This is a genomic window from Maricaulis sp., assembly GCF_030149235.1.
Classification (GTDB): Bacteria; Pseudomonadota; Alphaproteobacteria; order Caulobacterales; family Maricaulaceae; genus Maricaulis.
In genome coordinates this window covers 1-115,343 of record NZ_JASBRW010000076.1, presented here as the reverse complement: position 1 = coordinate 115,343, position 115,343 = coordinate 1, and the positions used below count along the sequence as shown (strand labels likewise).

Sequence of the window (115,343 nt, the reverse complement as noted above, 5' to 3'; positions counted from 1 at the left end):
TTACCAGCTATGTCGATGTGTCGACATCCGGTACGGGTGCCCACGGTATCTTTGCCCAGTCCCGCGCAGGCCGCGGTGGCAATGGCGGATCCGGCTTTATCTGGTCCGATGGGGGGTCTTCGGGGCCGGCGGCTGAGGGCGGAACGGTCCGCGTCGTCAACCATGGTGCGATTTCGACCACAGGCACGGATTCAAACGGTATTCTGGCCCAGTCCATGGGCGGCAACTCCGGTACCGGTGGCTCGAGCATTGGCATCGTCGGCGATGCCGATAGCGGCTCGACCGGTGGTAATGGTTCGACGGTCACCGTCGACAACTATGGCTCGATCATCACGACCGGTCTGAACGCGGCCGGGATCTTTGCTCAGTCTGTCGGCGGTTCCGGCGGCGATGCGGGTGCGTCCGGTGGTCTGTTTGCCTCTGGTGGTGGCGGTGGCGGCGCCGGTAATGGCGGCAATGTCTTTGTTTACAACCGCGCGAGCGGCAATATTGCCACTCGCAATGACGATGCCCCGGGAATTTTTGCCCAGTCTATCGGTGGTGGCGGCGGTCGCTCCGGTGCTGCAGGCGGTATCGCCGCGATTGGCGGCGGTTCGGGCAGTGGCGGCAATGCCGGCACGGTCTCTGTCTATAACTATGGCTCCATCGACACCGGTATCACCGGCGGAACGGGTGCACGGTCCTACGGCATCATCGCCCAGTCCATCGGTGGCGGCGGCGGTTCCGGCCGCGGCACGGGCGGTCTTGTTGCTGTGGGTGGCTCCGGCGGTAATGGCGGTGTCTCCAGCGCCGTTCTGGCCCATCATGATGGCCTGATCACCACGCGTGGTGAGGGTGCTATTGGTATCATCGTCCAGTCCATTGGTGGCGGCGGCGGTAACGGGTCGTCTTCCGGCGGCCTTGCAGCCATTGGCGGCTCGGGTTCGACTGGTGGCAGCGCCAATACGGTCACCGTGAGCGGCAACGGCACCATTGCGACCTTTGGCGATGATGCGCACGGCATCCTGGCCCAAGCGATCGGCGGCGGCGGTGGTAATGGCGGCACGGGTGCCGGCATTGTCGGTATTGGCGGTTCTGCCGACAGCGGCGGCAATGGCGCAGCCGTCAGTGTGACGACGGGCAGCGTTCTGACCGAGGGTGTGCGCGCATTTGGTGTGCTGGCGCAATCCATCGGCGGCGGTGGCGGTAATGGCGGTGCCGGTGGTGACATCGGCGCGATCGGCGGCACGGGTGGTGCTGGCGGTCTGGGCGGTACGGTCAATGTCACGACCTCCGGCCTGATCCAGACCCAGGGCGTCAATTCAACCGGTATCGTGGCTCAGTCCATCGGTGGCGGTGGTGGTAATGGCGGCGGCGCCGGCGGCATGATCACCGTTGGTGGTTCCGGCGGTAATGGCCAGAACGCCGACAATGTTACCGTCAATGTGAACGGGAATGTCCTGACCACGAATGCAAACTCCGGCGGTTTGATCGCTCAGTCCATCGGTGGCGGCGGCGGTAATGGCGGTAATGCCGTGTCCGATGGCCGGTTTGCCTCAGTGGCAATCGGTGGTGACGCCGGCTCTGGCAGCCAGGGCGGTACGGTCACGGTCAATTCCAGTTCCGATGGTGACATCGAAACCCGCGGTGACAACTCGGCGGGTATTCTGGCCCAGTCCGTTGGCGGCGGCGGTGGTAATGGTGGCTATTCGGTCGCCGGCTCCATTGGCGCCTTCGGCTCTGTCAGCGTCGCGGTCGGCGGTGAGGGCGGTGCCGGTGGTAATGGTGGTATCGTCAATATCACTACCGACGGCTCGGTCACGACGTTTGGTGCCAACTCGCACGGTATTATCGCCCAGGCTGTTGGTGGCGGTGGCGGTAATGGCGGTCAGAGCTTTGCCGGTGCGGTCAGCGCTGGTCTCGGTGCCTCCGCGTCTGTCTCCGTTGCCATTGGTGGCGATGGCGGATCGGGCGGCGATGGCGGGGTGGTCAGTGTCACGACAGATGGTGCGCTGCAGACCCGGGGCGACAACTCCTTTGGTGTCCTGGCGCAATCTGTCGGCGGCGGCGGCGGTAATGGCGGTTGGTCCGGTACGGCAACCCTGGCCATTTCCGATGGTGCGGCGGTCGGTGTGGGCGTTTCGCTGGGCGGTGACGGCGCGACCGGCGGCTTCGGCAGCACGGTTTCGTTGAACTCCACGAGTGACGTCTCGACAACCGGCTCCAATTCCCACGGTCTGGTCGCTCAGTCGATCGGTGGTGCCGGTGGTAATGGCGGCTTCTCCTTCTCTGGCTCGCTGACGGCGGGCGGTGCAGCCGGTATCGGTGTTGATGTCGCGCTCGGCGGTGATGGCGGCGCAGGTTCCTATTCCAGCGCGGTCACGCTCAACAGCGATGGCCAGATCACGACCACGGGCAGCAATTCGCATGGTCTGTTCGCCCAGTCTGTTGGCGGCGGTGGCGGTAATGGCGGCTGGTCCGCGACCGGTTCCATCTCCATCGGTGGCACGGCCGGGGTTGGCGTCGGCGTATCGCTCGGCGGTGACGGTGGCAGCGGCGGTATCGTCAATGGCGATATCCTGGTGACCTCCGACAATGGCATCTTCACCTTCGGCGATATTTCCCACGGTATCCTCGCCCAATCCATCGGCGGCGGCGGCGGTAATGGAGGCTTCGCTGTTTCCGGTACGCTCGGTGTCGGTGGCACGGCGGGGGGTGCGGTCAATGTCGCTCTCGGCGGCGCTGCGGGCGCGGGCTCGAATGCCGACGATGTGACGGTACTGTCCACGGCTGTGGTCGAAACCTCCGGCGACGGGTCTCACGGTATCGCGGCTCAGTCCATCGGTGGCGGTGGTGGTAATGGCGGCTGGTCTGCGACCGGCAACATCACCGCAGGCGGTACCGGCGGTGTCGGTGTCGGCGTTTCCATTGGTGGCGGCGGCGGCGCCGGCTCGTTCGCACGCACGGTTACGGTTTCGCAGACCGAGCACATCATCACCCAGGGCGATGACGCCCACGGTGTCCTGGCCCAGTCCATTGGTGGCGGTGGCGGTAATGGTGGCTTTGCTATCTCCGCTGGGGCCGGCTTCGGTGGAACGGTTGGCGGCTCGGTCAATGTCGCGCTTGGCGGCACGGGTGCTGTTGGCGGCAATGCCAGCAATGTCACGGTTACGGTTGATGACGTCCAGACCATGGGCGAAGGCGCGATCGGCGTCATGGCCCAGTCCATCGGCGGCGGTGGCGGTAATGGCGGCTTCTCGTTGTCAGCCGGTGTCGGCGGCGGCGGCACGGTTGGCGGATCTGTCGGCGTCTCGATCGGCGGCGGTGCCGGTGATGGCGGCGTGGCCGGTGCGGTCTCCGTAACAGCCGACGAAGTCTACACGGTCAGCGATGATGCAATCGGCATCCTGGCCCAGTCCATCGGTGGCGGTGGTGGTAATGGCGGCTTCGCCATCTCTGCCGGCGCAGGCCTGGGCGGTACGGTCGGCGGCGCGCTGAACGTCGCGATTGGCGGTGGCGCCGGCTCAGGCGGCCAGGCGGATAATGTCACGGTCATTGCCGACATCGTCAGCACGCAGGGCGATGGCGCCCACGGTATCTCGGCCCAGTCGCTCGGCGGCGGTGGCGGTAATGGCGGCATGTCCATTGCCGGTGGCCTCAGCTTCGGCCAACAGGCAGTTACGCTCGGCGTTTCCATCGGCGGCGCTGGCGGAACCGGCGATACGCCGGGTGTCGTCTCGGTCACGACGAACGAAACCGTCAGCACGGTCGGCGACGATGCGCACGGCATTCTGGCCCAGTCCATCGGTGGCGGCGGCGGTGATGGCGGTCTTGCCGTTTCCGGCTCGATCACCGCAGGCAGCTCCAACGCTATGGGCATTAATTTCGCCCTGGGCGGTGCTGGCGGTGCCGGTGCCAATGGCAATGACGTCAATGTTACGACCGAGGACCTGGTTTATACCCAGGGCGATCGGTCTCACGGTATCCTCGCCCAGTCCATCGGTGGCGGTGGCGGTAATGGCGGCATGTCCATCACCGGTTCCATCACCCTGGCCGGCTCCAATGGCGGCTCGATTGGCGTGTCGATCGGTGGCGGTGCAGGCGCAGCCAGCGATGCCGGCAATGTGACCACGGTCTCCAATGGCGCTGTTGTGACCCTTGGCGATGAGTCGACCGGTATCTTCGCGCAGTCAATTGGCGGCGGCGGCGGTAATGGCGGCTCCTCGATCTCTGGCTCCATCAACGGCACAGGATCGAACTCTATTGGTCTTGACCTCGCCTTTGGTGCAAGCGGCGCGATTGGCGGCAATGCCGGCACGGTTTCGCTGACCTCGACGGATTGGGTCGCGACCAGCGGCGACCGCTCCCACGGCATGTTCGCGCAGTCTGTCGGCGGCGGTGGCGGCGCCGGTGGCTTTGCTATCTCCGGCAACGTGAATGCGGCCGGTTCCAAAGCCCTTGGCGGTGCCCTGGCGCTCGGTGGTGACGGCGGCAATGGCGGCAATGCCGGGGCCGTAACGCTCAACAATTCTGGTGATTTCGTTACCACGGCAGGCGACGCAGCCCACGCGATCTTCGCCCAGTCTCTCGGTGGCGGTGGCGGTGATGCCGGCTTTGCTGTCTCCGGCTCGGCAACCTTCGCAGGGTCCTCGACCTCCTTCGCAGTGCCCTATTCTATTGGTGGTACCAGCTCCGACGGCGGCGACGGCTCGACCGTCGGCGTCACCAACAGCTCCTACCTGGAGACGTATGGCGACGCGGCCATGGGTATTCTCGCCCAGTCCATCGGCGGCGGTGGCGGTAACGGCGCCTTCTCGGCGACCGGTTCTGTTGGTGTGGGTTCAAAAGGCGTTGCCGGTTCCTTCGGGATCGGTGGCCTGGACGGCGGCTCCGGCGGCGTTGCTGGCGCAGTAACCGTAGATAACTCGGGTGAAATCCTGACCGCGGGTGATTCTGCGATCGCGCTCGCGGCCCAGTCCATTGGCGGCGGTGGTGGTAATGGCCACTTTGGTCTCAAAGTTGGCGTGGGAGCTGGCAGCTCGTCTTTCCCGACCATCGGCTTTGCGATGGGCGGCGATGGTGGCACGGGTGGTGCGGCCTCGACGGTAAATGTCACCAACTCTGCGATCATCAATACCGGCGGCAATAGCGCTCACGGTATCTTCGCCCAGTCGGTCGGCGGTGGCGGCGGTAATGGCGGCTGGGCTGGCGCGGTGGCGCTGTCCGGTGGCTCCAATTCCTATGCCGCATCGGTTGCCATGGGCGGCGATGGGGGCAGCGGCGGCACGTCTGCAGCTGTGACGGTCGGCAATACCGCGGGCGTTGCCACGCTTGGCGACAATGCGCACGGCATCCTGGCCCAGTCGGTCGGTGGCGGTGGCGGCAATGGCGGCTTCTCCTTTGCCGCATCCGGTTCTGCCGGTTCGTCCTCCGGCTCTCTCGCGCTCAGCATGGGTGGCGATGCGGGCAGCGGTAACAATGCCGGTACAGTTGATGTGACCAACACCGCGACCATCACCACGACGGGCGTCAATGCGTCGGGTATCGTGGCCCAGTCTGTTGGTGGCGGCGGCGGTAATGGCGGCTTCTCCGTCTCCGGTGCAATCGCTGTCGGCTCGACCGCGAATGCGGCCTCGGTCTCGCTTGGCGGTGACGGCGGCACGGGCGGTCTCGGTAACAACGTCTCCGTGACCAATTCCGGCGCCATCGGCACTTCGGCAAATGGCGGTGTCGGTATTCTGGCCCAGTCGGTTGGCGGTGGCGGCGGTGCCGGTGGCTTCTCGCTTTCCGGTTCCGCGGCAGTGGCCGGATCGGGCAGCCCGCTCTCAGCTTCTGTGAGCCTTGGCGGCGATGGGGGCGATGGCGCCACCAGCGGGACTGTCACGGTCGACAACTCCAACATCATTGTGACCGAAGGCGACCAGGCTCAGGGCATCCTGGCGCAGTCCATCGCTGGCGGCGGTGGCCGCGGCGGCTGGTCTGGCTCCCTGGCCTTTGCAATCGGCAATTCAACGACGACGGCTTCGGTCAGCCTCGGCGGTGACGGCGGTACCGGCAATGATGCCAGCTCCGTCTCGGTTACCAATTCGGCTCTGATCTCGACGCTCGGAAACGACTCCTCCGGCGTGCAGGCGCAATCGGTCGGCGGCGGTGGCGGTACCGGCGGCTTCTCGCTTTCCGGTTCCGGCGGCGGTGCCAGCCAGTCGGCCAATACGGCCAGTGTCTCCATCGGTGGCACCGGTGGTGGCGCCGGCAATGCCGATGCCGTGACCATCGCCTCTACCGAAGGCGTTCTGACCGAAGGGGATCGCTCGCACGGCCTGTTCGGCCAGTCTGTCGGCGGCGGCGGCGGTAATGGCGGCTGGTCCGGAAATCTGGCAGCGGCTTATTCCGGCTCGACCAATCGCTCGATTGGCGTTTCGCTCGGCGGATCCGGTGGCGGCGGCGGCGATGCCGGCGACGTCTCGATTTCGCAGCAGGTTGGCGTCTCTACGCTCGGCGATGCGGCACATGGTATCTTCGCCCAGTCGCTTGGCGGCGGCGGCGGTAATGGCGGCTTCTCGGTCGCCGGTTCGCTCACCGGCGGTTCGGCGGGCACTTCGCTCAACGTCTCGCTTGGCGGCTCCGGCGGGACCGCTGGTCAGGCGGGTGCAGCGAGCATTGCGTCTGATGGCGTTGTGACCACGGCAGGTTCCGGTTCGCATGGCTTGTTTGCCCAGTCGATCGGCGGCGGCGGCGGTAATGGCGGCTTCTCCGGAACCTTCTCCGGTGCGCTGACCTCTTCCAACACGACCTCGCTGGGTGTCGCCATTGGCGGCAGCGGCGCGGGTGGCGGTGACGGCAACACGGTTTCCATCACCTCGACGACGGATATTGGAACCCTTGGCGATGCCTCTCACGGTATTTTCGCCCAGTCGATCGGCGGCGGCGGCGGTAATGGCGGCTCGACCTTCTCGGGTTCCTTCTCGCTGTCCAATTCCAATTCGCTCAACGTCTCCATCGGGGGTAGCGGCGGTATTGGTGGTACGGGTGGATCGGTCTCGGTCAACCAGACCGGTACGATTACGACCTCCGGTGCGTCCTCCTACGGTATCTTCGCAGAATCCGTGGGCGGCGGCGGCGGCCAGGGCGGTTATGCTGGCAATCTGTCGCTGACCGGCTCCAACTCCAACACGATCGACCTGTCGATTGGCGGCGCTGCCGGCGATGGCAGCACCGGTGGTGCGGTCTCGGTGACGGCCGACGGTATTGTCCAGACGACGGGCGAGGCCTCGCACGCGATTTTCGCTCAGTCGATTGGCGGCGGCGGCGGCCAGGGCGGCATGGTCGGTGTTGATGAAGACACGTTCGGCGCCTTCCTGACGGGCTCGACCTCGGGCAGCACGGGCACCAATTCCAACAGCCTCAATGTCTCCATCGGTGGCTCCGGCGGTGCCGGTAACTCCGGTGGTTCGGTGACGGTCGATACCAATGCGGCGATCCTGACCCTCGGTAACCAGGCCGTCGGCGTCTACGCCCAGTCCATCGGCGGCGGCGGCGGTGACGGCGGCGTTGGCTTCGCCACGTCGGGTTCCTTCGGCAAGGGCAATAACGGCAATTACGCCATCGGCATTGGTGGTTCCGGCGGTACGGGCAGCGTTGGCGGTTCGGTCGACGTGACCAATACCGGCGCCATTCTCACGCTCGGCGGCGCGGCGCATGGCGTTTTCGCCCAGTCGGTTGGCGGCGGCGGTGGCCGCGGCGGTGATGCCGGCGGTTTCGTCACCTCCTATAACTCCACGGACCAGGCCGGGACGCGTGACACCCAGGTGTCTGTCTCGATGGGTGGTTCCGGTGGCACCGGCGGTGATGGCGGCGCGGTCAGCGTCGATAACCAGGGCGCGATCGGCGTCAGCGGCGAACAATCCAACGGTATTTTCGCCCAGTCCGTCGGTGGCGGCGGTGGTGAAGGCGGTCTGGTTTCCCAGTCCGGCGAGCTGGTGAAAACCTGGCTCGGCTTCATCTCCAACGATGAAAACCGCGCAGCCTCTATCAATATCGGTGGTTCCGGTGGCGCAGCGGGTGATGGCGGCAGTGTTGTCGTCACCAATAGCGGTGTCATCGTCGCGGATAATGCCCGCAGCGGTTACGGCATCTTCGCCCAATCCATCGGCGGCGGCGGCGGTGTCGGCGGCTCCGGCCTGGCCGGCAATGTCGCGGTCGGCGGTGCAGGCGGTGCAGCTGGTGATGGCGGCAATGTCACGGTCGACAACAGCGGCTCGGTCTCCACGAGCGGCTCCAACGCGCACGGCATCTTCGCCCAGTCGGTTGGTGGCGGTGGCGGTGTCGGCGGCGCTACGGACTATGATGACAGCAATGACAGCCGCACGGCTCTCGGCGCAGCCATCCAGACCGCGGCCGACCTGACCGAGTTCTACCAGCTGCTCGACAGTTTCGAGAATCCGTCCCTGACGCTGAATATCGGCGGTAAGGGCGGAGCGGCCGGTGACGGTGGCGATATCAACATCACCAATTTCGGATCGATCTTCACGTATGGTGATGGTGCCCACGGCATCATGGCCCAGTCGATCGGTGGCGGCGGCGGTGTCGGCGGTGCCGGCTCGGTCGGTGCCTGGGGCGATGTGACGATTTCCGGTATCGGCGGTTCGGCCGGTGATGGCGGTGACATCAACATCACCCATACCGGTGACATCACCACGGAAGGCTTCGGTGCCTACGGCATCTTTGCCCAGTCCATCGGTGGCGGCGGCGGGGCAGCCGGCGACTACTCCTTCGGCTTCGGCACCTACACCACCAATGTCGGCCTCAACCCGTTCTCGGGCGGCGATGGCGATGGCGGTGACATCACCATCCGCACTAATGGTAATATCAATATCCGCGGCTTCGGCGCGACGGGCATCTTCGCCCAGTCGGTCGGCGGCGGTGGTGGTCTGCTCGGGAATTTCGGCTCCTCGCTGGGCTCCCTGGGCAGCTTCCTCGGTGCCGGTGTTGCCGGTGAAGTGAACATCATCCACTCCGGTGATGTGATTGCACCGGACGTCAATGCCGTTGCGGTCCTGTCTCAGTCCGATGCGCGTGACGGCACGGATGACATGATCATCACCCTGGACAGCGATATCCGCGGTGGATCGCTGTTCGGCATGGGCGTGTTCTATGACGGTGGCAGCAACAACATCCTCAACACCTCCGGCACGGTGTCTGCCGTCTCCGGTTGGGCGATGAACATGACCACCGGTAATGACACGGTGAACAATACCGGTCTCGTCGTCGGCAATATCGATCTGGGTTCCGGTATCAACCGGTTCAACAACCAGATCGGTTCGACCTTCATGGCCTTCAACACGATTGATCTGCGTGACCCGTCCGGTGCACCGCAAACGCCTCTGGTAGCGGGTAACCGCGCCGGTAGCCGATCGTTGGCGCAGCGTATGGTGATTGCACCCACGGCGAGCCAGGGTGCTCTGGGTCTGGTGACGACGGTGTCGACGGACCTGAAGGCACCGGTGTCGGATACGGCCCCGGGCTCTGAGGTGACGGTCTCGTCTGAGCCGTCCACGCCGATCAAGCTAGCAACGTCGGATACGGCGCTGAACGCACCGGCTCCGGCTTCGACGCCTGTCACTCTGGACACGTCGGCGTCTGGTCCGGTTGAGACCGATAACTCGGCCTCTGGCCAGTTCGCCTTCTTCCAACCCGGCAGCGGTCAGGGCGAGGCCTTTGGCCCGATGTCCGGCGGCACGGCGACCAATGCGACGGCCAACGGCCTCGTGGGTGTGGCCACGCCGGCAGCTTCGGCTCCGGTACGCGGTCAGTCGGGTCTGATGGGTCCGGTGGAAGCGACCTCGGACGAGACGGCGATCTCCAGCGATGATGCTGCAAGCGAGATCGTTCTGGCCTCCGCTGATCCGGTGGCGGCTCCGGCTCCGAAGCTGGCGGTCCAAAATGATCTGGCCCCGCAAGTCCAGACCTCGATCGCTCCGGTGATCTCGGTCATGGATGCTGCTCCGGTAACGCCGCTGGATGCGGCTCCGGGTGATCCGGCGACCTTCACCAATGAAGGTAATTTCCTGATGGGTCTGGCGGCAACGACGCTGCCGATCGACCTGCAGGATCCGTCGGCGGAGTTCTACAACCTGGATGGTGAAGGCGATCCGCTGTTCAACATCTATTACGGTGCCCGGGTCATCAATGACGTCCAGCTGGACGGTAATTATGTTCAGACTGATACCGGTTATCTCAACTTCGACGTCGCCTTCGGCCCGTATGAGTATGACCTGGTCACGCTGACCGGAGATACCGATGTCGACGGCACCGGTGATGTCACCTTCATCTGGCTGTCCGACGCGGAGGCAACGCCGCTGTTCACGTCTGCAACGGGAACGGCGACAGATAATGGTCTTGAGATCACGGATACGCTGGCGGTGGACTTCTCCATCACCACGCAGGCCGGTGATGTCCTGCTCAATATCGATACCGACTTCGGCGGTGTGAACGGCCTCAACCGCAATGAGCGGGAGATGGGCTATCACATGGACTCCAACCTGCTGGTTGGTGGTGCGGAGGGGACCGGCCGTCTGCTGGCATGGCTCGGCAATCTTCAGGACGAAGCGCTCTACAACGTCCTCATGACGGAACTGAATCCGGAGCCGCATATCGCTCCGCTTCAGGGCCTGCTCAACACGGCGTCCAGCTTCAGCGATGATCTGCAGGGCTGCGGTACGGATACGATGTTGAGCCTCGATGAGGAATGCAGCTTCTTCCGTCTGGATGCGGGTACGGCCGATCGTGACTCAAGCTTCGAGCGCTTCGGCACGCAGACCCATACGACCTCTCTGCGGGCGGGCTATCAGCGTCCGATCAACGAGGAGTGGCGCGTGGGTATGGCGATCGGTATCGAGTCGATCAACATCCACTCCATCGATGGGGTGCGGGCCAACACCAATGGTGATGGTGTGACCGTGGGTGCGACCCTGCAGCGTCACTGGGCTGACGGCGGAGTAATCAGCGGCTCGCTGACCGGCGGCTGGATGAAGTATGAGACCGTCCGTCTGATGCAGCTGTGGGAGCAGTTCACGATCGAGAGCGAGCCGGAAGCGGGTTATGTCGATCTGCGCTTCGAGGCTGGCCATCGCATCGAGTCCGATGACGGCAATGCCTACATCCTTCCCTCCATCGAGTTCGCGGCGACCTCGCTGATCCATGACGGTCTCTTCGAGATGGGTGCAGACGGCAATGGCGTTCGCTCCGATGGTCACACGCAGTACATCACGTCGGCGGCGCCGAATGTGGAGTTCGGCTATATCCATGACCGTGAGGAAAATGGCTATGCCCGTCTGTCCTTCGGCATTGGTGCGCGGTTCACGGCACAGGATCATGTGGGTCTGCCGATCAGCTTCCGTGATGCTCCGGCGGGTGTTGTTCCGGCCGATATCATCACCGAGATTGATCAGGAGATGATCACCTTCGATGCCGCGGTCGACCTGTCCAATGGCGACAATCTGCGCGTCTCGCTCGGCTATAATGGCGAGTACGGCGAGACGACCGAGAACCACAGCGCCGGCTTCGAGATCGGCTTTAAGTTCTAGGCCCGATCAAACCAATAAACGCAAAACGGGCGCCCCTAGGGGCGCCCGTTCTTGTTTTGGTCGTCGGATAAAAGGGCTAAACAGCGACGCTGTGGCGCTGGGCCCCGGTGACGAAAGCCGGGTCGAGGCGGGCGGCGATATTGCGCACATAGGGGCGTCCGGCCGGGGTCACAGTCAGGCCTTCGCCATTATCCTCGACCAGTCCAAGCGCGTTGAGTTCGTTCAATGCGGCGCGGTCCTGTGCATCGACAACATCGGCAGGCAGGCGAAAGTCGCACAGCAGGCGCTCGATACGCGCACCGGCCTGCCGCTCCTCGTCGTTGCGGGCACGCCCGCGGATCATGGCACTGGCCTTGTTTTCCAATGCCTGTGCATAGAGCGCCGGGTCCGGCTGGTTCTGGATATAGCCGCCGGGCGCTTCACTGATTGCCGAAGCCCCCAGGCCGATGAGGACGTCATAGCGGTCATCGGTATAGCCCTGAAAGTTCCGGTTCAGCGTGCCCTCCCGGGCCGCGATGGCCAGCGGATCATCCGGCTTGGCGAAGTGATCGAAGCCGACCGGTTCATAACCCGCCAGCTCCAGTACGCCAGACGCCGTGAACATCTGGTCGAAGCGTGCCTGGGCACCGGGTAACCGGTCTTCCGGAATGGCGCGTTGATGTTTCTTGAACCAGGGCACATGGGCATAGCCGAACAGGGCAATACGGTCCGGCTTGAGCATGGCGGCGCAGCGTGCCGTTCGCGCCACCCGCTCGCGGGTCTGGGCGGGAAGGCCATACATGATGTCGAGATTGATCGCCGGGATGCCGGCAGAGCGCAGCGTTTCGACCGCCTTCTCGACAGTCGCGAGAGGCTGGATCCGGTGGATCAGGGTCTGAACCTCCTCCGAAAGGTCCTGGACCCCCAAGCTTGCCCGGTTGAACCCGTTCTCGACCAAGCTTGCTGCCAGTTCAGGGGTGACCCCACGCGGGTCGAGTTCTGCAGCGATTTCTGCGTCCGGTGCCAGGGTAAAGCACTCACGGATCCGGCCCAGAATGCGTCCGAATTCGACTGTGTCCAGCATGTCCGGAGAGCCGCCGCCAAAATGCACATGGTGCACGCTGTGGCCGCTCGGCAATTGCGCTGCCCGCTGGTCGAACTCAAGCAGCAGAGCCTCGACATATCGCTCGATCCGATCGCGCCGGTTGGGAATTGTTGTGTGACAGCCACAATACCAGCACATGGATTTGCAGAACGGGATGTGCAGGTAGAGCGAGACGGCCGGGTTGTCCGGCAGGGCGTGCATCCAGCGGCTCCAGCTTTGCGCCCCGGTGTCCGCCTCAAAGCCTGTTGCCGGCGGATAGGAGGTATAGCGGGGTACGGTTTCGCAGGCCAATTGGGGCAGGAAGCGCGGTGCGGGCGGATCGGTGGCGGTCATCGGTATTCCCTGAATTTTTTGGGACTATAGGCAGGCAAGAGGGGGCCCACGATGTGCCCAAATCGCGCAGCAGCAATTTGTCGCGGCTCAAGGTCAGAGCGATGCCAGGGAGGCGGTCTTGATCAAGGCGAGAACCGGGTCACCGGGCTCCAGCGAGAGCTCTTGCACAGCGGCCCGGGTCAAACGGGCGGTGAGGCCGGTCCCGCCGGCAAGCTGCAGCCGGACGAGGCAGAATGCCGGGGCGAGGTCTGCATCGATCGCCGTGATCGTCGCCTTCAGCCGGTTGCGAATGCTCAACCCTTGGGGCTCGTTGCGAGCCAGGATTACATCGCGGGCGGCTATGCGCAGGCGTACCGGGGCGCCGGGCGGCCGGTCGAGCAGATCGGGCAGGTAGATTACCCCGCCTGCAATCGCGACCCGACTCAGAGCCAGGCCGTGATCATGGGCTTCAATCTGCCCGCTGAGCACACCGGCGGCCTGTTCGCCCTGATCGGTCTGCACGAGATAGTTGGAGAGCCCGTCAGAGGTGTCACCTTGGTACCGGATGGATCCATGTTCGAGCAGGAGCACCCGGTCCGTCAGGGCCAGCATCTCGTCCAGGTCATGGCTAACATAAAGCACTGGCCCGGGGAACCCGGCGAGGCTGTTGCGGATATAGGCAATCAATTTCTGGCGCCGTCCCCGGTCGAGGGCCGAAAGAGGTTCGTCCAGCATCAGGAGTTTGGGATCGCTCATCAGTGCCCGCGCCAGGGCGACGCGTTGCTTTTCGCCGCCCGATAGCTGGCCCGTCCGCCGCCCGAGCAGGGTGTCGAGCTCAAGGGCTTCGATAATGCCGTCCTGCCGGTCGACCGGAAGACCAGAGCGCCGGGCAGCAAAGTCGAGATTGCCGCGCACATCGAGATGCTCGAACAGGTCGGCATGCTGGGTCACATAGCCGATCCGCCGTTTGTGGGGGGGCAGACTATTGCCTCCGCCGGTTTTGGACCAATCCGTTCCGCCAAGACGGATAACCCCTGCGCCAGAGGTCTCGAATCCGGCGATCAGGCGGAGCAATGAGGTCTTGCCGCTACCGCTCGCTCCGAACACGCCGGTCACACCCTGAGCCGGGATCACGGTGTCGACCCGCAGGGTGAAACCGGGCCGGCTCCACCGGAGGTCGAGGGTCAGGTCTTCAGCGGACATGGACAGGGAAACGGCGATTGAGAGCGAACACGGCAAGCAAGGTTACAAACGCGAAGAGGATGAGACCGGCGGCGAGCGTATGAGCGGTGTCGTAGTCGAGGGTCTCAACGGCTTCGAAAAGGGCGATGGACACAACGCGTGTCTCGCCCGGAATGGATCCGCCCATCATCAGGACAATGCCGAATTCTCCCAGCGTGTGGGAAAAGCTGAGTACGGCCGCGGTGATATAGCCACGGATCGAGTGCGGGATGACAATGTGCAGGAAACGGTCAAGCGGGCCTGCGCCCAGGCTGGTCGCCGCCTCCAACTGACCACGGCCGACACTGGCGAAAGCCGTTTGCAGTGGCTGTACGGCAAAGGGCAAGGAGTACACGATGGAAGCGACGACCAGACCGGCAAAAGAGAAGGTCAGCGACCCGCCGGTCCATTCGCGCCAGAACGACCCGATCGGTGATTGCGGATTGAGCAGGATAAGCAGGTAGAAGCCGAGTACGGTCGGCGGCAGGACGAGCGGTAACGCCGTCAGGGCCTCGACGACCGGCCGCAGCGGGTCCCGGGACCGGGCCAGCCACCAAGCCAGAGGTGTCGCGATGACCAGAAGCATGACGGTCACCAGTCCTGCCAGCCGCAGGCTGAGAAAAATGCTCTCCCACTCCGCGCTCATGGTGCCACGCTTGAATATCCAGCCGATTCGATGAGGGCGCGCGCGGGGGGTGAACGCAGAAAGTCGAGAAAGCGCCGTGCGGCGATCGGGTCGGAGGCGCCAGACAGGAGGATTGCATCCTGGTGCACGGGCGCATGTAACTCGGTGGGCACGTCAATCACCCGGAAGTCTGCCGGTACAACGTTCTGATGCGTCGCCGCACGGGCGACAAAGCCGGCATCGGCATTACCCGTGATCACAACGGCATAGACCTGCGCCACGTTGAGACCATAGACGCGCCGGTGTGCCGTCTCATCATCCAGTCCGAGTGCTGTGAGGGCCTGTTCCGCAGCCAAGCCATAGGGCGCAAGGGCCGGTTGGGCCATGGCGATGCGGCGGGCCTGTTGCAGCACCTGGCCGAGCTCGTTTGCATCACCCTGTCTGCCCGGCACGAGCAGGCTGAGCTGGCCGGCCGCATAAGTGAAGCGCGAGCCGGCAACACCTAACCCGGCTTCCTCCAGGCTTTCAGGCCGGACCTGGTCGGCGGCCAGAAGAAGATCGAAAGGCGCACCCTGAACGATCTGGGCATAAAGCAGGCCTGTGGAGCCCGCGATCAGGGTGACTTCGTGGTCGTGTTCGGCCTCGAATGCCGTTTCCAGTTGCCGCGCGGTCGCAAGGAAATTTGCCGCTACGGCGACGCGGATCTCATCCGCCCGCGCAGAGGCGCTGGAAACGGCCATTAGACCGAGCAGAAGCAGGAGTTTGAGCCCGTCACGCATGCACGGACTATGGCGCGCGAGCCGCTGGGTCGTCCAGCGGGCTTGGCGGTTAGGTTCCGGTGTGCCGGTAGTCGCGGAGATGCTGGCGCAGCGCCGAGGCGGTCAAAGGTCGGCCGAAATGCCAGCCTTGCAGATAGCGGAAGCCGAGCAGGCGCAGCATGGAGGCCTGCGCTTCGGTTTCCACCCCTTCGGCGACGAGGTCCTTCTGCAGGGCGTCGCCCAGGAGTGACATCGCCTGCAGCATTTTGTTGGAACCATCGCCCTTGCCGATCGAGCGGACAAAGCTCTTGTCGATCTTGATCTTGTTGAAGGGGATCTGGTGCAGATAGCCCATCCCGGCAAAGCCGGTGCCGAAATCATCCAGGTTGAGACGGAAGCCGGCCGCAGCGAATTGCAGCAGGCGCTCCCGCGCGCGCTCGAAATCGTCGACCAGGACCGCTTCGGTCAGCTCGATCTCGATCAGATCGGGTGACAGACCGGCGGCCTCGAGCTTGGCAACATAGCGCTGGCAGACATCGGGACTGTTGAGCTGAGCCGGCGAGAGATTGATCGATACGGTATGTTCGGAGCAGGCGGCGAAGTCCTGGCACACCGTGTCGAGGACGAAATCGCCCAGTTTCTGGATCAGTTTTGAGCGCTCGGCGATCGGGATAAACACGTCCGGCGGCACAGCGCCACGGGTCGGGTGTTCCCAGCGGGCCAGGGCCTCGACAGAGCGGATAGAACCGTCGGCCGCATCGACGATGGGCTGGTAGACGACATAGAATTCGCCACGCTCCAGACCGGCTTCCATGTCCGCCTCGAGATCGCGGCGTCGATTGTGCTCAATGCCGAGCGAGCAATCATAGGTCAGTGGCTGATCGAGCTGTTCTGCCTTGGCCCGGTACATGGCCATATCGGCCTCTTCCACCAGGTCCTTGAAGGCGCGCGGCTGATCATAGGTCGACCAGCTCACACCGATTGCCCCGCCGATATCATAATCGCGGCCGTCGACCTGAACCGGGTCGGCCAGGAAATCTGAGATCGTCCGCGCCAATTCCAGCGCTTGGTGGGACGCATTGGAGCCCAGCACGACACAGGCGAATTCATCGCCGCCGATCCGGGCTGTGTGCACATTCAACGGCATGTTCTTGCGGAACCGTCCAGCAACCGTTTTCAGCACGGTATCGCCGGCCTGGTGCCCGGCCTTGTCATTGACCGCCTTGAAGCCATTGAGGTCGATGTAGATCACCGCGGCTTCTCCATCGCGGGCCGCGCGAAGGGATTCGGGGCGGGCGATGTACTGGTTGAAACCCTGGCGGTTGGACAGGCCTGTCAGGGCATCGCGTGCCGCGGCGCGGCGAGCCCGGCGCTCATTGGCCTCCGAGCGGCGTGCCAGTCGGCGGACACGCCGGCGCATAACGTGGAAGGCGAGCATGAAGACGAGAATATAGCCGACGATCGGCACCATCGCGACGCGCAGGGTATCAATGCCTGGGGTCGACTGGGTCCAGACCAGTTCGCCAATAACCTCCCCTGCCTGGTTGGTAAGCTGTACCGCACCCGGAACAGGCATGCGGTCTTCCTCGACCAGACGTATGTTCTCAATCAGGAAGTTCTGCTCGATCTGGTCGATGAAGGATTTGTCGATCCGCGTACCGATGACAATGATGGGTGCTGACATCTCGTCTATTGATGCCCGGTCGTCACTGTCTCCGAGCGTCGTGACCGAGAGGAGATACAGAATGCCGTCACGGTCCGCGAATTGACTGGTGACAAACCGGCCGTCATCGACACTTTGCTGCAGGCCCCTGCGCAGGCCCGTCAGGATTTCCGGGTCGAGCGGGCGCGGACGGACTTTCAGTCCGGTGTCGCGATGCCAGCCAAAGGAGCGTCCGCCTGCTTCCGACAACACAACGAGATCGAAGCCGTCGTGATCGTCAAACGGGGACGCCATGGCCGAGCTCAGCACGGTAGTACTGCCGGCATCAAAGAGAAACAGGGCTTCTTCCCACCAGCCATAGTCAGCTGCCCAGGCCTCGGTTTGGCGTGCCGCAGACTCAATCCCCGCGGTGATCAGCCGGCGATCGGTGTCCGCCGCGTTCCGGTTCAGTGTCCCGACGAAGAAGTAGATCGTCAGCACCGACGCAATCAGCGAAAGGATCGCCGCGGCGCTGAGATACAAGGCCAGTCTTTTCTCGAGCGGCTTACGCATCACCCATCCCGTTTTTTCTTTGGGAGGGACGCTAGCAAGCAGAAGTAAAAACTCCGCTTCCAGCCACTGCGCTTCTTCACCATGAGCGCAGTAGGACGGTAATTTATTATGAGCCTAGGGTTTGCGGTAGACGAATTGGCCGACATCGATGCGGCCCGTATCGAAACCGGCTTCGCAATAAGCCAGATAATATTTCCAGATCCGGCGGAAGCGCTGATCAAAGCCGAGGGGTTCGATACGGTCCCAGTCGGAATCGAAATCCTCATGCCAGCGCCGCAGCGTCTCTGCATAGCTAGATGCGAACATGGAGACGTTGTCTTCCTCCAGCCCCGCTTCGCCGGCCAGTTCTGTCAGTTTCACTGGCGGTGGCAGCATGCCGCCCGGGAAGATGTATTTCTGGATGAAGTCGACCGCGTGGCGATAACCCTCGAAATCTTGTTCCCGGATGGTGATGATCTGCAGCGCAGCCTTGCCCCCCGGTTTCAGGCAGGACTGAAGCTTCTTGAAATAGATCGGCCAATGTTCTTCGCCGACGGCCTCGAACATTTCGATCGAGGCGATGGCGTCAAAGGTCTCCGGAATATCGCGGTAATCCTGCAGCCGCAGATCAACCTTGTCAGCCAGGCCGAGCCGAAGCATGCGCTGCTGCGCAAAATCGAGCTGTTCCTTGGACAGGGTTACACCGGTGACGCGGGCGCCGTATTCGCCGGCTGCGACTTCAGCAAAACCGCCCCAGCCGCAACCGATCTCAAGCACGGTCTGGTCTTCTTTGAGCTCGAGCTGGTCGCAAATACGGCGATACTTGCGGCGCTGGGCGTCGGCGAGGGGTTCGTCAAGCTGTTCGAATACGGCCGAGGAATAGGTCATCGTTTCGTCCAGCCAATGGCTGTAGAACGTGTTTCCGAGGTCGTAATGGAAAGAGATATTGCGGCGGCTGCCCTTGCGGGTGTTGGCGTTGCGCAGGTGCTTCAGGCGCGCCAGAAGCCGGCTCGGTCCGCTGCGGCGCTGAGCCGTCTGGATCTTGTCGAGTTCTGCAGAAAGGGTGGTCAGCAGAGCCTGCAGGTCCGGCGTATCCCATTCGTCATTGATATAGCCTTCGGCAAAGCCCAGCGCGCCGCTCGACGCGATCCGCATCACCGCATTCCAGCGCTTCAGCGACCATTCAATATCGCGCGTCGCATCCGGGTGTCCGCAGACAAAGCGATAGCCTGACGGCAGCTGTACCATCAGGCGTACATCCTCGACGCGGGCCATGGCCTTGCTGAGCCAGGATTTGACAAGTCGATCGATCGGTCCGGCGGACGGCTGGCGGGGTTCGCCCTGCATGTGTTCTGAAGTCAGGTCCATTACAGGCTCCGGGATTGTGTATCGATTGTTCCGCGCCGGGGGGCGTGGGTGGCAAGTCCTTTCAGGCGCAATTTTAGCGCTTCGATCAGGATTGCACCAACAATCGACAAGGTATTGAAAGGGTGTTGAAATTTTGTGGTCAGAACTGTTCTGGCGTTGAGCGGTTGGCGTTCGGCACAATGCACCGCGCTCATTTCGATCGTCCCATTTCGGACGAGTTGGATGCCAAGCCGGTAGCGGTTTTCATCCCGGTCGAGGCGGAAGCTGTACTCCCCATCCACCGGGTTGAAGGGCGACACGAAGAATTCCTTCGGACAGGAAAAACGCAGGGTGCGTGCTTTCGGGTCATCCACGGCAAAGGCATAGGCGCAGCGTCCGGAATGAAAATTATTGACCTCGAAGATCATGCCGACGAGGTGATCCCGAACGTCATGGCAGAAGTAGACGGACAGCGGATTGAAGTTGAGGCCGAATGTGCGCGGGGCGGTGAGCAGCTGTATGCGCCCGAGGGATTGTTCCACCCCTGCGGCTGCCAGCTTCTCCTCAACCCATACCCGCAAATCCGCGTCACCGCGGCCATGGTCACGGGTGGTAAAGCTGATGGCGTTAAAGGCGCCGATCGAAAAAAGTGGCCCGGCCTTGGGTTGTGCGCTCGGGCCGTCGATATCGACCAGGATTGAGTACATTTTGTAGCGCAAGGCATGATGACGCGGGCGTAGCCGTGTGTGCCCGACTTCGCCGGTATATATGGAAGCCGGAAGCGGCTTCATTGCGCGGCCACACCGAGGGTTTGCGGGCGCTCGAAGACCGGCTTGTTCCCGACATGGTTGGGCCAGGGGATGCGCGAGGTGCTGCCGGCCAGTCCCCACGGGCGGATCGGTGCGCCAAGCGCCTCGGCAACAGCGAGGCCGGCCTGGAGCCCATCTTCATGAAAACCGGAGCCCATCCAGGCGCCGCAATACCAGATACCGCCTCGTCCCTGGATCTCCGGCATACGGTGCTGTGCGACAATCGCGGCTTCATCAAATACCGGGTGGGCGTATGTCTCAGTTTTAAGCACGGTTTCAGGAGCTGGTGCGCGGTCCGGGTTGAGCGTGACCAGGACCGGTTTTTCGGTATTGAGCGGCTGCAGCGCGTTCATCCAATAGGTCAGGCTGATTTCGCTCTGACCGGCGCCGCCGCGCGTCTCGATATAATTCCAGCTGGCCCAGGCACCGCGGCGTTTCGGCATCAGGCGAGTATCGGTGTGCAGCACGGCCGTATTCGGCTTGTAGGCGATGGAGCCGAGGATCTCGCGTTCCTGCCCGTCAGCGTCGGAGAGCAGGGCGAGCGCCTGGTCGCTATGACAAGCGAGAACGACTTCATCGAACCGCATTGGCTCCTCACCGGCCAGGTAGACCAGTACGCCATCGACCGTCCGGTCAATGCGTTGGATATCGGCTTCGCAATGAATTTCGCCCTTGATCGCCTCGCTGAGCGGTTTGACGTAATTCTGGCTACCGCCGCGGACCGTGCGCCACATGGGACGGTCGCGCAGCTGCACCAGCCCATGATTGCGGAAGAATTCAAAAAAGGTCCGCGCCGGGTATTGCTTCATCTGCACGGCGGGCGACGACCAGATCGCGGCGCACATCGGCAGGATGTGATCATTGCGGAAGATGTCGGAATACCCCTCCTCGCGCAGGAACTCGTCCAGCGAGCGCGGATCCTTGGTCAGTGATCCGTCCTGCGCAGCGCGATAGAGGCGTAGCAGGTCCGAGATCATCATCCACATGCGCGGACGCAGCAGGTTTCGTTTCTGCGCGAACAGGCCGTGAGAATTGGACGAGTATTCGAAATCGCCATCATCAATCGATGCCGCAAACGACATGTCGCTCTGCGCGCTCTCGACCCCGAGCTGCTCGAGCATCGGGGTGAAGTTCGGATAATTCTTGGGATTGTAGACGATGAAGCCGGTATCAACCGCGACATCGGCTCCATCGATCTGAACGTGTTGGGTGTTGGCGTGTCCGCCAAGACGCCCATCCTTCTCGAACACGGTCACATCATGCGTTTCGCTGAGCCGCCAAGCGGCGGACAGGCCTGATATGCCCGAGCCGATTACGGCTACGCTTTTCCGTGTCGAATGCGTCATAGAAATCCTCGATGGTTTCCCGAAACCCCGGGAAGTCCTACGGGTTATGACGCAGGGCGGATCACATTAGTTTTTTTGATGATCCAATTCTCTGATGGATTCGTATTTGAAAACATGTACGTTGCCGCTCAATTAGATAGGCGTCGGAAAGACGCTCCGATTGACGACCCCGGAAAGGGCCGGATGGCTTCGACCGTCAATTTTCCAGGCACGGCGTTAAGCGCAGCTGATTTGTCTGACTTGCTGGAGCAAGTTGGCCAAGAGCGTGATCGCGCCGCCTTTCGCCAAATCTTCCAGCATTTCGCCCCCCGGATCCGGACATTTCTGGTCCAGCGGCGATTGTCCGGTGCTCAGGCGGATGACCTGACGCAAGACGTCATGCTGACGATTTGGCGTCGCGCGGAAAGCTATGACCGGTCGAAGGCCTCACCCTCGACCTGGATTTACACGATCGCGCGCAACCAGCACATCGACTATTTCCGGAAAACGGCGCGGGCTCAGCAACTTGACGAGAACGATCCGCATTTCCACCTCAATGATGACCCGGCCCCGGATGCGCTCGTATCGCGGGCCGAGGACGTTTCAACTGTAATTGAAGCCTTGTCTACGCTGCCCGATGATCAACGTCTTGTCGTGGATCTCGCGTTCAAGGAGGGCCGGTCGCACCGAGATATTGCCGATCAGCTCGACTTGCCGCTGGGTACTGTCAAATCCCGGATTCGACTGGCCATGGATAAACTGCGCGTGTGTATTGGAGAACAGGAATGACCGAGCGCGGCCAAATGATGGATGACGCCTGGTATATGGACTATGCCGCCGGATCGCTTGATAGCGTCGGTGAGGAAGTCCTGATTGCGTCGCATCTGGAGCTGTCCGGCACCGCGAGTGAGCGTGTGGCCGAGCTTGAGCGTATCGGCGCGGCCCTCTTGATGGTCGCCGGCGACGAAACCGAATTGAGTTTTTCTGCAGACGATATCTTTGACATGGATGCGCCGGCATCGGCGCCGACTCCGCTTGCGGCCAACGATATCGACAGCGAGATCATCCTGCCGGAAGCGCTCAAGAGCTTCCTGACGGGCATTGAACGGGACGTGAAGTGGGAGTTTCTCGGCCCTGGCTTGCAGAAAGCCATGCTCTGGGATGGGCCCGAGCAGGAGAAGCTTTGGCTGCTGAAGGCCAAGCCGGGCGTTGCCATCCCGCATCATGGGCATAACGGCTCCGAGCTAACTCTGGTTCTCAAGGGCAGTTTCCATGATGGCGAGCAGCAATACTCCCGTGGCGATGTCGAGGAAGCTGGCCCGGATACCGAACATGATATTCGTATCGATGAGGGCGAAGAGTGCATCTGCCTGGCCCTGACGCGCGGCAAGCTGCGCTATGACAGCCCACTGTTGAAGCTGTTCCAGGTCTTCACCGGCCTCTGATTTTTCACGTCCTATGTCCGAGACACATTGACGGCGTGCGATTGGACTGATCCGATCGCCGGCAATGAGAACGCGTGCAAACAAGCAATCTGGAGCGACCATCAAGGATGTCGCGGACCTCGCGGGTGTTTCGGCGATGACCGTGTCGCGTGTGCTCAATTCCGGGCATCGTGTTCGGCCCGCCACCCAGGAGCGGGTTGAGGCGGCGATCCGCGAGCTCAACTACCGGCCCAATCTGTCAGCGCGGAGCCTGGCCAAGGCACGCAGTCTTTTCATCGGCCTGCTCTATAACAACCCGAACCCGGGCTATGTCAGCGAGCTTCTGATTGGCCTGATGAACCGCTGCCGGCAGGTCGGCTATCATCTGGTGATCGAGAATTTCGGCAGTACCGACGAGGAATGGGCCGCCGACATCGATGGCCTGTTGTCCAGCTCAAACTTCGATGGTCTGATCGTGGCGCCGCCGGTTAGTGATTTCGACAGTGTTATCAGCGCGATCGAGCGCGCCGATCTACCGTGTGTGCGGATCGCGCCAGAGCAGGAGCCGGACCTGTTTGCTAGTGTGAGGACTGATGACCGGGACGCCGCCCGGCGCATGACCCGGCACCTGCTTGATCTCGGACACCGGCGCTTGGGCTTCATCGCCGGTGATGCCGGGCATGGCGCCAGCCGTCAGCGAATGAGCGGGTTCTGCGCGGCGCTCGAAGATGCAGGGATCGAGCTTGAAGACGCGCTGATCGTAGAGGGGCGATTTACCTATCGCTCGGGCCTGGCAGCCGCCGAGAAGCTATTATCCATGCCCGAACCGCCGACGGCCATCTTCGCGTCCAATGACGACATGGCGGCAGCCGTGGTCGGCGTGGCGGCTCGCAAGGGGATTGATGTGCCCGGCCAGTTGAGCGTCGCCGGTTTTGACGACACACACACGGCCACGACGCTTTGGCCGCAACTGACCACGGTTCGCCAACCCATCGCCGATATGGCCGGCGCTGCCGTCGATCTGCTTACGGCAGCGATAAACGCTGAACCCGATCAGGATGTCGCCCAGACCCAGCGCTTGCTGCCATGCGAAGTGATCATCCGCGACAGTTCCTGTCCGGTCGCACCGGACCGCGGTTAAGGCGCACACTGCACCGGGCAAGTTACCGGTGTGCATATTTTATGCATCGCTAATGAAGGCGCGCCTGACCGCCTCGACACCGGCGATATGGTAAACAGCCTTATATTTTACAACTACTTATAGCGAGAACTCGGGGCTGGAGCCGATTTGAGTCCGGCTTCCGGAATATGTGCTAAGTATCTGTAATATATTTCTAAAATACAGAATAACTATACCCATAACAAGGCTGGGGCCGTTAGGTTTTGGTTAGAAGAATCATTTAGTTTCAACTCACAATAGGTCCTCTTGTCACCACACGTCTGAGTGGTGCGTTTCAGTATTTGCAGGATAAACACATGTCCGACTGGCGTTCCAAGCCTGACCTCGATGACCAGATCGTCTCCACCCTGATCGCTGCTGTGGGGTCAGATGCGTTCATGGAAATGCGCGGGCAATTCATTGATGACCTGAAAAACCTGCATCAGGCCTACAAGGAAGAAGCCGGTCGTGGTGATGCCGGAGCTGCATCGCAGACCGCACACGCATTGAAGGGCGCTGCAGCCAATATCGGATTGGTACGCCTGTCCGGGCTCGCGGCCATGCTGGAGTCCGGAGATACCAGTGTCGCGGCGGATCTCGATGCGGTGTTTGAAACGGCAGTCGGTTCCCTCGAGGGCGCCAGCTGATGGTCGCCGCGGCTGAATCAGAACCGCTGGAACTGGCAGCCCGGCTCGACCTGATCGCGGCAGAGGCCCTGCGCAGCGACCTGCTCGACCGCCGGGAAGGCGTGGAGGTCCTGACGATTAGCGGTCGCGAGGTCAGCCTGATCGACACGCCTGCGATCCAGGTCCTGCTTTCGGCTGCGAATGACCAAGCCGCGCGAGGCGGCCGTTTTGTTTTACGTGAGCCCAGCCCGGCCATCTCTGAAGCCATGGCCATACTCGGGCTGAAAGACGTTCTGGAGAGTTGGAGAGACAGCGATGGGTAAACGGGTATTGGCCGTGGATGATTCCAAGACCATGCGTGACATGGTCTCCTTCACGCTCAAGCGGGAGGGGTTTGACGTCGTTGAAGCCGAGGACGGCGTCGCGGCGATCGAAAAATCAGCCGATGGCGCTTTTGATCTGGTGATCTCGGACGTCAACATGCCGCGCATGGATGGCATTACCCTGGTCGGAAAGCTGCGCCAGGACCCGAAATTCCGCGCCACGCCAATCCTGATTCTCACCACGGAGGCTGACCAGGCAAAGAAAGCCGCCGGCAAAGCTGCCGGTGCCACAGGATGGATCGTCAAACCCTTTGATCCCGATCAATTGATCGGGGTTGTGAACCGGGTCTGCCGCTAGGCGGTCAGGAGGCCTTTCCCGTGAACGATTTCGAACAGTTTAAGCAGACCTTCTTCGATGAATGCGAAGAATTGCTGCAACAGTTTGAAGATGTCGCCGGGACGCTCAAGGCTGGCAGCAACGATCCGGCCGGGCTGGATGACATGTTCCGCTCGGTCCACTCCATCAAGGCCGGCGCCGGTGCGTTCAAGTTCGACCGCCTGGTCAAGTTCGCCCATGAGCTCGAAAACGTCATGGACCGGGTTCGTTCCGGTCGCATGGAGCTGTCTGAGGGCGATCCGGAATTTATCATTGAAGCCGGCGACGTTCTGCAGGACCTTGTTGCTGCGGCCCGCAGGGGTGTCGAGGCGGCAGCAGGCCTTGAAGACGAGGCCCTTGGGCGTCTCCAAGCCATGCTGGCCGGAGGATCAGTTGACGCCGTTGCGGCCGACGTCGAAAATGTGTGTGACAAGGGCGGAGCGGGCGATTTCCGTATCGACTTCCGTCCTCACCGGGCGATGTATGAGACCGCCAACGAGCCGCAACTCCTGTTTCATGCGCTGGTGGCGCTGGGTGAATTGTCGGTTGTCGCGGATCTCACCAAATTGCCGGATCTGGCCAAGATGCAGCCCGATGAAGGGTATGTCTCCTGGCAGATCGAAGTGCGCGGCGTGCCGGATCGTGCCGCCGTCGAGGAAGTCTTCGAATTTGTCGATGGGGATTGTGATCTGACCATCGAGCCACTGAGCTCGGTCGCAGCCTCACCCGCCGAAGTGGTTGTCGAGCCCGAGGTCGAAGCGCCAGACGCCAAGCCCGTCGCAAAAGCGGAAAACTCCGGCCCGGCCGGAGTCCAGTCGACCTCTATCCGTGTCGAGCTGGAACGCGTTGATCAGCTGGTCGACATGGTCGGTGAGCTGGTGATCGCCCAGGCCATGGCGCTCGATAGCCTGTCCGAGCTGGTGGATATCCGGCACGTCAAACAATTGCAGGCGCTTGAAGACCTGACCATGCGGACGCGGCAGTTGCAGGAAGGTGTAATGGCGGTCCGGATGCAACCGCTCAAAGCGCTGTTTCAGCGCTTCCCGCGCATTGTTCGCGACCTCTCCCGCAAGCTGGGCAAGTCCGTACGTCTTGAGCTCGATGGCGAGGCGACCGAAGTCGACAAGACCATTATCGAAGAGCTCAGCGACCCGCTCACCCATATGATCCGGAACTGTATGGATCATGGGTTGGAAACGCCGGAGGAGCGCCAGGCAGCCGGCAAGCCGGAGCAGGGTGTCGTGCGTCTGTCGGCCGAGCACCGCAATGGTCGCATCCTGATCCGTGTCAGCGATGACGGGCGCGGGCTCAACCCGGAAAAAGTCTTCAACAAGGCGGTCGAAAACGGCCTCGTCGATGCGGATGCGGAGCTCAACAAGGAAGAGATTGAAGCGCTCATCTTCATGCCGGGTTTCTCGACCGCTGCGGAGATCAGCGATGTATCTGGCCGCGGTGTCGGAATGGACGTGGTTCGCCGCAATATCCAGAAACTCGGCGGCCGCGTGACGGTTGAATCAAACGAGGGCGAAGGCTCGACCTTTACTCTGGCCCTGCCCCTGACCTTGGCGGTGCTCGACGGCATGCTCGTATCCGTCGCGGGTGAGCGTTACGTCGTTCCGCTTTCGGCCATTGTGGAAACGGTCTGCCCGGACGCCTCGGTCATCCGAGCCTTGCCCGATGGCGGGACGGTCATGCCCCTACGCGGCGAAGCGATCCGGCTGATCGATTTGTGCCAGTCCATGAACCTGTCCCGGCATGGCCAGGCGGAACCGTTGCGCAAGCTCGCCGTTATCGTCGAAACCGAGTTTGGCCGGCGGGTCGGGCTTGTGGTCGACGAACTCCTTGGCCAGCAGCAAGTCGTGATCAAGAGCCTTGAGGCGAATTATCGGCGGATCGAAGGCGTCGCCGGAACCGCAATTCTGGGCGATGGCCGGGTTCGCCTCATCCTCGATATTGACGGGCTCGCCGCGATGGCCGGCCGCAATCCCGACATCAGCCCCAAGGGCGGCGAAATAGCCAAACCCGAAGAAGCGACCGGAGGCCTGAGCGCATGAATGCAGAAGAAGCCGTGCTTGCGACCGTGGAGGCCATAGCGGCCGGCCGCGAGACCAGTTCCGACGCGAAGCAATATGTCAGCTTCGCCGCCGGCGACGAGCAATATGCCGTGGACATTATCTCGGTCCGCGAAATCAAGGGCTGGACCGATGTGACCAGCCTGCCCAACCAGCCGGACCATGTCCGCGGCGTGCTCAATCTGCGCGGTGCGGTTCTGCCGATCATTGATCTGCAATGCCGGCTCGGCGGGGGGCTCACCGAGACGAGCCCACGTCATGTCATTGTCATCGTTGCCGTGGATGACCGCCAGGTCGGGCTCCTCGTGGACGCCGTCTCGGACATTCTCAGTACGTCGGATGAGCGCATTCAGCCGGTACCGGAAACCTCCGGCCGCGAGGATGCGCGCGTTTTCTCCGGCTTCCTCACCGAGGAAGACCAGATGGTTGCCATGCTCGACCTGCCTCGCCTGCTCGGCAGCGAGGTGCTCGACAGCGCCCTGCACGAACAAACCGAACTTCAGTGACAACACGACCAAAGGACTCACTGCTATGAATTACGCTCAAGCACATACCCAGAACCGGACCGCCGGTGACTTTGGTCGCCGCAAGGACCTTCTCACCACAGCTGCCGTTTTCGCTGGTGGCGCCGTGGCTTTCACTGCTGTCAGTTTCGTCGCGGCCAATGCTGGTGTCGGTCTCGCCTTGGTCGCGGGCTTGCCCGTCGCCGGGCTCTTCGCTGCGTGGCAATTCCTCAAGGGTGGCGGTGCAGGCCAGCCCGAAGATGATCGCATTCGTCAGGCCCTCGACACGTGTCAGCAGAACGTGATGATTGCCGATGCCGACTACAACATCGTCTACATGAATGACACGATGCAGACGATGATGCAGGAGGCGGAAGCCGATATCCGCTCGGATCTTCCGACGTTCAATGCCCGGGGCCTCATTGGCCAGAGCATCGACACCTTCCACAAGAACCCGGTCTATCAGCGCTCAATTCTCGATCGGCTGACCCAGACCCATAAAACCAAGCTGACAATCGGCGAGCGGACGTTCAGCCTCATCGTCAGCCCGGTATTCGACGCGCAACATCAGCGATCCGGCACGGTGGTCGAGTGGGAAGACCGTACAGCGCAGGAAAAGGAACTCGCAGACCAGGCGCGTTCCTTCGCCGAGGGTGAGGCCAAGCTGGAAGCCATCAACCGCTCCCAGGCCATTATCGAGTTCGAACTTGATGGCACGATCATCACCGCCAACGAGAATTTCTGTAATGCAGTGGGCTATACGCTCGAGGAGATCAAAGGCCGCCATCACTCGATCTTTGTCGACCGGGACTACGCAGCCTCGGTTGAATACAAGGCCTTCTGGGAGAAATTCCGCACGGGCGAGTTCTGGTCTGGCGAATACCAGCGCTTTGGTCGAGATGGCCGGGAAATCTGGATCAACGCCAGCTACAATCCGGTTTTCGACCAGCACGGCAAGGTCGTGAAAGTCGTCAAATTCGCCAGTGATATAACCGAAGAGAAGCTCCGCAATGCGGACATGAGCAGCCAGATCGATGCGATTCACAAGTCGCAGGCTGTGATCGAGTTCAAGCTGGATGGCACGATCCTCACCGCCAACGAGAATTTCTGCAAAACGATGGGCTATGCCCTCGAGGAGATCAAAGGCCGTCATCACTCGATGTTCGCCGAGACCGGCTATGCATCGAGCGCTGAGTATCGGGCTTTCTGGGAGGCTCTCGGTCGCGGTGAGTATCAGACCGGTGAATATGAGCGGATTGCCAATGGTGGCCGCAAAGTCGTGCTCCAAGCCTCCTATAATCCGATCTATGACGTCAACGGGAACCCGGTAAAAGTCGTCAAATACGCGACCGACCTCTCGGCAAGTGAGCGGATGAAGGAAAATGCCCGCATCCGCGCGGCCCTCGACAACACCTCGACCAATGTCATGGTCGCCGATGCTGACCTAAACATCGTCTATATGAACGCCTCCCAGGAAAAGATGATGCGCGCCGCGGAATCTGATTTGCGCAAGGATCTCAGCTCCTTTGATGCCAATAATCTGCTCGGTCAGAATATCGACGTCTTCCACAAGAACCCGGCCCACCAGCGCAATATGCTGGCCCATCTGACCGCTGCATTTGAAACCGACATCAGCGTCGGCGGCCGCAGTTTCCATCTCATTGCCAGCCCGGTGTCGGACGATCAGAACCAACGCATTGGTACCGTCGTGGAGTGGAAAGACCAGACTGCCGAAAAAGCCATTGAACGCGAGATCGAAGGCGTGGTTTCGGCCGTATCCCGCGGTGATTTCACCCGCACTCTGTCGCTCGAGGGCAAGGACGGTTTCTTCCTCAACCTCTCCCAGAGCGTCAACAGTCTCGCATCGACGGTCGATGGCGTTCTCGGCTCGCTGGGCGACATGCTCCAGGCCATGGCGCAGGGCGACCTCACCCAACGCATCTCCCAGGACTATGAAGGCGTCTATGACGAGCTGAAGGAAAGCGCCAATTCGATGGCGTCGACCTTGCAGGAGACCGTACGCACGATTTCGCTGGCCTCGGAAGAAGTGGCCTCTGCATCGCAGCAGATCTCCACAGGTGCCTCCGACCTGTCCCAGCGCACCGAGCAGCAGGCGGCCAATCTCGAGGAAACCGCGGCATCGATGGAAGAGATGGCTTCCACCATCAAGCAGAATGCCGATAATTCCCAGCAGGCCAGTCAGTTGGCGGTTACCGCTCGCGACAGCGCCGACAAGGGTGGCGAGGTTGTGTCCAATGCGGTCGAGGCCATGGGCAAGATCGAGGATAGCTCCCGCCGCATCTCCGATATTATCGGCGTAATCGACGAGATTGCCTTCCAGACCAATCTCCTGGCGCTCAATGCTGCTGTCGAGGCAGCCCGGGCGGGCGATGCCGGCCGCGGCTTCGCGGTTGTTGCCTCCGAAGTGCGGTCCCTGGCGCAGCGCTCGGCGCAGGCCGCCAAGGATATCAAGGATCTCATCGTCGACTCCACCGAACAGGTGCAGAGCGGGGTCGATCTGGTCAATGAGACTGGCGAGGCGCTCACCGAGATCGTCGACTCGATCAAGAAGGTCGCCGACATCGTCGCCGAGATCAGTGCTGCGTCCCGTGAACAGGCGACCGGTGCCGATGAAATCAACACGGCCGTAACCCAGATGGATGAGATGACGCAGCAGAACTCGGCTCTGGTCGAGGAGAATGCCGCGGCGGCCAAGACGATGAACGACCAAGCGTTGCGCATGCGTCAGCGCATGAGCTTCTTCAATGCGGGCGCCGATACGAAACAGCACATCCAGCCGGTCACGCAGGCGACCCCGGTGCGGGCGACCGGAACCGGTGGGGCCCGCGGTCTCCAGGTCCAACTCGCCGAGACGGTCGTTGATGATGAGGACGACTGGAGCGAGTTCTAGGAACCAGGCCCCAGGGAGCGGGTTGCATGCGAACGGCGACAGATCTTGACCGCGGAGAGCGTGAGTTCTCAATGCGGGATGCGGACTTCCGCATCATAGCCCAGGCGATCTACGATCACGCCGGGATCGTCATCGGTGATCATAAGCGCGAGCTGGTTTACTCCCGGCTCGCGCGCCGCTTGCGTGAACTGGGTTTGCCCGATTTCAAAGCCTATCTGGATCGTCTGGAAGGCGCTTTCGGGGATGCCGAGCGCAATCACCTGATCAACGCCCTCACGACCAATCACACGAATTTCTTCCGCGAGTCCCACCACTTCGATTATGTGCGCAGTCATCTCGTGCCGCACTGGAAGCGGCGGGCGCAAAGTGACGGCAATCGCAAACTGCGCATCTGGTCTGCCGGATGTTCCACCGGAGAAGAGCCATATACGCTGGCCATGACGATGGCGGAGGCGATGGACGGGCTGGGCGGCTGGGACTGGAAAATTCTGGCGACCGACATTGATACCAATGTGCTCAACCATTGCCGCGAGGGGCGCTATGAACGCGAAGCGGTCAAGGCGATTCCGGCGCAATACCGGACCAAATTCTTCCGCTCTTCCAGCCGGGATGACGGCCATATGTCGGTGTCGGCTTCGTTGAAATCCCACCTGGTATTCAATCGCCTCAACCTTCATGCGGCCTGGCCGATGAAGGTCAAGTTCGACGCTATTTTCTGCCGCAACGTGACCATCTATTTCGATGCAGAGTCGAAGCGAACTTTGATTCAGCGCTTCCGCGGTATGATGAAGGAGGATGCCTGTCTCTTCCTTGGGCATTCAGAGTCATTGCTCGGCGATTCCGGCCATCTGAAGTCGGTGGGGCGCACCATCTATGCCCGTGAAGGCGGTGTGCATGATGGCGCGTAGTTCTGCAGTCCGGCAGGAAAGTCCCGCCAATGGCCGCTATCACGACCGCGCGTCGGACCGGTGGGTGGTCAAGGTCCTGCCCGGGTCACAGCATGTGTCTGCCGACCCCGATGGCCAGGAACTGATTTCCACGGTTCTGGGCTCTTGCGTGGCGGCCTGCGTGCACGACCCGCTATTGGGTGTTGGCGGCATGAACCATTTCATGTTGCCGCATGATGATGAGGGACTTTGGAGTGGGGCCAGTCTCGCGCTGCGCTATGGCAATCACGCCATGGACGCGCTGATCAATGGCCTGCTCGCCGCCGGGGCAGACAAGAGACGCCTGGAATGCAAGATTTTCGGTGGCGGCAATGTCGTCAACGGGATGAGCGGCGTCGGTGACGGTAATGCAGAATTCGCCCGCGAATATGCCCAGGCCGAAGGCTTGAATGTAGTCGCCTTCGATCTGGGTGGTGATCGCGGTCGCCGGATAGTCTTCGACCCCTATACCGGTCAGGCTTGGCGGCGCTTCCTGTCCAGGAAACTCGTTGATGATGTCGCGCGGGCTGAGCGCAAGCTGCGCCAGCCACCGCCACTGCGCGCGCGCGATACATCCATCGAGTTGTTCTAGGGGTAGAGGGCATGGCGCAGAAAATCAGAGCTTTGGTCGTCGATGACAGCGCGCTGATGCGGATGCTGATCCCCAGCATGCTGGAGAGTAGTGGCGAGATCGAAGTCGTCGGTGCGGCCTCCAACCCGCATGCGGCACGCGCCATGATCAAGGAATTGAGCCCGGACGTGATCACCCTCGATGTGGAGATGCCGCGCATGGATGGCATTTCCTTTCTCGAGAAGATCATGACGCTGCGCCCGACCCCAGTCGTGATGGTCTCTTCGCTGACCCAGGAAGGCGCGGATGTCACCCTCCGGGCGCTTGAACTCGGCGCGATAGACTTCATTGGCAAGCCGGTGATGGACCTCGAGCGCAACATGCCGGCCTTGTCCGGTGAGTTGATCGATAAGGTGAAAACCGCTGCAGCTTCGCAAGTGCGTGCCGCTAATCGCCGGGTCGCCGTGCAGAAAGCGGCGCCGGTCAGTTTCGACACGACCGAATGTATCGTGGCGATGGGCGCCTCCACGGGCGGGGTCGAGACGCTCGGCCGGCTGCTTGCGGCTCTGCCTCCGAATGCGCCTGGAACCGTGATCGCGCAACACATGCCGCCGCAGTTCACCAAGCAGTTTGCCGACCGTTTGAACCGGAATTGCGCCATTACCGTCAGCGAGGCGAGTGACGGCCAACGGATCCGGACCGGGCATGTCTTTATTGCTCCGGGTGATCGCCACCTCACGGTCAAGCGATCGGGTGCCGATTATGTCTGCCGCCTGACGGATGACCCGCCGGTATCAGGTCACAGGCCATCGGTTGACGTGCTGTTCGAGTCTGTTGCCAAGGCGTGCCGTGGTGCGGCGATCGGCGTCATTCTGACCGGAATGGGCAAGGATGGCGCCACCGGGCTCAAGGCCATGCGCGACGCCGGTGCCGATACGCTGGGTCAGGACGAGGCCTCAAGCCTTGTCTATGGCATGCCCAAGGCAGCATTCGATATCGGCGGCGTCGAGCGGCAGTTACCGGAAGCTAAGATTCCAGAGGCTATACTCAGAATTGTATCCGAGCGTGGCAATGTGTTGCGTATTTAAACTAGGCGGTTCGGAAGGCCGGACGGGCTGCTGGAGTGGATGATGACAGGAATGGCAATAAATCAATCTGAGGTCGAGATGGCGCCGGTCGCCATGAAATCTCCTTTTGCGAAACTCCTGCTCGCAGCGCTTGGCTCGGCCGAATCCATCCTCGCCGAATCGACGCGGGATGTGGAGGAGCAGACCCAGCGACTGAGCGGACTGTTCACCAGCCTGACGGAGAAATCCTCTGAGCAGACAGAGCGGCTGAGCGAGCTCTTTGCCCAGATTACGACGGTCGATCATGACGGCCAGTCTTTCGACCTCGTGACGCTGCCTCGTATTTTGCAGGAGTCCCTGCAGGAAGTCACCGAACGAATACTCGTCTTGTCCAAGCAGGGCGTCGGGCTGATCTACTCGCTCGACGAAATCCTCGAGGAAATCGAAGAGGTTGCCAGCTGTATCGGCGAGATCGAGGCGATTAACCGGCAGACCCGCCTGTTGTCGCTCAACGCCCAGATCGAAGCCGGCCGCGCGGGTGCCGCGGGTGTCGGCTTCCAGGTCGTGTCAATGGAAATGCAGTCGTTGTCGCGGCGCATTGATGCCCTGTCGGAGAAGATGCGCGGCAGTGTCGGCAAGGTCACCGCCAGTATCCGCGACGTGATCGGCTCCATCCGTAGCGAGTACCAGGAGCTCAGCGAGATCGGCGCCATGGACCTGTCGAGCCAGATTGACGCCAAGGAACAACTCGAAGTCCTGCTGAACGCTTTGGTCGCGCGCAATAGCGAGATCCAGAAGGAACTCGGGAACTCAACCGATGCCAGCCGGATAATGGCCGAGGAGATCCATGATGTGGTCATGGCGATGCAGTTCCAGGACCGCATGAAGCAGCGAACTGAAGCCGTTATCGGTGCTTTTGATCAAATAGTAAGCTTCATGGGCGAACTCGATGATCTCGCCATGGACCAGGACGCGTGTGAAGCTCTGACCACGGCCATTCTGGGTTCGATTACGCTCTCGGACGTCCGGCGCGAGTTTCAGCGTTCTCTTTCCGGTTCGGAGGCTGAGGAATCGGAAGACAGTGACGATATGTCGAATATCGAACTCTTCTAGGGGGACGACCAATGGACTACAAAATTGAACAAGGCGGAGACGCCCTCAAAGTATACATTTCCGGTGTGCTGACCTTTGACGATCATGAGCGCTTCAAGAGTGTGGTCAAAGCGATCAGCGCCAGCGCCAGTGCCACCGCCGAGATCGACCTGACTGAAACCAAGATGATCGACTCTGCTGGCATCGGCATGCTCCTGCTGGCCAATGACCGAGCCAAGAAGGCCGGCAAGGAAGTGCGCCTGACCGGTGCAAGCGGGCATGTTCTCAAGGTTATTCAATTGTCCAAGGTGGACGAGATCATTCCGGTCGCGTCCTGACACCCAACATGGTTGCACAACCTGCCCACACGCCGGCTCCGGCCCCCGTCGACTTCGATAATGCCCGTATTCTGGTGGTCGATGATCTGCGCTCATCGCGCATGCTCATCGGCTCGGTGCTGAAGTCTGCGGGGTTCAGCAATATCGATTATGCCGGCGACGGTATTGAGGCGCTCGAGCGTTTCGAGGCGCACGAGCCCGACATCATCCTGCTGGATATCGTTATGCCGCGCATGGATGGATTCGAGGTCAGCGACGCCATTCGTAACCGCTTCAAGAGCGATGTGCCGATCCTGGTGCAATCCGGCGTTCAGGAAGCGGAGCAGCGTGTCCGCGCTTTTGACATGGGGGCCACGGACCTCGTTTCCAAGCCGATCAATGCGGGCGAGCTGATCTCGCGTCTGCGCCTGCACATTGAACGCCGCCGCCTGATCGCGCGCCTGCAGAGCTATCAAAAGCGGATGGAGGAGGAGCTCCATTCGGCTGAGGGCATGCAGATGTCCTTGATGAAGGAGACCGCTGAGGTCGAGGCCATTACGCTGCCACGCCAGGCGCGTATGGAGACATTCTACCGGCCGTCCTACAAGCTGGGTGGTGATCTCTGGGATGTGTTCGAGATCGATGAGCATCGCTTCGGCGTTCTCATGGTCGACCTGTCCGGTCACGGGGTGTCGGCTGCGATCAATGCCTTCCGCCTGCATATGCTGGCCGAACGCAGTGAGGTCGATACAACTGATCCCGGCCAATGGCTGGCCCGGCTCAGTGACGAATTGTATGAAATCCTCCCCATAGAGCACTTCGCGACGGCCTTCTATGGGGTGTTCGATACCCGCGATCTCAGCCTGACCTTTGCCGGTGCCGGTGCGCCGACGCCCGTGCTGCGCCGCGCCAACGGCAATGTCGAGCATCTCGATGCCAGCGGGTTAATCATGGGTTGCCGGTCAAACGGTCATTATGAGAACCAGCGCTTAATGCTTCAGCCGGGGGACCGTCTGTGCCTCTACAGCGACGCCCTGTACGAGAATTTCGATACCCCGGACGGCGCCCTAAGCGTCGAGGAATTGTCCGCCCTGATCGTCGCCACCATGGAGGCGGATGCCGAGGACGGGTTCACGATCGATCTGATCAAGCGGGTCTTTGGCTCGGTTCCGGAAAGCTTCCCTGACGATCTGACGATCTTGATGCTTGAGGTTCTCCGCTCCTGATGCTCGACTCTGCGAGACATGTTGTTTGCATGCAGCTTGCAGACGCGGGCCTGGCCGAAGTGGTCGGCGAAGCTTTGGCGGGGCGTCTTCTCGGTGTCAGCGACACGTTGCCGCCCGACGGCGAGGCCTTGGCTATCATGGTCGTTGATGCGTCTCATATCGGTCTGCTGGACGGTCTCGCCGAAACGACCCAGACTATTCTGATCGCCGACAATGTGGCCGATGACCGGGCCGATTTCGTTCTGCCGGCAGACGTTGACCACACCATTCTCAAGTCGGTGGTTACAGCTGCCGCGGAGTTCTGCGAACAGGTCCAGACGCTTCGTTCTGACGTCGCGCGCCGGCAGTCCGCAGTGGGCAATATCATCAGCGGTCAGTTCGCCATTCGCACCCTGGACGAAGCCCGCAATCTCGCGACCATGCTCGCCCTGGCATGCCCGAACTCCGACCTGGTCGTGATCGGTTTGCAGGAATTGCTTATCAATGCGGTCGAGCATGGCAATCTGGAAATCACCGGCGAGGAAAAACAGGACCTCATCATGGAGGGTCGCTGGCGCGACGAGGTCGAGCGCCGCCTGGCCTCCGAGGAGTATGCCGACCGGCTGGTGCAGGTCTCCTTCCAGCGCGGCGCCCGCCTGATCGCCATAACCATCCAGGATGATGGAATGGGGTTCGACTACGAGCGCCATGAAAAGGAGAAGGGCCCGGTGGAAGGCTATCGCGGCCGGGGTATCGCGCTGGCCCGGGACATGTCGTTTTCCAGCGTGGCCTATCTCGGGCGCGGCAATCTTGTCGAAGCCACCATTCTGCTCGAGGCCGAATGACAGATTTTGATGGATTGACGCAAACCCGTCACTAGCCAATGCAATGGGACTTGGATATGTCACGCCCACGATTGTGGAGGATAGTCCCGTGCGTGCATCGTTTGCCGTTTCCAGCCTTGTGATTGCCACCGCGCTGAGCGCGTGCCAGCAACGTCCTGAAGCTGTTGAGTCTGAAACCGATCCGGTTACCCAGCCGCAAGTCGAAACCCGTCTCGCCGATGAGACGTGGGACCGCGGTGCCGAAGAGGCGCTCCGGCGTCTGAATTTGCGGGCCCGTGAAGGGCAGGCTCGAAATGTCATTCTCTTCGTGGCTGACGGTATGAGCATTCCGACCATCGCTGCGGCGCGCATTTATGACGGCCAGACCGGTGGCAATACCAATGGTGTCGAGAACCTCCTGACTTTCGAGACCTTCCCGAATACCGCGCTTGTGCGGACCTATTCGACCGACTCCCAGGTGCCCGACAGCGCCAATACCGCAACCGCCCTGATGACCGGTATCAAAACCCGCAATGGCGCGATCAGCATCGGGTCGCAACAAGGTCTGGAAGTGTGCGGGGACGAGAGCATTGCGCCGTCGACCCTGGCCGAGATTGCAGAAGGCCGTGGACTGGCAACCGGTATCGTGACGACGACCCGCATCACTCACGCGACGCCAGCGACGACCTACGCCCACTCGGTCTCACGCCAGTGGGAAGCCGATGGCGATCTGCCGGCGGATGCCGTCGCTGCGGGCTGCGAGGATATTGCCGCGCAACTCCTGTCTTTCGATCATGGCGACGGTATTGACGTGATGATGGGCGGCGGCCGCGCGAATTTCCTGCCCGATGATGACGGTGGACGGCGTCAGGACGGTCGCAATCTCGTTGCCGAATGGGTGGAGCGTGGTGGTGTTTCCGTCATGGATGCGTCGGCATTCCGTGCTCTGGACGCGGGCGCAGAGGCTCCCGTGCTCGGCCTTTTCTCCAACAGCCACCTGGCTTTCTCGGCCGATCGCAATGCCGATGAAGAACCGTCCCTAGCGGAGATGACGGGTTTTGCCATCGACCGTTTGAGCCAGGATGAAGATGGCTATTTCCTGCTGGTTGAGGCCGGTCGCGTCGACCATGCCCACCACGCCACCAACGCCTATCGTGCCCTGACCGATATGCAAGCCTTCGAGGCTGCGATTGAAGCAGCCCTGGCGCGTGTCGATCTGGATGAGACGCTTATTGTCGTCACCGCTGACCATGGTCACACCATGACCTTCTCGGGTTATCCGGCCCGCGGGACCTCCATTCTGGGCCTGGTGCGCCGTGCGGTGGCCGGCAGCATTGATGGCGAGACGGCGCTGACGCTCGACCGGACCGGTCGCCCCTACACGACGCTGAGCTACGCCAATGGCCCGAACCCGCGTGGCCAGGACGATGAGGCGTTGAGCGAAGAAGAAGTCCTCGATCCCAACTATCGCCAGCAGGCGACTGTGGCGCTGCCCAGCCAGACCCACTCCGGTGACGATGTGGCCCTGTTCGCGGCCGGAGCCCGGGCGCATTACTTTGGCGGATCGATGGAACAGAACACCGTCTTCCATCTGGTCACCCACGCCCTGGGCTGGAACGAGCCGGCGCAGGACGACTAGGCCAAGTGCCCGAGCTTGCCCCTTTGTGTCGACCCGGTTCATGATCGGCGCAAAGGGAGGACGGCATGGTCCGCATTATTGTAATTGTTCTGGCGGCTGTCATGGCTGTCGCCGCTGCCGCCTTTTTCTGGGTGGTCCCGGTAAGGGTTGATGCGGCAATGAATGTGGTGCGGCCGCACGACCCCTATGTGATTTCCCCGCAGGCGCGTGACCTGCATGCCAGTCTGCGTGTCGCTGACCTGCATTCCGACATGCTGCTTTGGATGCGCGATCCTGAGAATTGGAATGACCGCGGGCACACCGATTTGCCGCGTCTGCGCGCGGGCGGGGTCGCGTTTCAGGTCTTCTCTGCCGTTACCAAATCGCCGTCCGGCCAGAATTACGACAGCAATAGCGGGGACAGCGACCGCATCACGGCCCTTGCGGTCGCACAAAGATGGCCGGTTGATAGCTGGAGCTCGCTCTATGCCCGGGCCCGCTACCAGGCCCGCCGGCTGACACGGCTGGAGGCACGCTCGGACGGCCGGCTGGTCATCGCCCGAGACCGCGAACAGATGCGGCAGGCTCTCATCGCCCGTGAGCAGGATGCAGAGCTTATGGTGACGGTGCTCGCCACAGAAGGCGCGCATCCGTTGGAAGGCGACCTAGCCAATATCGACGGCCTGTTTGACGAAGGCTATCGCCTAATCGGGCTGCACCACTTCTTTGATAACGCCCTGGGTGGCTCCCTGCATGGCCTGTCCAATGCCGGGCTCACCGAATTTGGCCGCGCTGCTGTGGCACGCATGCTCGAGCGCGGCATGATTATCGATCTCGCCCACTCCTCCTACGCTGTGGTTGAGGATGTGCTGGCAATGACAGACCGGCCGCTCGTTGTCTCGCATACCGGCATTTACAGCCATTGCGAGGTGCGCCGGAACATACCGGATCGCCTGATGCAGGAGATCGCCTCGGAGGGCGGTCTGATCGGTGTCGGGTTCTGGGGGGATGTGACCTGCGACGACACCCCGCGCGGCGTTGCGCAGACCATCGTCGCAGCGGTCGAGCTGGTGGGTGTCGAGCATGTGGCGCTGGGGTCCGATTTTGACGGCACGGTCACGACCACATTCGACGGTTCCCAGTTCGAGGTTCTGACCCAGGAGCTGTTGGTACTGGGCATGAGCGAAGCCGATATTCGCCTGGTGATGGGCGAGAATGCGATCCGCTTCTTCCTGGAAAACCTGCCGGCCGCATCGAGCGGATGATTATTCGATGGCTCTGGCTGGCACTGGGGTGGATCGCTGTCGGCCTTGCCGTCGCCGGTGCGGCCCTGCCCCTATTGCCGACCACGCCCTTCCTGCTGGTCGCGGCCTATGCTTTCGCGCGCAGCTCCAAGCGGTTTCACACCTGGCTGATGGAGCACAAGCATTTCGGTCCCCTGATCCGCAATTGGCGTGAGCATGGCGCAATCGACCCCTGGTCCAAATTCTGGTCCATGGTCGCGATCGGCCTCACTTTTGGCCTGTCCGTGGCGATGCAGCTGCGCCCGTCCATCCTGGTTGTCCAGGCGATCACGTTGAGCGGGGTGACCTATTTCATCCTGACCCGGCCAAACGGGCCCAGGGGCGGGGCCTAGCGCCCCAGCCCCATGAGTTCGGCACTGTCACAATGCCAGCACGTCGCCGCACCGATCGGGCTGCCCGGCGGTACGGTCGTTCCGGTCGCGGCCGGGGCTTCGCCCTCATCGATGCGATCGAGACTGCTTTCGATATGCCGCGCCAGCCAGACCCGGTGGCTGCGCCGCCCGGCACGGCCATAGCGACCCGTCGGCAAGCCACGGGCGAGGCTTTCCAGACGGTCATAGGCCCAGCTTGACGCAACCGGCCGGTCGTCTGCCGCCACGCGTAGCAATTGCGCGGCGTATTCGGTCTGGATGGCCTCGCGAACCGGACCCAGGCGCGCTTCTTCGCCGCGCGGTGCTTCGAACAGGGCGGTCTCGAAGGCGGTGAAGGCGTCCAGCGGAGACAGCTGGGTGGCGTCGCGGGCGGACTGGTCCGTCATCCGGTCGATCCGAGCGGGCGACAGTGCAGCGGCCAGGGTGATGCGGGCGGCTGCGGCCGCTGCATCGCGGCGGCTGAAGGCCGGATACTGACCGCTTTGGAACAATTCGCGGGTGACCGCTTCATCATAGTCAGCAAAGGGCGCCGGAGCGAGCAGGGCAAGCGTGGCGTCAGGGATGTCGAGCCGGGCCGGGTCGAGCGTTGCGACCAGGGCGGCCAGCGCTGCTTGCTGATCGGTGGCGGGTGCCGGGCTCAGGCCCTGTGCGTCCTGGCCGTTCAGCTCATAATCAAAATAGACACCACCCAGCGTCTTGGCCGCGGCCTCGACCTGGTATCGGTGATAGAGATAGATCGGCGCGAAGACCCCGCGCAGACTGCTCAGCGGCTGATCCTCGCGCAGCACATGCGGGCCGAAGCCAGCCAGGGCCGTGTCGCGGACCTGCAGCGTTTCCATTAGCTCGGCCACCGGATCAGGGCCATTATCCCATAGATTGGCCAGCGGATGGGCTGAGCCGGTACCGCGGGCATGGCGGTCTGTGATGTAAAGCAGGCCGTCCTCCCGGGCGTCAGCGAGGACGCCCTCGATCAGCTGGGCTTCTGCTTCGGGCGTTTCCGCCTGACCATAGAGCCAGGAGATAGCGGCCGTATCCCACTCGCCGATACCGGTGTCGTAGGCGTTGGAAATGTCGATCTCACCGGCGGCATCGACCCGGACCCAGGGCGCGGGATAATCCATCACCGAGGCGCGGTCATTGATGCTGGCGGCAAAATTGTGAGCCAGGCCGATCGTATGTCCGATTTCATGGGCGGAGAGCTGACGGATTCGGGCCAGGGCAATTTCGAGCGGATCGTCCGGCGATCCCGTGCCTGTTCCGTCAACGCCAAGCAGGCCTTCAAAGATCATCCGGTCCTGGCGCACGCGCTGGCTGCCCAGCGTGACATGACCTTTCAGGATCTCGCCCGTGCGCGGGTCAATAACCGATGCGCCATAGGACCAGCCGCGGGTCTGGCGGTGCACCCACTGGATAACATTGTAGCGGACATCGAGGGGGTGAACGCCTTCCGGCAGGAGTTCGACGCGATAGGCATCTTCGAACCCAGCCGCCTCAAAACTGTCGGCCCACCACTGGCCCCCCTCGATCAGGGCGTCACGAATAACGTCAGGTGCGCCCCGGTCGACATAATAGATGATAGGCTCTTCCACCGGCCCGCTCTCGGCCGCCGGATCAACCCGGTTGAGCCGGTGGCGCAGGGCGAAGACGCGGCGCAGCGGTTCGTCGAGTGGGGCCGCCATGTCGTAAAAGGCCGAAGTGATCGAACCGGCGCGCTGGTCCGCGTAGCGCGGCGTGTAGCCGGGCTCGGGCAGGGCGACGAAGGAATGGTGGACGGTGAGGGTCACAGCGGTCGGATAGGGCGTCACAGCGCGTACTTCCGATCCCGGCGAGGAGGATTGCAGGGTCAGAAGCGCATCGATCTCGACATTTTCCGGGAAGGCGAGAGCGGTGTCGGTGAGAGGGGCACTGCGGCCGCTATCGATGGAGAAACTGCCCTGGTTGGTACCGGAGAGATAACCGATTGCCCCGACCGGATCGCGCTTGAGGAAGTCCGTCAGGTCGATAACAACGCGGCCATTCGACTGGCCGGCAATTTCCGTCTGCCAGACAATCGAGCGGGCAAAGGATTGCTGCGTCGCGCGCGCCTCGTCCTCGCCGGCGCCCAGCGCGACATAGGTCGTGTTTTCGAACTCCGCGAAAACCTGATTGGCAACGCGGAAAAAGCGCAGGATGTGCGAGCTGGTTCCGCGGCCGCGATCCAGGCCGACCGGGTTGGACCCCAGGCCAGAGGTGAGACGGGCGGTGTAGATCATCCGGCCCAGCGACCCGTCATCCTGCGGGGTGAGCTCAGCCAGGATACGTCCGCTCTCACCATCGACATAGAGCGGCAGGAAGCCCTCGCGTCGCTCCATGCCAGCGACCGTTTCGCTCAGGCTGGCGATGTCGGATTGGGCCAGGGCCGGAGCGGCCATGCCGGCGCCGGCCAGCGTCAGTGCGGCGGCGATTGCGCGTACGAAGCTCATGAATGTCTCCCCATCAATTCGGCGCAACGCTATCCCTGTCCGTTCAACCTGTCACCTTCGCGAGCAGAACGCCGAAGGGAGTTGTTTGTCGAAGCAATTGATGATCGAGTGCCGGCCTCGGACATTCAGGAGGGTGATATGGCCACGGTTAACTGGCGCGGTGTATTTCCGGCCGCGACGACCCAATTCGCAGAAGACTTCAGCATCGATCACGAGGCTACGGCCCGCGTCGTCGATAATCTCGTCACCGATGGCGTGCACGGGATCGTCGCCATGGGAACCGTCGGCGAGAACAATTCGCTGAAGGCGGATGAAAAGCGCGCCACCCTCCGTTCGATTGTTGATGCCGTTGCCGGGCGCGTCCCGGTCATTACCGGCGTGTCCGAACTCAGCACCGAGCTGGCGGCTGACTATGCGCGTGACGCCGCGGAGATCGGGGCGGATGGGCTGATGCTGCTTCCGGCCATGGTCTATGTGCCCCAGGAGCACGAGCTCGAGGCGCATATCCGCACGGTGGCCGCTGCGACCCATCTGCCGATCATGCTCTACAACAACCCGCCCGCCTACCGGGTCTCCATTTCCGTTGATCTGCTGAAAAAGCTGAGCGATGTCGAAACGCTTGTGTCGATCAAGGAAAGCGCGCCGGATCCGCGCCGTATCACCGATATCATCAATGCCTGTGGTGATCGCTATGTCGTGTTCGCGGGTCTCGACGATGTCGCGCTGGAAGAATTGCTGCTTGGGGCCAAGGGCTGGGTTTCCGGCCTGACCAATGCCTTCCCGAAGGAATCCATCGCGCTCTGGGATGCATTCGAAGCCGGCGATCTCGACGCAGCCCGGGTCATCTATCGCTGGTTTATGCCCCTGCTTCATCTCGATGCCGAGCATGACCTGGTCCAGTCCATCAAGCTGGCCGAAGCGGTCATGGAACGCGGTTCCGAGCGCGTGCGCATGCCGCGTATGGCACTGCAGGGCGAGCGCCGGGCCGAAGTGGTGGCCATGGTCGAGCGGGCCCGGGACACCCGTCCGCTCATTCTCAAGGACACGGTTATCGCGCACTAGGTCGAGCTCGATGCGGCACACATTCTCCTGCCTTGACGGGCATACCTGCGGCAATCCGGTGCGCTTGATCATGGGTGGCATGCCGGAGCTGAAGGGCACTGACATGAGCGCCAAGCGGCTCGATTTCATGGCGCGCCATGACTGGATCCGCACCGCGCTCATGTTCGAGCCGCGCGGCCATGACATGATGTCCGGTGCCATATTCTACCCGCCGCATTCGGCTGATGCGGATGCGTCGATCCTGTTTGTCGAGACCACGGGATGTCTGCCCATGTGTGGCCATGGCACGATCGGCGCCATCACCATGGGGCTGGAGAATGGCATCCTCAAACCGCGCTCGCGCGACGAGGTCGTGCTGGATGCGCCCGCGGGCCGGGTTCGGGCCGAGATTGAGTGGGATGGTGAGCGTGTCGCCGGCGTGCGGATTTTCAATGTCGCCAGCTATCTGGCCTGCCGTGATGTCGAACTGCACTGCCCGGAACTGGGCAAGCTGAGCGTCGACATCGCCTATGGCGGCAATTACTACGCGATTGTCGAACCGCAGGGCGGTTATGAGGGAATTGATGCGCTGGGTGTGGACCGCATCATCGCGCTCAGCCCCAAATTGCGCGAACTGGCTGATGCGGCCGTCGATGTCATCCATCCGGAAAATCCGAGTGTGCGCGGGGTCAGTCACGTCATGTGGACCGATGCGCCCAAGTCTGCCGAGGCCGATGCCCGCAATGCCGTCTTCTATGGCAAACGCGCCATCGACCGGTCGCCCTGCGGCACCGGCACCAGTGCCCGCATGGCCCAGCTGGCTGCGCGGGGGCGCTTGCAGCCTGGCGACACATTTGTGCACGAAAGCATTATCGGCAGCCTCTTCCACGGACGTGTGGAAAGCGCGACGCGGCTCGGCGAGTTCGACGCCATCATGCCCAGTATCCGCGGCTGGGCGCTGCAGACCGGGATCAACACGATCTTTGTCGATGAGCGTGACCCGTTCGCGCACGGCTTTTCGGTCACCGGCTAGTCCAGGGCAATAAATTCCACCAGATCGCCGGCTTTGCCCTCTGGCGCGCCGATCTCGCGACGGATCAGCGCATTGGATCGCACCAGCGCTGACAGGGCTGAGGAATCCTGGTTTGCGTCGGGCGCGATCTGATTCCGGGCTGGATCGAAATGGGCGCGGACAAAGGTCTCGCGATCACCGTTTGCGCCCAGGGCTTGCGACAGGCTGGCCGTCCGGAACAGGGTTGTGTGCTCGGTGCCGCCAAGCCGGGCGAGGGCAGGCCTCAAGAGCAGGCGGGCCATCACCAGAGCGGATACCGGATTGCCGGGCAGGCCGAGCACCGGGCCACTCTCCATTTCGCCAAACCAGGTCGGTTTGCCCGGTTTTACCGCAACTTTCTCGAAGACCAGCTGGCCGCCCCGTTCGCCGAACACACGGCGCAAGTGATCATGGTCGCCAACAGAGGCGCCGCCGATCGTGACCAGGAGGTCGCATTCTGCCGCGCTATCCAGTTTCATTGCGACGTCGTTTTCATTGTCTCGTGCGATGCCGAGATAACGGGCCTGACCACCCCAGGTTTCCACCAGACCGCGTAGAGCGTGGGAGACAGAATTATAGATCTGGTCGGCGGCCGGAACCTGACCGGGTTCCACCAGTTCATCGCCGGTCGACAAAATGCCGACGACAGGCTGTTTGAACACCTCGAAGCCGGAGACAGCGGCGCCCACGGCCAGCGCCAGCCGCTCGGCGGTCATCTGGATGCCGGCGTTCAGCAGGGTGTCGCCCGCTTGAAAATCCAGTCCGGCCCGGCGGATATGTCGGCCCGGTGCGGGCGTGTCAGTCAGTGTCACGCGGTCATTTGCGCGGGTCGTATTTTCCTGGATGACGACCTGGTCGGCGCCCGCAGGGATGGCCGCACCGGTCGAGATGCGCAGGCACCGGCCCTCGATGAGCATCTCTGCAAAGGCATGGCCGGCGGCACTTTCACCGGCGAGTGTCAGTTCGGCCGGTTGGGTCGTCAGGTCAGCGGCCCTTACAGCATAGCCATCCATGGCCGAAACATCGACCGGCGGCTGGGTGCGCACGGCGATGACCGGAACGGCAAGCCGGCGGTTCAGCGCCTGCTCATGGCCGATTTGCTCTGCTCCCAGCGGAGATAGGTGGTCCAGCACCCGTCGCTGGGCCTCTGTCAGGCTGATCATGAGCCCGGCCGCTGATAATCGCCGGACTTGCCGCCCGTCTTGCTGACCAGGCGAAGGCCGGAGATCTCCATGGATTTATCCAGCGCCTTGGCCATGTCATAGACCGTCAGGGCTGCGGCAGAGGCGGCGGTCAGCGCCTCCATCTCAACCCCGGTCTTGCCGTCTGTCTGGGCTTCCGCGGTGATGTGGAACCCCGCTCCGGACGGGAGCGCTTCAATGGCGACTTTCAGCTTGGTAAGCGGGAGGGGATGGCAGAGCGGGATCAGGTCGCTGGTTTTCTTGGCGGCCATGATACCGGCAATTTCCGCTGTCTTGAGCACATCGCCTTTCGGGCCCTGCCCGTCGCGCACGGCGGTGAAGGCCTCGGCGTTCATGGTGATCTGCGCCTCGGCCACGGCCCGGCGCCGGGTCACGGCCTTGTCGCCGACATCGACCATGCGAATGCGTCCATCGCTGTCCTGGTGTGTCAGTGCGGACATGTCAGACCTCTTTCAAGCGCGGGATCAACTCGACCAGGTTACAGGGCCGGTGGGACCGATCGAACTCGTCGCGCAGAACATGGTTCCAGGCATCCTTGCAACCGCCCATGGAGCCTGGAATAGCGAAAATATAGGTGCCGTCGGCGATCCCCGCGAGCGCACGGGACTGGATCGTCGAGACGCCGACGGATCGGTAGCTGACCTGATGAAACACCACAGCAAACCCGTCCAGCTCCTTGTCGAACAGCGGGCGCACAGCTTCCGGCGTCACGTCCCGTCCGGTCAGTCCGGTCCCGCCAGTGGTAATGATGGCATGAATTCGCCCATCGCCGAGCCAGGACCGGATCTGGGCACGGATCGCCTCGATATCGTCGGCAATAATCGCGTGGTCGATCACGGCATGGTTCTCGGCCTCGATTTGTTCGCGCAGCCATGGACCGGTCCGGTCGGATGTCTCGTCGCGGGTATCGGAGACGGTCATGACGGCGAAGCCTACGGTTTCGGGAATGTCGCTCATACAGCCTGATCCTGTGTGCTACGCAGCCAGCCCTCGGCTGCCGCGTGATCCTCGTCCCGGGGCTCGATCCAGTGCGAGCCGGTACGGGTATATTCTTTTTTCCAGAACGGGGCCTGGGTCTTGAGGACATCGATCATGAACTCGACCGCTGCGAGGGCGGCGCGGCGGTGCGGCGCAGCCGCGGCGACCAGCACGATGGGCTCGCCGACCTCCATCCGGCCAACGCGGTGGATGATGCGGGCCTCGGTCAGGGACCAGCGTTGCATCGCAGCCTGCGCGATGCCCTCAAGCGCGGCCTCGGTGACGCCGGGATAGTGTTCAAGCTCGAGGGCTATGAGGTCATCGCCGCTCCGGACCTGGCCGATGAAGCTGCTGATCGCGCCGGCCTCACTGTCACGTCCGCACAGCTCGGCCAAGCTGGCGGCGGGGTCCATGGCCTCTGGGAGGATGCGCACTTGAATACTCATCCGACTAACCCCCGGAAAAGGGCGGGCAGAAGGCAATCTCATCACCATCCGCCACCGGTGTCTCGGCATGAGCCACAACACCGTTGACGATGATCCGCACGAAGGGTTCCGCCAGAACCCATCCCTTTTCATCGCGATCCTTGAGATGGGCGATAATGCCGGAGACCTGGTTAGCCACCGCGGCGTCGAGAGCGTCCTGCGAGCGGCCCATTTCATCGCGAAGCGAGGCGAAATAGCGGATATTCAAGGTCATCCTAGCCTCCCGTATGCGCCATGGTGCGCGGGACGGCGGGGGCAGCCCCGGGCGATACGTCAAAATCATGTGCTTCCGGCTTGGCCCGCATGGCTTCATCAAGCGCCTGGTCGAGAGCCTCCGGTCCGCCTTCGCGCAGCGCCGTGCGCAGGTCGACCCGGCCAGACTGACCCAGGCACATGTAAAGCTGGCCTGTGCAGGTCAGGCGGACGCGGTTGCAGCCGGCACAGAAATTTTCCGTCAATGGCGTGATGAAGCCGACCCGGCCGCCGGTCTCCTCAACCCGCACATAGCGCGCCGGGCCTCCGGTGCGGTCCGGCAGGTCGTTGAGCGTCCAGATCTGCTCAAAACGCTCCCTTACGGCTGACAGGGGCAGGAATTGATCAGCCCGGTCGAAGCCGACATCACCGACCGGCATGACTTCGATGAAGGTGATGTCGTGGCCATGCCGGTGTGACCAGCTGACCAAATGATCGAGCTCGTCGGCATTGCCGGACTTCAGGGCGACCGTGTTGATTTTAATCTTCAGGCCAGCGGCAGCGGCCGCTTCGATACCGTCGAGTGTATCCGACAGTCGTCCGCCGCGGGTCAGACGGTCAAAGCGGTCCGGGTCCAGCGTGTCGAGCGAGACATTGATCCGCTTGATGCCGGCGGCAGCGATCTGTTTGGCAAAGCGCGGCAATTGGGTGGCATTCGTGGTCAGGCAGACTTCCTCGAGGCCGGTCGAGCCGATCCGGGCGCCCAGATTTTCGATCAGGGTGAGAATGTCCCGGCGCACCAGGGGCTCGCCACCGGTGATGCGGATCTTGCTGACACCGCGGCGAATGAAGGCATCCGCGACATGCGTGAGTTCTTCCAGGGTCAGCAATTCCGATTTTGGCAGAAATTCCGGCCGGGCCTTCATGCAATACACGCATCGCAGGTCACACCGGTCGGTGACGGACAGGCGCAGATAGGTGATCGATCGCCCGAAAGCATCGATCAGAGGTGTCGCCATGTCGGAAAAGCCTGTCCGGTCCAAATCAACCCCTAGTGTCGCTGGACGCTAATCTAGCGCCTTATCGAGCGCTGCGAAGTCCTCAGGTGTGTTGATATTGGCAAAGTGATCAGCGCGTGATCGCGGAAGCTCGAGCCAGTCGACCTCGTAAGCTTCAAGCAGCATTCGCATCGAGAAGTGCTGCGGCGGCTCGAACTTGGTGTGCAGGCGGGCCGGGAAAAAGGCGGGCAGGGGGTGGTCCCGGTACGCCCGGGCGCGTGCGGCGCCGATCAGCGCCGAGAGGTCGCTGGCGTCGATCAGAGGCATGTCGACGGGCAAGGCGAGGAAGGCCCGCTTGCTGTCGAGCGCGTTCATGACGTCGTAGAGTGCGTGGGCTGGTCCCTTTTGGCCTTGCTTGTCGGGAAAATCACCCTTCGGACCGAGTACATGGACCGCGCTGCAGCCCGCCGCCTGAAGGCAGGATTGTGCCTGTTCGAGAAGGGTCTGGCCGCGCCAGCGCATCCCGGCCTTGTCGCGGCCCATGCGCCGGCTTTGACCACCAGCCAGAACAAGGCCGACCAACTCGGAATTTTCGTGTTCGCTCATGGCGCGACCATGCCCGTTTTCGCCCCTGGCGTGCAAATGCCAGGCGGATTAATTGATTGAGCGCGGATTTTTCATAGTGCAGCGCAGCAAGGCCATTGGCGCAGCCCGGGGAAGCGCGTATGAGGGTCGCCAATTTTCAGTCCTGCAAGGAGCCCGCCCCATGCGCCTTGATAAAATCCCTGCCGGCGTCAATCCGCCGGAAGACATCAATGTCATCATCGAAGTTCCGGTCGGCGGTCAGCCGGTCAAATACGAGATGGACAAGGATGCCGGTACCGTCTTCGTCGATCGCTTCCTGCACACGCCGATGATGTATCCGTGTAATTACGGCTTCACCCCGCACACCCTGTCCGATGATGGTGACCCGATTGACGTCATGGTGCTGGGCCAGACGACGCTCATGCCGGGCTGCGTTGTGCGCGCGCGCCCGGTCGGTGTGCTGCTGATGGAAGACGAGAGCGGCCTGGACGAAAAAATTCTCGCTGCGCCGCATACCAAGCTGACGCCCTTCTACGACGATGTGAAGAATTTCACCGACGTCCAGAAGCCGCTGCTGGCGCGCATCACGCACTTCTTCGAGCACTACAAGGATCTCGAGCCCAATAAATGGGTGAAGGTCCAGGGCTGGGGCGATGCCGACAAGGCTCAGCAGCTCATCCGCGAGGCGATTGAGCGCGCTTGATTGCGAAAGCTGTGCTGCAAAACAAGAGGGGCGAGCGGTCTATGTGACAGCTCGCCCCTTTTCTGTTTGGGATAGGCGCCGCTAGCAGCGACCATATCCTGCGCGGTCCGCATTGCTGCCACCATCGCTGTCGGTACAGCCGGTGCGACGTTGGCGCCCGTACCCGGCGCGGTCGGCGTTGACCCCGCTATCCCGGTCAGTATTGCCGGTACGCGTTTGTCGGCCATAGCCTGCGCGGTCTGCGTAAGAGCCGCTGTCATTATCGGTGTTGCCGGTGCGCGATTGGCGGCCATAACCCGCACGGTCGGCATAGGAGCCGCTGTCATTGTCGGTATTGCCAGTCCGGCTTTGCCGGCCATAACCAGCGCGATCGGCGTTCGAACCGCTATCATTATCGGTGTTACCGGTACGGCTTTGACGGCCATAGCCGGCACGGTCGGCATTCGAGCCACTGTCATTATCCGTATTGCCGGTCCGCCGCTGGGTGCCATAACCCGCACGGTCGGCATAGGTGCCGCTGTCATTGTCGGTATTGCCCGTGCGCGACTGGCGCCCATAGCCGGCCCGGTCTGCACCGCTTCCGCTATCATTATCGGTATTGCCGGTTCGCCGCTGGCGGCCATAGCCTGCGCGATCCGCATAGCTGCCGGAGTCGTTATCCGTCTCGCCGGTATATTGCTGCAAAGCTTCGGCCTGACCCGTCACCGAAGCCATAGCGCCGACGGAAACGATGCCCCCGGACACATTCAACAAGAAAGAGCGGCGGCTCAGCTTGCCCTTCTTCGCCATGCTCCTATCCCCCTTTAAATACTCAGGAATAGTGTTCTAGCTTTGAGCTGGAGCGGGACGCAACCAAAAATCCGATAAGTTATAGCTATATGCGCCGGGCTCTGACGTCCTTGAGAATTTCCCGTGCTGCATTGTGTCCCGGGGCACCGGTGACGCCGCCGCCCGGATGCGTACCGGACCCGCATTGGTAAAGCCGTTTGAGCGGGCTGCGGTGATCGGCATGACCCAGAACCGGGCGGGCCGAGAAGAGCTGGTCCAGGCTCAGCGCACCATGGAAGATATCGCCACCGACGAGGCCGAATGTGCGTTCCAGGTCGAGCGGCGAAAGCACCTCGCGTCCCAGAACCGACGCCTTGAAGCCCGGTGCCCATTTCTCGACGGTGTCGATCATCAGATCGGCGACCGTGTCGCGGTGATCATCCCAGCTGTCGCCATTCGGAAGGACAGGGGCGACGTGCTGGCAGAACAGGCTGGCGACATGCTGGCCCTCGGGCGCGAGCGTGTCATCGAGCGTGGACGGGATCAGCATCTCGATAATGGGTTCGCGCGACCAGCCATGGCGCCGCGCATCGCTATAGGCCTGTTCCATATAGGCAAGGCTGGGAGCGATAATGATGCCAGCTGTCAGGTGATCACCCGGTTCCGGCAGACAGGAAAAGCGCGGCAATTCCGACAGTGCGACATTCATCCGGAATGTGCCTGACCCGCAGCGATAGCGGGCGATCCTGTCGTTGAAGTCGTCCGGCAGGGCGTCATTGTCGACCAGTGAACCGAACAAGAGCTTGGGATTGAGATTGGAGACCACGGCGCGGCCATGCAGGACTTCACCGCTCTCCAGGACAATGCCCGTTGCTGAGCCGTTGTCTGTCAGCACTTCGGCGACGCGGCAGCCGGTACGGATGTCCACGCCGCGGTCCTCGCAGCAGCGGGCCATGGCCTGGGTGATCGCGCCCATGCCGCCAATGGCGTGGCCCCAGCTGCCCTTCTTGCCATTGACCTCACCGAAGACGTGGTGGAGCAGTACATAGGCTGAGCCGGGCGTGTAGGGGCTGGCATAATTACCGACCACGCTGTCAAAGCCGAGCAGGGCCTTTATCGGCTCGCTGTCGAACCACCCATCAAGCCAGTCGCCGGCCGATTTGGAGAACAGGTCCAGCAGGTCGCGCTTGGTCCCCATGGGCATGCCGCTGAGGCGCCCGCCCAGGCCGGCTACCTTGATCAGTTCGGGCAGAGCCGACAGCCAGCCGCCTTCACGCAGATTGGGCGGGGTTTCCAGTACCAGCTGCCGCAGCGTGTCGGCGATGGCGTCGAGCCGGGTGTTGAACGCGTCCAGCTTGGCAGCATCGGCCTTGGAAAACTTGGCGACCTGGTCGTGCGTCAGGCCCTCTCCCGCGAGCAGGTAGCCATCATCCAGGGGCAGGAAATTGCTCACCTTTCGCTCGACGATCTTCAGGCCGTAATGATGCAGATCGAGGTCCGCGATCACTTTCGGATTGAGCAGCGACACCGTGTAGGAGGCCACGGAATTGCGAAATCCCGGGTGAAATTCCTCGGTGACCGCAGCGCCGCCGACGACGTCGCGCTGTTCCAGCACGGTGACCTTGAGGCCGGCTTCAGCGAGGTAGGCGGCGCAGACGAGGCCGTTGTGACCGCCGCCGATGATGATCGCGTCGCGGGTCTCGACGGCGGATTTGGGAGCAAGTGCCAACATGGCGCGGCAGTTTCCATAGCTGGGCCCAATTGGCAATAACCCCTTGGTTGCACTAGCCCCAGGCGCCGTCCACATCCTTGGCCAGAACCAATGCCCGGCCGCTGGCGAGCGGGGTTCCGTTGGCCAGGCGGCAGGTGGTGGACAGGTCGACCAGATGCTTGTCCGGACGCAGGCGGATGATCTCGATCTCGGCGATGATGTCCTGGTCAAGCGGTACTGCGGCGAGGAATTCTGTTTCCTGTTTCAGGTAGTTGGTACCGCGTCCGGGCAAGTCGACGCCAAGCAGGTCGGAAAACAGGGCATTGATCAGAGCCTCGGGCACCGCGCCCGCCGGGGTGGCAGCACCGGTGATTTGGCGCAGGGTTTCGGCGTCCGTGGTGTTGAAACGGCGCCGGCGTTCGGCGCGCTGTCCGAGTTCCAGCTGTGTCATCCGCGCGCGATCTCCGTCTGTCCTGTGCAAGTCGTCTCGCCATCGGCGACGCGCTGGACCAGCAGGTCGATGACGACGCGGTTTTCGTCTTCCGCCGTGATCTCCGCCTGGAAACGCAGGACCTCATCAACCGGGGAGGGGGCCGGGTACATGGTCGACTGGCGAAGCTGCCGGCCACCGGGCACAAGCTGGTCGACGAGGCCGCGCAGGACCGCGCACAGCATGGCGCCATGCGCCACGGTCTTGCCGAACCGGGTGCGGGCGGCGAAGTCCGGATCGGTGTGGATGGCATTGTCGTCGCCGGACAGGGCGGCGAACGCATCAAAGTCGCTTTGCCGGAAAGAGCGGATCAGCGACGCCTGTTTCACTGCGCCGTCTCCGGAACCGGGAGCAGGTGTTTTTGCACCTTGCCGGCGGCTGTGCGCGGGAAATCGGCGGCAAAGTGCACGTATTTCGGGACCTTGTAGGCGGCGAGGCGTTCGCGGCACCAGGCGCGCAGATCGTCTTCCGTCGCCGTCTGGTTCGGGCGGAGCATGATGTGGGCACATCCCACCTCGCCCCACTTCTCGTCGGCGATACCGGTAATGGCGGCTTCGAGCACGGCGGGGTGCTCATGCAGGATATTCTCGACTTCCGCCGGATACACATTCTCACCGCCGGAAATATACATCTCCTTGATCCGGCCGGCGACGAAGCAATAGCCATCGGCGTCGAACCGGCCCAGATCGCCGCTTTTCAGCCAGCCGTCCGGAGTAAAGAGTTTCTCGGTTTCCTCCGGCCGGTTCCAATAGCCCGGCGTCAGGCCCGGTCCGAAGAACTGGATCTCCCCGGTCTCGCCCTGGGGCACGGGTTTGCCGTCATCCGAGGCGATCCGTGCATCGATCATCACCTGGGGTTTGCCGACCGAGCCGATTTTCTCCAGCGCCCGTTCGGGGTCGACGAGGAAGGCGGTCGGGCCGGTTTCGGTCATGCCGAAGCCATTGCAGACCACGGCACCACGCTCGGCGAATTGCTCGACGAGGATATCGGGCAGCGGGGCCCCGCCGCAGGCCCAGTGGCGCAGCCGGGTCAGATCGGTCTTGGCAAAGTCCTCATGCAGGATGAGGCCGCGATAACAGGCGGGCACGCCGATGAAGACGTCCAGCGCGCCCTCATCGATCAGTTTGAGCATCGGGCCCGGCTCGAAGCCGGGCAGGATATGCACCAGCCCGCCGGCGATCAGCACCGGCAGGGTGTGCAGATTGATCCCGGCGGTATGGAAGAGCGGCAGGAAGTTGAGCGTCGCATCCTCACCGCGCAGGCCGATGGCCTGGCCGATATTGATGTAGTTGATCATCGCCATGCCATAGGTCTGGATGACGCCCTTGGGCCGCCCCGTCGTGCCGGAGGTATAGATCAGGTACCAGGTTTCATCCTCGGGCCAGCCGGTGCGGCCCGGATGCGGCGCGGCGCTGTCGCGCTGTTGCGCATAGTCCGCGTCGAGATCAAGGATCGGGGTGGCACGTCCCGCGATGGCGATAGCGGCCGCTTCACGGTCTTCCGCACCGGTCACCATGAGCGCCGGGGTACAATCCTCGATCAGGCCCTTGAGTTCGGCTCCGGGCATGCGCCAGTTCAGCGGCACCAGGATGGCGCCGAGCTTGGCGCAGGCAAACATGAGTTCGAAGAACTCGACCCGGTTGCGGCACAGGATGGAGACCCGGTCGCCATGACGGACGCCGAGGCCGGCGATCAGGCTGGCGGCGCGGGCGCTTCGCTCTTCCAGTTGCGCATAGCTGACCCGCTCACCGGTTTCGACTGTGTGGAAGGCCGTCCGGTCCGGCCCGAGTGCAGCGCGGCGGCGGACAATATCAGTGATCATCGGAATGAACCTCCCGGAGCGTATCGCTGTCGCGGTGTTTGCCGCCGGCAAAGGCGCGCATCCGGCTCAGTGTTGACGGGCGTGCAATGAGATCGAGGAAGGCGCGCTTTTCGCGTTCGAGCTTGTTCTCGAGGGCGTCACGGTCGGCATTGAGCATGCGACGGGACGCCTGGATGACCGCCCGGTCCATGACAGCGAGCCGCTCCATGGCTTCACGGACCGTGGTGCCGAATTCGTCCGCCGCGGCGACCTCGTGTGCCAGACCGATATGCAGCGCGGTGATGGCGTCATAGCGCACATCGGTGGCGATCCAGTTGCGGGTCTGCGCCGCGCCGATGACATCGGGCAGCATGGCAGTCCAGCCGCCATCGGGCGCGAAGCCGATCTGGCCATAATAGGGTTGCACGAAGGCGGTCTCGGCGAACACCGCATGATCGGCGGCGAGGACAAGTCCGAGAGATCCGCCGGTTACGGGACCATTGACTGCCGCCAGCACCAGGCCCTCGCTTTCCACCAGGGCAAGGATAAAGGCGTTGAGCAGCCCCACGAGCCGGTCGGAATAGCCGAGCAGGGCCTCGGTGGTTTCGGCATGTTCGAGGAAGCCGCCGAGATCGCCGCCGGCTGAAAAGGCGCGACCGGCACCGGTCAGGACAATTGTGTGGGCGTCGCTGTGTTCGTGCAGGGCGTTGAGACCCGTTTCGAGAAGCTCGGGGGTCAGGCTGTTGGCACGCCCCGGCCGGTTGAGCTGGAGCGTCAGCACATCATGATCGAAATGCGAGATCAGGGGGGGGTGCTCCAGCGTCTCCGTCATGGCTTCAGGCCTCCGGAGATCATGTCGATTGCATCGCGGGCAATGGCTTCCGGACTGCGCTCGGTATCCCAGATGCCAAATTTGAGCCCGAGGAAGACGCTCATCCCGATTAGGGCCCAGGCGCGGGTATCGGCATCGCCGGAGCGAAGCTCACCGCGCTCTTCAGCCTCGCGCAGATTGCGCTGATAGCCCTCGGCGAAGCGCTCATAGTGTGCCTTGTATGCATCAGGGGCGACGAATTGCGCCTCCTCAATGATGCGGTAGAGATTGCGGTGTGCACGGGCGAATTCGATATAGGCCACCAGCCCCTTGAACTCGGCATCGAGGCGGTCCGTGGCACCGGCAACGCGCTCGGCAATCCAACTTCGGACCATATGCCCCATATGGGCAACAAGTGCCCGGAATATCTCATCTTTTGAGTCAAAATAGACGTAGAAAGTTCCCAGTGCGACCTGCGCCCGGCCGGTGATGTCGCCGATCGATGTGGCGTGGAAACCCTCTTCCCCGAAAGCGATTTCCGCTGCGTCGAGCAGCTTGTTCCGGGTGCGCTGGCCGCGTGCGGTCTTCGGATTTTTCGAAGCGCTGGCTTTTTGCAAAGTTGACATATGATTCAGTTTTCACAAAATTGGTCCTAAGGCAATATGGCACGAAACGAGAAAAACGCCCGTGCCAAGGGGAGTGCGATAAAAATGTTGAGCGCAAAGGTCGCGCATAACGATCCATCGCACCGTCGCGAACTGGTTTTGCGCGACGGCAATCCGCTTTGCTATTTCGATTATGGTCAGGGGCCCGCCATCCTGCTGGTTCACGGCTGGGCGGCGTCGTCCGTTTTCTTCGAAGATCTCAGCGCCGCCCTGGCACGCGACCACCGGGTGATCATTCCCGACCTGCGCGGCCATGGCGAAACGCCGGCCGGGCCGAGCCCGCTCTCGATCGAGCTCCTCGCCGCCGATATCGCTGAACTGGTCGCTCATCTGGAGCTCGATCATGTTGTTGCTCTCGGCTGGTCCATGGGCGCCATGGTGCTCTGGCAAAGCCTGCTGGCTGACAGCGGCAATGCGTTTGCCGGCATGATTGTCGAAGATATGAGCCCGCGCATTCTCAATAATGCCGACTGGTCGCTGGGCATGGTCAATGGTCTAGACGCCGCCTCCAGCGCCCGGGCGCTCGATGTCATGCGCAAGGACTGGCCCGCCTATGTCCGCGCCTTCACCCCGCACATGTTCGCTCGCGACACAGCCCGGGGTAATCCCGATCTCGTGGCGCGCACCAGCGATCGCATGCGCCATCTCGATTCAGACGCCATGGCCTGCCTCTGGGCTTCCATGGCGCAACAGGATCTGCGTCCCCAACTGCCGGCGATCCGCGTCCCCACGCTGATTGCCTATGGCGGCCGCAGTGATGCCTATGGCCCGGAAACGAGCCGGTATCTCGTTGAAACCCTGCCCGAAGCGTCACGACAGGAGTTCGCGCGCTCGGGCCACGCACCGCATCTGGAAGAACCGACAGAGTTCGAACATGCGGTCCGCGACTTCGCCAGCCGGGTGCAGACGGCAGCGAGCCCAGTCCAGAAATTTGAGGGGAGTACCTAATGAAACCGCTTTTCAAGATTACCCGGTCGGCCCTGCTTGCAGGCAGCGTCCTGGCGACCCTGCCCATGGCTGCGCCGGCAGCTCTGGCGCAGGATGGCGACCAGATCGACGACGTCGTCACTGTGACGGCGCGTCGCCGCGAGGAGTCGCTGCAGGATGTGCCGCTCTCCGTGACCGCCTATTCCGGCGAGCAGCTGGAAACGCTCGGCGCTGTCGACATCACCTCGGTCGGTGAAACCACGCCGAACGTGACGCTGGAAGTGTCCCGCGGCACCAATTCGACCCTGACCGCCTTCATCCGCGGCGTTGGCCAGCAGGACCCGGTGGCCGGGTTCGAGGCCGGTGTCGGCATCTATGTTGATGATGTCTATCTCAACCGCCCGCAATCGGCTGTGCTGGATATCTTCGACGTCGAGCGCATCGAAGTCCTGCGCGGCCCGCAGGGCACGCTGTATGGCCGCAATACCATCGGTGGCGCGATCAAATACGTCACCCGCCGCCTCGATCCGACCGATCCGACCTTCAATGCCCGCGTCAATATCGGCAGCTATGGTCAGCTCGATCAGATCCTCACCGCCAGCATGCCGCTGAGCGACACCTTCCGGATCGGTGGCGCCATCGCCAATTACGACCGTGACGGTTTCGGCACCAATCTGACCCTTGGCACCGAGAACTATGACAAGGACATCCTGGCCGGTCGCGTATCTCTGGAATGGGAGCCGAGCGACAGCTTCTTCCTCCGCCTGAGCTATGACACGTCGGAAGATAATTCGAACGCCCGTGGCGGTCATCGCCTGATCCCGGGCCAACTCTCCGGTGCACCGGTTCTCGACGATGTCTTCGATTCCCGCGGGGGGCTTAATGTCGTTGACCAGCAGGTTGAAACCGAAGGTCTCTCCCTGTCTGCCGACTGGACCATCAATGATCGCTGGACGATGCGCAGCATCACCTCCCAGCGTGAGGATTCCAGCACCACGCCGATCGATTTCGACGCCCTGCCGTCCGGCGACTTCGATGTGCCGGCCATCTATGACAACGAGCAGTTCTCGCAGGAATTCCAGGTCCTCTATGAAGGTGACCGTCTCGCGGGTGTCTTCGGCTACTACTATCTCGACGCCTCGGCGCTGACCGTGTTCGATGTGTTGTTGGACAATGTTATCGCCGGTCTGAACGCTCAGACCTTCGGCGAAGTGGATACTGAGACCTATTCCTTCTTCGGTAACTTCACCTATGACGTGACGGACCAGTTCTCGGTCACGCTCGGTGGCCGCTACACGTCTGATGAGCGCACCTCGCGCGTCCTGCGCCGGACCTATTTTGGTGGTTTCTCGGAGTTCTTCGGCGGGACCGGTGCCCCGGTCGCGACGACGTCGGACTTCCAGGGCACCAATGACTGGACGGACTTCAGCCCGACCGTCTCCCTCGCTTATGAGGCCGATGACCGGAACAATCTCTACTTCACCTATTCCCAGGGCTTCAAAGGCGGCGGTTTCGACCCGCGGGCACAAACCACTGGTGCGCCGGACTTTGACCAGAGTGGTACGGTGACGGATGCCGAGATCTTCCGCTTCATGTCCTTCGAGCCGGAAACCGTGGACAGCTATGAGATCGGCTGGAAATTCACCGGCGACAACTACCGCCACTCCCTGGCCTGGTTCTTTGCTGACTACCAGGATGTCCAGATCCCGGGTTCCGTGGGTATCGATACCAATAATGACGGCATTGCCGACGACTTCACCGGTGTTACCACCAATGCCGCTTCGGCCGAGATCTGGGGCATCGAGTATGAAGGCTTCTGGACCCTCGGCGAGGGCGTTGCCAACGCCGGTGACAGCCTCGATCTGAGCTGGGCCATTGGCTATCTCGATGGCGAGTACCAGGAATTCATCAATGCCTTCGGTGTCGATGTTTCCAACGATGTCGTCATCCAGAACACGCCGGACCTGACCGCCAGCGCGACGCTGAGCTATGTCACGCCGCTGCATGGTGGTGATCTGACGATGCTGGGTACGGTGTCCCACCGCGGTGACTCCAGCCAGTTCGAATTCCCCTTCGCGGAACTCGATCAGGAGGCCTACACGCTGTTCAACGCTTCGGCGGTCTGGGACAGCGAGGACGGCCGCTACCAGGTTGGCCTGCATGGCCGCAACCTCACCGACGAGGAATACCGGGTCTCCGGCTATGACTTCGTCAACAACGACACGCTCGCCTCCGAGCTTGGCGCTGAAGGTGTGCTGACGGCCTATTACGGCAATCCGCGCACCTTCACGGCGACCTTCGCCGTGCGCTACTAGTCTGCACCTTGGCGGGGCGGTCTGCGGACCGCCCCGTCATCTTTTCTTTCAACTCTCTGACGGGCAGGACAGGCCGCCATGCGCAATCTCGTTTTCATTGCTATCGCCCTTGTCCTGATTGCGCTGACCGCCTGGGTCCTCCTCGGCAATCGCGACACCGTCGAGCCGACTTTCGAACTGTCCGCTTCCGAGCGACCCATTCCCGACAGTCCCTATTGGAGCGAGGCGGACCGCTGGGTTGATGTCGATGGCGTCACCGCGCGGGTTCGCATTGAAGGGCCATCGGATGCGCCGGTCCTGGTCCTTATCCATGGTTTCTCCTACTCGCTGGAAAGCTGGGAGGCCTGGGCCACAGATCTCGCCGCAGATTATCGCGTCGTCCGTTTCGACCTGCCCGGTCACGCCCTGACTGGTCCGGATCCGCAAGCCCGTTACAGCGTCGATGAAACGGTCGAATTCACCCGCGTCTTGCTTGATGTCCTGGCCATTGAACAGGCGAGCCTGGTGGGCAATTCCCTTGGCGGGCTTGTCGCCTGGCGCCTGGCCGCGAACTATCCCGACCGGGTCGAGCGGCTGGTGCTGCTGGCGCCTGGCGGGTTTTCCATCAATGGCGTGACCGAGGACCCGGTGCCGGTGCCCGCTGCCGTCGCCTTTTTCCTGACCCAGGGGCCGGAATTCGGCGTTGCCGCGGCCTCACAGGCCCTGTTCGGTGACCCTGAGCGCATGCCCGAAGACCTGCCCGGCCGCGTGCACAGCCTGATGCGTCAGCCCGGTGTCGGCGCGGCGCTGGTGGAGCGACTGGAAGTCTTTACCCTGCCGGACCCGCGCGCCGATCTGGCCCGGGTTGAGGCTCCGGCCCTGATTGTCTGGGGCGAGCGCGATGTCATGGTTCCGTCGGCCCATGCGCAGGAATTTGCGGCGCACATGCCCGATGCGCGTATCCTGACCTATGCCGATCTGGGCCATGTGCCGCACGAGGAAGCCCCGGCGCGAACCCTGGTCGATGTGCGGGCATTCCTCGACGCGAACTAGCGCGCGGCCCTGCGGGCCTTGCGCTCGGCGATTTCCGCCTGCAGATCGGCCCAGTCCTGCGGGTCGAGATCGCCTTCAGACAGTACGACCATGCTGGTCAGTCCCGAATTCTCCATGGCGAGCCCGGACAGGGCCCGGCCGAGCTTGTGCGTGCGGGCCGTCTCGCGATTGAGCAGCGGGCGGTAGACGATGTCCTGGCCCTGGCGCCGGCGCGCGACGGCGCCCTTATTGACCAGGCGGCGCAGGGTCTGCAGCGTCTTGCCTGCGGGGGAGCGCGTCGCCAGGGCGAGCTCGTCCAGCGAGGCCGAGCCCCGGTCCCAGAGGGCGGACAGGGTCTGATTCTCGATCTCGTTCAGCATCTCGGCCATTCTTGAAACTCACGCCATATCCAGTCTGACCCAAAGCGTAACACCGCGCTGTGGGGTTAACAAAGTCTTGCAAAATCGGCGCCGTCCGGGCTAGCCGCCGCCGCGGATTGTCCCCGGGTGAGGCGGAGCGTCGCAGGGCGCCTTGTCGCATACCTGCAGCGAAAATAGGGCGATAGCCTGAGGGCAGGACTGAAGGGAGGCTCCGGCCATGAATCATAAACATCGCAAGACGCTGCACGCCATTTTCCACCACCCCGAGCCGGCCAATCTGGCCCCGGCCGATGTCGAGCACGTGCTGACCGATCTCGGCGCCGAGCTGCATGAGCGCAGCGGTGCCAAATTCGCGGTCACCCTCAACGGGCACACGGCGAACTTCCACCACGCCCACCACTCCCTGCCGAAGGAAGAAGTCCGCGCCGTGCGCAAATTCCTTGAAACCGCCGGTGTCGACCCGGAACGGGATTACGCGCTCTAGCGCTGGCTGGGCGGGATGGGCTTGGCCTCAGCCCTCACGCACCTTGGCGACGAAGTCGCTGACTTCACTTTCCAGCGCGAGGGCCTGATGCGCCAGTTGCGAGGACGCTCCGTGGACCTGGGTCGCTGATCCGGCGGCGTTGGCGACCGACATGGACAGGCTTTCCATGGCATCGGACACCACTCCGGCGCCGGCGGCGGCCTCGGTGATATGCTTGGCGATATCAGCTGTGGCTTCGCCCTGCTGTGTCACGGCCCGGCCGACCTCACGTGAAACTTCGGTCAGCGTGTTGATCGTCTCGGTCATGGTGTCGATGGATGTGACGGCTGTGCCGGTCTTGTCGCGGATATCTGTGATCCGGGTGCGGATGTCCACGGTCGCCTGCTCAGTCTGGTTGGCAAGGGCTTTGACCTCTGCGGCGACCACGGCGAAGCCCTTGCCGGCTTCCCCGGCCCGGGCCGCCTCGATTGTCGCATTGAGAGCCAGGAGGTTGGTCTGCTCAGCAACCTGCTGGATCAGGGTAATGACCTCGCCGATTTCCTCGACAGCACTGGCCAGCTCGCCAATGCTCTCACGTGATTTCAGGCTCTCCGCATTGGCCTTGTCGGAACTGAGTGCTGCTGATTCGACCTGACGCAGGATTTCCCGCACCGACCCATTCAGTTCCTCGGTTGCCGTGGCCACCGCTTGAGCATTGGCAGAGGTTTGCTGGGCTGCGGCGACGACCTCCGCCGTCGTCTTGCCGGCATCGTCAGCGGAGGCTTGGAGCTGTTCGGCCGTTTGCGACAGCGCGCCGGCGGACTCCGATTGTTTCTTCACGATTTCGCCGACAGACCGGTCGAATTCGTCCGCCAGGGCCAGCCTTTGCTGGTGGCGTTCCTTGCGCGTCGCATCTTCCTGGGCGCGCTGGTTCTCACGCAGTGTCTCGGCGGCGCGCATTTCGCGCTGGAAGACATCCAATGTGCGGGCCATGTCCCCGATTTCGTCGATCCGGGTTTGACCGGTTACGGTCACATTTTTTCCGTTCGCAAGGTCAGCCATGAGCTGGGTGACTTCCTTGATCGGGCGCGTCACTGAAGAGCCGATGGCCCAACTCAGTCCGGCTGCGATAAGAGCGATCGCTGTGATCAGCGCAATTGCCATGCGCTGGGCGTCGGCTTTGGTTCTCGCCAGTGTTGCAATAGCTTGGCTCCGCCCCTCCATTGCCCTTGCGGCGATCGCCATGAAGAGCGGGGCGAGTTCATTGTAGCGGTTGCGCAGGTTTGCGGTCGCTGTTTCCAGTTCCAGCCGGGCACGGGTCCAGTTGTGGAACCCGGTCTGGTAGGACTGCATCAGGCCGAACACTTCCTCGGTTACGGCCGGGTCGTATCCGCGGCTGTTCCAGATGTCGTAGAATTCTTCGATACGGCTATCGAGACGCGCAATATAGCGCTCCTCAACGCGCATCATGAAGTCTTTCTCATGGCGCCGCATCATCAGCATTTTCACCGTGAGTTCGGCATCATTGTATTCGGCTAGGCGTGTTTCGACCGCATGCACAGCACCGCGTAGCTCGCCCTCAAGGCCCTCGCTCGGGGTCAAGCCCATGCGCTGGCGGACGGCGACAACGGCGCTGAAAGCGTCAGCGAATGCGCTCACCTGTTGTCGGGCCCGGCTGAGGTCAGTCGCCAGCTCGTCGGCCTGGCGCAGGCTCGCGGCGTTGTTGAGCAGGGTGTTGAGCGTATCGAGTTCGCTATTGAAGGCTTCGACATGCTGCATGTCTGCTGAAAGCAGAAAATCATTCTCTCGGGCGCGCAGCGTCAGCGCGTGGGTTTGCAGCTGGCTGGATAGCGTTGCCATGGCGGCATAGCCTTGTTCTTCGGCTACCGCAGCCGCTGTTGTCCGGCTATTCCAGAAGAATAGAGCAGACATTGTCGCAACGGCTATGAGCGCAATGGCACCCAGGGTCGCAATGCGGCTGGAAATCTTGAAGCGGTTCAGAAAAGCAAGCATGGCCACACACGTTTTTCTCGTCTAGCGGCTTCGCCGCCCGTCGTGTGCGATGTCATCTCTGTTCGTTTAACAGGCCTTAAACGAAAGGTTTTCCGACAAGACTTTCATCGAAATTTCAAAAAAGTGTCACATCCCGATCCGCCTAGTGAAAATCCCGGCTGTTGGGCAGGATATCGCTGAGCCGTTCGCCCTGCATGGCCTTGCGGTAGAGCGCCACGGTGCGCGGATCGACCTGGGGGCGGTGGACCTCATCGGCATGGGCCAGGGCCTCCTCGAAAGCGGCACCGCCGGCCAGGGCGGCTAGGCGCCAGCTTTGGTCATCGAGCCGGTGTGAGACGATGTGGATGACCTCGCCCTCCTTTTGCAGCCGGCCGGTCACTGTCATCAGCTTTGCGCTCATCACCGTCTTGCGATGGCGTTCGAACGTTTTCGGCCAGACGATGACATTGGCGACCCCGGTCTCATCCTCCAGCGTGGCGAAGATGACGCCGCTGGCCGAGCCGGGCCGCTGCCGCACCAGGACCAGGCCGGCGATGCTGACCCATTGCCCGTCGCGCATCTGGCCTAGTTGTTCGGCCCGCAGGAAGCCGCGTTCATTGAGCTCAGGGCGGAAAAAGGATAGCGGGTGGGCCTTCAGGGACAGGCGCAAGCTGGCATAATCCTGGGCGACATTCTCCCCGCCGCTCAAGGCGGGCAGGACGATGGGACTCTCGGCACCATAATCATCAAGCCGGTCGAACAGGGGCAGGGGGTTGCCGGCCTCGGCGAGGGCCGACCAGCCGGCCTTGCGCCGGTCCAGGTCAATCGAGCCGAAAGCGTCGGCCTGGGCCAGGCGGTCGATCGTACCGCGGTCGAGTCGCGCCCGGCGGGTCAGATCGGCGACGCTGGCAAAACGGCCCTCGGCCTCACGCGCGGCGACCAGGCGGGCCGCCATGGGCTCCTTCATCCCCTTGATCTGGCGCAGTCCCAGCCGCACGGCGAAACGCCCGCCGCCCTCGCCGGTCGGCATGTCGAAGGGCAGGCGCCGCTCCGGCGGCGGGCCCTTGCAAGCCTCCAGCGTGGCATCCCAGTCGGAATGATTGACGTCGGGCGGGCGCACCTCGACGCCGTGATCGCGGGCATCGCGGACCAGTTGCGCCGGGGCGTAAAACCCCATCGGCTGGGCGTTGAGCAGGGCGGCGAGGAAGACGTCGGGGAAATAGCGTTTCAGCCAGCAGGAAATATAGACGATGAGGGCGAAACTGGCCGCATGGCTTTCCGGGAAGCCGTATTCGCCAAACCCCTCGAGCTGTTTGAAGCAGCGCTCGGCAAAGTCCGGCTCATAGCCATTGGCGACCATGCCCTGTTTCAGCTTCATGCCCATTTCGTGGATCGTGCCGGCGCGGCGGAAGGCGGCCATGGAGCGACGCAGGCGATCCGCCTCCGATGGCGAGAAACCGGCTGCGACAATGGCGATGCGCATGGCCTGTTCCTGGAACAGGGGCACGCCGAGCGTCTTGCCGAGCACGTCTTCGAGTTCCTTTGAGGGAAATTCAACGGGCTCGCGTCCGTCGCGGCGGCGCAGATAGGGGTGCACCATATCGCCCTGGATCGGTCCGGGCCGGACAATCGCGACCTCGATGACCAGATCATAGAAATTGCGCGGTTTGAGACGCGGCAGCATGGTCATCTGGGCCCGGCTTTCGATCTGGAAAACGCCGATCGTGTCGGCCTGGCAGATCATGTCATAGACAGCCGGGTCTTCCGGCGGGATGTCGGCGGCGCGCAGCGGGCGCCGGTAATGCTCGCGGATCAGGCTCATCGCCCGGGCCACGCAGCTGAGCATGCCCAGACCGAGCACATCGACCTTCATCAGGCCGAGGGCATCAATGTCTTCCTTGTCCCATTCCAGAACCGTGCGGTCGGGCATGGCGGCATTGTGCAGCGGACCGATCTCGTCGAGCCGGCCCTGGGTCATGACAAACCCGCCCGGGTGCTGCGACAAGTGCCGGGGAAAGCCCATCAGCTCGCGCGCATAGCGCAGCGTCATGGCAATTTCCGGGGCCTGCGGATCAAGGCCCAACTCGGTGCGGATGCGGTCATCGCTCAGATCATCACTGCGCCAGCCCCAAAGCGTCTTGGACAGGGCGGCGATGACATCCCCGGACAGGCCGAACACCTTGCCGGTTTCCCGGATGGCCCCGCGCGGGCGATAGCAATTCACCGTCGCCGTCATGGCGGCGCGGCGGCGGCCATATTTCTCGTAGACATACTGGATCACCTCCTCGCGCCGCTGATGCTCGAAATCGACATCGATATCGGGGGGCTCGCCGCGTTCGGCGGAGACGAAGCGTTCGAACAGGAGGTCAATCCGGGCCGGGTCGACCTCGGTGATACCGATAATGTAGCAGACGGCGGAATTGGCCGCCGAGCCGCGGCCCTGGCACAGAATGTCCTGGCTGCGGGCAAAGCGGACGATGTCGTAGACGGTGAGGAAATAGGCGGCGTAGTCGAGCTCTTCGATGAGTGTCAGCTCATGGGAAACAGCGCGCCTGATCTTGTCCGGCGGGCCGGAAGGATAGCGCCGCTCCATGCCCTCGGCGGTCAGTCTCCGCAGCGTCTGCATCGGGGTCTCATCCGCCCCGATCACCTCGTCGGGATATTGATAGACCAGCTCATCGAGCGAGAAAGTGATCTGGCCGGCCAGGTCGAGCGAGCGGGCCACGGCGGCCTCATAGCCCTGGAACAGGCGGTAGAGCTCATGCGGTGGCTTGAGATGGCGCTCGCCATTGGCGGCGAGATGGAAGCCGGCGCGTTTCAGCGTCACATGTTCGCGGATACAGGTCACCACATCGGCCAGGGCTTTGCGCTCAGGCGTGTGAAAACGGGCATCGGTGGTCGCCACCGTGTCGATGTCCAGCTCCTGGGCGATGGCGTCGAGCTGATACAGACGGCGACCGTCCCGGCCATCGAACCAGCGGGTCAGGGCGAGGGCGTGGTGCGCCTGTGACCGGGTCAGGACATGGGCCGCTCGTTCGCGCCAGGCTTCGCTGACATGTTGTGGCGGTAGCAGGATGAAGACCTGTCCCGGGGAGGCGTCGATGATGTCCTCCAGCCAGAGATCGCGCTGACCTTTCACCGAGCGGAAATTGGCATCGGTGAGCATGCGGCAGAGCCGGCCATAAGCCTCGCGATCGGTGGGATAGGCCGCGATCTCGAAGCCGCAGCGGGCTTTCAGCCGCACACCGACGAGAAGCTTGATCCCGACCTCCTTGGCGGCGAGATGCGCGCGCACCATGCCGGCAAAGGAATTGGTGTCGGCAATGCCAATCGCACTGAGCCCGAGCCCGGCGGCCTGGGCTACCATTTCATCGGGATGCGAGGCCCCGGTCAGGAAGGAGAAATTCGTCGCGGCGACGAGTTCGGCGGCGTGGTGCATCTAATCTTCGCCGAATGTGTCGCCCTGAGGAGGCTTTGCTGCGTGCAGAGCCTGCCCTCGCTTCCCTCCTCCGTCCCTTCGGGACACCTCCCCCGTCCCTAAAAACGGATCTTGGGGAGGCCGGAGTTTATGTTCTTCGGTTTTAGAGGCGTCTCTCCGGGCTCCCCCGCGGGCGGGGGAACTGGGCTTGAGCCCGGCAGGGCTCAAGGTCTGAGGGGGGCTTGGCCAGGTAAGATGCCTGTCCTCACTTCCCCCCTCCGTCCCTTCGGGACACCTCCCCCGTCCACGGGGGAGGCCGGGGCGCTGGCCTATGGTTTCAGCGATCTGATCCATGACGTTGTCGAGATCGTCATAGATCCAGATGTTCTGGATGCGGACGACTTGCCAGCCGCTCTGCTCCAGCCAGGTGGTGCGTTTCCGGTCGTGTGCTTGCCGGGCTTCGGTCACATGTGTTGCGCCATCAACCTCGATGGCGAGACGGATCGAGAGGCAGGCGAAGTCGACGATATAAGGGCCGATCGGGTGTTGCCGACGGAATTTGAGGCCGCGCAATTGCCGTCGCCGCAAGCGTAGCCAGAGGCGAATTTCGGCTTCTGTCATGCGTTTGCGCAGAGCCCGGGCCTGGGACTTAGAGCGCTGTCTTGTCGTCCTCATCTCACGATGCCCCGTGCACGAACCAGTTCGGGGTGCGGGTTTCCAGGCCGAACAGGCCCTCGCGGTAGAGCCAGAAGCGGCGGCCTTCGCGGGTTTCGACGCGGAAATAGTCGCGGGTGCGGGCGCTGAGCTGGTCGCGCCACCATTCCGGGGCCAGGCGTTCCGGGCCCTCGGCGCGATGCACGAGATGGCGGACGCGGCGCCAGATGAAGCTGCGCGGCGGGCCATCAGGGATTTCCGCGACGGCCTGGGCCGGTTCCGGGTGGGCCAGGATCAGGAGCGGGCGGTCAGGGTCCGGCGGGGTGAAATCGGCCGGCGCCTGGTCGGTTTCGCGGACAGACAGGGCGGTGCCCGCAAGGGCCGGGCCGGGGCGCCAGCCGGCGGCGCGTTCCGGGATATGGCTTTCGCGTCGCCCGGCCCGGCGCACCTGTTCATCACCCAGCCGCACCACGAGCCGGTCGGTCAGCTGGTCGAGATCGTCCGGGTCCGGTTCCCCGGTGTGCAAGAGCCCGGCCTGCCGTCCGCCCAGCGGCGCGGTTTCACGCGCGCGCAATTCCACGACATCAATGCCAAAGCCGATATCGATCTCGGCCCGGTCCAGCTTCTCGTGTAGCAGGCGGGCGATATGGGCCGGATCGCGTGCGGGGGCGGCCGTGCCGATGCCGAGCAGGATGAGTTTGCCATCAATACGGTAGAGGTTGAGCTCAACCCGGCGCAGGCCCAGCCCCCGGGGTTCGAGCTGTCCGCACAGGCCCCTGGCGGTTTCGTCGACACATTGCTTGAGACTGTCGAGCAAGAGAAGCGGCTCGGGAAAGCGCAGCCGGGCACGGTACTCCATGACCGGCTGCAAGGGGTTGAGGCTTTCCTCGACGCGTCCCGCGGCCTGATCGAGCCGGGTCAGCAGGTCGGTTCCGAAACGCCGTGTCAGGCTGGCGCGGGGCAGGGCGAGGAGATCACCGGCCTGCTTCAGCCCGAAACGGCGCAATTGTCCGGCTGTTTCACCGATGCGCAGGCCCTCAACCGGCAGGTCGGTGAGGGCGGTTTCAAGCGTGTCGGCCCGTACCCAGCCGGTCTCGCTCTGGCGTGCCTTGAAGCGGGCCAGGCCCCAGGCCAGGCCGATGCTTGGTGCGGTGGCGGCATAGGCGGTCAGGCCGCGTTCGCGACTGGCCTGGAGCGTGGCCTCGATCAGCTTGTCCTCGCCGCCGAACAGGCGGGCGCAGCCGGTAATGTCGAGCAGGATGCCATCCTCGCCCGGCGCGCCGGGGTCCGGCGCGACATAGGGAGACCAGCGTCCGCAGGCACGGGCATAGGCCTGCAGGAGGCGCTTGTCCGCATCCGGCCGGGCCGGGGCGGTCTGCATCAGCGGCTCGAGGGCCTTGGCATCGGCCACGGCCTGGCCGCGCCTGAGACCGGCCCGGGCCGCGGTGGCATTGAGCGCATAAAGCCGTTCGCCGCCGGTCGTTGTATGGACCAGGGCAAAGGGTTTGCGATCAGGCGCGCTGGCGCGCTGGCTTGCTCCGGGGGTGAGGCCAAGCCGGTCTGTCGGCCAGCGGGGCAGGCTCAAGGACATGAAACGCCGCATGTTTCCACTCAATATCGAATTGTCTCGGCGGGCCGCCCCGAACCCGTTCCAAATGCGCCCGGAAGCGGGGAGACCCCAGCCCGGGCAAACCTGTCGCCCCGCGCCAGTCCTGCGCCGGCGAAGGCCGGGCCGACAGGCGCCATCGTGTCAGGGCCGCACTGGCCCCGATCATTGCATGATGCCGCAGCACCAAAACCAGTCCGCCGCGGGCCTGTGCGGCCATGTGCAGGCGCTTGGTCGCGGTCAGATCATAACGCGAAGATGTGCCGGCCTCGCCCATCACCCAGGCCCCGGCCCGCAAGCCGTCCTCCATGGCCCAGAGCGCATCGGCGAGTGTCTCGGTCTCGGCGAAGATGATGCGTTCGGGCGGCAGCCCCCATTGCTTCAGGCCCAGCGGGTAGGGCTGGCCGAAATCCTGGCTATCATTGCGCGCGCGGACCCAGAGCAGCGGCGCCGGTGAGTGGGCGCGGCGCAGGGCCTGGGCCATGAAACCGCTTTGCACGGCTAGAGCGGCGGGGGTGTCGAGATAGTCCTGCGGGCAAAACTCGTGCAGGCCCGCGCCCAGGTGAAGCTGTGACCCGGTTTCTTCCAGCGGGGCCGAAGCGGCTTGCACACCGTCCGTGCCCGGCGCCGCAGTCAGCGCGGCCGCCGGCATCAAATCCCTGATTTTGGCGCGCAGCTTCTCCAGCTGCGCCGGTCCGTCTGGACGTGAAGACGCAGATCCCATGATCTATCCCATAGCCGATGTTCTTCTTATGTTCTCATTTGAAAACGAAGAGTCAAGGCCGGAATCCGGGTCTCTATTGTCTCTGGTAAAGGCGTCTTTGAATCAGTCGGTTGCGACGAAGGCCTTCTCGACGACGAAGTCGGCCGGGGCGGCATTGGAGCCCTCGACGAAGCCGCGGTCGATACAGATCTGACGGGTGTCCTTGAGCAGGCCTTCCGAGCCGCAGATCATCACCCGGTCCACCTCGGGATCGAGCGCCGGCACGCCAAGATGCGCGAACAACTCGCCGGAATTGATCATGTCGGTGACGCGGCCCTTGACCGGTCCGTCCTCGCGCGTGACCGAGGTGAAGTGGACGAGTTTGTCCTGGGCCATTTCGCCGATCAGCTCGTCCTGCTTGGTCGCCTCGACCAGTTCATGGCCATAGGTCAGCTCGGCGGCTTCGCGGCAGGTATGGGTCAGGATGACCTGGTCGAATTTCTCATAGGTCTCCGGGTCGCGTACCAGGCTGGCAAACGGAGCGATGCCGGTGCCGGTGGAGACGAGGTAGAGCCGCTTGCCCGGCTTCAGCGCATCGAGCACCAGCGTGCCGGTCGGCTTCTTGCCCAGAAGCACTTCATCGCCCGGCTGGATGTGTTGCAGGCGCGAGGTCAGCGGGCCGTCCGGCACCTTGATGGAATAGAAGTCGAGTGCCTCATCCCAGAACGGGCTGGCGACGGAATAGGCGCGCAAGAGCGGCTTGCCGTCTTCCTTGGGCAGGCCGATCATGACGAACTCACCGGAGCGGAACCGAAAGCTCGAAGGCCGGGTAATGCGGAAATAGAACAGCCGGTCGGTGAAGTGCTTGACCTCAAGCACGGTCTCGATCGTGTAGGGGCCGGGCTTGGCCGAGATCTTGTTCTTTTCGCGAGCAGGCGATGTTGTCATGACGGTCATTTCATCAGTCTCGTACAAAGGGCCTCAAGCCTAGGCAGGGGCCCGTGGCGCTTCGTTAAGCGTCCAGGGCGGCACGGGCAAGCCCCGGCTCATCAGGAATTCAGGATTGAACAGTTTGGCGGCATAGCGCGCACCCGGATCACACAGCATGGTGACGATGGTCTTGCCCGGGCCGATATCGCCGGCCAGGCGGATGGCACCGGCGACATTAATGCCCGCCGAGCCGCCCAGTGACAGGCCTTCATGTTCGATCAGATCATACAGGACCGGCAGCATTTCCCGGTCTTCGATGCGATAGGCATGGTCGACTGTGAGGCCTTCCAGATTGCCGGTGATGCGGCCCACGCCGATGCCTTCGGTGATCGATGATCCCTCACCCTTGAGCTCGCCCGTGGTGAAATAGCTGTGCAGCGCGGCCCCGGCCGGATCGGCCAGGGCGATCTTGATGTCCGGGTTATGACGATGCAGGCCCGCGGCGACGCCGGTCAGCGTGCCGCCACTGCCGACGGCAGAGATGAAGGCATCGACCCGGCCGCCGGTCTGTTCCCAGATTTCCGGCGCGGTCGTTTTCTCGTGCGCCCGGCGATTGGCGAGATTGTCGAACTGGTTGGCCCAGATCGCGCCGGCCGGGTGGCTGTCATTGAGCTCCTCGGCCAGGCGCTTGGAATAATGCACGAAATGGTTGGGGCTGGAGAAGGGCGCTGCGTCGACCTCAATCAGGCGTGCACCAAAGGAGCGGACCGCCGATTTCTTCTCTTCCGACTGGGTGCGCGGCATGACGATGGTGACGGGATAGCCCAGTGCGGCGCCGACCAGGGCCAGACCGATGCCGGTATTGCCCGCGGTGCCCTCGACAATGGCGCCGCCCGGCTTGAGCGTACCGTCGGCCGCCGCTTCACGCACGATATTCAGCGCGGCGCGATCCTTGATGGAACCGCCCGGATTGAGAAACTCGGCCTTGCCGAGGATCTCGCAGCCGGTGGCCTCGGACGGACCATCGAGCCGGATCAGCGGCGTATTGCCGATCAGGTCCAAGACGTGAGCGTAGGACACCCAAAGCTTCCTTTTGTGTGGCGCGAATGCGCTATTCGGCGGCTACCGGGAGCGGGCGATGAATGCCGCACTCGGACTTGTCCTGACCGACCCAGCGTCCGGACCGGACATCGTCGTTATGGGCCGGGGCGGTGCACGTCCAGCAGCCGATGGAGGCATAGCCCATATCGGTCAGCGGATGTCGCGGCAAATCGTAGCGCCGGAAATAGGCCTGGACCTCTTCGGCAGACCAGCGCGCCAGCGGATTGACCCGCATCGTGCCATTGACGCGTTCCACTACAGGCAGCTTCATCCGCTCGCCGCCATGGAAGCGTTTGCGGCCGGTGATCAGAGCGTCGTAATCCCCGATCACCCCGTCCAGCGGCTGCACCTTGCGCATGGCGCAACAGGCATCGCTGTCGCGGCTCCACAGTTTTCCGTCCGCGTCCTCGCGCGAGACCTCACTGGTATTGGGCTGGAGGATACGGATATGGGTCAGGCCGAGCTTGTCGGTCAGCTCGCGCTGGTATTGCTCGGTCTGGGCGAACAGCCGGCCGGTATCGAGGAAGAGCACCGGCGTCGACGGGTCGACCCGCGCCAGAAGGTGCAGGCTGACCGCGGCTTCCGCCCCGAAGGAGGACATCAGGGCGATGCGGCCGCGCCAGGTCCGGGTGACCGCGTCGCGCAGAATGTCGAGTGCATCGGCCTCGCTGTAACGCGCGTTCAGCACGGCCAGATCGGCACCGCTCTCGATGCGCTTGGCCGGCACAGCAAGCGGGCCGCGCAGGGCTGGCTGATAGACGACCGAGAAACGGGCCTCGGCCCGGGCCCAGTCGGCGGCAAGGTCGGTGCGGTCCGGCGCGACTGCATCAAATCCGACGCGCTTGAGGAATTGCGCCTGGTCCGGGATCAGCGCACCGACGGCTCGCAAATGTCCCTTGAAGCCGGCGCGTTCGCGCAGGTGAGCGGCCAGGGTGAAGCCCCGGCCATCATTGAATTTGGGAAAGCGGATATCGACCTGGACGGCGCCGGCAATGGCGTCGCGGGCTTCGCGCCAGTCGCTCTCGCCGGGCAGTTCGACGATGTGGCCGCCGCCGCTTTCCAGCTGGGCGTCGGTGTCACTGCGGGTCGCGTGATCAAGCTGCGAGGTCAGCATAGATAGCCTCCTTGAAGGCGTCGCTCCCCAGGCGGCGCAGAGTGTCGATGAAGCGTTCGTCCTCATCGCGGAAATCGAGATAGGCGCGCAGGATGCGGGCAATCGCAGGCGGGACATCGTCCGCCGCCAGACCCTTGCCGACGATCTCGCCGATCGCCGCGTCCTCGCCGAAGGCGCCGCCCAGGTTGATCTGGTAGAACTCCTCGCCGCGCTTATCGACGCCGAGCACGCCGATATGGGCGACATGGTGGTGGCCGCAGGCATTGATGCAGCCGGAAATCTTGATCGTCACCTCGCCGGCGGCCTGGGCCAGGCCTTCCGCATCCAGCGTCTCACTGATCGCCTGGGCGACCGGGATGGAACGGGCATTGGCGAGGTTGCAGTAATCCAGCCCCGGGCAGGCGACGATATCGCTCGCCAGACCGGCATTGGCGGTCGCGAGTCCCGCTTCACGCAGGGCCGACCAGACCGGGAAGAGGTCTTCATGGCGCACATGCGGCAGGACCAGGTTCTGGTCCGGTGTGACGCGCACTTCGCCAAAGCCATAGCGTTCGGTCATATCGGCGATGAGGTCCATCTGCTCGGCCGTGGCATCGCCGGGCGTGCCGCCGATCGGCTTGAGCGAGATCACCGCGCTCGACAGGCCATCGATCTGGTGCGGGCGGATATTCGTGTCGAGCCAGGCCCGGAAGGCCGCCGGTCCGGCTTCCGGAAGGGGTGCCGGATCGCTGATCGAGGGGCGGGAGAAAAAGCTGCGGATGCGGGCGATCTCGCCGGCCGGCAGTTTCAGCTCGCCGTCGCGGATATAGCTCCACTCCTCCGCGACCTCGGCGGCATAGCCGTCAATGCCGAGCGCATCGACCAGGATCTTGATGCGGGCCTTGTAGAGATTATCGCGGCGCCCATGGGCGTTGTAGACGCGCAGGGCCGCGGTCAGATAGCTCAGCAGGTCCTGCGGCTCGAGGAAGTCCTTGAGCTTGCGGGCGAGGCGCGGCGTACGGCCCTGGCCGCCCCCCACCCAGACCTCGAAGCCCACCTGGCCTTGCGCATTCTGGACGATCTGCAGGCCGATATCATGGACGCGGATACCGGCGCGATCTTCACCGGCACCATTGACCGCGATCTTGAACTTGCGTGGCAGGAAGGTGAATTCCGGGTGCAGCGAGGACCATTGCCGGATGATCTCGGCCCAGGGGCGGCTGTCCTCCAGCTCGTCACGGGCGGCACCAGCAAACGGGTCGGCGGTGACATTGCGGATGCAATTGCCCGAGGTCTGGATGGCATGCATCTCCACCGCGGCCAGATCCTCCAGCATGGCCGGAATATCAGTCAGGGCCGGCCAGTTGTACTGGATGTTCTGGCGCGTGGTGAAATGCCCGTAACCGCGATCATAGGTGCGGGCAAGATGAGCGAGGACGCGCATTTGCTCCGAGCGCAGCGAGCCATAGGGAATGGCGACGCGGAGCATGTAGGCGTGCAGCTGCAGATAGACGCCATTCATCAGCCGCAGTGGCTTGAATTCCGCCTCGCTGAGGCGGCCGTCCATGCGGCGTTCGATCTGGTCGCGGAATTCCTCGATACGCTCGCGCACCAGGGTCGTGTCATGCTCGTCATAGTGATACATCAGGCCGCTCCCAGCACGTGGGTCGTGCCCGTCGTCGGGCCGGCCAGGCGAATGCTCTCGCGGCGCCATTTCTGGCCTGCCGGACCGGCTTCATCGAGATCGATGATGTAGGGCCCCACAGCGATGCCGAACTCGGCCTCTGCAACGGGGAGAAGCTCGGCGGCCTCTTCGGGGCTCAGGCGCTGGGCTTCATCAAGCTGCGTTGTCCACTGACCATCGGCAGTGCGATAGATGACGCGGCCATCGGTGAGGCGGTTGGCGGTCAGGGTCTTCATGCGAAATTCTCCACGGCCTCGACCGGCTGTGCCGCCGCAAGGGAGGCGGTCTCGCCCACAATGATGATGGCGGGTCCCTTGACGCCGGCGCGATCGACCAACCCGGCGAGGTCGCCAAGGATGCCCGTCAGGGTGCGCTCATTATCGCTGGAGCCGTTTTCGATAATGGCGATCGGCGTGGCCCCCGCGCGGCCGGCGCTGAGCAATTTGCTCTGGATCTCGGGGGCTGCACCGACGCCCATGTAGAAAACCGCGGTGGCGTTGGGGGTGGCCAGGGCTTGGTAATTCACGTCGGGACCCTCCTTCTTGACCACACCGGAGGCGAAGGTGACGCTCTGGGCGTGGTCGCGATGCGTAAGCGGAATGCCGGAAGAGGCGGCGCAGGCCAGCGCCGCCGAGATGCCCGGCGTGACTGCGGCTTCGATGCCGGCAGCCCGAACGGCTTCAAGCTCCTCGCCGCCTCGCCCGAAGATGAAGGGATCACCGCCCTTGAGACGAACCACGCGCTGCCCCTTGCGGGCTTCGCGAATGAGGATGTCGGCAATGGCGTCCTGGGGCACCGGGTGGTGGCCCTTGGTCTTGCCGACATCGATACGCAGGGCATCCCGGCGAGCTAGGTCGAGGACGCCGTCTCCGACGAGGCGGTCGTGAACGATGACATCCGCTTCGCGCAGCAGGCGGGCGGCCTTGATTGTCAGCAAGTCAGGATCGCCGGGTCCGGCGCCGACGAGATGGACAATACCGCTGGGGGCAGGGCCGTCGGCATTAAGTTCGCGCAGCATTTCGCGCCGGGCGCCCGCCTTGTCGCCGGACAGGGCCAGATCGCGGGCCTTGCCGCGCAGGGCGCGTTCCCAGAAGGCGCGGCGGTCATCGAACTTGTCGAGGACGGATTTGACGGTGTCGCGCAGTTCGCGGGCGAGGTCGGCGAGAATGCCGACACGCGGCGGAACCAGCCGCTCGATCTGCGAGCGGATATCCACGGACAGGACCGGGGCAGCACCGCCCGAGGCAATCGAGATCACCATGGCGTCGCGATCGACCAGGGCCGGGGTCTGGAAGTCTGAGCCTTTCGGGCTGTCGACGATATTGACCAGGGCGCCTTTGGCGCGCGCTTCGCGGGCCTGGCGGGCGATGACGTGGTCCCTGCCGCCAGCAATGAAAACCAGGTTCGCGCCACGGAAGTCACGCCGCGTCGGCTCACGGCGTATGACTTCGGCATGCTGGGCGATATCCGAAGCCACAGGATCTGTGTCGGTCCCGGTGAACCACTTCAACCGGGCCGGACTGCCGACGAAAAGACGCGCCTTGGCCTCGGCCATAAAGCCGGCACCCGAAACGATAACCGTTCGCCCATCCAGGGGAATTGATGCTGGAAAAACACGCATTCTGGCAATCCTGATCCTGCGCCTCCGTGGCGCGAGGAGGTAAATATTTCTATTGGGACTGCCGCATTCAAACGAAGTTTTTTGCGTTTATCTGTTAGAAAAACTAAATTGTTGGCATGAGTGATCGTCGCCTTCCCCCGTTAAATGCCCTGCGCGCCTTCGAAGCGGCAGCCAGGCTTGAAAGTTTCTCTCGCGCGGCCGACGAACTGGCGGTGACGCCGGGCGCGGTGAGCCAGCAAATCCGGCAACTGGAAGACCAGGTCGGGGTTCAACTTTTCGTGCGAGAGGGGCGGGCCATGCGCCTGACCGAGGCCGGGAAGGTGGCGGCTGGGGTGACGACAGAGGCGTTTTCAGGTCTGGCGCATGCGGTGGAGCTGATGCGGCGGCCGGCTCAGCGTCGTCGTTTGACGGTCTCGGTTGCCCCCTCCTTCGCCGGCAAATGGTTGGCGCCCCGCCTGGCCTTCTTCCAGGAGGCGCATCCCGGTATCGAGGTCTGGATTTCCGCCGACCGGGAACGGGCAGACCTGGCCGCCGGGGCGGCTGATCTCGCCATACGCTATGGCCCGGGCGGCGATCGAACGTTGAACGAGGATCTGCTCCTGAGCGAGGACGTGCTGCCAGTCTGTGCGCCTGCACTCCTGGAGCATCACCTTCCGCTCCGGCGCCCGGCCGATCTGGTCCATCACACCCTGCTGCACGACAGCTCTCCGGAAACCGAGGTTGATGGCGCTGACTGGGCGTCCTGGTTCAAGTCGCATGGCGTGGCTTCGGTCCCCCTCGACAGCGGTGTGCGTTTCAACCAGTCCGCCCTGGTCATAGATGCGGCTGTAGCCGGTCGCGGCATCGCCCTGGCGAAGCGGGCTCTGGCCCAGAATGACCTGGCCGCGGGGCGCCTCGTTTCGCTCTTCGCTGACGGTGCCGTTGCGGTGCGCTCGGCCTATCACATCGTCACGGCGCGCAATCGACCGGTCGATGCCGACACGCAAGTCTTCATCGCCTGGCTGAAAAGCGAAGCGAGCCGCCATGTCGACAGTGTGGATGAGCTCTAGCGCGCCAAGTGTGCCGTCTTCAGCAGGGCCGGGGCGAACTCGGTCAGCACGCCCGGCTCCGGGTGCTTTGTGTCCGGCATGTCGTCCGGCCGTGGCAGGCGCCGCACCAGATCGCGCATGACATGGATGCGGGCGGTCATCTTGTCGTCGGCCTTGACCACATGCCAGGGCGCATGCGGCAGTGAGGTGCGCTGGAGCATGATGTCGCGCGCCTCGGTATACTCGTCATAACGCTCGAGAGCGGCTTCATCGATGGCGGAAATCTTCCAGGATTTTAGTGGGTTGGTGCGCCGTGACTCGAGCCGCTTGGCCTGCTCTTCGCGGGTAATGTCGAGATAGTATTTGATCAGATGCGCCCCGGCACTGACGACCATGCCCTCAAAGCTCGGCACCATGTCGAAAAAGCTCTCGCGCTGGTCCGGGGTGCAGAAATCCATCACATATTCAACGCCGGCTCGATTGTACCAGGAGCGGTCGAACAGGACGATCTCGCCGGCGGCCGGCATGTGGGTGACATAGCGCTGGAAATACCAGGAGCGCTTTTCCCGGTCGGAGGGTTTGTCGAGGGCGATGACGCGGGTCTGGCGCGGCGCGGCGTGTTCGACGATGCGCCGGATGGTTCCGCCCTTGCCGGCGCTGTCGCGGCCTTCGAAAATAATGATGGCGCTCTTGCCGGTATCAATCATGTGGCGCTGGATATGCACCAGGGCGATCTGCAATTGGCGCAGTTCGCTGCGATAGCTGGCCTCGTCCATGTCCGCTCCCTATGCCTGTTTGTATTTAGAGCCGCGCCTGCACGGCTTGTCAAAAAACCATGCTGCCAGTGTGGTTTATCGCTGTCGCTGATTTGTCTCAGCAAATTCATTGCTTCAGCTCAACAAACCGTCCTAATCCCGCCAAATCCGCTTGACCCCTGCCCAAGGTGCGGGGTCAGATGCGGGAACGGTTCCAATCAGAGAACGTGCATCAGCGACGTTCCGCCGTTCGGGGGAGAGCAGTTTGAAGCCGACGAATACCCAGGATCCCGACTATTATCACAAGGTCGTCGATTGCCAGTGGGCCTGCCCGGCACACACGCCGGTGCCGGAATATATCCGCCTGATTGCGCAGGGGCGCTTTACTGACGCCTATCTGGTCAATCGGCGCTCGAATGTCTTCCCGGGCATTCTGGGCCGGGTCTGCGACCGCCCGTGCGAACCGGCCTGCCGCCGGGGCCGGGTCGAGGAAGAACCGGTCGCCATCTGCCGCCTGAAACGCGTCGCGGCGGATCATCGCGATGAGGTCGCGCATCTGATCCCGCAAAAGCCCGATACCACCAATGGCAAGAAGATCGCCCTGATCGGTGCCGGCCCGGCTTCGTTGACCGTGGCCAATGATCTTGCCCCGCTGGGTTATGAATGCACCGTTTTTGAAGCCCTGCACCGGGCTGGCGGGCTGATGATCTCCAATATCCCCTCCTTCCGCTTGCCGGAAGAAGTGCTCGATGAGGAGATCGGCTATATCGAGAATATGGGCGTCGAGATTAAGTACAATTCGCGTATCGACAGCCTTAAGGACCTGCTCGCCGAGGGCTATGACGCGGTCTTTGTCGGGTCCGGCGCCCCCAAGGGCAAGGACCTCAATATCGAGGGCCGTGAAGAAGCCTCGGCCAATATCCATATCGGTATTGAATGGCTGGAAAACGTCGCCTTCGAACACACCAAGGAGATTGGCAAGAAAGTGCTGATCATCGGTGTCGGCAATACGGCGATGGATTGCTGCCGCTCTTCCCTGCGTCTCGGGGCAGACGATGTGAAAGTGATGGCGCGCAAGCCGCGTGAATTCTTCAAGGCCTCGCCCTGGGAGCTGGAAGACGCCGAGGACGAGAATGTCGAAATCCTCGTCAACCATTCACCCAAGCGGTTTGTCATGGAGAATGGCAAGCTGGTCGGCATGGAATTCGAGCTGATGGAATACGAGCTCGACGAGCGCGGCCGTATCACCGACCAGCGCGTGAGCGGTTCCAAGATCATCCCCTGTGACGATGTCATCCTGGCGATTGGCCAGGAAAACGCCTTCCCCTGGATCGAGCGCGATATCGGTATCGAGTTTGACAAATGGGGCGTGCCGGTGGTCGACGAGACCACGCACGAATCCACTCTCAAGGGCGTCTTCTTCGGGGGCGATAGCGCTTTCGGGCCGAAGAATATCATCTGGGCCGTCGAGCATGGCCACCAGGCTGCGATTTCGATCCACAAGCATTGCGAGAACCAGCCCGTGACCGAGCGCATGCCGCGCGGGCTGAACCTGCAATCGGCCAAGATGGGCGTGAATGAGTGGATGTATTCCAACACGTTCGAGGGCGCCCATCGCCGCGAAATGCCGCTGGAGGATCTGCGCAGCCGTCTGAAGGATCGCAAGCTCGAGGTCGAGCTCGGCTTTACCGAGGAGCAGATCGTCACCGAGGTGCAGCGCTGTCTCAACTGCGATGTCCAGACGGTGTTCGATCCGCCGCTCTGCAAGGAGTGTGATGCCTGTATCGATATCTGTCCGGTCGATTGCCTGTCCATCGTGCCGAATGCGGAAGAGGCAGAGCTGCGGCAGAGCCTGAAAGTGCCGGCCCAAAATCTCGAGCAGGACCTTTATGTGTCCGAACCGCTCAAGGATACCGGCCGCGTCATGGTCAAGGATGAGGATTTGTGCCTGCATTGCGGCCTGTGCGCCGAACGTTGCCCGACCTCGGCCTGGGACATGCAGGATGCGGACATTTTCATTCCGCACGCACTTGAAGAAGTTAAGGGAGTAGCGGCCGAATGAATGTTGTCGCCGATATCCAAGCCGATGTGCGTGTGAACGACTTCGTCATCAAGATCGCCAATGTGAACGGGACCGGGTCGGCCTCGGCCAATGGTCTCCTGATGAAGGCGATCTTCCGCATGGGCGTGCCCGTGGTGGGCAAGAACCTGTTCCCGTCCAACATCCAGGGCCTGCCGACCTGGTATGAAATCCGCCTGACCAAGGACAGCCATATGGCGCGCTCCGGGTCGACAGAATTCATGGTCGCCATGAATGCCGAGACCTATGCGCAGGATCTCAAGGAAGTCGCCCCGGGCGGCTATCTCCTCTACGACAATACCTGGCCGCGTCCGGACCTGCATGCGCGCTCCGACATCAGTGCCATTGGCGTGCCGCTGGCCCGTCTGTGCAACGCCGAGTTCGACAATGCGCGCACCCGTGTGTTGATGAAGAACATGGCCTATGTCGGCGCCGTGGCCGGGCTGACCGGGCTCGATGTCGGTGTCATCCGCGGTCTCGTCGAGGAAATGTTCGGCACCAAGGCGCACCTGATCGAAGCCAATATGAAGGCCATCCAGATCGGTCTCGACGCTATTGCCGAGGTCCACAAGGAGCCGGTCAGTCTCAAGATCGAGGCGATGGACAAGACGGCCGGCCATGTAATGATTGACGGCAATACGGCCGCTGCACTGGGCTGTCTCTACGCTGGGGCAACCTTCGGGGCCTGGTATCCGATCACCCCGTCCACCTCGCTGATGGACGGGTTCAAAATGGTCTGCGAGAAATATCGGGTCGACAAGGAAACCGGCCGCAAGAATTACTGCATCATCCAGGCCGAGGATGAGCTGGCCTCGGTCGGCATGGCCATCGGCGCCAGCTGGAACGGTGCCCGATCCTTCACCCCGACCTCCGGGCCGGGCATTTCCCTGATGAGCGAGTTCATCGGCTTTGCCTATTACGGCGAGGTGCCGCTGGTCCTGTTCGACGTCCAGCGTGCCGGCCCGTCCACCGGCCTGCCGACGCGGACGCAGCAGTGCGACCTGCAGCTGGCCGCCTATGCCAGCCATGGCGATACCAAGCATATCTGTGTCTATCCGGCCGATCCGAAGGAGTGCTTCGAGATGGCGGTGCAGGCCTTTGATCTCGCCGACCGGTTCCAGACGCCGGTCTTCTTCATGACCGATCTCGATATCGGCATGAATGACTGGATGGTGCCCGAGTTCGACTGGGACGATAGCTTCCAGCCGGATCGCGGCAAGGTTCTGGGCAAGGACGAGCTCGAGAAGATCGAGAAATACTATCGCTATGAAGACCGCGATGGTGACGCCATTCCATACCGGACCATTCCGGGTGAGCATCCCAAGGGTGCCTATTTCACCCGCGGATCCGGTCATAACTGGAAGGGCGGCTATACCGAGGATGGCGGCGAGTACAAGGAAGTGCTCGATCGCCTGACCCGCAAATGGGAAAGCGCCGCCGAAGTGGTGCCGGGGCCGATCATCGTCGAGGCGGCCGAGCCGACCAAGCGGGCGATCATCTCCATCGGTGGCTGCGACGGCGCCGTGCGCGAAGCCATGACGCGACTGCAGAAGGACGGCGTGCACGTCAATTATCTGCGTGTCCGCGGCTTCCCCTTCTCGGCCGAGATCGAGAGCTTCATCGACGCCCATGAAGAGGTCTATGTCGTTGAACAGAACCGCGATGCCCAGCTTCGCGGAATGTTGATCGGCGAGACCAATGTCGAGAAGTCCAAGCTCGTCCCGCTGCTGGATTATGCCGGAATGCCGGCCGATCCGACTTTCATCTATGAGGGCGTCAAAGCCCATTGCCTGAACGCGGAGGCCTGACATGACCTCGATGGTGAAACCCAAGATTTCCAAGCATTTGCCGACCAATGAGCTCGGTCTGACAATCCGCAATTATGAAGGCTCGATGTCGACCCTGTGTGCCGGTTGCGGCCATGACAGTGTGACTGCAGCCCTGGTGCAGGCCTTCTGGGAGCTGTCGCTGGCGCCGGAGAGCGCGGCCAAGGTTTCTGGCATTGGCTGCTCGTCCAAGACCACGGCTTATTTCATGGGCCAGTCGCACGGCATCAATACGGTTCACGGCCGCATGCCGTCGGTGGCGACCGGGGCCAATGCGGTCAATGGCGATCTCCACTATATCGGCATTTCCGGCGATGGGGACTCGCTGTCGATCGGTTTCGGCCAGTTCGCTCATGCTATCCGTCGCAATCTCAACATGCTCTACATCATTGAGAATAATGGTGTTTATGGTCTCACCAAGGGCCAGTTCTCGGCTTCGGCAGATATCGGTTCGACGACCAAGCGCGGTATTCCCAACGAGCAGACGCCGATCGATCCCTGCGTCCAGGCGCTCACCCTTGGCGCCGGTTTCGTGGCGCGTGGCTTTTCTGGCGACAAGTCGCAGCTGGTGCCGCTGATCAAGGCGGGCCTGATGCATCGCGGCTTTGCCCTCATCGACGTCGTCTCGCCCTGCGTGACCTTCAATGACCACAAGGGTTCGACCAAGAGCTACGCTCATACCTACAAGTATTATCATCCGCTGGTGCATACCGATTTTGTTGCCGATGCCGACGAGATTACCGGTGAGTATGAGGCAGATGGCGGTATGAGCGTGACACTGCACGATGGCGGCATCCTCAATCTGCGCAAGACGGCAAGCGATTATGATCCGCGCGACAAGGCGCAGGCGATCGATACGCTGATGCAGCCGCGCGAGAATGGCGAGATCCGAACCGGCCTGCTTTATGTCGACGAAAACATGGCCGACATGCATGAGGCCAATGCCCTGCCGGACCAGCCCCTGAACAAGGTTGCTTACAAGGACCTCTGCCCCGGAAGCGATGCGCTCGGCGGTTTCCTTAAGGGCTATTGCTGATCGGGATTGTAGCTGACGATGTCAAGGGCGTATTGGCCCTTGTCCTCGACGTGTGCATCAAAATCGCCCTGTTCGATCGCGATCAGCGTGACATAGGCGTACCAGGATTCAGCCCCGTCGCGCATGGGTGTGTATAGCGCGCGCCAAAAGGATGGCGTCTTGCGGCCATCGTTCCAGACGCCGACCCCGCATTCGATCCGGCCTTCGGCAAATCCATGCGTGACCAGGTGCTGGACATGCATGCGCAGGGTTTCAGCGCCTGGGTTGTCCAGTGTAGCTGGCAGGTGTGCGAAATACCGTTCCCGGGCTGGCGGGCTGGCCGCTTCGACGCTCAATACATCCATGTCGATCTGTAACAGAAAGCAGACATAGGGGCTGTGTTCGATCGACGCGAGGAAGTCGTCAAATACGCTCCGGGTCTTCGGATTGGAGCGGAGTTTCAGAATCGCCTCACCGACTTTCGGTGCTGGAACAGCAAACCCGGACTCGATCCGGGAGATCGAAGTCTGGCTCATGCCGACGAGTTCCGCGAAGGCGCCCTGCTTGAGGCGTAAACGTTGTCGTATCGACCTGACGGTCTTGGCCCAGTCCATCTGCACTTTTCGCAAACACTCGAGAAGGTGAGATGATCTTGTAGGCGGGCCCGAAAATCTCCGGCACTCATAGAATATGAATACCCACCGGATTCATTTGACAGGCGCCAAGCGGCTAAAAAGAAAAAGGTTTCTTATCAAAACAGGCCGGTCACCTGTCCGATCTCATCCAGCCCGATGACCTCCGCTGCGGGATGCCGCGGCAGGCCCGGCATGGTCATGATCGCCCCGCAAATGACCACGATAAATCCAGCTCCCGCGGCCAGCCGCACCTCGCGTATCGGCAGTTCATGACCGTCCGGCGCTCCAAGAAGTGCCGGGTCCGCGGAGAAGCTGTACTGGGTCTTGGCCATGCAGACCGGCAAATGGCCGTGCCCCTCCGTTTCCCAGGCCTCGAGCTGGCGCAGGATCTTGCTGTCGGCCTGCACACTGTCGGCGCCATAGATCTCGCGGGCGATAGTCTCGATCTTGGCCATCAGCGGCATCTCATCCGGATAGAGCGGGCTGAAATCGGCTTCGCCGGCCTCGATCACGGACACGACGCGCCGGGCCAGCGCCTCTGTGCCCTGACTGCCTTGTGCCCAGTGCTTGCAGATAATCGCTTCGCTGCCCTGGTCCTCGACATAGGCCTCCAGCGCCGCGATCTCGGCATCGGTATCGGATATGAAGTGATTGATCGCGACGAGGGTCGGCACGCCGAAGCGTTTGAGGTTTTCGATATGGCGGCCGAGATTGGCGCAGCCATGCTGCAGCGCCTCGACATTCTCCTCGCCCAGTTCGGCCTTGGCCACGCCCCCATTCATCTTCAAAGCCCGCACTGTCGCGACGATGACCACCGCCGCCGGATTGAGGCCGGCCTTGCGGCATTTGATATCGAAGAATTTCTCGGCCCCCAGATCGGCTCCGAAACCGGCCTCGGTCACGACGTAGTCGGAGAGTTTGAGCGCCGTCTTCGTCGCCATGACCGAGTTGCAGCCATGCGCGATATTGGCGAACGGACCGCCATGGATGAAGGCGGGGGTGTGTTCCAGGGTTTGCACCAGATTGGGCTGCAGCGCGGTCTTGAGCAGGACTGTCATGGCTCCGTCGGCCTTGAGATCGCGACAGGTCACAGGCGATTTGTCGCGACGTTGCGCGACGATGATATCACCGAGGCGTTGCTGCAAGTCCTCCAGGTTTCGCGCCAGGCAGAGAATGGCCATGATCTCGGAGGCCACGGTGATATCGAAGCCGGACTGACCCGGGAATCCGTTATTGACCCCGCCCAGCGAGGTCACGACATCGCGCAGGGCGCGGTCATTCATATCCATCACCCGGCGCCAGCGGATGCGGCGCTGGTCGATCTCCAGCGCATTACCCCAGAAGATGTGATTGTCGATCATCGCCGCGAGCAGATTGTGGGCCGAGGTGATGGCATGGAAATCCCCGGTGAAATGGAGGTTGATATCCTCCATCGGGATGACCTGGGCATAGCCGCCGCCAGCGGCGCCACCCTTCATGCCGAAGCACGGACCCAGCGAGGGTTCGCGGATGCAGATGCTGGCGCGCTTGCCGATCTTGCTGAGGGCATCGCCCAGACCAACGGTCGTAGTCGTCTTGCCTTCCCCGGCCGGGGTCGGATTGACCGCCGTCACCAGGATGAGATTCCCGTCCGGGCGGTCGCCGAGGCTGTCGGTGAAGCTCGCATCGATCTTTGCCTTGTCCGGTCCGAACTGCATCAGCGCATCGGCGCCGATGTCCAGCTTGGCGGCGATCTGGCCGATCGGAAGCGGGCTCGCCTCGCGGGCGATCTCGATATCAGATTTCATTGTCTGTCCCCCGGATGATGGGCGTCAGCGCAGTCGCGCCACGGCCGCCTGTACCGCTGGTTTGAGATGGTCGGGTTGTTTGGAAAGGATTTCAATCAGGCTGGAGCGCATGCGCGGATCCCAGAAATTGCGCAGGTGCGCCTCCACGCCATCAATCGCCTCATCCTCGCTATAGGGTTGAAAGAAATCAGCTATCTGGTTCGCCATCCGGATCAGCTCGGTCTCGCTCATGATCCTCGCTCCGGCTCGAAACGGATAATGCTGCCGCCCGGGCCCCGGGCCAGGACCGGCAGGTTCAGCGCGGCTGCCAGGTCGAGGGCACGACCGGTCGGGGCAGACAGGCAGGCGATGGCGCTGGCGCCAATCCGCGCGGCCTTGAAGATCAGCTCGAAGCTGCAGCGGCTAGACATCAGGACGAAGCCAGGTGTCTCGATCTCGCCCTGCCTCAGCAGCGAACCGGCGACCTTGTCCAGGGCATTATGGCGGCCGACATCTTCGCGGACCGTGAGGATCTCACCCTCCGGACTGCACCAGGCCGCAGCGTGGACCGAATGGGTTTCACGGTTCAGCGTCTGGTGCTGATCGAGTGCGGACATGGCACGTTTTATGGCGCGATCCGGCGGGCTTTCGGTCGAATAGGTGCGGGCTTGCGGGGTGTGCAGCGCGGCGAGGCTCTCAATGCCGCAAAGACCGCAACCGGTTCGGCCCGAGAGTGTCCGGCGGCCCCGGCGGGCCTCGATAATGGCTCCAGGGTCGACCTCGATATTGGCGCTGACGCCTTCAGGGTAAGCCTTGATATCAACATTTTGGACTTGGTCGCCCGCCGTGATCACCCCCTCGGTCAGGGCCAGTCCGATTGCGAGGTCTTCCAGGTCAGCAGGTGTGGCCAGCATGACGCTCCAGGCTTCGCCATTGAAGCCGACCTCGACCGGGACCTCCTCGGCAATCGACCAGATCTCACCGGAATCGGCTTGGATCCGGCGCGCTTCCGGAGGGATTTGCGGGTGTTTCTCGCGCTTATTCTGCGGTGATTGCATCGTGTTTGCGCTGACTTTCCGCGCGGTTTCGTTGCCAGTCGGAAGGCATGTTGACGGGCGCGACCTGAACCGCCGTGACCTTGTACTCGGGACAATTGGTGGCCCAGTCGGAAAGCTCGGTCGTGACGACATTGGCGCCGGAATCGGGATGATGGAATGTGGTGTAGACGACGCCGGGCGGGACCCGCTCGCTGATGGTCGCACGGATGCTGACGGCGCCCTTGCGGCTGGAGAGCGAGACCATGTCGCCCTCTTTCAGGCCCCGGGTTTCCGCATCGACCGGGTGGATCTGCAGCACGTCCTCTTCATGCCAGCGGCTGTTCTCGGTGCGGCGGGTCTGGGCGCCGACATTGTACTGGCTGAGGATGCGGCCCGTGGTCAGCAGCAGCGGGAAGCGGCGCGACGCCTTTTCCTCGGTCGGAATGAACTGGGTCAGCATGAAGCGCCCCTTGCCGCGCACGAAACCGTCGACATGCATGATCGGCGTGCCCTGCGGGGCGCTGTCATTACACGGCCATTGCACCGAACCTTCGCGGTCGAGCCGGTCGAAGCTGACCCCGGCAAAACTCGGGGTGAGAGCGGCGATCTCGTCCATGATGGCAGCCGCATCCGGGTAGGCCATGTGATAGCCCATCGCGCGGGCAAGGCGGCAGACGGTTTCCCATTCCGACAGGCCCTGTTTTTCCGGCATGGCCGGGCGGACGCGGTTGATGCGGCGTTCGGCATTGATGAAAGTGCCGTCCTTTTCCAGGAAGGCGGTGCCGGGCAGGAAGACATGGGCAAAGGCGGCGGTCTCGTTGAGGAAGAGATCTTGAACGATGACGCAGTCCATGGCCCGCAGGGCAGCCTGGACATTCTGGGTGTCCGGATCGGACTGGGCGATATCTTCGCCCTGTACGAACAGCCCCTTGAAGCTGCCATCGAGCGCGGCGGAGAGCATGTTGGGGATGCGCAGGCCCGGCTCTTCGGACAGATCCTGTGACCAGGCTTCGGCGAAGAGCGCCCGGGTGGCCTCGTCGGAGACATGGCGATAACCGGGGAATTCGTGCGGGAAGGAGCCCATATCGCACGAGCCCTGGACATTGTTCTGGCCGCGCAGCGGGTTCACGCCGACACCATTGCGCCCGATATTGCCGGTCGCCATGGCCAGATTGGCCATACCCATCACCATGGACGAGCCCTGGCTGTGTTCGGTGACGCCAAGCCCGTAATAGATCGCGCCATTGCTGCCGCCGGCATAGAGCCGTGCCGCCTGGCGCAGGGTTTCGGCGGGCACGCCGGAAATAGCTTCGACCGCTTCGGGGCTGTTCTCCTCGCCGGCGATGAATTCGGCCCAGCGGGCAAAGCTCTCATCCTCGCAGCGCTCCGCCACGAAACGCGTGTTGACCCGCTCTTCGGTGACGATGACATGGGCCAGCGCGTTGACCACGGCGACATTGGTGCCGGGGCGCAGCTGGAGATGATGATCGGCCTGGATATGCGGCGAGCGTACGAGATCGGTTGCGCGCGGGTCGATGACGATGAGTTTCGCTCCCGTACGAAGCCGTTGCTTCATACGCGAGGCGAAGACCGGGTGCGCATCGGTCGGATTGGCACCGATGACGAGGATAACATCGGCCTCGTCGACCGAGCGGAAATCCTGGGTGCCGGCCGAGGTGCCGAACGTGTTCTTCAGCCCGTATCCGGTCGGCGAATGGCAGACCCGGGCACAGGTGTCTACATTGTTGTTGCCGAAGGCGGCCCGGACCATTTTCTGGACGACATAGACTTCCTCATTGGTGCAGCGCGAGGAGGTAATGCCGCCAATGGCGCCGGTGCCATGCTCGGACTGGATCGCCTTGAAACGTGTCGCCGCAAAGGCGATGGCTTCATCCCACTCGACCTCGCGCCAGGCATCGGTGATGGCCTCGCGTACCATGGGTTTCAGTACCCGGTCAGGATGGCTGGCATAGCCCCAGGCGAAGCGGCCCTTGACGCAGGAATGACCTTCATTGGCCCCGCCCTCGGTGTCGGGTGTCATGCGCACGACTTCATCGCCCTGCAGTTCGGCGATGAAGGAACAGCCGACCCCGCAATAGGCGCAGGTGGTCTTCACCGAACGTCGCGGCTGGCCGTGCTCGACGACCGATTTCTCCATCAAGGTGGCGGTCGGACAGACCTGGACACAGGCCCCGCAGGACACGCATTCGCTGTCGAAGAAGCCTTCATCCAGGCTGGCGGAAATCTTCGAGTCGAACCCACGGCTATCGACGGTCAGGGCCAGCGTGCCCTGGATCTCGTCGCAGGCCCTCACGCATCGCGAGCAGACGATGCATTTCGAGCCGTCGAACTGGAAATAGGGGTTGGAGGTGTCGACCGGTTCAGCGAGGTGGTTTTCGCCCTCAAACCCGTAGCGCACCTCGCGCAGCCCGACTTCTCCCGCCGTATCCTGCAGCTCGCAATCGCCATTGGCCGAACAGGTCAGGCAGTCGAGCGGATGGTCGGAAATATAGAGCTCCATCACCCCGCGGCGCAGGGCTTCCAGTCGCGGTGTCTGGGTCGAGACGGCCATGCCCGCCTCCACCGGGGTGGTGCAGGAGGCCGGTGTGCCCTTGCGGCCTTCAATCTCGACCAGGCACATGCGACAGGAGCCGAAAGCCTCGAGCCGGTCGGTGGCGCAGAGCTTGGGGATGCGGGTGTCGATCGAGGCCGCAGCCCGCATGACGGATGTGCCGGACGGTACGCTGACGGGCTGGCCATCAATGGTCAGCTGGACCGTTTCCGGGCCGTGTTTCGGCGGTGTGCCGAGATCATTGTCGCGTCGGCTGGCCATGGCGCTAGTCTACCCTGTCGGCCGCTGACGCCTCGGCGCGCGGCTTGAAATCTTCGGGAAACTCACGGATCGCGCTCATCACCGGCATCGGCGTCAGACCGCCCATGGCGCACAGCGAGGCGTCGCTCATCAGGGTGCACAGGTCCTCGACCAGGTCGAGATTGGCGCTGACATCTTCGCCCTGGCGGATCTTGGCCAGGGTTTCGCGGCCGCGCACCGCGCCAATGCGGCAGGGCGTGCACTTGCCGCAGCTTTCCTCGGCGCAAAAGGCCATGGCGAATTCGGCCTGGGCAGCCATGTCGACCGTGTCGTCAAAGACCACGATGCCGCCATGACCGAGCATGGCGCCGTGGGCGGCGAGGCTTTCATAATCCATGGCCACATCGAGCCGGTCAGCGCGAATATAGGCGCCGAGCGGTCCACCGAGCTGGGCCGCCCGCAGGGGGCGACCACTCAGCGTGCCGCCGCCGAACTCCTCGACGAGCCGTTTCAGGCTGATGCCGAAATCAAGCTCCAGCAATCCGCCCTGCGCGATATTGCCGGCCAGCTGGAAGGCTTGGGTTCCGGTCGAGTGGTCGTGGCCGCGAGCGGCATAGGCGTCGCCACCATGCTCCAAGATCCAGGGCATGGAGGCGAGGGTGAGGACATTGTTGATGATGGTGGGCTTTCCGAACAGGCCGGATATGGCCGGTATGGGGGGCTTGGCACGGACCTGGCCGCGCTTGCCTTCCAGGCTCTCCAGCATGGCGCTTTCCTCGCCGCAGACATAGGAGCCCGCCCCACGGCGCAGGTGTATGTCGAAGCGCTGGCCGGAGCCGAGAATATTCTCGCCAAGCCAGCCCTGGGCCCGCCAGATATCCAGCGCCTTGCTGACGATGCGGATGGCATCGGGGTATTCCGAGCGCAGATAGATGTAACCGGTCTCCGCCCCGATGGCGCGGCCGGCGATGATGATGCCGGCAATAAGCTGGCCCGGATCGCCTTCCATCAGCATGCGGTCGGCAAAGGTGCCGCTATCGCCCTCATCCGCATTGGCGCAGATATATTTCACCGGGCCGGGCTGGGCCGCCGCGGTCCTGAGCTTGATCCCGGCCGGAAAGCCGGCCCCGCCGCGACCGCGCAGGCCGGACCGGGTCAGGGTGTCGATAATGGCGTCGGGCTGCAGGGCCAGTGCGGTCTTGAGACCGTTCAGTCCGCCCTCGGCCTCGAACATGTCCGGATCCAGCGGGTCGATCAGACCGCAACGGGCAAAGATCAGCCGCGATTGGGCCTGCATCCATGGCAGGGCCTCAACCGGTCCGAGGGCCTTGGCGTGTGTGTCCGGAAAGTCCATGGCGGCGAGTCCTGCGGCGTCGTCCGGTGTCAGCGGACCAAAGCCATGGCGCACGCCATCGCGCTCGACTTCCACCATCGGCTCCAGCCAGAGCATGCCGCGCGAACCTGTGGTGACGAGCTCACAGCCGGCGCGACTGAGCGCTGAGGCGATATCATCGGCGCCCACCGAGCGGGCGGCGGCATCCATGGAGAGGTAGACACGATCAGTCATCCAGCGCCTCCGCCCGGGCGCGTTCCAGGCTGTCCACACTGGCGCGTCCGATCAGGCGCTGCTGGATCATGGCCGCCGGGCCGAGAGCGCAATTTCCGAGGCAGTAAACGGTCTCGGTTTCGATGCCGCGGGCTTCCAGCGCCGTCGCGAGCTGTTCGCTGCCGACCGCCTGGCAGGCTTCGGCACGGCACAGCTTGATCCGCACCGGTTCGGTCGGAACGGTGGTGAAGTCGTGGTAAAAACTGCGCACGCCGTGGATATCCGCGCGGGTGATGTTCAGCCGCGCGGCAATCTCGCGGGCCGCCTCATCGCTGACATGACCGAAGCGCGCCTGCACATCGTGCAGGATCTCGATCAGGGCGGACGGTTCGTCCCTGTGGTGTGTGCAGATTTCCGCTATCCCATCGCCATGATGCGACACGGTCTGCTCCCCGGTATCATATTCTTATACCGGGGAGTTTACCGACAAAGCGGCGAAAGGAAACGACTTTGTTGACGTCTACGTCAGGCTCTAGAAGCCGAGCACGTTGGTCAGATATCCCGGGAAGTCGGACAGGACCACGCCGAGCTCGCCCTTGGCCATGGCCGGCAGGAAGATGGCGAGAATGACCGAGATCACAAGGCCGATGAAGGCGCGGATGATGTCGGTGAGAACGTCACCAAGTGCAGCCAGCTTGCCGCGCAGGCCCGCGATATAGGAAATCGCAATCTCGCGGCCGGCGAGCATGCCGAGGAAGACCCAGGTCGTCGACATCGGGATGTCGTTGAGCTCTTTGAAATAAAGCAGGATCAGACCGTAGATAAAGTCGACTAGGGTGGCTGCACGGACATCTGTCGTATTGGTCTTGGTCAAGACGATCTTCTGGATCTCACCACCGCGGGTTTTGAAGATATAGGCGTGCAGCACGAGCATCACGAGCGTGGCAAAGACCAGCAGGTATGGCGTGAAGCTGACGGCTGTACCGGCGTCGGTGATCACGGTTTCGCGCGGCAGGAAGACGAAGATGTTGGCCAGGTCCTGCATCAGCCATTGCGACCACAGGAAGGCCGTCGAGGCCCATTGCAGCACATACCAGTGCAGCTTGATGGGCTGATCCTTGGTGTTGGTGATCCAGCGCTCGAAGAAGCGCGAAACCAGGAGGTAGACGAAGAAAGCCGCGCTGATCGCAACGAGGTAACCCAGTGCCGACTTCTGCAGCATGCTGGGCAGCACGCCTTCAGTGTCGCGGCCGCCGGTAAGGGCGAAAATGGTCAGGACAAGGAAGGTCGTCGAGACCGGCACGCCGAACCGGGTCAGGATCAGCAGGAAGAAGGGCGGAATGGCATGATACCATTGCACCCCGTTCTCCGGGTAGGGGATGGTGTTGAGGCGGTCGAAGGCAATGTCGCCATTATAGGCGAAATAACCGTATATCATCACCGCAACGATGATGGAGCTGGCGTAAATCCACAGCACCCACCATGGCCGGTTCGCGTTCGATGAAAGAAAGGTGCCCAGCGTCTGAATGGCGTCATTGGCCACGATGGAGTAGGCCGCGATCAAAAAGCCGATGATCGACCAGGTCCACACCCAAAAACTCAGATTTTCCATCGAACGTTCCCCAAGGAATTCAATTGCGGCGGAAACTGCAACGGCTGCGAATAAGTAGCAATCCAGAATGGCTGCCGGAGTGCGTTTTTCACAAAACTGTCAAAGCTCTCGATTGCCGGGAATCAATCGACGCGTCATTGCACTAGGGGTTCACAGGCCTGCAGAAAGTGGTTATAAAATATAACCGAGTGCTAGCGGAAACGGAGTGTGTCTGGTTCTAAGACCTGATGATGGATACGCGATTCAACACAAGTGACATTTATTGGCCGGCCGTGGTTCGGCATTATCGCGTGTCTGCGGGTTTAAATCAAACCGAGCTCGCTGATCGCCTCGCCGTGACCCAGACCATGGTTTCGCGCTGGGAGGCGGGCGGTGCTGCCCCAAGCCGCCGAGTCCAGGACCTGCTCTTTGATCTCTTCTGGGCCGATAGCGCCACGATTTCGCGTGATGTCTGGTTGCAGCGGATCGCGCACAATCCCTGCATGGTGTTTGTTGTCGATCAGGACGGGGTGGTCGAGACCGCCAGTCGCGGCTTTGCCCGTCTCGTTGGCAAGCCGGCCGCTGATATATGTGGCCGCCGCCTCGATGACTTATTCCAGGGCGATGCCGTGAACCTGTTTGAGCGGTTGCACAATGCCGGCTTTTTCCAGGGCCGGATCGCTGGCGCCGAGAGCGCCGAGCGCTATGTCCTCCGCGATGATAAGGCGGACAGCTTTTTTGCCCATGGTCTGCATCGGCCGGTTTTCATGCCGGGGCCGCGCATATTGTGGCTGGCATCAGGGTCGGAAGTGACCGAGCAGAATTATCAAGACGTAAGGGACCGCCTGGGTGGACCAAACGTATTACGGAAGGCGATCTGATCATGGTGCGGGCCCCGAGGAAATCCGAAATTGCGGACATCGATTGGCCGGGTGTCCTCAAGAAATACCGCTTCTCCAAGAACATGAAACAGGCGTCCCTGGCCGAGGACCTGAATGTGACCCAGGCGATGATCTCACGCTGGGAATCCGGCGCGATTGCGCCGGGGCGGGAGATGCAGAAGCGCATCCTGGCCATGGTCGAGATGGAAACCCTGTCGACCCCGATGGTCGGCTGGCGCCAGTTTGTCACCGATCAGCCCGCCATCGCTGCCGTGATTGATCCCGATGGCCGGATTGAGACTGTCAGTGTCGGCATGATCCGCGAGACCGGGATCGCGCGCGGAGATTTTGAGGGGCAACGGATCGATGAAGTCTTTTCTGGTGACCTCCTGAAACTCTTTTCGTGGCTTTCGAAGACAGGATTCTTTGACGAACGGGTCGAAACCGTTGAAAGTGCTGAGAGGTACTGTTTTCACAGGCCCGATGGCGCGGAGGATTCCTTCTGCGTTCACAACATGCATTGGTGGCGGCGCGGCGAGGATAGGAGGCCGCGCTGGATTCTCACCGGGGCACGCGTGGACGAAGCGGAGTTGGATGCCCTGCGGGAGGAATTCGGCGGACAGACGCGGGTCGTGCCTGTCGACTAGACGCTTAATTGGGGACGAGCTTGGTGCACGATATCAACCTGTCAGTATCGTCTGGTAAGGTGAATTGGCCGTCGATCATCCGCAATTTCCGGATGTCCAAACGGCTGAAACAGGCGGCTCTTGCTGCAGACCTTGGCGTCACCCAGGCCATGATTTCCCGCTGGGAAAACGGCGAGTCCGATCCGCCAGAGCGGGTCAAGCGGCGCCTGGCCGAGCTGGTCCAGGATGCGTTCGTGGTCGCGCCCGCACCGACTTGGGTCGACTTGGTCACGCTCAATCCGGGTATTGAATTCGTCACCGACAGCCTGGGCATGTTCAAGGCCATTTCCAACGGCGCGCTCGACCTCTTCGGGGTTGGCCGCGAGGCGATCGAGGGGCGCCAGGCGCAGCAATTCCTCGGCGGCGACTTCTCCTCCAATATGGACCAGGTCCGCGAGCAGGGCATGTTCCAATCCAATCTCGCCTTCGCCCAGAGCCTGGGCACGCTTGAAATCAATGTCGCCTCCGGCATGAAGACTGTGTTGTGCGACTTCATTCACTGGCCGCGCCTGTCGGAAGCCCGCACTGTGTATTGCGTGCATGCCGGCGCGGTGATCGATGAGCCGACCTATACGCGGCGGCTGCAGGAACGCGGGGACCGGTTTACCATCCGCAAGACCTTCTGACCTTTTCGCGCAGGACGGAAAAGAAAAAGGGCGGCCTTGGCGGACCGCCCTTTCTTTTGTCTGCTGTCAGGCTTTCGCCGGTTACCAGGTCCTAGTCCGGACGCTGGGCATCGCGCAGGGCGCGGAACTCATTGCCCTCATACCAGTTCGGCCAGGTCGCGGAATTGGCCAGCTCGGTACCGACATTGAAGAAGAGTTGGGCGTCCTCGACCATGCCCTCCATATTCCAGTCGTCGGAATACTCGTCCGCCGGGGCGTGATAGCGGCGCGCGCGGTATTCCGCGGCGAAGGCTGCGCCCGCTTCCGTGCCCCCGTCCCGCAGGTCGAAACCGCCATCGGCATACAGCATCGGCACGCCCTGCTTGGCCAGGGAGATATGATCAGAGCGGTAGAAATAGCCCGCCTCCGGGTTCGGGTCCGGCACGATATAGCGGCCCTGGGCTTCGGCCTGGACGGTCAGGATATCCTCCAGCTCGGAGGCGCCATAGCCGACCACGACGACGTCATTGGAGCGGCCCATGGGCAGGATGGCGTCGATATTGAGCCCGCCGACCGTCTGTGACAGCGGCTGGATCGGGTTGGCGCCATAATAGGCCGAGCCGAGCAGGCCGGATTCCTCGGCCGTCACCGCCAGGATCATCACCGAGCGCTCCGGCGGGTTGGCGACGAAAGCCTCGCCGATTTCCAGGATGGCGGCGGTTCCGGTCGCATTGTCGACGGCGCCGTTATAGATCTGGTCATCCGTATCGAAACGCTGGCGCATGCCTATATGGTCCCAGTGCGCGGTGTAGATGACGAATTCATCCGGACGCTCTGTGCCTTCGACGACACCGACCACATTGCGCGAATCCAGCGTGCGGGCGCTGTTGCGCAGGCTGGCACTGGCCGTCAGCCCGGTCATTTCCACGGCTTCAAAGCCCGGCTGGGCCGCGGCTGCCGTGAGGGCATCGAAGTCCAGGCCGGACAGTTCGAACAGGCGCTGGGCCGAGCTTTCGCTGATCCAGCTCTCAACGCTGGCAAACGTGCCTTCGCCCGGCGCGCGGGCGAGGTCGAGCTGGGCGCCGGTCCAGGAGCCGGAGACGACATTCCAGCCATAGGAGGCCGGTTCGGTCTGGTGGATGACGATGACACCGGCAGCGCCCTGGCGCGCCGCTTCCTCATACTTGTAGGTCCAGCGGCCATAATAGGTCATGGCATTGCCGTTGAAGATGCCGGCATCGGGATTGGCATAGCCGGGGTCATTGACCAGCATCACCACCGTCTTGCCCTCGACATCGACGCCGGCATAGTCGTTCCAGCCATATTCAGGCGCCACGACGCCATAGCCGACAAAGACCAGTTCGCTGTCCTCGACGGTCACTTCATCGGCATTGCGCTTGGTCCAGTAGACCACGTCCTGGCTCATCGCCAGGCCCAGCGGCTCGCCCTCAAAGGCAATGTCGAAGCTGGAATTATCCGTATCCAGCGTCACTTCGAGCAGCGGGACGGGCTGGAAATAACTTCCCTCGTAGCCCGGCTGCAGGCCGATGCGCGCCATTTCGTCGGCAATCCACTGGCTCGCCGCAACACCGCCCGGCGTCGCCGGGGCGCGGCCCTCGAAATGGTCGTCCGCCAGGGTCGAGATGCGATAGCGCAGGTCTGCATCGGTGATCTCGGAGGAGGTGCTGACCCCGTCCATCGACGGCACTTCGACCACGCGTTCGGCCGGTGCGGCAGCGGCTTCGGTCGCCGCAGAGGTTTCGGTTTCGGTCTCCTCGACCGGTGCGGATTGCTGGCACGCGGCGAGCGCAAGGCTGCTAACCGTCGCTACGAGAATAAGATTTTTCATCGTGTCCCCCCTTGGACTTTGCCGTCTGTGCGGCCAAGGTGCGACATCCTGCATCGGTACGCGCCAGACGCAAGCCGGAGATCACAGACTGAATAAGAGCATTTGCGATTTGACCAAACCTGAACGGTCATTCATGTTTGCGCCGGAGTAGGCACCGCGACCGGAACAAGAAGTGGTGCCGCCAAGGGGAGAGAATACATGGCCGATAATGCCAGCGCGGACGATGCGCAACCGAAGCATAGCAAGAGCTATCGGACACTGGTTCTGGCGATGCTGTTCATCGTCTACGCGTTCAACTTTCTGGATCGCCAGATCATTTCCATTCTCGCCATCCCGATCAAGGACGAGCTCGGCCTGAGCGACGAACAGCTCGGTCTTTTGGGGGGCATCGCCTTCGCCCTGCTCTATTCTACCCTCGGCGTACCCATCGCTTGGCTGGCCGACCGTATGGACCGAACCTGGATCATGACGATCTCGCTGACGGTCTGGTCGGCCTTCACGGCGCTGAGCGGTTTCGCCCAGAATTTCATGCATCTTTTCCTGGCCCGCGTCGGTGTCGGTGTCGGTGAAGCCGGCGGCGTCGCACCGGCCTACACCATTATCGCGGACTATAACCCCCCTTCTGAGCGGGCTCGGGCCCTCGCAATCTATTCGCTGGGCATCCCGGTTGGCTCGGCTTTCGGTGTGATTGCCGGCTCGCTGATCGCCAGTGGCGCTTTCTCGGAAAATCTCGATTGGCGCTCGGCCTTTATCATTGTTGGTCTGGCGGGTGTCTTTGTTGCACCGCTCTTCAAGTTCCTGGTGAAGGAGCCGGTGCGCGGCCAGTATGACGCCCAGCCAGTGGCCCCGGCGGCGGAGAAGCCTGCGGTCGGTCCGCTCTCGGACAAGAAGGCGAAAATGCTGGCCTTGCGCGGCGCAGTCATCCTCGCGGCGCCGAGCCTCTTGTCCGTGTTCAACATCTTGCTCTTCGGGGCCAATGCGGCGCAGCCGATCTGGATGTTGCTACTGGCCGCGTCGGCCGGTGCGGCGTGCGGCTGGTATGCGGGTGGCCTGTGGGCACGCAATACCAATGTCGTTCAGATCATGCTGATCACCTCCGGGCTTGTCCTGGTGCCCGGCCTGGTGGCCTGGGTGGGCGGCGCGCTGGTTACGGGCACGGAGTTGGGCTGGAGCGCCTATGGCTGGCTGATTGGCCGCGCCGTGGCCGGCATGTTGATGGGCGCCTTCTTCTTCACCTTCCGGGACTTCCTTGAGGTAACGCTGGAGAAGCACAGCTTCTGGCTCATGGTGGCCGGCGCTTCGGCGTCTTCGATGATGGGCTATGGCATTTTCTTCTGGCTGCCATCCTTCTTCTCGCGCACATTCGATCTCGGCCTGGTCCAGACCGGCTGGGTGTTTGGGGGCGTTCTCTTCGTCGCCGGCAGCCTGGGCATTGTGCTCGGTGGGGTGATGGGCGACTGGATGGGCAAGCGCAGCCGCTCGGCTTTCGCCATTGTTCCGGCTATCGCCTTCATCTTTACCGCGCCGTTTTACTGGCTCGGCATCATGTCGCCGACGGTCTGGATTGCGACGGCCTTCATGTTTGTGCCGACGGCGCTGGGTCTGGCCTGGCTGGGTCCGGTCCTGTCCGCCTTCCAGCACCTCGTACCGCCGGACATGCGAACCCGCGCCTCCTCGGTCTTCCTGCTGATCAATAATCTGGTCGGTATCGGTGGCGGTGTTTACGTGCTGGGCCGCGTCTCGACGGTGCTCGAGCCGCAATTCGGCGATGACAGCCTGCGCATGTCGATCCTGGCCGGTTCGATGCTCTATATCGTCGCCGCCGTCTTCTTCTGGCTGGCATCGCGCTATCTCGCGCGCGACTGGGTTGAGGACTAGAACAGATGATCGGCGGTTTCACAGACCATTACTTCACCACGGCTGACGGCCCGCGCCTGCACTATCGGGATTACCCGGCAGTGGGCGAGGAGACCGGTGTGCCGGTGCTCTGCCTGCACGGGCTGACGCGCAATGTGAAGGATTTCGAGGAATTGGCGCCGATGATCGCGGCGCTGGGGCGGCGGGTGATCGTCGCCTCCCAACGGGGGCGGGGTCAGTCCGAGCCGGACCCGGACATGGAGCGTTACCAGCCGCTGACCTATGCCGGCGATATGATCGCCCTGCTGGAAAGCCTTGAGATTGCCAAGGCGGTCTTTGTCGGCACCTCGATGGGCGGGCTGATGACGATGATCACGGCGGCGACCCGGCCAGATTTGATCGCTGCGGCCGTGATCAATGATATCGGTCCGGAAATCGATGAAGAGGGGCTCGACCGGATTCGTGAGAACACGTCGAGCCGTGAGCCGGTGGATAGCTGGGAAGAAGCCGCGGCGCGTAGCCGTGAGAGTAATCTGGACGCCTTCCCGCGCCGGGCCGATGACCCGACCTTCTGGGACGCCTTCGCCCGCCGCTGCTGGAGCGAGAATACCGACGGTCAGCTGGCGCTGGAGTATGACGGCCAGATCATCGAGGCGATGAATGCCGGGGGCCCGCTGCCCGATCTCTGGCCCTTTTGGCAACCATTCAAGTCCATTCCGGTCCTGCTGGTCCGCGGCGGTATCACCGATCTGCTGACCGAGGCCGCCGTGGCGGAAATGAAGCGCCGGGCGCCCGACATGGCTTATGTCGAGGTTCCCGGTGTCGGCCACGCGCCCTTCATGACCGAGCCGGAAGCCTGGGTCGCGATCGAGCGTTTCATGGGTGAAGTGGGCTAGGCGCTAGCCAAACGTCTGTTTGAGCAGATCCGCCTCCGGCGCGGCATTCCAGAACAGGCGGGTGCCGTGCTCGCCCTTGATGTTGGCGCCGCAGCAATAGCCGGTCTTGACCTTGGCATTGTCATCGGCGCCCTCAAGCGCGGCATGCATATAGCGCAGAATGCCGTTCGAGGTGATCACGACGGCCAGGCCTTCGGTCTTGGCGGCGTCAGCCATGGCGGCCAGCGCATTGGTCTTGAGGGTAGCTTCGTCCGGCGACCAGTCGCACCCCATGGGGCGGCGGTGATGAACATCCCATTCTTCCAGTGCCTCGCGACCGAACTCGGCCTCGATCTCATCGCTGGTCTTGCCGCCCCAGCTGCCATAATCGATCTCGCGCAGGCGCAGATCGATCTCGATCTCGCCACCAAAACCCGTCAGCCCGGCAACGAGCTCGGCCGCGCGGCGGGTGCGCTTGAGCGGGCCGCAGATGATACGCACCGGGGTGAGGGCGGCATCGCGCAACGCCTCGCCGAGTGCTTCGGCCTGGGCTTCGCCTTTCTCGACCAGGGGCAGATCCTCTTGGGCACCGACCCAGACGACCCTGTCCCCGGGTCCGAAAGTATTGCCATGACGGGCAAGCAGGATTTTCGCCATCAGACCAGCTCCCCCTCGCGCTCGATAATCTCGGCGACGCGCTCGGCGTCCTCTGGGGCATCGACCGACCAGGCCGAGCGGCCGCGATAATCGGTCAGCACAACGCGGATCGGGATGCCATTCTCCAGCGCGCGAAGCTGTTCCAGGCTCTCGGTCAGTTCGAGCGGTGTCGGTTCCAGGGCGACGAGTTGCTCGAGCGTGTCGCGGCGATAGCCGTAAAGGCCGATATGCTGATAGACCGGGGCGCCGGTCTCCGGCTGGCGACGGAAGGGGATGACATTCTTGGAAAAATAGAGCGCATTCATGTCCTTGCCGAACACGACCGTGGTCCCGCTGGCCGAACCCTTGGCCTTGTCGCCGCGCATGCGGGCTTCCGTTTCCGGCGGCAGGGGCACGGCAGGCGTCGCCATGGGCAGCGCCGGGTCACCGCGCAGGGCCTCGGCCACGCCGCCGATCACCCAGGGCGGGATCAGCGGCGCATCACCCTGCACATTGATGACGATCTCGGCGTCGCTATCGAGGCGCTTGAGCGCATCCAGCGCGCGCTCGGTGCCATTGCGGCAATGCTCGTCCGTCATCACCGCTTCGCCGCCAAAGCTCTGCACGGCTTCGAGGATGCGTTCGTCATCGGTGGCCACAACGACCCGGTCGACGCCCTCCGCCGCAGCAGACAAGCGCCAGACACGCTCAATCATCATCTGGCTGGCAATCTTGGCCAGCGGCTTGCCGGGGAAGCGGGTCGACCCGTAACGGGCGGGAATGACGGCCAGGACGGACATGGCAAACTCCTAAATCGCTGGCCGCTTGTTCCCACATTGCGGGCCTGATTTCCACTCCTCAGCCTTGTCTCAGGTGTGTTCGGTCACAAAGTGCCCACTGGACAGGCCGGGCTTAAGCGTCTTATGGCCCGTATCCGGTACACCCCGTTCGCACAAGGGCATGACGATGCGCCATTTTCTGACCACCGCCGATTGGTCCCGTACTGAACTCCAGGGTCTCCTGGATCGCGCCCAGGCTTTCAAGGATGGCGCGACCAGCCGCGCCCTTGAGGGCAAGGCGATTGCGCTGATGTTCTTCAACCCGTCGCTGCGAACGCGATCCTCCTTTGATATTGGCGCCTATCAGCTGGGCGGGCATGCCATTGTGCTCGACGCCAAGGGCGCGACCTGGCCGTTGGAATTTGCCGATGGTGCGGTGATGGACGGGAACGAGGAAGAGCATGTGCGCGAGGCCGCGCGGGTGCTCTCCAGTTTTGTCGATATCATCGCCATTCGCTGCTTCCCGGATTTCAAGGACTGGAAGGCCGAGCGCGAGGATCCGATGATCACCGCGTTCGCGAAGCACGCCACCGTGCCGGTGATCAATATGGAAACCATCGTCCACCCCTGCCAGGAACTGGCCCTGATGCTGGCGCTCCAGGCCCATCTCGGCGATGTGGCGGGCAAGGAATTCCTGCTGACATGGGTGCCTCATCCCAAGCCGCTCAACACGGCGGTGGCCAATTCCGCGCTCCTGATCGCGTCCAAGTTCGGCATGAATGTCCGCATGCTCATCCCCGATGAGGTCTATCGCCTCGACGAGCGTTACATGTCCGCCGCTCAGGGCTTTGTCGAGGAGGCCGGAGCCTCGCTGACCGTGACCAGCGATGTCGAGGCGGCCTATGCCGGCGCTGATGCGGTCTATGCCAAGAGCTGGGGGGCGCTGCCCTTCTTCGGGCAGTGGGAGGGCGAGGCGCCCTATCGCGCCAAGGGCAAGGATTTCATGATCACGCCGGAGAAAATGGCCCTGACCAATAATGCCGTGGTCAGCCACTGCCTACCGATGCGCCGTAATGTGAAAATCGCCGACGCCGTCGTCGACAGCCCGGCCTTCCTGGGCATCGAGGAGGCGGGCAATCGCCTGCATGTGCAAAAGGCGGTGATGGAAGCCCTGGCCCAGCAGGATCAAGCGTCATGAGTGAGGATTTCGGCGAAATGCGCCAGACCATAGTGCAATTGCTGTCGCACATGCGCGATGGCAAGGAGATCCGCGAATACCTCAAGCGTTTTTCGGGCCTCAAGCAGGAGCGCTTCGCGGTCGTCAAAGTCGGCGGCGCCATCATTCGCGACGAGCTCGACAGCCTGGCGGCGGCACTCGCCTTCCTGCAATCGGTCGGCCTCTCGCCCATCGTCGTGCATGGCGGCGGTCCGCAGCTGGACACGGCCCTGAGCGAGGCCGGTATCGAGACCGAACGTGTCGATGGTCTGCGGGTCACGCGCGAGACCTCCATCCCGGTAATCCGCCAGACCCTGACCACGGCCAACCTGGCCATTGTTGACGCCATCCGCGCCGCCGGTGGCCAGGCTGCCTCCATACCCACCGGCGTGTTTGAAGCCGAGCTGGTCAATGAAGCGGCGCTGGGGCGTGTCGGTGAGCCGTCGAACATCCATCTCGATCTGGTCGCAGCAGCGGCGCGTGCCGGACAGGCCCCGGTGCTGACCTGCCTGGGTGAAACGGCTGATGGCCGTCTGGTCAATATCAATGCCGACAGCGCCGTGCGCGCCCTGGTGCATGCGCTGCAGCCCTACAAAATCGTCTTCCTGACGGGCACGGGCGGGCTGCTCGATTCCGACGGAGACATCATCTCCTCGATCAACCTGGCGACGGATTTCGAGGATTTGCTCAAGGCGGACTGGGTGTCCGGGGGCATGCAGCTGAAAATCGAGGAGATCAAGCGCCTGCTCGATGACCTGCCGCTGACTTCCTCGGTCTCGATCACCAAGCCGGCCGAGCTCACTCGTGAGCTTTTCACCCATGCCGGTGCCGGTACGCTGGTGCGCAAGGGTGAGCGGATCCTCGAAGTCGACAGCATGGCGGCCCTGGACCAGACCCGCCTCGACGGTCTCGTCAGCGCCGCGTTTGGAAGGCCGACCACGCCGGGCTATTGGGACGGGCTGGCGCTTGAACGTGCCTTCGTTACCGAGAATTACCGCGCTGCGGCCCTGACCACGCGCCTGGGAGAGCTGATCTATCTGGACAAGTTTGCCGTGCTTGATGAAGCTCGCGGCGAGGGGCTGGGCCGGGCGGTGTGGCATCGCCTCGTCGAGTACGCGCCGCAACTTTTGTGGCGCTCGCGGACCGACAACCCGGTCAATGGCTTCTATTTCGATCAATGCCAGGGCGCCATGCGCCGCGATGAGTGGACTGTGTTCTGGCGCGGCGATCTCGACCCGGCGGCCATCTCGCCGCTCATCGACGAGGTGTTTTCCCGTCCTGCCACGCTGGAGCCGCCGCGATGAAACGCATCGGACTGATCGGCGCACGCGGCCATACAGGGCGTGAGCTTATCCGGCTGATGGCCGGGCGTGAGGATCTCGAACTGGCCTTTGCCAGCTCGCGCGAATTTGCCGGCAAGCCGGTTACTGACCTGGCTCTGGAGGCGCCGGCTGGTCTGTTGTTTGAAGCGCTGAGCGCCGAGGAGGCTGCGGGCCGCGGCGTCGATGCGATCATCCTCGCCATGCCGAATGGCGCAGCGGCACCCTTCGTGGCCGCAGTCGAGGCGCAGACGCCCGAGACGGTGCTCGTGGATCTCTCGGCTGACTATCGTTTCGATAACGCCTGGACCTATGCCCTGCCCGAGCTCTACGGCCGCGATGCGATCCGCGGATCGCACCGGATTTCCAATCCGGGCTGCTATGCCACGGCTGGTCAGCTGGCGATCGCGCCCGTTCGCAACGCGCTCGACGGGGCTGCGCATGTGTTCGGCGTGTCGGGTTATTCCGGGGCGGGCACCAAGCCTTCGCGCAAGAATGACCTTGAGGCGCTGAAGGATAATCTCATGCCCTATGCCCTGACCGGGCACATCCATGAGCGTGAAATGGCCCGCCATCTCGGTGCAGAGGTCCAGTTCACCCCGCATGTCGCCGAGTTCTTCCAGGGCATTGTCGCCACTGTGCATCTCAGCTTTTCCGAGGCGATGACGCGGGAGGCGCTGATCGCCCGTTTTCGCGCGGCCTATGAGGGTGAAACGCTGATCGAGGTCAGCGACGAGATCCCGGAAGCGCGTGACGGCGCAGAACGCCTTGGTGCGGTGGTCGGCGGTTTCGCTGTCAGCGAGGACGGGCGGCGCGGCGTCGTGGTGACGGTGCTGGACAATCTGCTCAAGGGCGCAGCCGTGCAAGCACTGCAGAACCTGACCCTCGCGCTCGGTCTGGACGAGTTTTCCGGCTAGTCAGCATCGCGCGCTGCATCGACAGCGGTCCAGCGGTTTTCATAGGCTTCATCCCGCGTGATGCGCTGGTGCCCGGAGGCGCGCCAGAGCGTGAAGTCACGCGTCTTGTCGCCATCGAGTTCGATGCTGATCTCACCGGCGGCGGTGAAGCTGGCGAAATCCTCGCGCATGCGCGGGATTTCCCGCGGCCGTTCCGAGACGATCAGGATCTCGCCGTCAAAGCTCTCCGCCAGCGGCCAGTTCTGTTCGGCGTGATTGACCGGGCCGGAATAGCGCAGCCACATCGCCAGCGGCCGGTCGAGTTCGCCGGCATAGCGCTGCATCTGGTGGAACACATTGCGATTATCGAACACGATCGCGGTGTAGGGCTGGTCCATGCCGGCCGCGGTGATGACGTCGGCGGTTTCCTGCCAGGCGCGGATCCGCTTGGTCGAATTGCTCATCCCGGCCGCTTCGGTCAGGGCCGGGGAGGCGGCGATGGCCATCAGGGTGATCATCAGCACGGAATGAAAGCCGATCGAGCCGAACAACACATATTGGCGCCAGCGCGGACCGTTGAGCAGGTACCAGGTGATCAGCAGCGTCCCGGCGATATAGGCCGAGGCGGCCCAGTTGGCGTGGGCGCGTGAGATGAAGGACTGGGCTGACACCGCGATGAGGGCCGGGATGATGAACACAGCGAGGAAAAGCGCGTGCTCGCCGAAGGCCTGGCGCTCCCTTACGGCGCGGTAGAGCGCGACGACTAGCAAGACGAAGAAGGCCGGCCCGAAGACGCCGAGCTGACCGCCAAGAAACTCTCCCAGCTCGTCGAACTTGAACAGGTCACCGCCCCAGTTGGCATTGGCGGCGGTATGAGAAACCGTGGCGAAATCATTCGCCGCATTCCACAAAAGGTTGGGCGCGAGAATAGCCAGGCCGATCGCGGCTGCCGCGGCGCCATAGGGCGTCAAAAGCGCCTGGCGTGCCGGCTTGTCGAGGATGATCGCCAGCCCGGTGCCAAGCGCGAAATAGATCATCGCGTATTTCGACATGAAGCCGAGGCCAATGGCGATGCCGAGGCCGATGGCGGCGGGCCAGGACGGGCTGCGTCGCATGAGGGCAAGGCAGTAAAGACCTGCACTCCAGGCGGTGAAGAGCGGTGTGTCGGTCGAGATCACGGCGCCGGACAGCCAGATCGCGGGGACAGTGAGATAGGTCAGGGTGATCCAGAAACCGGTCCGGCTGTCCCACAGCGTGCGCCCGGTCAGGAACAGGAAGCCGGCTGTGGCGCCATGCAGGAGCGGGGCTGCCAGGCGCACTGCGAAATCACTGTCGCCGAACAGGCCGGTCGTGATGGCAATCACCCAGGCAATGACCGGCGGCTTGGAAAAATATCCCCAGTCAAAGCTTTGCGACCAGATCCAGTATTGGGTCTCGTCGGCATAGAGCTCGATCGGGCTGAGCGCGAGCGCAATGATGCGTCCGAGCGTGAACACGGTGATCACGATCAGCGCGGCACGCAGCGCCGATTCTGGCCGCTCAAGGGCAAACTGGGGTGACATCTTAACAGGACATCCAATCGGGTCGAAAAAGGTGTAGCATTTTGGCCGCAGCGTATTGGCTTTTGTCCGGAAGTCTACAGTCACAAAACCGAAAAATATGTGTTTAATAGGGGTATTTGAGCACAATATGTTGCTCGGAAGGGGTGTCGTGGTCAATATATAGTAGGTTTCGAGAAAATTCGAAATGTGACACTTTTTTGAACACCCTGAGGGTGTCACGAAAGCTTCATTTAAGCGTCTTGGAAAGTTGTCCCGGGCGGCGTAGTTCGCGCTTGCTTCGTTGGGGGTAAATGCCCCCGTTGGTCGTTCAAGTGGGGGACATCCACACATGTCTTTTATTAAAAAATTCGCCTATAGCGCCGCTACGGTTGCGCTCCTGGCTGCAGCCCCGGCGGCTGTTTACGCCCAGCAGACCACCGCGTCTGTTCGCGGCACCATCACCGACGCCTCCGGCGCTCCGGTGGGCGGTGCTTCTGTCACCATCACGCACCTGCCGACGGCTTCTGTCGCTCAGACGGCTGCGAGCGCCAACGGCGCGTTCAACCAGGCCAACCTGCGCGTGGGTGGCCCTTACCGCGTCGTTGTCCAGGCTGACGGTTTCGAGCCGGCCATTCTGGAAGGTATCTCGCTGAACGCCGGTTCTTCTTCCCCGCTGCGCGTCACGCTGGCTGCTGCTGGTGCCACCGAGATCATCACCGTTCGCGGTGAGCGCCTCGACTCCATCTCGCTGGACAATGGTATCGGTTCTGCCTTCACCGCTGCAGAGATCGACGCTCAGCCGTCCTTCTCGCGCGACTTCACCGACGTCCTCGCTCGCGACCCGCTGGTTACCTCTTTCGGTAATGGCGAACTGTCGATCGCTGGTGTTGGCCGCAACTTCAACACCCTGTCTCTCGACGGTATCGAGATCGGTGAGCAGTTCGGTATTGCGTCCAGCGGTGCTTTCCCGTCCCAGCGTCCGCCGATCGATCTGGATTCCATCGAGTCCGTGTCCGTCACCGTGGCTGACTTCTCCGTTCTCAACAACGGCTTCCAGGGCGGCAACATCAACGTTGTAACCCGCTCCGGTACCAACGAGTTCGACGGTGTCATCGGTTACTACATGACCGACGCTGACCTGGTCGGCGACCGTGCTTTCGGCAACGACTATGACGCCGGCAACTTCGAAGAAGAAGAAATCTCCGTCAATGTCGGTGGCCCGATCATCGAAGACACCCTGTTCTTCTTCGTCTCCTACTCGGATTTCGAACGCGTTTCCCCGTCCACGCCGCGCCTCGGCGACACGGATATCGCTCTGTTCGACGCCATCCGCGGCCTGACCCAGTCGGTCTACAACTACGATCCGGGCGACAAGCGTCTGGCTGACGACTCCGAAACCACCGAGCGTCTGACCCTGAAGTTCGACTGGAACATCAACGACAACCACCGTGCGACCCTGACCTACCTGGAGCTCCAGGAAGATCAGATCGGTTCCTTCGGTTCCTTTGACTTCCCGACGGCTGCCCGTCAGGTCCCGCTCAACACCGAGCAGGTTTCTGTCGAGTTGATCTCTGACTGGAATGACAACTTCTCGACCCTCCTGCGCGTTGGTCAGAAAGAAACCCAGCAGCGTCGTACGCCGATCGGTGAAGCCGGTGGCCCGGCTGGCTCCAGCTTCGCGTCCATCCTCATCGAAGACATCGACCCGAACGATCCGTGGTTCGCTGCCAACGGTCTCGACGGCAACGCCCTGGTCGGCTCTTCCCCGGTTGATGTCCGCCTTGGCCCGGACCGTTTCGACCAGGCCAACGCCATCGATGACGAGCTCTTCACCCTGTACTTCCAGGGCGATTACACGCTCGACGACCACACCGTGACCTTCGGCATGCGTTACGAGGACTACTCTGTTCTCAACGTCTTCGTTCCGGGTTCTGCTGGTGTTGCAACCTTCGACGGCATCACTGACTTCGCCAATGGCGACGTCGACGAGTACTTCGTCGACCTGCCGGGTTCCGGTAACATTGCCGACGGCATCACCGAGTACTCCTACGAGCTGTGGGCCTTCTTCGCCCAGGACACCTGGACCATCACTCCGGACTTCGAGATCAACTACGGTGTGCGCTATGAGCGTCTCTCCCAGGACGATCTTCCGCCGGCACGTCTCGACGTGACTCTGGAAAGCGGTGTGACCCGTACCTTCCAGGAACTCTACGGTGTCTCTGGTCGTGACAATCTGGATGGCGTTGACATCCTGCTGCCGCGTGCTGGCTTCAACTGGTCCGTCAATGACCGCCTGACCCTGCGTGGTGGCTTCGGCCTCTTCTCCGGTGGTTCCCCGGCCGTCTTCCTGGCGAACTCCTACGTTCCGCTCACCTTCCGCGGTAACGCAGATGGCATCTCCAACTTCGACGGCTCTGTGATCCCGCAGGTTGCTCTCGATGAGATCGCCCTGAACGCTGCCAATGCCAATGGCCGCTTCGTCCCGGCGTTCGGTGTCTTCGACCCGAACTTCGAGATCCCGGCTCAGTGGCGTGCGTCCCTGGTCGCAGAATATGCTCTGGACCTGGACCGCTGGGGTCTGGGTGATGACTACAACATCACCGCTCAGTACGTCCGTTCGCAGGCTCACAACCAGCTTCGCTTCGTGAACCTGGCTTGGGAAACCGACGAGATTGGCCGCACCGGTATCGCTCCGGACGGTCGCCCGATCTATCCGAACCTGAACGAGCTTGAGTACGGCGCGCCGATCATGCTCACCAACTCGGACGAAGGTTCTGCAGACATTTTCGCAGTGTCTGTTGCCAAGGATTACGACAATGGCTTCGGCTTCGACGTGAGCTATGCTTACTCCGACGTTGAAGATGCACAGCCGTACACGTCTTCGCGTGCGGTCTCGAACTTCCGCGGCGGTATGGGCCCGGATCGCCAGAACATCGCGGCGCACCGGTCGATCAATGAAGTTGAGCACTCGTTCAACATCTTCCTCCAGTACGAGCGTGACTTCTACAAAGAGTACACCTCGAGCTTCTCGCTGTTCGGTACGATCCAGTCCGGTTCTCCGTTCGGCTACGGCATGCGTTCCTTCGACCAGCTGTTCGGTGTCGCGTCTGACGGTGAATTCCCGTACGGCAACAACGACAACCTGTACGTTCCGGTGATCAACTCGGCTGGTACGGGCTTCAACGATCCGATCGCGACCTTCGCGAACCCGGGCGTCGAAGCGGACCTTCTGGAATTCGTCCAGACCCGTGGTCTGGAAGGATACCAGGGTGGCTGGACCCCGACCTATGTCGACAGCGCACCGTGGACCCAGCGTTGGGACTTCGCATTCGAGCAGGAACTGCCGGGTATCGGCTATCTGAACGAGTGGGTTGGTGACAATAACTTCAAGTTCACCATGGACGTCTTCAACGTCATGAACCTACTGAACGACGACTGGGGCACCCGTGTCCAGGGTCCGGGCTTCGGCGGTGAGACCGTTGCTCGTGTCAACCTGGTTGACACGGCGACTGGCAACACCATCGAAGGAACCGCGACCGACCCGGTCTGCGGCGTCGACACGACCTGTGTCTACGAGTACCAGTTCCTCGAAACCGATGCCGATGGCAGCGAGCTGTTCTTCGAGAACGATGCTGCTTCGGTTTGGCAGATCCGCTTCGGTCTGCGTTACGAGTTCTAAGAACTCGCAACACAGCGATAATCAGGGGAAGGGCGGCTCTCGGGCCGCCCTTCTTCTTTTGGCGCTCCCCTTTTTCCAAGGGTCATGCTAGAGCCGCGCGCCATGACGACGATCCATTTGCCGCATGAGGCGGAAACACCGCAGCGCCTTTACACCTGCTGGCCGGCCACGGCCGAGTACTGGCCTGCGCCGCTGGGCCAGGTCTGGCCGGAATATGCTGCCTTCCTCAAGGCCCTGCTCCAGCCCGGACCAGCGGGCGAGCGCCTGTCCCTGACGGTCTATGCCTCGACCGCCGAGGCCGAAGCTTCGGCCCGCCAGGCGCTCGGGGCGCGGGCGGAAATCCTGCGCCGCCCCTATGGCGATGTCTGGACGCGTGATACCGGCCCGGTTTTCGTGCGTCAGGGCAACAGCCTCCAGGCCGTGCGCTTCACCCATAATGGCTGGGGTGGCAAATACCTCTATCCCGGCGACACCACGATCGGTCAGATCATCGCCGATCATGCCGGCGCCGATGTCATCGCCGGTGATCTGGTCGCCGAAGGCGGGGCGTTCGAGTTTGATGGCGAGGGTACACTGCTGACGACACGGCAATGCCTGCTCAATTCAAACCGCAATCCGGGCCTGTCTGAAGCCCAGGTCGAAGCGCGACTGAAAGCAACCTTCGGGGTGGAGAAAGTCCTCTGGATCGATGAAGGCATGGTCGCTGATCATACCGACGGTCATATCGACAATATCGTCCGTTTCGCCCGTCCCGGCGTCGTGGTCTGCCAGGCGCCCTTCGGCGGCGATGATGCCCAGGCCCGGGTCTTTGCCGACATCCGGCGCCAGTTGGAGCGCATGCGCGATGCGCGCGGGCGCAAGCTCCAGGTCCACGCCATTCCGGGGCCGGGCCGGGTGCTCGATGATGAGGGCGATCTGATGCCGGCGAGCTATCTCAACTGGGTCCATGGAGCTGGAAGTGTCATCGTTCCGGTCTACAGGACAGCCAGCGAAAACCAGACGTTAAAGATTTTGCGTCGAATTTTCCGGGGTCGCAGGGTGGCGGGATCGCCCGCACGCGCTATCCTGTCTGGCGGGGGGGCGTTTCATTGCGTCACATGTCATGTCCCGGGAGAACGCAGGTGCTCCGAACCAGTCTGATCGCGATTACCCGTCTTGCCGCCTTGTCGTGCGGTCTTGCCGCTCCGGCTCTGGCCGAGAGCGAAAACGATAGGGTCGTTGATTATCTCAGCGGCCTGCAATCCCATTTTGAGCGCGTCACCGCGCATGAGGATATTGTCGGTTTCGCCGCTGCCGTGATCGAGGCGGGCGAGCCGATCTTCGTCTATACCCATGGTGAAACTGCTGCCGGCAGCGGCCGCGAGGTCTCCGAGACCACCCTGTTCCGCGCGGCCTCGGTCTCCAAGACCTTCACAGGCACGCTATTCGCCCTGCTCGAGGCGGAGGGGCAGCTTGATCTTGAAGCGCCGGTCCCGACCGAGGTGATGGATCTGCAGGGCGAGCGCAGCCCGACCATTGCCGAGGTCCTCAGCCATCGTACCGGCCTGCCGCCCAACGCCTATGACAATATGCTCGAGGCCGGGCGCGAGGTCGGCTTTATCCGCGACCGGCTCTCCGGGGTTGATCTGATCTGTCCGGTCGGTGGCTGCTATACCTATCAGAATATTGCCTTTTCCTCAGTCGAAGTGCTGGCAGAGGACGCCACCGGGCAAAGCTATGACGAGCTGCTGACGCGCGAATTGTTCGACCGGATCGGTCTGCCAAGCGCCTCGCTCGGGGCGAGCGGGCTGACCGCCGCCGAGGACTGGGCCGCCCCGCATCGCGGCTGGCGCCGCACAACCAACCAGGCCGGAGATCCCGGTACCTATTATGACCGCACGCCTTCGGCCGCCGGGGTCAATCTCTCCCTCAATGACATGATTGTCTGGGCCCAGGCCCAGCTCGGCACGCGCGATGGCCTGCCCGCGGATGTCCGCGCCCGGGCCCATCAGCGCCTGACCCCGACCCGCCGCGAGACCCGTCGTCTCGGCGAGTTGCGCGAGCGCGTCTCAGCGACCTGGTACGGGCTCGGCTGGCGGGTCTATGACTGGGGTGAGCGCACCCTGGTGATGCATTCGGGCTATCTCTCCGGCTATGGCGCGCAGATCGTGCTTGAACCGGAGACGGGTTTTGCCTTTGTGGCGCTGTGGAATTCGGACAACCGGCCAGCCTGGTCGCTTTGGCCGGCAGTGATGGATTTGCGGACCGGGCAGGGCGATGGGGATCGCTGGGTCCGGCGCTTTCTCGAGGACGACTAGGTGAACCACACATTTTCGGTCGCGGCCCTTCAGGCGGACCTGTCAGGCGATTTGCAGGCCAATCTCGCACGCATTGAAGGTCTTGTCCGTGAGGCCGCCGGACAGGGCGCCCAGATCATCCTGCCGCCGGAACTCTTCCAGGGGCCCTATTTCTGCAAGACGCAGGAGGAAGAGCATTTCGCCTCGGCCTATCCGGCGCTGGAGCATCCCTGCGTAACGGACATGGCCGCGCTGGCGCGCGAGCTGGGTGTCGTCATCCCGGTGTCGATTTTCGAGCGGGACGGGCCGGCCTATTACAACTCGGTCGTCATGCTCGATGCGGACGGTTCGGCCCTCGGCACCTACCGCAAGAGCCATATCCCGGACGGGCCGGGCTATCAGGAGAAATTCTACTTCCGGCCGGGCGATACCGGATTCAAGGTGTGGGAGACGCGTTTTGGCCGCGTTGGTGTCGGGATTTGCTGGGATCAATGGTTCCCGGAAGCCGCCCGGGCGATGACGCTGCTTGGCGCTGACGTTCTGCTTTATCCCACCGCCATCGGGGCCGAGCCGCAGGACCCCGCGCTGGATACTGCAGCGCGCTGGCAGCGGGCCATGCAGGGCCATGCGGCGAGCAATGTCATCCCGGTGGTGGCGGCCAATCGATTTGGCGATGAGGACGGCCAACTGTTTTACGGCTCATCCTTCATCGCCGATCATACGGGCGAGAAACTGTGCGAGCTGGGACGGGCGGAGCCGGGTGTACTGGTGGCCGAGTTTGACCGTCGGGCGATTGAGCGCGATCGCGCCGCTTGGGGCTTTTTCCGCGACCGGCGGCTGGATCTCTACGCGCCTTATTTCACACCCGCTTCCATGCGCTGACGGCGTTTCGGCACAATCAGGGCGATGGCGATCGAGATCGCCAGCGAGGGCCAGGCAAAGGCGATGGCCTGGTCGGTCTGACCCTGGGTCAAACTATAGGCTGATGCAGTAAAGCCGGCGGCTGTGGTGAGCGCGGCGGCTGCTAGCATGACGAGTCGAATACCCATCCCGGTCTCCTTCTCCCCCGCAAGGCGTCGTCCAAACCCCTTTGGACCACGACTATGGCAGAATAGAGCTAATGACCGGTTATCCGGATGGTGAAAATTCGACAGGAATTGGAAAAAGGGCCCTAGACGGTGAGCAGGGCGCCCTTGATTCCATCGAAGATGAACTGCGCTGCCAAGGCCGCCAGGATGACACCGAGGATCCGCGTGATCATCGCCGCCATGCTTTCACCGATGAAGCGCATGACCGGGCCGATGGCCAGGAAGACCAACAGGCAGATCAAGAGGTTGGCGCCGGCACCGCCAATGATGACCGCACGGTGTAGCAGGGTTTCCGCTTCCGACATGAACAGCATCATGGTGGCGATCGCGCCCGGTCCGGCCATCATCGGAATGGCCATCGGGAAGACGGAAATATCCTCATGCGTACCGGCGATGCTCTCGTCTTCACCGGCCAGTTTCTCGGCCCGTTCTTCACGGCGCTCGGTGCGCTTTTCGAAGATCATGTCGAGCGCCATCAGGAATAGCAGCACGCCGCCGGCGGCGCGGAAAGCGTCGAGGCTGATGTGCAGCGCGCCGAGCAGCCAGCCCCCGATCAGGGCAAAGCCCAGCAGTACACCGGTGGCGATGACAACCGATTTGATCGCCATGGCCCGGCGGTGCGATTTCGGCGCACCTTCGGTCAGGGCACCGAAGATCGGCGCGACACCGGGCGGGTCGATGGCAACGAAAAAGGTCACGAAAGCGGTGATGAAGAGTTCGATCATGGGCGTAATCCTTTGGGATTTCCCGCATAACGCCGCGAACGGCCGCCGTCACCACTTAATTTGCGCATGCAAATGCAAATTCGCTTTGCAAAAACGCCTTAGCGCTGGATCAGGCGGTCGAGATAGCGCGGCAGGGCAAAGGCACCGCGGTGTACGGCCGGCGTATAGTATTGCGTGTCGATGTTCAGGGCCTCGAAACGCGACTCGATCGTGTCGGCAGGCGGGGCGATATTGGCCTCATGATCGGTAGCAAAGCCCAGCGTCATCACGCCGCCGGAGAAGGTCGGGACGGTGATGCCGTAAAAGCCGTGATGCTTGAAGATCGCCTTGAAGCTCTTGGAGGTGTCCTCAACCACGTCGGAATGGATCGCGGCGAGGCCGGACTGGGTCACCAGGATGCCGCCCTCGGCCAGGCGGTCATGGCAGGACTGGTAGAATTCTCGCGTGAACAGGACGGCGCTGGGACCGACCGGATCGGAACTGTCGATGATGATCAGGTCGAACTTTTCCTCGCCCGTCTTCATATAATCGACGCCGTCGACAATCTTGATCTCGACGCGGGCATCGTCAAATGAGCCCTTGGACACTTCCGGCAGCCATTGCTTGGAGAAGTCGATGACCTCGCCATCGATCTCGGCCAGCACGACGCGCTCGACGCGCGGGTGGCGCAGGATTTCGCGCATGGCACCGCCATCCCCGCCGCCAACGACGAGCACGGACTTGACCGCGCCATGGGCCAGCAGTGGCACATGGGTGACCATCTCGTGATAGACAAACTCGTCTGACAGCGAGACCTGGACCAGGCCGTCAATGGCCAGAATACGGCCATGGGTGTCATTGTCGAACAGCAGGATGTGCTGCAGGTCGCTATCGTCGGCATAGACGAGATTGTCGACGCGCAGGGAATTGCCGACGGACGGTGTCAGGCTTTCTTTGAACCAGAGCTGGCCCTCATCATCCTTGAAGCAATAGCGCGGGATCATGCGCCTTCGCCCCGCAGGATCGTCTTGACCTGGGCTTCTTCGGCCTCGAAAGCCTCCTTGAGGATGGCAACGGCCTTGTGCGGCTGGGCATCGCCACACATGAAGACGTCGAACGCTGCATAATTGCGTTCCGGCCAGGTGTGGGTGGAGATGTGGCTTTCCGCCAGAACGGCCACGCCGGAGACACCGCCATTCGGGGTGAAGACATGCGTGTGCAGGTGCAGCAGGGTCGCGCCGCACGCCTTGACGCAATCGGCCATGGCGGTGCGGATGCGGGCGTCATCATCCAGGTGCTTGGCGCCGATCAGATCGATGATCAGGTGCTTGCCGGCCACTTCCTTGCCATCGACCATGATGAAGTGGTCGGCAGCCTCTGCCTCGGTTTCGCGCGGGATATCAATGTTGGAGATCATGTTCATCGAGCAAATTCCTCATCGATGAAGGCGCCGGACGCAGCCGGAGCGGACGTTGAAGTATCGAACATCGAGGCACAGGGTTTGTCCTCGACGGTGACGTAGTCGTATTGGCCAAAGCCGTTGAAGCCGGTGGCGAGCGAGGTGCCATAGGCGCCCAGCATGCCGATCTCGACATAATCGCCCTCGGCGATATCGGCCGGCAGGGCGTAGGGGCCCGGCATGGCGTCAATGGAATCGCAGGTCGGTCCGAACAGCGAGAACTCGTCCAGGCCGGTCAGGTCGGCCGGGTTCTGGCGCAGGGCCCGGATCGGGAAGCGCCAGCTCGCATGCACCGCGTCGAACAGGGCGCCATAGCTACCCTCATTGATGTAGAGCGTGTTGTCCTTGCGCAGGTCGATGCGGGCGACCACCGACTCGGCCTCGGCGACCAGGGCGCGTCCGGGCTCGCACCAGAGGCGGGCATTGTCATGCACCAGCATCGGTTCGAACGCGGCCTCGATAGCATCGACGAAATCCTGCATCGGCGGCGGGGTCATGCCCGGATAGATGCAGGGGAAGCCGCCACCGACATCGACAATGTCGACGGTAACGCCGGCCGCCGCGATCAGACGCGATGCCGCCTGCATGGCGCCGCTATAGGCCACCGGTTCCATGCACTGGCTGCCGATATGGAAGCTGACACCGAGCTCCCGTGCGTGCGCGCGCGCGAGCTTTATCAGCTGCGGTGCCGCGTCCGCCGCGATGCCGAACTTGCCGGCCAGCGAGAACAGGGCGTGTTCGCTGGACACCGCCAGGCGGACCATCAAGGTGAGGTCGCGCGCATTGCCGGTTTCCTCGAGGATCTTGGCCAGCTCGGCCTCGCAATCGATGGCGAAGATACGCACGCCATAATCGAAATAGGCCTTGCGGACCGACAACCGGCTCTTCACCGGGTGCAGATAGGCCATGCGCGCCTGCGGCAGGCGTTTGGCGATCAACTCGATCTCGCTGAGAGAGGCGACTTCGTAAAAGTCGGTGCCGGCGGCGTACAGGCCATCGATGACCCAATCGCTAGGATTGGCCTTCACGGCGTACAGGACGTCGCCTGGAAAATTCTCCTGGAACCAGCGGCTCGCTCGAGACAGGAGATCCGGACGTTTACAAACGACCGGGTTCTCTAGGTGCCGGGAGCGGACC

Annotated in this window: 96 protein-coding genes (1 of these 96 running past the window's edge); 43 read left to right on the top strand and 53 right to left on the bottom strand. The window is 62.6% G+C overall.

From position 1 onward, the window contains the following. Positions 1 to 11,564 carry the 3' portion of a hypothetical protein gene (locus Q1V51_RS11675; protein ID WP_300556540.1) on the top strand. The gene continues 829 nt to the left of window position 1, outside the view, so 11,564 of the gene's 12,393 nt are visible here — the last part of the coding sequence; the start codon falls outside the window, past its left edge; the stop codon is at positions 11,562 to 11,564. 76 nt (positions 11,565 to 11,640) lie between these two features. Here Q1V51_RS11675 and hemN read toward each other — a convergent pair whose 3' ends face one another. From hemN to Q1V51_RS11635, 8 genes are all read right to left on the bottom strand, one after another. Then, on the bottom strand, positions 11,641 to 12,981 hold the full coding sequence (gene hemN, locus Q1V51_RS11670; protein WP_300556538.1) for an oxygen-independent coproporphyrinogen III oxidase: 1,341 nt from the start codon (positions 12,979 to 12,981) through the stop codon (positions 11,641 to 11,643). A gap of 93 nt (positions 12,982 to 13,074) precedes the next feature. Further along, positions 13,075 to 14,163, bottom strand: coding sequence for a molybdenum ABC transporter ATP-binding protein (gene modC / locus Q1V51_RS11665; RefSeq protein WP_300556536.1), 1,089 nt, complete (start codon positions 14,161 to 14,163; stop codon positions 13,075 to 13,077). Beyond that, positions 14,153 to 14,827 (bottom strand): molybdate ABC transporter permease subunit, encoded by a 675-nt coding sequence (gene modB / locus Q1V51_RS11660; protein WP_300556534.1) that lies wholly within the window; start codon positions 14,825 to 14,827, stop codon positions 14,153 to 14,155. The genes modC and modB overlap by 11 nt, the downstream gene beginning before the upstream one ends. Further along, positions 14,824 to 15,585, bottom strand: coding sequence for a molybdate ABC transporter substrate-binding protein (gene modA / locus Q1V51_RS11655; RefSeq protein ID WP_300556532.1), 762 nt, complete (start codon positions 15,583 to 15,585; stop codon positions 14,824 to 14,826). The genes modB and modA overlap by 4 nt, the downstream gene beginning before the upstream one ends. Before the next feature lie 49 nt (positions 15,586 to 15,634). Beyond that, entirely contained in the window at positions 15,635 to 17,779 is a 2,145-nt protein-coding gene (locus Q1V51_RS11650) for a bifunctional diguanylate cyclase/phosphodiesterase (RefSeq protein ID WP_300556531.1), read from the bottom strand. A 114-nt stretch (positions 17,780 to 17,893) separates the two neighbouring features. Further along, positions 17,894 to 19,126 (bottom strand): cyclopropane-fatty-acyl-phospholipid synthase family protein, encoded by a 1,233-nt coding sequence (locus tag Q1V51_RS11645; protein WP_300556529.1) that lies wholly within the window; start codon positions 19,124 to 19,126, stop codon positions 17,894 to 17,896. Beyond that, positions 19,126 to 19,896, bottom strand: a complete 771-nt coding sequence (locus tag Q1V51_RS11640) for a DUF1365 domain-containing protein (protein WP_300556528.1) — start codon at positions 19,894 to 19,896, stop codon at positions 19,126 to 19,128. The genes Q1V51_RS11645 and Q1V51_RS11640 overlap by 1 nt, the downstream gene beginning before the upstream one ends. Then, complete coding sequence (locus Q1V51_RS11635; protein WP_300556526.1) at positions 19,893 to 21,260, bottom strand: FAD-dependent oxidoreductase; 1,368 nt, start codon at positions 21,258 to 21,260, stop codon at positions 19,893 to 19,895. Before Q1V51_RS11635 ends, Q1V51_RS11640 begins: the two co-directional genes overlap by 4 nt. A gap of 183 nt (positions 21,261 to 21,443) precedes the next feature. Between Q1V51_RS11635 and Q1V51_RS11630 the strand changes: the two genes are divergently transcribed. From Q1V51_RS11630 to Q1V51_RS11540, 19 genes are all read left to right on the top strand, one after another. Further along, entirely contained in the window at positions 21,444 to 22,028 is a 585-nt protein-coding gene (locus tag Q1V51_RS11630; RefSeq protein ID WP_300556524.1) for a sigma-70 family RNA polymerase sigma factor, read from the top strand. Further along, positions 22,025 to 22,684 (top strand): ChrR family anti-sigma-E factor, encoded by a 660-nt coding sequence (locus Q1V51_RS11625; RefSeq protein ID WP_300556522.1) that lies wholly within the window; start codon positions 22,025 to 22,027, stop codon positions 22,682 to 22,684. The genes Q1V51_RS11630 and Q1V51_RS11625 overlap by 4 nt, the downstream gene beginning before the upstream one ends. Before the next feature lie 64 nt (positions 22,685 to 22,748). Further along, a complete protein-coding gene (locus Q1V51_RS11620; protein ID WP_300556520.1) occupies positions 22,749 to 23,804 on the top strand; it encodes a LacI family DNA-binding transcriptional regulator in 1,056 nt (351 codons plus the stop codon). 335 nt (positions 23,805 to 24,139) lie between these two features. Continuing rightward, positions 24,140 to 24,469 carry an Hpt domain-containing protein gene (locus tag Q1V51_RS11615; protein ID WP_300556518.1) on the top strand — a complete coding sequence of 110 codons (330 nt, stop codon included), beginning with the start codon at positions 24,140 to 24,142 and terminating at the stop codon, positions 24,467 to 24,469. Further along, positions 24,469 to 24,771 carry an STAS domain-containing protein gene (locus tag Q1V51_RS11610; RefSeq protein ID WP_300556516.1) on the top strand — a complete coding sequence of 101 codons (303 nt, stop codon included), beginning with the start codon at positions 24,469 to 24,471 and terminating at the stop codon, positions 24,769 to 24,771. Before Q1V51_RS11615 ends, Q1V51_RS11610 begins: the two co-directional genes overlap by 1 nt. Then, the gene (locus Q1V51_RS11605) at positions 24,764 to 25,129 is read left to right on the top strand and encodes a response regulator (protein WP_300556514.1); all 366 of its coding nucleotides are present in this window, start codon (positions 24,764 to 24,766) and stop codon (positions 25,127 to 25,129) included. Before Q1V51_RS11610 ends, Q1V51_RS11605 begins: the two co-directional genes overlap by 8 nt. A 20-nt stretch (positions 25,130 to 25,149) precedes the next feature. Then, positions 25,150 to 27,201, top strand: a complete 2,052-nt coding sequence (locus Q1V51_RS11600; protein ID WP_300556512.1) for a chemotaxis protein CheA — start codon at positions 25,150 to 25,152, stop codon at positions 27,199 to 27,201. Next, the gene (locus Q1V51_RS11595) at positions 27,198 to 27,725 is read left to right on the top strand and encodes a chemotaxis protein CheW (RefSeq protein WP_300556509.1); all 528 of its coding nucleotides are present in this window, start codon (positions 27,198 to 27,200) and stop codon (positions 27,723 to 27,725) included. Before Q1V51_RS11600 ends, Q1V51_RS11595 begins: the two co-directional genes overlap by 4 nt. Before the next feature lie 25 nt (positions 27,726 to 27,750). Beyond that, on the top strand, positions 27,751 to 30,633 hold the full coding sequence (locus Q1V51_RS11590) for a methyl-accepting chemotaxis protein (protein WP_300556507.1): 2,883 nt from the start codon (positions 27,751 to 27,753) through the stop codon (positions 30,631 to 30,633). Between the two features lie 26 nt (positions 30,634 to 30,659). Beyond that, positions 30,660 to 31,541 (top strand): protein-glutamate O-methyltransferase, encoded by an 882-nt coding sequence (locus tag Q1V51_RS11585; protein WP_300556505.1) that lies wholly within the window; start codon positions 30,660 to 30,662, stop codon positions 31,539 to 31,541. Then, on the top strand, positions 31,528 to 32,151 hold the full coding sequence (locus Q1V51_RS11580; protein ID WP_300556503.1) for a chemotaxis protein CheD: 624 nt from the start codon (positions 31,528 to 31,530) through the stop codon (positions 32,149 to 32,151). Before Q1V51_RS11585 ends, Q1V51_RS11580 begins: the two co-directional genes overlap by 14 nt. Before the next feature lie 11 nt (positions 32,152 to 32,162). Beyond that, the gene (locus tag Q1V51_RS11575; RefSeq protein ID WP_300556501.1) at positions 32,163 to 33,218 is read left to right on the top strand and encodes a chemotaxis response regulator protein-glutamate methylesterase; all 1,056 of its coding nucleotides are present in this window, start codon (positions 32,163 to 32,165) and stop codon (positions 33,216 to 33,218) included. A 93-nt stretch (positions 33,219 to 33,311) separates the two neighbouring features. Then, complete coding sequence (locus Q1V51_RS11570; RefSeq protein ID WP_300556499.1) at positions 33,312 to 34,310, top strand: methyl-accepting chemotaxis protein; 999 nt, start codon at positions 33,312 to 33,314, stop codon at positions 34,308 to 34,310. An 11-nt stretch (positions 34,311 to 34,321) separates the two neighbouring features. Beyond that, positions 34,322 to 34,627: an STAS domain-containing protein gene (locus Q1V51_RS11565; protein ID WP_300556497.1), complete on the top strand. Its 306-nt coding sequence runs from the start codon at positions 34,322 to 34,324 to the stop codon at positions 34,625 to 34,627. 8 nt (positions 34,628 to 34,635) lie between these two features. Next, the gene (locus Q1V51_RS11560; RefSeq protein WP_300556495.1) at positions 34,636 to 35,832 is read left to right on the top strand and encodes a fused response regulator/phosphatase; all 1,197 of its coding nucleotides are present in this window, start codon (positions 34,636 to 34,638) and stop codon (positions 35,830 to 35,832) included. A 29-nt stretch (positions 35,833 to 35,861) separates the two neighbouring features. Then, the gene (locus Q1V51_RS11555) at positions 35,862 to 36,656 is read left to right on the top strand and encodes an ATP-binding protein (RefSeq protein WP_300556493.1); all 795 of its coding nucleotides are present in this window, start codon (positions 35,862 to 35,864) and stop codon (positions 36,654 to 36,656) included. An 88-nt stretch (positions 36,657 to 36,744) separates the two neighbouring features. Then, positions 36,745 to 38,274 carry an alkaline phosphatase gene (locus tag Q1V51_RS11550; RefSeq protein WP_300556491.1) on the top strand — a complete coding sequence of 510 codons (1,530 nt, stop codon included), beginning with the start codon at positions 36,745 to 36,747 and terminating at the stop codon, positions 38,272 to 38,274. Positions 38,275 to 38,339: 65 nt separating this feature from the next. Beyond that, entirely contained in the window at positions 38,340 to 39,518 is a 1,179-nt protein-coding gene (locus Q1V51_RS11545) for a membrane dipeptidase (RefSeq protein ID WP_300556489.1), read from the top strand. Then, positions 39,515 to 39,889, top strand: a complete 375-nt coding sequence (locus tag Q1V51_RS11540; RefSeq protein WP_300556487.1) for a YbaN family protein — start codon at positions 39,515 to 39,517, stop codon at positions 39,887 to 39,889. The genes Q1V51_RS11545 and Q1V51_RS11540 overlap by 4 nt, the downstream gene beginning before the upstream one ends. Here the strand turns inward: Q1V51_RS11540 and Q1V51_RS11535 are convergent. Further along, positions 39,886 to 42,390, bottom strand: a complete 2,505-nt coding sequence (locus Q1V51_RS11535; RefSeq protein WP_300556485.1) for a zinc-dependent metalloprotease — start codon at positions 42,388 to 42,390, stop codon at positions 39,886 to 39,888. The two genes, Q1V51_RS11540 and Q1V51_RS11535, sit on opposite strands and share 4 nt — an antisense overlap. A 138-nt stretch (positions 42,391 to 42,528) precedes the next feature. On the opposite strand from Q1V51_RS11535, the gene Q1V51_RS11530 reads away from it, so the two are divergent. Then, complete coding sequence (locus tag Q1V51_RS11530) at positions 42,529 to 43,452, top strand: dihydrodipicolinate synthase family protein (RefSeq protein WP_300556483.1); 924 nt, start codon at positions 42,529 to 42,531, stop codon at positions 43,450 to 43,452. A gap of 10 nt (positions 43,453 to 43,462) precedes the next feature. After that, a complete protein-coding gene (locus Q1V51_RS11525) occupies positions 43,463 to 44,464 on the top strand; it encodes a 4-hydroxyproline epimerase (RefSeq protein WP_300556481.1) in 1,002 nt (333 codons plus the stop codon). Here the strand turns inward: Q1V51_RS11525 and glp are convergent. From glp to Q1V51_RS11490, 7 genes are read right to left on the bottom strand one after another with little or no spacing between them, the layout of a single operon-like run. Beyond that, positions 44,461 to 45,645, bottom strand: a complete 1,185-nt coding sequence (gene glp / locus Q1V51_RS11520) for a gephyrin-like molybdotransferase Glp (RefSeq protein WP_300556479.1) — start codon at positions 45,643 to 45,645, stop codon at positions 44,461 to 44,463. The two genes, Q1V51_RS11525 and glp, sit on opposite strands and share 4 nt — an antisense overlap. Beyond that, complete coding sequence (moaC, locus tag Q1V51_RS11515; protein WP_300556477.1) at positions 45,642 to 46,124, bottom strand: cyclic pyranopterin monophosphate synthase MoaC; 483 nt, start codon at positions 46,122 to 46,124, stop codon at positions 45,642 to 45,644. The genes glp and moaC overlap by 4 nt, the downstream gene beginning before the upstream one ends. A 1-nt stretch (position 46,125) precedes the next feature. Further along, on the bottom strand, positions 46,126 to 46,641 hold the full coding sequence (gene moaB / locus Q1V51_RS11510) for a molybdenum cofactor biosynthesis protein B (protein ID WP_300556475.1): 516 nt from the start codon (positions 46,639 to 46,641) through the stop codon (positions 46,126 to 46,128). Further along, complete coding sequence (locus Q1V51_RS11505; RefSeq protein ID WP_366522744.1) at positions 46,638 to 47,102, bottom strand: molybdenum cofactor biosynthesis protein MoaE; 465 nt, start codon at positions 47,100 to 47,102, stop codon at positions 46,638 to 46,640. The genes moaB and Q1V51_RS11505 overlap by 4 nt, the downstream gene beginning before the upstream one ends. 10 nt (positions 47,103 to 47,112) lie before the next feature. Then, positions 47,113 to 47,361: a MoaD/ThiS family protein gene (locus Q1V51_RS11500; protein WP_300556471.1), complete on the bottom strand. Its 249-nt coding sequence runs from the start codon at positions 47,359 to 47,361 to the stop codon at positions 47,113 to 47,115. A gap of 1 nt (position 47,362) precedes the next feature. Next, the gene (moaA, locus tag Q1V51_RS11495) at positions 47,363 to 48,358 is read right to left on the bottom strand and encodes a GTP 3',8-cyclase MoaA (protein ID WP_300556469.1); all 996 of its coding nucleotides are present in this window, start codon (positions 48,356 to 48,358) and stop codon (positions 47,363 to 47,365) included. Between the two features lie 48 nt (positions 48,359 to 48,406). Then, positions 48,407 to 48,943: a molybdenum cofactor guanylyltransferase gene (locus Q1V51_RS11490; protein WP_300556467.1), complete on the bottom strand. Its 537-nt coding sequence runs from the start codon at positions 48,941 to 48,943 to the stop codon at positions 48,407 to 48,409. Between the two features lie 160 nt (positions 48,944 to 49,103). Here Q1V51_RS11490 and ppa point away from each other — a divergent pair, with 160 nt between their 5' ends. Continuing rightward, positions 49,104 to 49,625, top strand: coding sequence for an inorganic diphosphatase (gene ppa, locus Q1V51_RS11485; RefSeq protein WP_300556466.1), 522 nt, complete (start codon positions 49,104 to 49,106; stop codon positions 49,623 to 49,625). A gap of 81 nt (positions 49,626 to 49,706) precedes the next feature. On the opposite strand, the gene Q1V51_RS11480 is transcribed toward ppa, so the two are convergent. The 7 genes from Q1V51_RS11480 to Q1V51_RS11450 form a co-directional block, all read right to left on the bottom strand. Further along, positions 49,707 to 50,414 (bottom strand): hypothetical protein, encoded by a 708-nt coding sequence (locus Q1V51_RS11480; RefSeq protein WP_300556465.1) that lies wholly within the window; start codon positions 50,412 to 50,414, stop codon positions 49,707 to 49,709. A gap of 85 nt (positions 50,415 to 50,499) precedes the next feature. Then, on the bottom strand, positions 50,500 to 52,125 hold the full coding sequence (locus Q1V51_RS11475; protein ID WP_300556463.1) for an NAD(P)/FAD-dependent oxidoreductase: 1,626 nt from the start codon (positions 52,123 to 52,125) through the stop codon (positions 50,500 to 50,502). 52 nt (positions 52,126 to 52,177) lie between these two features. Next, complete coding sequence (locus Q1V51_RS11470) at positions 52,178 to 52,555, bottom strand: phosphate acetyltransferase (RefSeq protein ID WP_300556462.1); 378 nt, start codon at positions 52,553 to 52,555, stop codon at positions 52,178 to 52,180. Next, entirely contained in the window at positions 52,552 to 52,923 is a 372-nt protein-coding gene (locus tag Q1V51_RS11465) for a MaoC/PaaZ C-terminal domain-containing protein (protein WP_300556460.1), read from the bottom strand. Before Q1V51_RS11465 ends, Q1V51_RS11470 begins: the two co-directional genes overlap by 4 nt. After that, positions 52,920 to 54,416, bottom strand: coding sequence for a long-chain fatty acid--CoA ligase (locus tag Q1V51_RS11460; RefSeq protein WP_300556458.1), 1,497 nt, complete (start codon positions 54,414 to 54,416; stop codon positions 52,920 to 52,922). The genes Q1V51_RS11465 and Q1V51_RS11460 overlap by 4 nt, the downstream gene beginning before the upstream one ends. Continuing rightward, entirely contained in the window at positions 54,406 to 55,227 is an 822-nt protein-coding gene (locus tag Q1V51_RS11455; RefSeq protein ID WP_300556456.1) for an enoyl-CoA hydratase/isomerase family protein, read from the bottom strand. The genes Q1V51_RS11460 and Q1V51_RS11455 overlap by 11 nt, the downstream gene beginning before the upstream one ends. Then, complete coding sequence (locus Q1V51_RS11450; RefSeq protein ID WP_300556454.1) at positions 55,224 to 55,832, bottom strand: TetR/AcrR family transcriptional regulator; 609 nt, start codon at positions 55,830 to 55,832, stop codon at positions 55,224 to 55,226. Before Q1V51_RS11450 ends, Q1V51_RS11455 begins: the two co-directional genes overlap by 4 nt. 84 nt (positions 55,833 to 55,916) lie before the next feature. On the opposite strand from Q1V51_RS11450, the gene Q1V51_RS11445 reads away from it, so the two are divergent. From Q1V51_RS11445 to Q1V51_RS11435, 3 genes are all read left to right on the top strand, one after another. Continuing rightward, positions 55,917 to 56,819, top strand: a complete 903-nt coding sequence (locus Q1V51_RS11445; RefSeq protein WP_300556452.1) for an alpha/beta hydrolase — start codon at positions 55,917 to 55,919, stop codon at positions 56,817 to 56,819. Next, positions 56,819 to 59,113: a TonB-dependent receptor gene (locus tag Q1V51_RS11440; protein ID WP_300556450.1), complete on the top strand. Its 2,295-nt coding sequence runs from the start codon at positions 56,819 to 56,821 to the stop codon at positions 59,111 to 59,113. The genes Q1V51_RS11445 and Q1V51_RS11440 overlap by 1 nt, the downstream gene beginning before the upstream one ends. Before the next feature lie 78 nt (positions 59,114 to 59,191). Then, a complete protein-coding gene (locus Q1V51_RS11435) occupies positions 59,192 to 60,145 on the top strand; it encodes an alpha/beta fold hydrolase (RefSeq protein ID WP_300556448.1) in 954 nt (317 codons plus the stop codon). Here Q1V51_RS11435 and Q1V51_RS11430 read toward each other — a convergent pair. After that, positions 60,142 to 60,513: a BlaI/MecI/CopY family transcriptional regulator gene (locus Q1V51_RS11430; protein WP_300556446.1), complete on the bottom strand. Its 372-nt coding sequence runs from the start codon at positions 60,511 to 60,513 to the stop codon at positions 60,142 to 60,144. The genes Q1V51_RS11435 and Q1V51_RS11430 overlap by 4 nt on opposite strands. 208 nt (positions 60,514 to 60,721) lie before the next feature. On the opposite strand from Q1V51_RS11430, the gene Q1V51_RS11425 reads away from it, so the two are divergent. Next, on the top strand, positions 60,722 to 60,988 hold the full coding sequence (locus Q1V51_RS11425; protein ID WP_300556444.1) for a hypothetical protein: 267 nt from the start codon (positions 60,722 to 60,724) through the stop codon (positions 60,986 to 60,988). Between the two features lie 27 nt (positions 60,989 to 61,015). On the opposite strand, the gene Q1V51_RS11420 is transcribed toward Q1V51_RS11425, so the two are convergent. The 11 genes from Q1V51_RS11420 to cysG all read right to left on the bottom strand — a co-directional run bounded on the left by Q1V51_RS11420 (position 61,016) and on the right by cysG (position 75,769). After that, positions 61,016 to 62,980 carry a methyl-accepting chemotaxis protein gene (locus Q1V51_RS11420; RefSeq protein ID WP_300556442.1) on the bottom strand — a complete coding sequence of 655 codons (1,965 nt, stop codon included), beginning with the start codon at positions 62,978 to 62,980 and terminating at the stop codon, positions 61,016 to 61,018. Positions 62,981 to 63,122: 142 nt separating this feature from the next. After that, positions 63,123 to 66,398 (bottom strand): error-prone DNA polymerase, encoded by a 3,276-nt coding sequence (locus tag Q1V51_RS11415; protein ID WP_300556440.1) that lies wholly within the window; start codon positions 66,396 to 66,398, stop codon positions 63,123 to 63,125. Continuing rightward, entirely contained in the window at positions 66,399 to 66,998 is a 600-nt protein-coding gene (locus Q1V51_RS11410; RefSeq protein WP_300556438.1) for a DUF559 domain-containing protein, read from the bottom strand. A 55-nt stretch (positions 66,999 to 67,053) separates the two neighbouring features. After that, complete coding sequence (locus Q1V51_RS11405; protein WP_300556436.1) at positions 67,054 to 68,634, bottom strand: DUF6504 family protein; 1,581 nt, start codon at positions 68,632 to 68,634, stop codon at positions 67,054 to 67,056. Continuing rightward, the gene (locus Q1V51_RS11400; protein ID WP_300556434.1) at positions 68,543 to 69,361 is read right to left on the bottom strand and encodes a hypothetical protein; all 819 of its coding nucleotides are present in this window, start codon (positions 69,359 to 69,361) and stop codon (positions 68,543 to 68,545) included. The genes Q1V51_RS11405 and Q1V51_RS11400 overlap by 92 nt, the downstream gene beginning before the upstream one ends. Positions 69,362 to 69,463: 102 nt before the next feature. Continuing rightward, complete coding sequence (locus Q1V51_RS11395) at positions 69,464 to 70,288, bottom strand: ferredoxin--NADP reductase (protein WP_366522743.1); 825 nt, start codon at positions 70,286 to 70,288, stop codon at positions 69,464 to 69,466. A 39-nt stretch (positions 70,289 to 70,327) separates the two neighbouring features. Next, the gene (locus tag Q1V51_RS11390; RefSeq protein WP_300556430.1) at positions 70,328 to 71,350 is read right to left on the bottom strand and encodes a cysteine synthase A; all 1,023 of its coding nucleotides are present in this window, start codon (positions 71,348 to 71,350) and stop codon (positions 70,328 to 70,330) included. A 31-nt stretch (positions 71,351 to 71,381) separates the two neighbouring features. Next, positions 71,382 to 72,485, bottom strand: a complete 1,104-nt coding sequence (locus Q1V51_RS11385) for a phosphoadenylyl-sulfate reductase (RefSeq protein ID WP_300556428.1) — start codon at positions 72,483 to 72,485, stop codon at positions 71,382 to 71,384. Further along, positions 72,466 to 74,109 (bottom strand): nitrite/sulfite reductase, encoded by a 1,644-nt coding sequence (locus tag Q1V51_RS11380; RefSeq protein WP_300556426.1) that lies wholly within the window; start codon positions 74,107 to 74,109, stop codon positions 72,466 to 72,468. The genes Q1V51_RS11385 and Q1V51_RS11380 overlap by 20 nt, the downstream gene beginning before the upstream one ends. Then, positions 74,109 to 74,384 (bottom strand): DUF2849 domain-containing protein, encoded by a 276-nt coding sequence (locus Q1V51_RS11375; RefSeq protein ID WP_300556424.1) that lies wholly within the window; start codon positions 74,382 to 74,384, stop codon positions 74,109 to 74,111. The genes Q1V51_RS11380 and Q1V51_RS11375 overlap by 1 nt, the downstream gene beginning before the upstream one ends. Then, positions 74,381 to 75,769 (bottom strand): siroheme synthase CysG, encoded by a 1,389-nt coding sequence (gene cysG, locus Q1V51_RS11370; RefSeq protein WP_300556422.1) that lies wholly within the window; start codon positions 75,767 to 75,769, stop codon positions 74,381 to 74,383. The genes Q1V51_RS11375 and cysG overlap by 4 nt, the downstream gene beginning before the upstream one ends. A gap of 116 nt (positions 75,770 to 75,885) precedes the next feature. Here cysG and gcvA point away from each other — a divergent pair, with 116 nt between their 5' ends. Then, positions 75,886 to 76,818, top strand: coding sequence for a transcriptional regulator GcvA (gene gcvA, locus Q1V51_RS11365; protein WP_300556420.1), 933 nt, complete (start codon positions 75,886 to 75,888; stop codon positions 76,816 to 76,818). Here the strand turns inward: gcvA and ppk2 are convergent. Continuing rightward, positions 76,815 to 77,573, bottom strand: a complete 759-nt coding sequence (ppk2, locus tag Q1V51_RS11360) for a polyphosphate kinase 2 (protein ID WP_300556418.1) — start codon at positions 77,571 to 77,573, stop codon at positions 76,815 to 76,817. The genes gcvA and ppk2 overlap by 4 nt on opposite strands. 244 nt (positions 77,574 to 77,817) lie before the next feature. Here ppk2 and Q1V51_RS11355 point away from each other — a divergent pair, with 244 nt between their 5' ends. Genes Q1V51_RS11355 through Q1V51_RS11345 form a run of 3 tightly spaced genes read left to right on the top strand, consistent with a single transcriptional unit; the run spans position 77,818 to position 82,494 of the window. Next, positions 77,818 to 79,614, top strand: a complete 1,797-nt coding sequence (locus Q1V51_RS11355; RefSeq protein WP_300556416.1) for an FAD-dependent oxidoreductase — start codon at positions 77,818 to 77,820, stop codon at positions 79,612 to 79,614. Next, a complete protein-coding gene (locus Q1V51_RS11350; RefSeq protein WP_300556414.1) occupies positions 79,611 to 81,440 on the top strand; it encodes a 2-oxoacid:acceptor oxidoreductase subunit alpha in 1,830 nt (609 codons plus the stop codon). Before Q1V51_RS11355 ends, Q1V51_RS11350 begins: the two co-directional genes overlap by 4 nt. A 1-nt stretch (position 81,441) precedes the next feature. Continuing rightward, positions 81,442 to 82,494 carry a 2-oxoacid:ferredoxin oxidoreductase subunit beta gene (locus tag Q1V51_RS11345; RefSeq protein ID WP_300556412.1) on the top strand — a complete coding sequence of 351 codons (1,053 nt, stop codon included), beginning with the start codon at positions 81,442 to 81,444 and terminating at the stop codon, positions 82,492 to 82,494. Here Q1V51_RS11345 and Q1V51_RS11340 read toward each other — a convergent pair. The 8 genes from Q1V51_RS11340 to Q1V51_RS11305 all read right to left on the bottom strand — a co-directional run bounded on the left by Q1V51_RS11340 (position 82,485) and on the right by Q1V51_RS11305 (position 91,881). Further along, on the bottom strand, positions 82,485 to 83,087 hold the full coding sequence (locus tag Q1V51_RS11340; RefSeq protein WP_300556410.1) for a helix-turn-helix transcriptional regulator: 603 nt from the start codon (positions 83,085 to 83,087) through the stop codon (positions 82,485 to 82,487). The genes Q1V51_RS11345 and Q1V51_RS11340 overlap by 10 nt on opposite strands. Positions 83,088 to 83,224: 137 nt before the next feature. Continuing rightward, positions 83,225 to 84,895 carry a formate--tetrahydrofolate ligase gene (locus Q1V51_RS11335; protein ID WP_300556408.1) on the bottom strand — a complete coding sequence of 557 codons (1,671 nt, stop codon included), beginning with the start codon at positions 84,893 to 84,895 and terminating at the stop codon, positions 83,225 to 83,227. Positions 84,896 to 84,919: 24 nt separating this feature from the next. Further along, entirely contained in the window at positions 84,920 to 85,126 is a 207-nt protein-coding gene (locus tag Q1V51_RS11330; protein WP_300556406.1) for a formate dehydrogenase subunit delta, read from the bottom strand. Beyond that, positions 85,123 to 85,932: a formate dehydrogenase accessory sulfurtransferase FdhD gene (gene fdhD / locus Q1V51_RS11325; RefSeq protein ID WP_300556404.1), complete on the bottom strand. Its 810-nt coding sequence runs from the start codon at positions 85,930 to 85,932 to the stop codon at positions 85,123 to 85,125. Before fdhD ends, Q1V51_RS11330 begins: the two co-directional genes overlap by 4 nt. After that, positions 85,913 to 88,744 (bottom strand): formate dehydrogenase subunit alpha, encoded by a 2,832-nt coding sequence (gene fdhF, locus Q1V51_RS11320; protein WP_300556402.1) that lies wholly within the window; start codon positions 88,742 to 88,744, stop codon positions 85,913 to 85,915. The genes fdhD and fdhF overlap by 20 nt, the downstream gene beginning before the upstream one ends. 4 nt (positions 88,745 to 88,748) lie before the next feature. Then, a complete protein-coding gene (locus Q1V51_RS11315; RefSeq protein ID WP_300556400.1) occupies positions 88,749 to 90,290 on the bottom strand; it encodes an NADH-ubiquinone oxidoreductase-F iron-sulfur binding region domain-containing protein in 1,542 nt (513 codons plus the stop codon). Continuing rightward, complete coding sequence (locus Q1V51_RS11310; RefSeq protein ID WP_300556398.1) at positions 90,283 to 90,711, bottom strand: NAD(P)H-dependent oxidoreductase subunit E; 429 nt, start codon at positions 90,709 to 90,711, stop codon at positions 90,283 to 90,285. Before Q1V51_RS11310 ends, Q1V51_RS11315 begins: the two co-directional genes overlap by 8 nt. A gap of 90 nt (positions 90,712 to 90,801) precedes the next feature. Further along, entirely contained in the window at positions 90,802 to 91,881 is a 1,080-nt protein-coding gene (locus Q1V51_RS11305) for a hypothetical protein (RefSeq protein WP_300556396.1), read from the bottom strand. Between the two features lie 227 nt (positions 91,882 to 92,108). On the opposite strand from Q1V51_RS11305, the gene Q1V51_RS11300 reads away from it, so the two are divergent. From Q1V51_RS11300 to Q1V51_RS11290, 3 genes are read left to right on the top strand one after another with little or no spacing between them, the layout of a single operon-like run. Then, positions 92,109 to 92,741, top strand: coding sequence for a helix-turn-helix domain-containing protein (locus Q1V51_RS11300; RefSeq protein WP_366522742.1), 633 nt, complete (start codon positions 92,109 to 92,111; stop codon positions 92,739 to 92,741). A 2-nt stretch (positions 92,742 to 92,743) separates the two neighbouring features. Further along, positions 92,744 to 93,388, top strand: coding sequence for a helix-turn-helix transcriptional regulator (locus Q1V51_RS11295; RefSeq protein ID WP_300556394.1), 645 nt, complete (start codon positions 92,744 to 92,746; stop codon positions 93,386 to 93,388). A 23-nt stretch (positions 93,389 to 93,411) separates the two neighbouring features. Then, on the top strand, positions 93,412 to 94,053 hold the full coding sequence (locus Q1V51_RS11290; RefSeq protein ID WP_300556392.1) for a helix-turn-helix transcriptional regulator: 642 nt from the start codon (positions 93,412 to 93,414) through the stop codon (positions 94,051 to 94,053). A 91-nt stretch (positions 94,054 to 94,144) separates the two neighbouring features. On the opposite strand, the gene Q1V51_RS11285 is transcribed toward Q1V51_RS11290, so the two are convergent. Continuing rightward, positions 94,145 to 95,881: a M28 family metallopeptidase gene (locus tag Q1V51_RS11285; RefSeq protein WP_300556390.1), complete on the bottom strand. Its 1,737-nt coding sequence runs from the start codon at positions 95,879 to 95,881 to the stop codon at positions 94,145 to 94,147. Between the two features lie 198 nt (positions 95,882 to 96,079). Here Q1V51_RS11285 and Q1V51_RS11280 point away from each other — a divergent pair, with 198 nt between their 5' ends. Further along, positions 96,080 to 97,759, top strand: a complete 1,680-nt coding sequence (locus tag Q1V51_RS11280; protein ID WP_300556388.1) for an MFS transporter — start codon at positions 96,080 to 96,082, stop codon at positions 97,757 to 97,759. A gap of 5 nt (positions 97,760 to 97,764) precedes the next feature. Continuing rightward, positions 97,765 to 98,634 carry an alpha/beta hydrolase gene (locus Q1V51_RS11275; RefSeq protein WP_300556386.1) on the top strand — a complete coding sequence of 290 codons (870 nt, stop codon included), beginning with the start codon at positions 97,765 to 97,767 and terminating at the stop codon, positions 98,632 to 98,634. 3 nt (positions 98,635 to 98,637) lie between these two features. Here the strand turns inward: Q1V51_RS11275 and Q1V51_RS11270 are convergent, their stop codons facing one another. Both Q1V51_RS11270 and kdsB read right to left on the bottom strand, forming a co-directional pair. Beyond that, complete coding sequence (locus Q1V51_RS11270; protein ID WP_300556384.1) at positions 98,638 to 99,270, bottom strand: histidine phosphatase family protein; 633 nt, start codon at positions 99,268 to 99,270, stop codon at positions 98,638 to 98,640. Beyond that, on the bottom strand, positions 99,270 to 100,049 hold the full coding sequence (gene kdsB / locus Q1V51_RS11265; protein ID WP_300556382.1) for a 3-deoxy-manno-octulosonate cytidylyltransferase: 780 nt from the start codon (positions 100,047 to 100,049) through the stop codon (positions 99,270 to 99,272). The genes Q1V51_RS11270 and kdsB overlap by 1 nt, the downstream gene beginning before the upstream one ends. Positions 100,050 to 100,209: 160 nt before the next feature. On the opposite strand from kdsB, the gene Q1V51_RS11260 reads away from it, so the two are divergent. Genes Q1V51_RS11260 through argC form a run of 3 tightly spaced genes read left to right on the top strand, consistent with a single transcriptional unit; the run spans position 100,210 to position 103,480 of the window. Then, positions 100,210 to 101,226 carry an N-acetylornithine carbamoyltransferase gene (locus tag Q1V51_RS11260; protein WP_366522741.1) on the top strand — a complete coding sequence of 339 codons (1,017 nt, stop codon included), beginning with the start codon at positions 100,210 to 100,212 and terminating at the stop codon, positions 101,224 to 101,226. Then, positions 101,223 to 102,548: an acetylglutamate kinase gene (locus Q1V51_RS11255; RefSeq protein ID WP_300556378.1), complete on the top strand. Its 1,326-nt coding sequence runs from the start codon at positions 101,223 to 101,225 to the stop codon at positions 102,546 to 102,548. Before Q1V51_RS11260 ends, Q1V51_RS11255 begins: the two co-directional genes overlap by 4 nt. Beyond that, positions 102,545 to 103,480: an N-acetyl-gamma-glutamyl-phosphate reductase gene (argC, locus tag Q1V51_RS11250; protein WP_300556376.1), complete on the top strand. Its 936-nt coding sequence runs from the start codon at positions 102,545 to 102,547 to the stop codon at positions 103,478 to 103,480. The genes Q1V51_RS11255 and argC overlap by 4 nt, the downstream gene beginning before the upstream one ends. Here argC and Q1V51_RS11245 read toward each other — a convergent pair. After that, a complete protein-coding gene (locus Q1V51_RS11245) occupies positions 103,477 to 105,021 on the bottom strand; it encodes a glycosyltransferase family 39 protein (RefSeq protein WP_300556374.1) in 1,545 nt (514 codons plus the stop codon). The two genes, argC and Q1V51_RS11245, sit on opposite strands and share 4 nt — an antisense overlap. Positions 105,022 to 105,349: 328 nt before the next feature. On the opposite strand from Q1V51_RS11245, the gene Q1V51_RS11240 reads away from it, so the two are divergent. From Q1V51_RS11240 to aguB, 4 genes are all read left to right on the top strand, one after another. Beyond that, entirely contained in the window at positions 105,350 to 108,679 is a 3,330-nt protein-coding gene (locus Q1V51_RS11240) for a TonB-dependent receptor (protein ID WP_300556372.1), read from the top strand. 102 nt (positions 108,680 to 108,781) lie between these two features. Beyond that, positions 108,782 to 109,819, top strand: coding sequence for an agmatine/peptidylarginine deiminase (locus tag Q1V51_RS11235; RefSeq protein WP_300556370.1), 1,038 nt, complete (start codon positions 108,782 to 108,784; stop codon positions 109,817 to 109,819). Then, positions 109,801 to 110,976: a serine hydrolase domain-containing protein gene (locus Q1V51_RS11230; protein ID WP_300556369.1), complete on the top strand. Its 1,176-nt coding sequence runs from the start codon at positions 109,801 to 109,803 to the stop codon at positions 110,974 to 110,976. The genes Q1V51_RS11235 and Q1V51_RS11230 overlap by 19 nt, the downstream gene beginning before the upstream one ends. After that, on the top strand, positions 110,977 to 111,837 hold the full coding sequence (gene aguB / locus Q1V51_RS11225) for an N-carbamoylputrescine amidase (RefSeq protein WP_300556367.1): 861 nt from the start codon (positions 110,977 to 110,979) through the stop codon (positions 111,835 to 111,837). Here aguB and Q1V51_RS11220 read toward each other — a convergent pair. The 5 genes from Q1V51_RS11220 to Q1V51_RS11200 form a co-directional block, all read right to left on the bottom strand. After that, a complete protein-coding gene (locus tag Q1V51_RS11220; RefSeq protein ID WP_300556365.1) occupies positions 111,810 to 112,004 on the bottom strand; it encodes a hypothetical protein in 195 nt (64 codons plus the stop codon). The two genes, aguB and Q1V51_RS11220, sit on opposite strands and share 28 nt — an antisense overlap. 122 nt (positions 112,005 to 112,126) lie before the next feature. After that, positions 112,127 to 112,768, bottom strand: coding sequence for a MarC family protein (locus Q1V51_RS11215; RefSeq protein WP_300556363.1), 642 nt, complete (start codon positions 112,766 to 112,768; stop codon positions 112,127 to 112,129). A gap of 98 nt (positions 112,769 to 112,866) precedes the next feature. Beyond that, positions 112,867 to 113,751: a polyamine aminopropyltransferase gene (gene speE, locus Q1V51_RS11210; RefSeq protein ID WP_300556361.1), complete on the bottom strand. Its 885-nt coding sequence runs from the start codon at positions 113,749 to 113,751 to the stop codon at positions 112,867 to 112,869. Then, entirely contained in the window at positions 113,748 to 114,170 is a 423-nt protein-coding gene (gene speD, locus Q1V51_RS11205) for an adenosylmethionine decarboxylase (protein WP_300530962.1), read from the bottom strand. The genes speE and speD overlap by 4 nt, the downstream gene beginning before the upstream one ends. Then, the coding region (locus tag Q1V51_RS11200; RefSeq protein ID WP_300556359.1) for a type III PLP-dependent enzyme at positions 114,167 to 115,343 on the bottom strand (1,177 nt) is incomplete at its 5' end. The genes Q1V51_RS11200 and speD, both read right to left, overlap by 4 nt.

What these genes read in the sequence shown, in the direction of transcription:
- hemN (WP_300556538.1), bottom strand. Translation starts at nt 12,981, where the DNA reads ATGACCGCCACCGATCCGCCCGCACCGCGCTTCCTGCCCCAATTGGCC.
- modC (WP_300556536.1), bottom strand. Translation starts at nt 14,163, where the DNA reads ATGTCCGCTGAAGACCTGACCCTCGACCTCCGGTGGAGCCGGCCCGGT.
- modB (WP_300556534.1), bottom strand. Translation starts at nt 14,827, where the DNA reads ATGAGCGCGGAGTGGGAGAGCATTTTTCTCAGCCTGCGGCTGGCAGGA.
- modA (WP_300556532.1), bottom strand. Translation starts at nt 15,585, where the DNA reads ATGCGTGACGGGCTCAAACTCCTGCTTCTGCTCGGTCTAATGGCCGTT.
- Q1V51_RS11650 (WP_300556531.1), bottom strand. Translation starts at nt 17,779, where the DNA reads ATGCGTAAGCCGCTCGAGAAAAGACTGGCCTTGTATCTCAGCGCCGCG.
- Q1V51_RS11645 (WP_300556529.1), bottom strand. Translation starts at nt 19,126, where the DNA reads ATGGACCTGACTTCAGAACACATGCAGGGCGAACCCCGCCAGCCGTCC.
- Q1V51_RS11640 (WP_300556528.1), bottom strand. Translation starts at nt 19,896, where the DNA reads ATGAAGCCGCTTCCGGCTTCCATATATACCGGCGAAGTCGGGCACACA.
- Q1V51_RS11635 (WP_300556526.1), bottom strand. Translation starts at nt 21,260, where the DNA reads ATGACGCATTCGACACGGAAAAGCGTAGCCGTAATCGGCTCGGGCATA.
- Q1V51_RS11630 (WP_300556524.1), top strand. Translation starts at nt 21,444, where the DNA reads ATGGCTTCGACCGTCAATTTTCCAGGCACGGCGTTAAGCGCAGCTGAT.
- Q1V51_RS11625 (WP_300556522.1), top strand. Translation starts at nt 22,025, where the DNA reads ATGACCGAGCGCGGCCAAATGATGGATGACGCCTGGTATATGGACTAT.
- Q1V51_RS11620 (WP_300556520.1), top strand. Translation starts at nt 22,749, where the DNA reads ATGAGAACGCGTGCAAACAAGCAATCTGGAGCGACCATCAAGGATGTC.
- Q1V51_RS11615 (WP_300556518.1), top strand. Translation starts at nt 24,140, where the DNA reads ATGTCCGACTGGCGTTCCAAGCCTGACCTCGATGACCAGATCGTCTCC.
- Q1V51_RS11610 (WP_300556516.1), top strand. Translation starts at nt 24,469, where the DNA reads ATGGTCGCCGCGGCTGAATCAGAACCGCTGGAACTGGCAGCCCGGCTC.
- Q1V51_RS11605 (WP_300556514.1), top strand. Translation starts at nt 24,764, where the DNA reads ATGGGTAAACGGGTATTGGCCGTGGATGATTCCAAGACCATGCGTGAC.
- Q1V51_RS11595 (WP_300556509.1), top strand. Translation starts at nt 27,198, where the DNA reads ATGAATGCAGAAGAAGCCGTGCTTGCGACCGTGGAGGCCATAGCGGCC.
- Q1V51_RS11590 (WP_300556507.1), top strand. Translation starts at nt 27,751, where the DNA reads ATGAATTACGCTCAAGCACATACCCAGAACCGGACCGCCGGTGACTTT.
- Q1V51_RS11585 (WP_300556505.1), top strand. Translation starts at nt 30,660, where the DNA reads ATGCGAACGGCGACAGATCTTGACCGCGGAGAGCGTGAGTTCTCAATG.
- Q1V51_RS11580 (WP_300556503.1), top strand. Translation starts at nt 31,528, where the DNA reads ATGATGGCGCGTAGTTCTGCAGTCCGGCAGGAAAGTCCCGCCAATGGC.
- Q1V51_RS11575 (WP_300556501.1), top strand. Translation starts at nt 32,163, where the DNA reads ATGGCGCAGAAAATCAGAGCTTTGGTCGTCGATGACAGCGCGCTGATG.
- Q1V51_RS11570 (WP_300556499.1), top strand. Translation starts at nt 33,312, where the DNA reads ATGAAATCTCCTTTTGCGAAACTCCTGCTCGCAGCGCTTGGCTCGGCC.
- Q1V51_RS11565 (WP_300556497.1), top strand. Translation starts at nt 34,322, where the DNA reads ATGGACTACAAAATTGAACAAGGCGGAGACGCCCTCAAAGTATACATT.
- Q1V51_RS11560 (WP_300556495.1), top strand. Translation starts at nt 34,636, where the DNA reads ATGGTTGCACAACCTGCCCACACGCCGGCTCCGGCCCCCGTCGACTTC.
- Q1V51_RS11555 (WP_300556493.1), top strand. Translation starts at nt 35,862, where the DNA reads ATGCAGCTTGCAGACGCGGGCCTGGCCGAAGTGGTCGGCGAAGCTTTG.
- Q1V51_RS11545 (WP_300556489.1), top strand. Translation starts at nt 38,340, where the DNA reads ATGGTCCGCATTATTGTAATTGTTCTGGCGGCTGTCATGGCTGTCGCC.
- Q1V51_RS11540 (WP_300556487.1), top strand. Translation starts at nt 39,515, where the DNA reads ATGATTATTCGATGGCTCTGGCTGGCACTGGGGTGGATCGCTGTCGGC.
- Q1V51_RS11535 (WP_300556485.1), bottom strand. Translation starts at nt 42,390, where the DNA reads ATGAGCTTCGTACGCGCAATCGCCGCCGCACTGACGCTGGCCGGCGCC.
- Q1V51_RS11530 (WP_300556483.1), top strand. Translation starts at nt 42,529, where the DNA reads ATGGCCACGGTTAACTGGCGCGGTGTATTTCCGGCCGCGACGACCCAA.
- Q1V51_RS11525 (WP_300556481.1), top strand. Translation starts at nt 43,463, where the DNA reads ATGCGGCACACATTCTCCTGCCTTGACGGGCATACCTGCGGCAATCCG.
- glp (WP_300556479.1), bottom strand. Translation starts at nt 45,645, where the DNA reads ATGATCAGCCTGACAGAGGCCCAGCGACGGGTGCTGGACCACCTATCT.
- moaC (WP_300556477.1), bottom strand. Translation starts at nt 46,124, where the DNA reads ATGTCCGCACTGACACACCAGGACAGCGATGGACGCATTCGCATGGTC.
- moaB (WP_300556475.1), bottom strand. Translation starts at nt 46,641, where the DNA reads ATGAGCGACATTCCCGAAACCGTAGGCTTCGCCGTCATGACCGTCTCC.
- Q1V51_RS11500 (WP_300556471.1), bottom strand. Translation starts at nt 47,361, where the DNA reads ATGACCTTGAATATCCGCTATTTCGCCTCGCTTCGCGATGAAATGGGC.
- moaA (WP_300556469.1), bottom strand. Translation starts at nt 48,358, where the DNA reads ATGGCGACACCTCTGATCGATGCTTTCGGGCGATCGATCACCTATCTG.
- Q1V51_RS11490 (WP_300556467.1), bottom strand. Translation starts at nt 48,943, where the DNA reads ATGAGCGAACACGAAAATTCCGAGTTGGTCGGCCTTGTTCTGGCTGGT.
- ppa (WP_300556466.1), top strand. Translation starts at nt 49,104, where the DNA reads ATGCGCCTTGATAAAATCCCTGCCGGCGTCAATCCGCCGGAAGACATC.
- Q1V51_RS11480 (WP_300556465.1), bottom strand. Translation starts at nt 50,414, where the DNA reads ATGGCGAAGAAGGGCAAGCTGAGCCGCCGCTCTTTCTTGTTGAATGTG.
- Q1V51_RS11475 (WP_300556463.1), bottom strand. Translation starts at nt 52,125, where the DNA reads ATGTTGGCACTTGCTCCCAAATCCGCCGTCGAGACCCGCGACGCGATC.
- Q1V51_RS11470 (WP_300556462.1), bottom strand. Translation starts at nt 52,555, where the DNA reads ATGACACAGCTGGAACTCGGACAGCGCGCCGAACGCCGGCGCCGTTTC.
- Q1V51_RS11460 (WP_300556458.1), bottom strand. Translation starts at nt 54,416, where the DNA reads ATGATCACTGATATTGTCCGCCGCCGCGCTGCACTCGGGCCGGACCGG.
- Q1V51_RS11455 (WP_300556456.1), bottom strand. Translation starts at nt 55,227, where the DNA reads ATGACGGAGACGCTGGAGCACCCCCCCCTGATCTCGCATTTCGATCAT.
- Q1V51_RS11450 (WP_300556454.1), bottom strand. Translation starts at nt 55,832, where the DNA reads ATGTCAACTTTGCAAAAAGCCAGCGCTTCGAAAAATCCGAAGACCGCA.
- Q1V51_RS11445 (WP_300556452.1), top strand. Translation starts at nt 55,917, where the DNA reads ATGTTGAGCGCAAAGGTCGCGCATAACGATCCATCGCACCGTCGCGAA.
- Q1V51_RS11440 (WP_300556450.1), top strand. Translation starts at nt 56,819, where the DNA reads ATGAAACCGCTTTTCAAGATTACCCGGTCGGCCCTGCTTGCAGGCAGC.
- Q1V51_RS11435 (WP_300556448.1), top strand. Translation starts at nt 59,192, where the DNA reads ATGCGCAATCTCGTTTTCATTGCTATCGCCCTTGTCCTGATTGCGCTG.
- Q1V51_RS11430 (WP_300556446.1), bottom strand. Translation starts at nt 60,513, where the DNA reads ATGGCCGAGATGCTGAACGAGATCGAGAATCAGACCCTGTCCGCCCTC.
- Q1V51_RS11425 (WP_300556444.1), top strand. Translation starts at nt 60,722, where the DNA reads ATGAATCATAAACATCGCAAGACGCTGCACGCCATTTTCCACCACCCC.
- Q1V51_RS11420 (WP_300556442.1), bottom strand. Translation starts at nt 62,980, where the DNA reads ATGCTTGCTTTTCTGAACCGCTTCAAGATTTCCAGCCGCATTGCGACC.
- Q1V51_RS11415 (WP_300556440.1), bottom strand. Translation starts at nt 66,398, where the DNA reads ATGCACCACGCCGCCGAACTCGTCGCCGCGACGAATTTCTCCTTCCTG.
- Q1V51_RS11410 (WP_300556438.1), bottom strand. Translation starts at nt 66,998, where the DNA reads ATGACAGAAGCCGAAATTCGCCTCTGGCTACGCTTGCGGCGACGGCAA.
- Q1V51_RS11405 (WP_300556436.1), bottom strand. Translation starts at nt 68,634, where the DNA reads ATGCGGCGTTTCATGTCCTTGAGCCTGCCCCGCTGGCCGACAGACCGG.
- Q1V51_RS11400 (WP_300556434.1), bottom strand. Translation starts at nt 69,361, where the DNA reads ATGGGATCTGCGTCTTCACGTCCAGACGGACCGGCGCAGCTGGAGAAG.
- Q1V51_RS11395 (WP_366522743.1), bottom strand. Translation starts at nt 70,288, where the DNA reads ATGACAACATCGCCTGCTCGCGAAAAGAACAAGATCTCGGCCAAGCCC.
- Q1V51_RS11385 (WP_300556428.1), bottom strand. Translation starts at nt 72,485, where the DNA reads ATGCTGACCTCGCAGCTTGATCACGCGACCCGCAGTGACACCGACGCC.
- Q1V51_RS11380 (WP_300556426.1), bottom strand. Translation starts at nt 74,109, where the DNA reads ATGTATCACTATGACGAGCATGACACGACCCTGGTGCGCGAGCGTATC.
- Q1V51_RS11375 (WP_300556424.1), bottom strand. Translation starts at nt 74,384, where the DNA reads ATGAAGACCCTGACCGCCAACCGCCTCACCGATGGCCGCGTCATCTAT.
- cysG (WP_300556422.1), bottom strand. Translation starts at nt 75,769, where the DNA reads ATGCGTGTTTTTCCAGCATCAATTCCCCTGGATGGGCGAACGGTTATC.
- gcvA (WP_300556420.1), top strand. Translation starts at nt 75,886, where the DNA reads ATGAGTGATCGTCGCCTTCCCCCGTTAAATGCCCTGCGCGCCTTCGAA.
- ppk2 (WP_300556418.1), bottom strand. Translation starts at nt 77,573, where the DNA reads ATGGACGAGGCCAGCTATCGCAGCGAACTGCGCCAATTGCAGATCGCC.
- Q1V51_RS11350 (WP_300556414.1), top strand. Translation starts at nt 79,611, where the DNA reads ATGAATGTTGTCGCCGATATCCAAGCCGATGTGCGTGTGAACGACTTC.
- Q1V51_RS11345 (WP_300556412.1), top strand. Translation starts at nt 81,442, where the DNA reads ATGACCTCGATGGTGAAACCCAAGATTTCCAAGCATTTGCCGACCAAT.
- Q1V51_RS11340 (WP_300556410.1), bottom strand. Translation starts at nt 83,087, where the DNA reads ATGGACTGGGCCAAGACCGTCAGGTCGATACGACAACGTTTACGCCTC.
- Q1V51_RS11335 (WP_300556408.1), bottom strand. Translation starts at nt 84,895, where the DNA reads ATGAAATCTGATATCGAGATCGCCCGCGAGGCGAGCCCGCTTCCGATC.
- Q1V51_RS11330 (WP_300556406.1), bottom strand. Translation starts at nt 85,126, where the DNA reads ATGAGCGAGACCGAGCTGATCCGGATGGCGAACCAGATAGCTGATTTC.
- fdhD (WP_300556404.1), bottom strand. Translation starts at nt 85,932, where the DNA reads ATGCAATCACCGCAGAATAAGCGCGAGAAACACCCGCAAATCCCTCCG.
- fdhF (WP_300556402.1), bottom strand. Translation starts at nt 88,744, where the DNA reads ATGGCCAGCCGACGCGACAATGATCTCGGCACACCGCCGAAACACGGC.
- Q1V51_RS11315 (WP_300556400.1), bottom strand. Translation starts at nt 90,290, where the DNA reads ATGACTGATCGTGTCTACCTCTCCATGGATGCCGCCGCCCGCTCGGTG.
- Q1V51_RS11305 (WP_300556396.1), bottom strand. Translation starts at nt 91,881, where the DNA reads ATGGAAAATCTGAGTTTTTGGGTGTGGACCTGGTCGATCATCGGCTTT.
- Q1V51_RS11300 (WP_366522742.1), top strand. Translation starts at nt 92,109, where the DNA reads ATGATGGATACGCGATTCAACACAAGTGACATTTATTGGCCGGCCGTG.
- Q1V51_RS11295 (WP_300556394.1), top strand. Translation starts at nt 92,744, where the DNA reads ATGGTGCGGGCCCCGAGGAAATCCGAAATTGCGGACATCGATTGGCCG.
- Q1V51_RS11285 (WP_300556390.1), bottom strand. Translation starts at nt 95,881, where the DNA reads ATGAAAAATCTTATTCTCGTAGCGACGGTTAGCAGCCTTGCGCTCGCC.
- Q1V51_RS11280 (WP_300556388.1), top strand. Translation starts at nt 96,080, where the DNA reads ATGGCCGATAATGCCAGCGCGGACGATGCGCAACCGAAGCATAGCAAG.
- Q1V51_RS11275 (WP_300556386.1), top strand. Translation starts at nt 97,765, where the DNA reads ATGATCGGCGGTTTCACAGACCATTACTTCACCACGGCTGACGGCCCG.
- Q1V51_RS11270 (WP_300556384.1), bottom strand. Translation starts at nt 99,270, where the DNA reads ATGGCGAAAATCCTGCTTGCCCGTCATGGCAATACTTTCGGACCCGGG.
- kdsB (WP_300556382.1), bottom strand. Translation starts at nt 100,049, where the DNA reads ATGTCCGTCCTGGCCGTCATTCCCGCCCGTTACGGGTCGACCCGCTTC.
- Q1V51_RS11260 (WP_366522741.1), top strand. Translation starts at nt 100,210, where the DNA reads ATGACGATGCGCCATTTTCTGACCACCGCCGATTGGTCCCGTACTGAA.
- Q1V51_RS11255 (WP_300556378.1), top strand. Translation starts at nt 101,223, where the DNA reads ATGAGTGAGGATTTCGGCGAAATGCGCCAGACCATAGTGCAATTGCTG.
- argC (WP_300556376.1), top strand. Translation starts at nt 102,545, where the DNA reads ATGAAACGCATCGGACTGATCGGCGCACGCGGCCATACAGGGCGTGAG.
- Q1V51_RS11245 (WP_300556374.1), bottom strand. Translation starts at nt 105,021, where the DNA reads ATGTCACCCCAGTTTGCCCTTGAGCGGCCAGAATCGGCGCTGCGTGCC.
- Q1V51_RS11240 (WP_300556372.1), top strand. Translation starts at nt 105,350, where the DNA reads ATGTCTTTTATTAAAAAATTCGCCTATAGCGCCGCTACGGTTGCGCTC.
- Q1V51_RS11235 (WP_300556370.1), top strand. Translation starts at nt 108,782, where the DNA reads ATGACGACGATCCATTTGCCGCATGAGGCGGAAACACCGCAGCGCCTT.
- Q1V51_RS11220 (WP_300556365.1), bottom strand. Translation starts at nt 112,004, where the DNA reads ATGGGTATTCGACTCGTCATGCTAGCAGCCGCCGCGCTCACCACAGCC.
- Q1V51_RS11215 (WP_300556363.1), bottom strand. Translation starts at nt 112,768, where the DNA reads ATGATCGAACTCTTCATCACCGCTTTCGTGACCTTTTTCGTTGCCATC.
- speE (WP_300556361.1), bottom strand. Translation starts at nt 113,751, where the DNA reads ATGATCCCGCGCTATTGCTTCAAGGATGATGAGGGCCAGCTCTGGTTC.
- speD (WP_300530962.1), bottom strand. Translation starts at nt 114,170, where the DNA reads ATGAACATGATCTCCAACATTGATATCCCGCGCGAAACCGAGGCAGAG.